The sequence below is a fragment of the Clostridium sp. CTA-1 genome, from assembly GCF_054768215.1.
On sequence record NZ_BAAAAP010000005.1, the window covers coordinates 115,343 to 216,445 of the forward strand.

A 101,103-nucleotide genomic window follows, 5' to 3' on the forward strand; every position below is an offset into this window, starting at 1 on the left:
TTTAAAAATATTTCCTCTAACAGTATCTGCATTATACATAAGTTCATGTATTCCTATTATAGATACTATAGATGATTCTTTAATTATTGTAATAAACTCATTTCCTAAGGCTGGTAAAATGTTTTTAAAGGCTTGAGGTATTATAACATTTTTCATTGCCATAGATTCTGACATTCCTAAACTTCTTGCAGCTTCCATTTGTCCCTTATCTACTGCTTGGATTCCAGCTCTTATTATTTCTGCCACATAGGCTCCACTATTAATAGATAATGCTAATATCCCAGCGAAAAAGTCTGGAAAATTACTTCCCAAAATAGGAACCTCTGGAAAGTTTATACCTATAGTTGGCAATCCATAATATATTATATATAATTGCACTAAAACCGGAGTTCCCCTTATAAATTCAATATAAGATACAGCTATATATTTTAATACTTTATTTTTAGATAATTTCATTAAGGATAATAATAACCCTAGAATAGTTCCTATTACTACAGTGAAAAATGCTAATATAATAGTGTATTTTGCACCATTTATAAAAAATGAATAATATTTACTTAAAAACGAAAAATCCAAATTACTCCCCCCTTATAATAAAATCATAAAAGATAATGATAATTCATTATCCTTTATGTTTTGAGTGTATTATTCTACTTGTTTATTGGCATCTGTAACAAATTTGTCAATGCTCTTTTCTTTAATAAGTTTATCTAAAGTTTTATCTATAGCATCTACTAATTCCTTGTTACCTTTTTTAACGGCTACAGATGCACCCTTATCTTTATTTTCAAATTTAACATTTGAAACTGCTAAATCTTTACCATTGCTAGCATAAGAAACCGCTACTGGGTTTTCAAGTACTAAACCATCAACTTTTTTGTTCTGTAATTCTAATACTAAATCAGTAACTTTACCTAAAGATTTAATTTCTGAATTTGTCATTTCTCTCTTTGCTACTTCCTCTTGTGTTGTACCCTTTTGTACTCCAATTTTCTTACCTTTAAAATCCTCTATGGATTTAAATTTATCTTTATCCTCTGCTCTAACCACTACGCTTTGTATAGCTTGGTAATATACCTTTGAAAAATCCACACTCTTTTTTCTATCCTCTGTTGGATTCATTCCCGCGATAACCATATCAACATTTCCTGATTGTAGGGCTGCTAATAATCCATCAAACTTCATATCTTTAATCTCTAATTTTACGCCTAAATCCTTTGCTATTTCTTTTGCTATTGTAATATCAAATCCTACTATTTCATCTTTTCCATTTATAGTTTTATGAAACTCATAGGGTGGATAATCTGCACAGGTACCAATAACTAATTTTCCACTTTCTTTTATTTTATCTACCTTTGATTTTCCTTCATTACTTGCAGTGTTCTTTCCACAGGCAACTAATGATATTACCATAGTTAACGAAATTATAATTGCCCCTAATTTACCTAATATTTTTTTACTCATTTCTATTCACTCCTTATTTATTACTTTCTGTATAATTATGCATATAGATTTTTTATTATGATTTATATTTGTATAAATTCTTTCAACTATTTTTGCCTATTAGAATATAAAGGTAATAAACTACTACCATCTGGCATCACATATATTTCTTCATTTTCCTCTAAAATTTCATCTATCATACACTCATCTCTAAGTACCCTAATACCTGCCTTACTAACTAGTTCTTCTTTTATATCAGATATAAGAATAAGCTCATATTCCTTTGCAATATTACATATTAAGTAAGCTGCAAATTTTGAAACAGTAAACTCTCTTCTTAACTCCTTTTCTCTTTCTTCATTGTTATTAAAGTTATTTATGATTTCTTCTACTTCTTTATTTCCTATGCCCTCTATGCACTGTGTAAAAAGAATTATTTTTCCGCCTTTTTTAACTGCTTCCTTTGCATTACTTAATGCTTTAGATGATTGATACAGGTTAATGTCCTTTGGAAATCCGCCAGCAGAAACAATTACTGTATCCTTTAGTTCTTTAATTTTTAAACCATTGTTTTCTTGCAAAAGTTCACAGCCTCTTTCAAAGGCTTTTGCATAATCTCCTGCAACAGCTTCAGTAATATTACCCTTAGAATCCATTATTACATTTAACAAAAATGAAGGCTTTATCATATCACAGGCCTCCATCATATCTAAATGCATAGGATTATTTTCTAAATTTCCACAGCTACAATTAGGATTTATGCCATTTTTATCAGGGTTTAAAACTAATGCATGATTTGCCATTATGGTTTCATAGGAACTTACACCAGGTAAAATAGATTTTCTTCCACCTCCGAATCCTGCCATATCATGAAAGGTTATACCTCCTGTAATAATTACTTTGGTACATTCCTTTACTAGTTTATTAACAACTACCGGAGTTTTAAAAGAAGTTTCACCTATATACACCATTTCATCTTTAGTTTTGGAATAATGATCTATAATTTTAAATCTTTTATATAAGTTCTCCCCTAAAATCTTTATATGTTCCTCTTTGCTTTGTTTTCTATGAGAACCTAAAGCACATAAGAAAATTATATTTTCATCCTTTATGCCACTTTTTTTTATTTCCTCAATAAGTATAGGTAAAAAGGCCCTAGGTTTTTGCCATAATCTTGTTACATCAGATATCACAATGCAAAGCTTATCTTCTGGAGTAACAATTTCATTTATTTTTCTAGATGCTATAGGATTCAAAAGAGCCCTTTTTATAACTTCCTCACCCTTTTTTTGTGATAAGAAATTTTTATCTAGAATGTCCACATTATGACTAGGTTTAAATAGTATATTTTTATATTCATCCCCATACTTTAGATTACATTCCTCCAAATAAACACCCCCACTTCCCTAAAATTATATGTATATATCTATCCTGTTCTGGTTTGTATATGTTAATTTTTAAAATTATACAATGGATATTTATGCATGTCAAGTGCAAATTTATTCAAGTCAGGAAAAATGGTATATAAAAATAGCTTTAATTTTATCTCCAGGAAATAAAAAAACACCTAACAAACTTATTTCTATGTTTATTAAGTGTACTTTTTATATTAAAATTAAATTTATTTTGAGATAAGCACTTTTATTTGTTTACCTTTGGCTTTTTCAACCCTTGTACAAAATGAATTATGATTAATATAAGGGTAAAAATAATAATTTTCTATTAATTGATGTGAAAAATGTTTAATTATATTTCTATAATTCCTACTCCATGATTTTCCGCAAAAATGCCTCTGTAAGACTCTCTTTTAGTTTATACTCTAGATACTCTAAGCTGTTTTCAAGTGCAAATAGTGTATAGGCCATTTTATCTATATTAGCATTTTCACCCATATGACCTATTCTTATAACCTTACCTTGAAGATACCCAAAGGAACCTGCTACGATTACATTATATTTATCCTGCATATATGTTCTTAAACCTTTATCCTCTACTTCTTTAGGTAGTTCTAGAACAGTGACAGTATTGGAATAACCCTGCTTTAAATAAAGCTTAAGCCCACTTTCTACTATAGCCTCTCTACACGCCTTTGCTATATTATTATGTCTTAATACAATATCTTTGTCCTCTAAAATATTATCCACTGCTGCTCTTAGTCCAACTATATCGCTTATCGGTGGAGTATATGGAAACCATTTATTTTTATAATAATCCTTCCATACAAGAAGATTGCAATAATAAGATGCTATAGGTGTTTTTCTTTCTTCCATAACTTTAAAAGCATCTTTACTCATACTAAGGAATGAAAGTCCTGGCGGGGCTGACATACACTTTTGAGATCCTCCAAGGACCATATCTATTTTCCATGCATCCACCTTTAGTTCCTGTCCACCCATAGCAGATACAGAATCTACTACAGTTATTATGCCTTTTTCTTTAAGCATTGGACATATCTTTGATATATCATTAATAACTCCTGAGGGAGTATCACAGTGTACAACAGTAGCATATTTAAAGTTACTATCCTTATCTAGAAATTCTTTCAACTTTTCTATATCTATATCCCTTCTTCTATCTCCTTTAAAAAATACTACTTCTCCTCCATAGATTTCTACAAAATCTGCAAAACCTTCGCCAAAAATTCCATTGTCAATTACAAGAATTCTGTCATCTTTTTCTGTTAATGAAGCACAAGCTGCTTCCAATCCTAATATACCTTCTCCACTTAATATTCTTACTTCATTTTTAGTTTTTAAAAATTCACCTATTTTTTCACAGGTCTCTTTATAATAATCATAAAATTGTAAATCTAAATCTGGATTTGTCGTTTCCATAGCCCTTGCCATTCTAACATTCTCTCTTACCATAGTAGGTCCTGGTGTCATAACATATGGTACCTTCATAAAATCAACGCCTCCTACTTTCAAACATATCTAAGTAGAATTATATTCCATTTATTCTATAAACTAAAGTGAACCCATACACTATTAAAAATTTTATCCGATGACTACCCGCTCTAATACTCCCATCTTCTTCAAAGTGGCAGTAAAGAGCGGATACGTCCCTGGATAACGATTTCTAAGCTTCACAGGGAGTAAAAACTCCCTCTGAAGCCAAGAACTCTGTTTATATATTTCGCTATAATATTCATTTAATTAAATACATGTATAGGACTTAATGATATAATTGACATATATAAGATATACTCTAGTGAGATTATATATATTTCAAAGAAAGGATTTAGTATAATGGAAAAGAGAAAAATAATTACTATAACATTTCCTGCATTGCTTATGACCATAATAACCATAATTTCATTTCAAAATATGCTTAATTTCAATGGTATAGATTTTAAAGGTATATTTATTATTTCATTAATTCTTTTATTTCCTATATTATTTATAATCCAAGGAATACTATGTGCTATAAGCCATACAAACATATTTTTATCCTTTGGAGTGTCCATATTAGATTTTATAATATTAATGTTTGTTTATATGAATGAATCTGCCTTTATTTATAATTTAATTTATTTAACTTGTGGAATAATCGCCTATTTAATAACTAAATCTATAAAAAAAAGCCCTATCATCTAAAAATTATTAATCCATAGTGCTTTTAAAATGATATAAGGGTATCTCAAAATAAAAATAGCTTTAATTTTAATATAGTAAATATAAATAATACATGTAATAAACATATAAATGAGCTTTAGTAGTTCTTAATTTGACGTAATTAAAAATTTAATTCCTCACAGGACGTGAGGAGCCAGTAGTGAAGCCAGAGGAGGTTGCCTCTTTTACTGGGTAAAAAATTTTTAATGGAGTCAAATTTAGAACTACTTAGCAAAATGAATTGTTTTATGAATGTATTATTTATATTTACGGTTTCAAAATTAAAGCTATTTTGAAACAACTTCATCTTTAGTCTATAATAAATTTTCATGAGCCATTCCCTTGTTTTTCTGCTTATTTAATTATTAGCCACTCTTTAAAATTATGTGCCATAGCTTGCAATTCATTTAAAAATCTAGTTACATGATAACCATCACAAACTGCATGATGCATCTGCAGAGAAATAGGTATTAAGGCTTTAGCACTCTGTGCAAAATATTTACCATAAGTGATTATAGGCAAAAGATATGGATATTCTCCATCTGAATAAACATTAAGATTAGCTCCTGTAAAACTAAACCAAGGAACACAAGAAACAGGGAAGGTATTTTTAGGCTGATTTTCTTTTGCAAAAAGCTTTTTTACATTACTGTATTTTTCTATATCCTGAAGACAATTATTATAAAATGTTTTAAAGTCATCAGAATACTCTGTCCAAATGTTGCTAAAGGTCTCATCATCCTTATGAAATATAGTAAAGGAAGGACTCATACTTTCCCAATAACCTAAGTTTCCCTCTTCATCAAAGGAAGTACGTAATTCTTCATGGTTGTTTACTATTTTTGAGGTCATATAAATTAGGATAGGATATAATTTTATATTATTTCTTTTTACTTTCATAAGTAAATCTGTAATTTCAATATTAGCAGTCATGCTATAAGTACATTTAATATTATTCATATAGTAATCAAAATAAGGTTTTCTACTCCAATTTTCTTTATCTATGAAATTAAACTTCACAAAATCAACTCCCACTCATATATCCTGTGCTAAGTATTATAACCCCCTTGTAACAACATTTTATACTTACACTATATATATGCAGTATAATCCATTATGATTAAAATGTTAAATCTGTTAAACTTAAATTCATATTATTTAATTAAATATTTATTTTAAAGTATAATTTTCTTATTTTTATTTATACTATTTATAACAAGAGAGAGAAAATGTATAAGTTAAATCATAAAAGAAAAAGTCTTTTGTATTTATTAAGTTTTGTATTTATTAAGTTTTGTCTCTCTCTCTTGTTATACTAATCTTAAACTTAATGATAATTTCCTATATAGTTCGCATCCTCATACTCTTTTAAGATTTCATATTTTTTTCAACTGTATGTTTAGTTCTTTTGAATACAAAAATACTCCTCTTTCTAATAGAAGATTTTTATTTTTTAATCTACCTATCTTAAGAGGAGCATATGACTGTAATATGGTATTATAGTAAATATTGGTTTGCTTACTTCTTATATTAAAAACAGATATTATATTAAAGATAATAACATCTATCAAAATAATATACCTAATAGACTAGTTACCTATAAGAAAATCTAAAACATTCCATCCAGCTGAAGTTTGTGATTTGTACAATTCTGTATAGCCGCATCTTTTACAGCTAATAGTTGTAAATTTTTTATTTTGTACATCAAATAATTTTGCAAAATTCCCTCCTGTTGCCTGAAATTGATCTGACTCATATCCTCTATTTCCGCATTTAGGACAAACGTATTGTTGTTTTTCCATGTTGAACCTCCTATTTAACTTATATAATCCTAAAATAATTATACCATGTAATAAAATACTTAATTATAATTTTTTAATTAAATTTATAAATAAAAAATTTAAGCTAAATTTAATTAAATCGAAGTTATAGCTTTAACACTATAACTCCGATTTTACTTATTATCCAAACAATAGGTTGGATTAAATTATTTTATAAATCCATATTATTTAGTATTTCTTTTAGACTCTTTAATTCCTCAACTGATAAAGTAATTCCTTTACCCATTTTTTCATGTTCTGGTGCCCAATCCCTTAAATCATATTTAGCTTGTTTTCCATTCCAACTAATAAGATTAAGCTCTTTTGTCCAGCCCTTTGGTGATTCTGAAATAACTCCTAGTTTATCTTTTATTTCAAATTTAATATCTGCCATTTTTGTTCCTCCTCTTGATATAAATATAGAGAACATTCTCCTAAGCATTATTATAATACATAATTGTCTTACTGTTATAGTTATTTTTTTCAATCTTATATTAACAATGAATATAAGATTACCGGGAGATGATTTAATATGCCATGGGAAATGAAACTGCAGTTTCTAATTGTCATAAAATTAAACATACATTTCTATTTTAAATTTACATAATAAATACATAAAAATATAAATTATACTAAACATAATTCTACAAAACATAACATGTAATATATTTGAATAATTTCCCAAATAATATTATAATAGGGATATATTATTAAAAACAAACCATAATGTGTATTACTATTAATTTATAATATTTAAATATTATATTAGGGAAAAGGTTGTGATATTATTAACGGTAAAATCAAATCTAAGCAAAAAATAGCAATTGTAACGGGAGTAATTATAGTTTTATTTATAGGCTGTTTTTTGACTATTTTATCTTCAAAATTAAACAAAGAATCTAGTCCACTTTCATTAAATGTTCATAAAAAGCATGAGCCAAGTAATTATTCAATAGAAAAAGAGAATGGTGAAAAAATTATGTGGTCAGATAATAGTTCTGGAAATGAATATAAAGTTTCTTATAAAAAATTTAATGGTACTCAAATAAAATCTTTATATGTTTCTAAAGGTGCTGAACTTTCATTTAAATTTAATTCTAAAGTAGAAAAGGGAAATTTAAAGGTACAAATAAAAGATGAAAATGAAAAAGTCCTAGCTAATGCAGCAACAAATAAAGAAGATGCTAAAAAAATCAAGGTAAATTATGATGGTAAGTTATTCATACATGTAATTGGGAAAGATACAAAGGGATTTTTTAATATATCCTATAATGAATAATACTTGAGCATAGAAATTATAAATAAGTTAAAATTGAATTCTTTATTAAAAAAATAAAGAAACTAAATTTTAGAATCTGTGAAAAATTTTGTGTAAACATGGAATCTGCCACAAATTGGGTTTGTCAAGAATTTTATGTAAATATCCATATGAATTTTAAAATTAATATGTTAAAAAATAACTAGATATACGTATTGCTAGACCTAAACTGCCCCCTGTTTATATAACAGTGGGCAGTTTTTCCTAAATAACGTTTATTATTGAAAGCACTACTTTAGTTCTTTTTTGATTATCATTACATATATATAATAACTTTCTAATTTTTGATTTTAATTATTTAGCTATTAGTATATTATCTTCATTTAATATAAATCTGTGTTCTTAACCAGTTTTTAAAGAAGCTAATTTGCTTTTCTGTATGAAAATAATGTCCTGCTTTATTCATTGTTTCCAAATCACAGTTAAATCTTTTTGCAAATGCAGATATTACTTCAAACTCACATAAATCATCTTCTGCTCCATAAAGAATTGAAGTTTTAGTATTCCAAGTAATAACAGGATGCTCTTTTACATAGCAATAATAATCCCAGTAAAGTTTTTGCCCAATAGGTGTAGAAATTTCTTTTTCTTCTTTTAATCTATCTTCACTTACACCAAAACAAGTCATCATATTATTTATAATAGCTTCCATATTTACTACAGGGGAAAGAAATAAACTTTGCTTTAAGAATTTATGGCTATATGCTAATAAACTAAAGTATGCCCCCATACTACAAGCAAATAAACTTATATTATTTGATAATGTTTTTGCATAATCCATAATTATATTAAGATCTTTGACACAGTTTTGTACCTTACAGGGATAATTTTTATATTTACGTTCACCATGTTCAGGCAAATCAAAGCTAATCACTTGATACCCCTTAGCTGTTATCTCTTCTACAAATGCAAGAATTATTTCATCTTCCTTATTTGACATATTCCCATGCACAGCTATAAATAACTTATCTGATTTATTACCCCATAAAATTGCAGGTATGTTTTTTATTTTTAAATTTTCTCTTATCATCATAACTTTCCTCCATAAAATATAAGTGAAAATATAATTTAATTTATTTTCTATTAAATTATAAGCCTATATCAAATGATTTATCTAGTTTATAAATAATTCTGTAATAAAGTTGTCCAAAACTATAAGTGAATTTATTTACACAAAATAAATAAGCTAAGGCATTAAATTAATATTTCTAGTACCTTAGCTTATTGTTTTTTTTATTTTTAAACTTCATCTTAATCCACAAATTGAAATACTTCCTCTACTGATTTTCCAAATACTTTAGCTATATCCATAGCTAATTTCAATGATGGATTATATTTTTCATTTTCTAAATGCCCTATAGTCTCTCTTCTTACTCCTACTAACTTTGCTAACTCTTCCTGCTTCATGTTATGCTCTTTACGAAGTTCATGAATTTTTGTTTTTAATCGTGGCATATTATTAGTCACCGACTTTCTCATAAAAAAGGAAAAATCCAAATCTTAGAAGACTCATTGTACCTACTAAAAAAGGTAATATTAATTCTAAATCTACTATCAATCCTCCTGAACCAACACCGAATACTGTAGCAAACAAAATACATGTATATATAATAATAAATGCATTAGAGGATGCTCTTTTTTTATTATATTCTGCCATTTCATCCTCTATTTCTGCTTTAAAAAGCTGTGGAATTATCATGAAAACAGTATCAAGTATTAAAATCGCAGAAACAGCTGTACTAATGGCACTAGCATTAAATTTAAGCAGTTCTGCAATTCCAACTAAAATCCATAGTATGCCACAACATCCGTTTTCAAAAAAATCCTTTGTCTTTAAATTCATTACTTTATTCATACTATCCCTCCATGTTATATAATTATAACTTATGTTATAATTATATAACATGTATTTGGCATTTTCAATATAAATATACATTAATTCACTTACCAGGAAATTAATTAGAAATAGATTACCTCATAATTCATTATTATCAAAGCAAAACATCCCGCCATGTGAGAGCTTTTAAACTAAACTTTAAATTATACTGCATATATAACTAATAAACCTTACAAAATACTTATATCCATAGATCAAAAAAGAAGCCATTATAAACAATGACTTCTTCTTTTTAATATTTTATTTTTCTTAATCTTTTACAAATGAACTATTTAATTTATTATATAATTATTAAAAAATTATACCATTTACAATAGTAATATCTACAATTGTAAAGTATGCAAGTGGATTTTTGAATTTTAATTTAAACTTACAGAATTATCTTCCACAACTTTCTCATCTATAACTAAACTATTCAATTTTCCATCTAATGCCCAAAGAATAATACCACATACAATAGCAATTGCTGCTATTACAAAATATGTCGGTGCAAATTTAAATTTTAGTGTAAATTCATATACATATCCATAGGATTTTCCTGCAACAAAGCTAGCAAGCACCCAAACACTCATCATAGCTGTCAACATTCTACCAGGAGAAAATTTACTTATAAATGAGTTTCCAAGTGGTGAGAATACCATTTCACCAAGAGCTAATACAATACCAAATACAACAAGCCAAGCAAGAGGTAAAAGATTATTTCCTCTTGTAACATCTGCCATTGCAAATATTATATAAGATAAACCTAAAAGCAACATACCTAAAGCAGTTTTCTTAAACATACTCATATCTCCCTGAGGCCTTTTAGCTAATCTTTCCCATACTTTAGCAAGAACTGGTCCTAATACAATACAGCATAATGCATTTAATGAGTCAAACCAAGCTGTTGGTACCTGAAAACTACCTATCATCCAGTTAGCAAGTCCATTGTCTCCGCCCCAGTAGTAATATACAGGCAGATATGCTAATTGCCAAAATACCCAGAAAATTACAGAAAAGAAAGATATTAAGATAATAGCTCCAATTCTTTTCTTTTCTATTTTTGTAAGAGGTTTCTTTTCTTCTTGTTTCTGTTCTTTTACTTCTTTGTGCTCATCAATCTTAAATGGTTTTTTACCCGCTTCTCCTAAATATCTCCATCCGAAGATAAAGAAAGCAGCATCAAAAAACATCATAATTGCACAAATTAAGAAACAGAAAGAATATCCCATACTTCCTGCAAGTACACCTAAAACTGTTGTACCTATGAAAGAACCTACATTAACATAGGAATACTGAATAGAAAATGCACTATCTAATTCTTCTTGGTTATCAAAAAGTCTTCCAGTAATAGCATTGTTTTGACATTTAAATAAACCTGTCCCTATAGAAACCAAAATAATCATTAAGTTAACCATACCAGCACTTGAGGCCTTCCATCCTACTAAGTATCCTGCCCCCATTAAAATCATTCCTACTGGAATAAGATATCTTGCCCCTATTTTACGATCAGATATATATGCCCCAATCAATGGTGCAAAGTATGTCCATGCAACTAAATTTGCAGACATTTTTGCCCCTTCTGCAGCTGAAAGTCCAAGTCCTCCACTAGCTACTTTAGCAACTACAAATACTGCAATTAACCATTTTGCTGAATAGAATGCAAATCTTTCGAATGTGAAAGCCAGTGAGCATACATAAAACCCCAATGGTTTTTTACTTGTGTTTTCCATTTTTTATTCCCCCTCTAATAATTAATATTGCATGTGTATTTTAAAAACCATGTGCCTCTATCTTTTTCAATATTATGTACAATGGTTTTAAATACCAAAGTCATCCCCTTAAATATACTTTTTTTCCATATATATTAAAAATATAATATATTATCCACTCATAACATATAATAACACAAATTTTCCCATAGCAAAAGAAAAATTTTAATAATTGTGAAAAATAAAAAAGTTATAAAAAAAGAAGCCATTGAAAAACAATGACTTCTTTAAATAAATATTCTATAAAATTTCATATTAATATAAATTTTTACATTGATTAAACAGCTTCGTTTAATGGTTCTTCCTCTTCTACAACTAAGCTATTCAATTTTCCATCTAATAACCAAAGTATTACACCTGCTCCAGCAGCAATAGCTGCGATTACAAAGTATGTTGGTGCGAATTTAAATTTTAGTGTAAATTCATATACCCATCCATAAGATTTAGCTGCAAAGAAAACAGCAAGTACCCAAACACTCATCATGCTTGATAATAATTTAGGTGGCGCAAATTTACTGATGAAAGAGTTTCCAAGTGGTGAGAATACCATTTCACCAAGAGATAATACTATACCGAATGCAACAATCCAAGCAAGTGATGCAAGATTACCTCCTCTTGTAACATCTGCCATTGCAAAGATTACATAGGATAAACCTAAAAGTATCATACCTAAAGCAGTTTTCTTAAACATGCTTAAATCACCTTGAGGTCTTTTAGCTAATTTTGACCAAACTCTACCAAGAATTGGTCCTAATGTGATACATGCTAATGCATTTAATGAATCAAACCAAGCTGTTGGAACTTGAAAATTACCTATCATCCAGTTAGCAGCTGCATTATCTCCGCCCCAGTAGAAATATACAGGCATATATGCTAAATACCAGAATACCCAGAAAATTACTGAGAAGAAAGATACTAATATAATTGCTGCAACCCTTTTCTTTTCTATTGATGTAAGTGGCTTCTTTTCTTCCTTAGTTTCTTTTGCTTTTACTTCTTCATGTTCATCAACTTTGAATGGCTTTTTACCTGTTTCTCCTAAAAACCTCCATCCAAAGGTAAACCAAATTGCATCAATAAACATCATTATTCCACAAACTAAGAAACAGAAAGCATATCCCTTAGTTCCTACAAGTACACCGATAATTGTTGTACCAATGAAAGAACCAATATTAACAAAAGAATATTGAACAGAGAAAGCACTATCTAATTGTCTTGGATCATCAAAAAGTCTACCTGTAATAGCGTTTGTTTGACATTTAAATAAGCCTGTCCCAAGAGAAACTAGGACAATCATTAAGTTAACCATGCCAGCACTTGAAGCTTGCCATCCTACTAAATAACCTGCCCCCATTAAAACCATCCCGATTGGAACAAGGTATCTAGCACCTACAAAACGGTCGGATATAAATGCCCCTATTAATGGTGCAGCATAAGTAAATGCAACTAAATTTGCAGACATTTTTGCTGCTTCTGCAGCAGAAAGACCAAGTCCTCCGTCCGCTATTTTAGCAACTACGAATACTGCAAGTAGCCATTTTGCTGAGTAGAATGCAAATCTTTCAAGTGTGAAAGCAACTGAGCATACATAGAACCCAAATGGTTTTTTGTTTGTGTTTTCCATTTTTTATTCCCCCTATAAAAAATTAATATTGCGTGTGTATTTTAAAAACTATTCCCCCCTCCTCTTTTTACAGAGGATATGAAATAATTTCAAATACCATATGGTATCCTTTTCTTTTTTATTTAATAAAAATAAATATTTAGTAAAAATTAAAGTTAAATTATATTTAAATTGTTTTTTAGTATTACTATACCAACATTATTTATAATTAAAATAAATTTATTCTCTTAAAGCCTGTATATTGTACATTAAGCGCAACATCATGTTATAACATTAAAATTTATTTTATTACACATATACTAAAAAAATATTATTTTTCATCATTATATCATATAATATTCTAAAAATCTCTATAAAAAAATAAAAAAATTAAAAATTTTTAAAAAGGAAAGATTTAAACTAATTCATTGCAATAATTCTAGTATCTTCATTGACATTTGTAGACAAGCATATTATTATATTAGTATTTAATAACTAAATATAGGAGGGAATACCTATGGATATAAATAAACTGAACAGAGTATTAAAATCTATGAAAGAAAATGATATTCCACAAATGATTATCTCTGATCCCACAGCTATTTTTTATTTAACAGGAAAGTGGATTATTCCGGGAGAAAGATTATTAGCATTATACTTAAATGTTAATGGAAATCACAAAATTGTTATTAATGAATTATTCCCACAGGAAGAAGATCTTGGCGTAGAAATAGTATGGTACAACGATATTCAAGACGGAGTTGAAATCTTATCTAAATTTGTAGAAAAAGATAAAGTTATAGGTATCGATAAAGTATGGCCATCTAAATTCTTATTAAGGTTACAAGAACTTGGTGGTGGAAGTAAATTTGTAAACGGTTCCTTTATTGTTGACTATGTAAGAATGATTAAAGATGAAGAAGAAATCGCTATCTTGAGAGAATCTTCAAGATTAAATGACCTTGTAATGGATGAATTGATCCCATGGGTAGGAAAAGGTTTATCTGAAAAAGAATTAAATACTAAAGTTCGTGAAATTTACAAAAAACATGGTATTAACGAAGTATCTTTCGATCCTATTACAGCATATGCTAAGGGAGCAGCAGATCCACACCATGTAACAGATGATACAAAAGGAAAATATGGTGACTGCGTTATCCTGGATATTGGAGGATTCTACAAAAACTATGCTTCCGATATGACGAGAACTGTCTTTATTGGTGAAGTTTCTGAAAGACAAAAAGAAATCTATGACATCGTTGTAGAAGCAAACTTAAGAGGTATTGCTGCTGCAAAACCTGGCAACAGAATGTGTGACGTAGATTTAGCTGCAAGAAACTACATTGAAGAAAAAGGATACGGAAAATATTTCACACACAGAACAGGACATTCCTGTGGTTTGGAAGACCATGAATTCGGTGATGTTTCTTCTGTAAATGAAGATATTATCAAACCAGGCCAATGTTTCTCTGTTGAACCAGGAATTTATCTTCCAGAAGAAGGAATAGGTGTTCGTATTGAAGACCTTGTTATCACAACTGAAGATGGCTGCGAGGTATTAAATAAATATACAAAGGACTTAATTGTTGTTCCTGAATCCAAATAAAGATAAAGAAATTGGTTAAAAATTTTTATGAAACTTTTAACAACTGAAACTAATTACAAGATATAGATAAGGAGATTGATTATGAAAATTACTGAAGGTTATATGCCATATCTAGAATATAAAACTTATTATCGTATAGTAGGTGAATGTACAGGAAATAAAAAGCCATTGGTTTTATTACACGGCGGACCAGGTTCTACACATAATTATTTTGAAGTACTTGACAAAGTTGCAGAAGATGGACGTGCAGTTATTATGTATGACCAATTAGGATGCGGATTATCCTCAACACCTTCTCGTCCTGACTTATGGAATGCAAAAACTTGGATTGAAGAATTAATTCAATTACGTAAACACTTAGGCTTAGATGAAATTCACCTATTAGGACAATCCTGGGGAGGAATGCAAGCAATTCAATACGCTTGTGAATACAAACCAGAAGGAATCAAGAGTTATATCTTATCCAGTACTTTACCAGCCGCTTCATTATGGGAAAAAGAACAACGTAGAAGAGTTGCATACCTTCCACAGGAAATGCAAGATGCCATTGCAAAAGCAGAAAAAGCTGGAGATTATTCTTCAAAAGAATATCAAGAGGCAGAAGCAGAATTCATGCTTCGTCACTGTGCAGGTGCAGTAGGACCAGATTCACCAGAATGCTTAAGACGTCCAAAAGTTGCTGGAACAGAAGCTTATGTAACTGCATGGGGTCAAAATGAATTTAGCCCATCTGGTACATTAAAAAACTTTGATTTTATGAAAGAAATTGAAGATATAAAGGAACCTTGTCTAATAACTAGCGGTTTACTTGATCTTTGTTCACCACTTGTTGCAAAAACAATGTATGATAAGATTCCTAACTCAGAATGGGAATTATTTGAATTTAGCCGTCATATGCCATTCGTAGAAGAAAATGAAAAATATATAGAAGTACTTAATAAATGGTTAAATAAAAACGACTAATATATAAAGACCGTGAGATTTCTATTCCTGTGACATAATCTTACGCAAATTACAAAAGGGCTGTCATACAACTATGACAGCCCCTTTTTATTAAGTTTTTTGTAATAAAACAGCCTATACTTTCATTTAAGACTCTAAATTCATTAATTTTAATTTTGTATTTTGCTATTTTCTGAACAGTCATCTTTTTTCATTGAAATTATTATAGTAGTCAATAATCCTCCCCAGAGTACGGTTGCACCTATACCAAAAAATATCGTTGCACTTAATGTCATTTTTATCACCACACCTTTATTCATTTTTTAAATTAATATTATGTCGCCAAGGTTGTTTACTTATTAAGATTGATCCAGTAATTCCTATTAAAATAACTCCCCATCCATAAACAAACAATGCCTGCAAATTGTATCCACCATAAGGTGTACTTATTTCTGTAATAAAGCTTTGAACTAGAATGAAAGTTAAAACAATTGGGTTTACACATTTGATAATTATATCCCACCATTTTCCTATTCTATAATAAGATACTGAATTTGTATGATCACGAATAGTTTTAGGTTTTACAATCCATCCTACTAAAATAGTCTCTAGTAATCCAACTACAACTACTCCATAATTATTAATAAAGTTGTCCATAATATCTAATAGATATAATCCTGCTCTAGTTGCAAATAAGATACTTATAATAAATCCAACTAACAAAATTCCTGTTACTACTTTTTTACGTTCCCATCCTGTTTTATCTATTATGGCTGAGGAGATTGCCTCAACTAAGGATACTGCTGATGTTAATCCTGCAAATATCAAGCAAGTAAAGAATAATACAGATAGTATGTTTCCCCAGATGCCCATTACTGAAAATACTTTGGGGAATGCTATAAATGCAAGGCCTATACCACCAGATGCAACTTTATCAATAGATACTCCTTGATTGGTTGCCATGAACCCAAGTATTGCAAAAACCCCTATGGCAGATAAAAATTCAAAGCCACAGTTAGCAAAAGCAGTCATGAATGCACTATTATTTATATCTGTTTTTTTAGGAAGATAACTGGAATAAGTCATCATAATTCCTGTAGCTATGCTTAATGAAAAGAATACTTGTCCATATGCTGCAATCCAAACTTTAGGATCTTTAACTTTTTTCCAATCAGGTGTAAACAGTGTGTTTAAACCTAAAGAAGCCCCTTTTAAAGTTAGCCCCTTTATTACTATAATTATCATTATTATTAATAGAGCTGGTAATAATATTTTACTCAATTTTTCAATTCCAGCTTTTATTCCTTTATAACATATAAACCAGTTAATTAACCAAACTAAAGTTATTCCTATTAGTATTGGAATAATTATACCTCTAAAATCAAAAGGTGATGATGATAATTTTAATACTTCATTATAAAAATAACTGTTAGTGTCATTTCCCCATACTTTATTAAAACTTAATGTTAAGTACTTCATAGCCAGACTCAAAATCATTGAATAATAGGATAAAATTATAACTGCACTAATTATAGGCCACCAACCAAGCCATTCCCACTTTTTATTTGCTCTTGCTATTGCTAGTGGTGTTGAACCTCTAAATTTATGTCCCATTCCATATTCAAGAATTAATAAAGGTATTCCTGCTGTAAATATAGCGAAAAAATATGGTATTAAAAATGCTCCACCTCCATTTGAATAAGCTACATAAGGAAATCTCCATATATTACCTAGTCCTACAGCAGAACCAATAGCTGCAAGTAGGAACCCTACTTTTGTCCCCCATTGTTCTCTGGATTTTTTCATGTCTATTCCTCCTAAATTATTTATCTGAATTTTCCAAATATTGATATTTATAAATAAAAAAGCCCCACAGTTTATACTATGAGACTTTTTTACCTAGGATATTATAAAAGTCCCATAGTCTATCTATGGGCCCCCATTTATTTCAATACAAATAATTAGCCACCATAGATGCAAAACGCCTGTTTTGGCGATTGCATCTATAGTAGTATGTAACCTATATATGCAATCGCTATCTTAAGTTAGCTAATAAGAGTAGATTATTCAATTTTGAAACAGATATATTTATTTTAATATTCATAATAATCCCCCTCTTGGTAATTTTATGTTATAGTATCATACCATTCTAGTAATGTCAATAAAATCTTAAAAATAATATAAAAAAGATTACTCAATTAACTTCTTTATCAACTTTCTTTTGTCTGGAGTAAAAAATCATTAAGCATTCGAAGTCCCTTATCTAATTCTTGAGAGTCTGTCACAGAGGTTAGTGAAATGCGAATAAATTGCGCTGATTCATCTTTTCCAGTTAAGAATCGATAGGAATGGTATACACGAATACCATGTTTTAAAGCATCCTGTTCAAATTGCTTTCCTTGATACTTTTGACACAGTGGAAGCCACCGAAAAAAGCTTAGCGGATTTTCATGAGGATTTGTAATTTCAAAATATTGTTCATATAGTTCATTGCGTTCTTCTGCAATTTCTTTTTTCTGCCTAATAATTTTATCAGCAATTCCAGTGTTAATCAGTTCAGTTATGATCTCTGCATTTAGTGAGGAAGTTTTTATATTTATATTGTAAATACCTCTAGTAATTTTTTCAACAAACTGATTTGCGTAACCAATAAATCCCACTCTTATGCCAGAACTTAAGGCTTTTGATATACTTAGTATATAAATAAACTGTTCTGGGACAAAATGTGATATTGGTATATAACCTTGTGGAGCAAGAAAAGAATAAATATCATCTTCCATTAGAATAAGTTTATGCTTCTTTATCACATCTGCAATTTCCTTTCTGCGCTTCATATCCATAATTACAGCAGTTGGATTACTACAGGAAGGATTTATGTATATTCCTTTTATATGATTTATACTGCAAACAAGATCTAATCGTTCTGGTATAATTCCTAATTCATCTGCTTCAATAGGTATTAATTGAATATTCAACATATTAGCTAATTCAATAAAATTAGGATAAGTATAAGTGTCCACTGCAATTTTATCACCAGGATTAAAAATAGAGATTAAGAGCAGTGTAATAGCATTTTGCCCCCCTGATGTTATAGCTATATTTTCAATAGATACGTCCATAGAAAAGCGCTGCATCCATTTTTTTGCAGCCATTCTGTGATAAGGGCATCCTAAAGGATGTCTGTAATCCAATAGCTTTTCCAGATAATTTTTATTGGCAATGCTTTTAATAGTTTCTGCAACTAATATATTAGAGCAATCCAGTGGTTTTATAACACCCATCTCTATATAGTTCTTATTTGCATCGTTGTCCGCTAGGAAAATAGCACTCCCAGCATTAGGAGAAACAAAGGTTCCACTTCCAATAACAGCATAAATTAATCCTTTTGCTTCGCAGATTTTAAAGGCTCTTGTTATAGTACTTAGATTAATATCAAGGTAATCTGCCAGTTCTCTTTGAGGTGGAAGTTTTGTGTTAGGTGCAAGATAGCCGTTAAGTATATCATATTCCAATAAACTAGCAATAGAAAGATATAATGGAGAACCTAATTGTCTTTTATCAGGTTTCCATGACATTGGATAATTTTCAAATGAATTTACAGGCATATGGAACCTCCTTAAAATAATTGTCTTGCATACAATTATATCATTGAGACCATACACTTACAATGATATACTTACTATCATAGTATGATTTCACCTAAAAATAAGGAGGTTATTATTATGAAATATTATGTTGTTGATGCATTTGCTGAAAAGGTGTTTGAAGGAAATCCAGCTGGTGTATGTATCATGAAGGAATGGCTACCTGATGAAACCATGCAAAAAATCGCCATTGAGAATAATCTTTCTGAAACAGCATTCGCTGTAAAGGATGGAGACAGTTATAACTTAAGATGGTTTACGCCTGGAAAAGAGGTTGATCTTTGTGGTCATGCCACTTTGGCAACAACTTATGTAATTGCCAATTATTACGAAAAAAATGTAGACAAAATCAATTTTCAAACAATAATTGGTGAGCTTATTGTTGTAAAAAAAGGTGATCTTTACGAAATGAATTTTCCAAGCAGAATGCCTGAACCATTTTCATTGACAGAGCAAATGATTGAAGCTCTTGGTGTAAAGCCTTTGGAAGCCTATCTAGGAAGAGATTTAATGTTTGTGCTTGAAAATGCAGAAGATGTTCAAAACGCATCACCTGATTTTTCTAAGCTAGAAAAACTTCCGGATGGTATGGGGGTTTTAATTACTGCCAAAGGTAAAAAGTACGATTTTGTTTCAAGATGTTTTTTTCCTAAGATTAAAGTTAACGAAGACCCTGTATGCGGTTCAGCCCATTGTAATTTTATTCCTTATTGGGCAAAACACCTTGGAAAAGATGAAATGGTAGCAAGACAACTTTCTAATCGTGGTGGAACATTATACTGCAAATATTGTGGAGACAGAGTAACTATCAGCGGCTCAGCTGCTTTGTATTCTATAGCTGATATTAAAATAAATTAGAAGAAGAGGTTTGCATATTATGAGAATAGAACAAAAAATTAAAGAATTAGGCATTAAACTTCCTGAACTATCTACTCCCAATGCAATGTATGTACCTGTAAAGCAGTTAGGAAATGCTCTATTTGTATCAGGGCAGGCACCCCTTGTTAATGGAGAACCTGCTTATACAGGAAAAGTTGGTGAATAAAGAACATTAGAGGAAGCAGAAAAGGCAGCTAAACTCTGCACTATCAATATGCTAACAGCAGTTAAGGAGTACCTTGGTGATTTAGATCGTGTTGTAAATGTAGTTAAAGTTCAAGCTTTTGTTAACAGTACAGTTGGATTTACTCAGCAGCATATTGTTGTAAATGCAGCTTCTCAATTATTGTATGATGTGTTCGGCGATGCAGGACGTCATGCTCGTACAGCAGTTGGTACAAACCAGCTTCCACTGGATATTACTGTCGAAATTGAAGCTATTTTTGAAATCGAAACAAATAAATAATAATATATAAACAAATCACATCATGGATATAAGTTCCATGATGTGACCTGTTTTCATTCTATTAGTAATTAGTGAATATAATAGACTTGACTAATATACCTTATATCTGATCCAACCTAGCCATAATTGACATTGTTACAATACCTACAATAGTTGTGCCTGTAGTTTTTCCATATATTCATACCCCATAGAGATCCGGTGAACTTATTACCATCTATCATAATGTACTCTTTCTTTATTAGATCTATCTGCTGGCTCCTTTTTTTCATCTGGATATCCTATAGGTATTACAGATAAAGGAGTTATACCTTCTGGTAAATTTAGAATTTCTTTTATTCCATCTACTCTCTCTTTTATTGGATAAACACCTAACCATACTGCACCTAATCCTTTATCTTGTGCTTCTATTAATATGTTCTCTGTAGCTGCTGAACAATCTTGTATCCAAAAATCATCTACCAATTCTTTTGATTTATCTCCACAAACTACAATTGCAACATCTGCCTCTAATAACATCTTTGAATATTCATGCACCTTAGTTATCTTTTTCATAGTCTCTTTATCTCTTAAGACTATAAATTGCCAAGGTTGTTCATTTACAGCAGAAGGTGCTGCCATTCCTGCTCTTAATAATTCTTCAACAATATCATCACTTATCTTTTTATCCTTGTATTTTCTTATACTTCTTCTCTTTAATATAGCATTCATTTATAATTCCCCCTAATTCTTATTTTAAATACTTTATACTATTGTTATGTGAATTAAAATTACTAACAATTATATGATATTTTGTATTATAATACCAAAAATGTTTTATGTAAAGTATTTGCATATAATTTATATCTAAAATACTAAAAGAACAAAGACATATATTGCTAGAAAAACGGGTCACTTAATGGTAAAAATATAAGTATCATAATAATATAGGTTATTTGTTCACAATCCTCAGGACCCTTTACGAAATCTTAGTAGATCTTGCTTCAAAAACAGTAAGTTCCTAGATTATTTTATAGCATTATTATATTCAAAATAAAAACTAGCCTAATATTAATATACTAAGCTAGTATTACTTTAAAATAAGAATACTCCATTTAGGAATTGTATATATCTGTGTAGTAATAATAAAAAGTATTTCTATTTATCTTACATATGGTAAGGTATTTTTAAATAATCCATCATCATGTGATTTATCATTATTCCCATTTGAAAAATCGAATAGCTATACTAGTACATATTACCATAAGGGTAATCATCACAATGATTGGCGTCATTACACTATCTACAGTCAAGCCAAGTGAAGACGCTTTTAAAAGCTTTATTCCTTGCGCTAAGGGTAGTATATTGGAACACTTTTGAAGTGCCCTTGGCATAATTTCATAAGGTAGCGTTGCTCCTGAAAAAATCAACATAGGGAAATATAATATACTCGCTAAAACACTTGCTATCTTTAAATTTGGAGCAATTCCGCCCACCATAAGCCCTATACTAAACATAGAACCCATTACTAAGAAATAAGAAGCTAAAAACTGGATCCAAGAACCATTTAATCGAAAACCAAAGAAAATTACTGCAGCAGCATAAACAAGTATAAGTGAAACAATAGCGTAAAATGCATAAATTACTACCTGCACTATTAAAATCATAGCTGGGCTTATAGGTGTTACTTTAAACCTTTTTAGAATTTTTTTATGACGATAATCGGATACCACCAGTGGTAATCCCATGACACCACCTGCACATATTGCAATTGTAGTAATAGCTCCAAATGATTGCTCTAAAAAAGTATATTCCGCACCATTAAATGCTGATTTATCTCCATAGATTATACCAATAAGGATTGTTACCACTACTGGCATGCAAATTGCAAAAATAAACATATCCATTCCTCTCAGTGATAATTTCAGCTCTGTTTTCAACATTTTTCTAAATGCTCTCATTAATTATCTCCCCTCTCATCTGTATACCATAAATATGCTTCTTCAAATTTTTCATATGGGCTTTTTGCAATTGCTTCCTGCACTGTTCCATAGAAAATGCTTTCTCCTTTTTTAAGAATACAAATCCTATCACACAATACTTCTACCTCATCCATGAAATGTGAAGTTAAAAAGATAGTAAGTCCTTTCTTTTTTAAATCTAAAAGTCCTTCCCATACTTCTCTCCTTGCTCTAGTGTCAAGTCCTGTAGTCAGTTCATCTAAAAACACAACTTTTGGGTTAGGAATTAAAGCAAGTATAATAAATAGCCGCTGCTTTTGTCCGCCTGATAGCTCACTGACTTGACTTTTACATTTATCTGAAAGGCTAAACTGTTTTAGCAATTCTTCATAATCTGCTGGCTGTTTGTAAAGAGCTTGTGTAACTTCGCAAAGTTCTGCTACTGTTAGTTTGTCTTGATAGTTTGATTCTTGAAATTGGACTCCAACTCTCTGATATAATTCCTTTCTCTGTGTTTGTGGATTCATTCCTAAAATAGAAATTGAGCCGCTATCAAATTTTTTCGTACCTAAAACACATTCAATGGTGGTACTTTTTCCTGCTCCATTAGCGCCAAGTAATCCAAATACTTCTCCACTTTTAACGGATATGCTAACCTTATTTACAGCTTGTATATTTCCGTATGATTTGCATAAGGCATGAATTTTAACTGTTTCCATGTCTAAAAACCTCCTATTCTTTTAATACATAAAAAAGAATAACACCAGAATAAAGTCTGGTGTTATACTGTAGGATTTACATTAAATTTTTCCTGCATGGCTTTTAGCTGACTTAAAACACAATTTGCATTTAACTCCGCATTACTTAGTGAAGTAAGAAGCTCATCACATACTGTTACAATATCTTCATCAGTTTTTGGGGTATCAATAACTTCTCGTATATCGATTTCTGAATTATTAGATAGCTCACTTACCATGCGCAAAATTGCTGCAAGAGAATAATTTGCACAACGTAAAGAACGTATTATCTTCAATAATTGAATATCATTTTTAGTGTATACCCGATATCCATTTTGTTTTCTTTTCACAGAAAATAACCCATTCATCTCCCAATTTCTTAACGTGTCTATGGTAATGTTCAAGTAATCTGCAGTTTGTTTTCTTGTGAAAGCTATATTATCTTCTGTTTCCTGTATACCAGAGAGTAATTTTTTTGTAATTTCTATTGCCTCTTCTGCATTTTTTTGTTCTATTTCGACTTGATCTATATAGTTGTTAGTAGATACAATTGCCTTTTGGAATTCACCTTGGGAAGATAATTTAATAATATTAATCATATTTTTCCTAAGACCACTTTGCAGCACCTCCACTTTAAGCGCTGTCCTAGCCAGCTTAAATTGTGCAATATGAAAATCTGAGAAAACTCGATATCCATTGGATAATCTTTGAGGTTTAGGTATCAATTCTAGTTTTTCATACAATCTCACTGTATTAGGATGTATACCTATTATCTTTGCTACCTGTGCTGTCTTATATCCATTTTCCATAACATTCTTACCTCCGTTTATCCCTATCATAATGCATATTTAAAGTCTGGTGTCTTAGTGTATAGTTTATTATTAATAATTTCTTGATATCAAATTTTATGAATTATTCAACAGGAAGTTTTGAAAGCATTTCTGCCACATTGAAATACATTTGTTCAATTCTGTTTCGATCATATTTCATTCCACAAACTTCAATATGATCTGTATTATCAAATTCACCAAGATAATTCCATGTACCCTTTACTGCAGTTCCGCTATAATCAACTATTTGGTCTGATGAACCGACCTTAGGATTTGTAGCTGATATTACACTCACAACGCCATCATTTCTCCACCAGCTTTTATCTATAGGAACTTCACCACTCTTATTGTTTGTATACCTCCCCATAAATATGGAACTTTTTACAAGAATAGGATTCATATTTTTATTTGGCACTTGAAAATGAGTCAATCTATCTTCATGAGTATTTACACATGCAATTGAAAAATAATTGATATCACTTTGTGCCTTAACATAAGAATTAAATTCCTGAGCTCCTTCTGGCGACAAATCCCAAACACTTAAATCCTTGGTTTTCTTCCAAATTGCACTTTTAATTACTCTATTGTTGTAGGCTAAACGTGATTCACCAGGTTTTCTTTTAAGACCCCACTGATCTAATTGAAAATCGTAATTTAAGTCATCCAAATCAACCTTCTTGCCTTTTATTGCGGCAATAGCTGCAACAAATTGATGTGTAAGAGGCTCAATACCATATTTTATATGTGCTTCCTGACTTCCATCATGTGGAGTAGCAATAGATGTAATACTTGATACCCATGATTTGCCGCCAGTAAAAAGGGAATTGATACTTCCGTCTGTGGTAAATGCTAATTCATCAGGATCTCCATTTTCCAAAAGCTGTGCCAATAAACGGATTGTCTGTCCTCCCATACTGTGTCCAATTAGATGAATTTTTCTAGTATTTCCAGATGAATCTTTTGTTCCAATTTGTTTGTACACGCCTGGATAACTACGTCCGTATCTTGCATGTCCACATTTTTTAGAATGTGATTCACCATAATCAACTGTGCCGCCTACAATATATGTATACAGCTCACATGCCCTATCCCAGTTACTTGAAACAGGTCCGATAGATGGAGAATATACAGTATAACCCTTCTCGGTAAGCTTTTGAGTCAGACTTTCTTTACCTCCCCAGTAATAGAGACCGGCTCCTTCATTGCTTCCCCAACCAAAGCATCCATGTACCATAACTATGGGATAATCATTTCCAACTACTGTAGCATCACTGTTATCAGCAGCTTTTACAGTAGAAGTTGAGGTAAAACCAAAAACTATACAGATGATAATAATAGACGCCATAATCCTTTTAAAATAAGATCTTTTCATACCTATGCTCCTTTACATTATAAATTCTGTAGCCAGCAGCTAGGCTATAACTTATTTTGATTAAGTTAATAGTAACTTTTAATTGGAGTATCCTAATGTTAATTATTCTTAACAGGACATTAGAGAAGGTTAGTTCGTTCATTTTTTACAGAGCATTACATTAATTGCATTGTTACAAGAGCTTGTCCCATCGTCTTAAGTATCACATGCTGCTTACTCAGATGTTGCATCTCTAATGATAGCCCACAATAAGGTATTTTCATTAGATAAAACCTGATTATATGATGCTTTAGTCAGTATTTTTGCTTAGGATATTCCTTTTCTGATTCATTAATCTTTTCTATAGAGAGGTAGTGATATCATCAAGAATAAGGTTACTAATAAACTTTTCCCTCTTTCTCTTTGATAACACTTTAACCGCGTTATGATTGCCTTAAAATTCACCTCCTTTTTGGCATACACATGGCTAACTTTCTTTCTGCTAGTGCTTTATTGGTTCCATATAATGCTTATATTTATCCGATGACTACCCGCTCTAATACTCCCATCGCACTCTGTGAAAGCGATTCGCACCAAATCGAAGATTTGGACTCTCTGCTTTTCTTTAAAGTGGGAGTAAAGAGCGGATACGTCCCTGGATAACGACTTCTAAGGAGTAAAACGCCTAAGAAGTCTGTTAATAAGATTCAGAGAGAGTAAAAACTCACTCTGAAGCCAGAACTCTGTTTATTACCTAAATCCACAAATGGCTGTTAGCTACAAAAAATCACTTATCTCTATAGAAAAGAAATAGCCTATAATTTTAGTAACTTATTCTTTTGCTTGTCCATATCGTAATTATGTTAAAATTATGGTATGGTTCACAGTATTTTATTAGTGGAGTTAATGTCTCCGTTATAGCATAACTGTTATATTACAGTCAATCTTATGTAGTGACTATAGTAAGCCTAAAATTCTAAATAGCCAAAAAAATCTTCCTTTTTTTAACTATTACAGTATTTTCCTATTTATCCCAAAATAAAAAAGCGGAGAGCATCTAGCTTCTCCGCTGGGAACAATAGCTTTAATTCGGTCATACTTTTTTCCTTCTTGTAAACATCAACTTAAATTACATTTGTTAATGATTATATTTATAATATATTGATTTTATTTTTTATCAAGTATTATTGATGGCGAAAAGCCCTAAATAGTAAATAAAAACATTCCCAAAAATGATAATACTAAATAAAAGATTGCTTCGTGCTTGATGACAACTGAAGATGATGTTATTTCATCTTTTTCGTTGCTATTTTTTTTCAAGATGATGTGGAAGAATGCTTTAAAGATGAAATATCCGATAATAGCTCCTAGGGTGTTCATAATTAAATCATCTGTCGTTGTGGTTCGACTTTGAGTGAACAATTGACTTAACTCAATACATAAGGATAACAAAAAACCCGACAAGGCAACCTTTTTAATTGTTCGAAATTGTTTCCAAATCAATGGTAACAAAAATCCTAATGGTATCGTCATTATAATATTCAAAACATAGGGCATGATTACCTCAGAACTAGAGAATGGAACTAAATAAATTCGATCAAATTCAGATGTAGATGCGGTAACAAACCTTTGCACATCCCAAATTGTTCCTATACCTGTTACGCCATAAACAGCTCCCAGATACAATAAAAAAATAAATACCCATAGAAGATGCTTACGGGAAACTCCTCCTTCCCTCTTCTTAGCCCTTAGATAAAATCCTTTTTGAAATACAATACATAAAATACATATGCGAATAATGTTAATTAAATAATCAGTATGAACAACATACATAATACATGTACGAATATAGGCAATTAAATATCTAATTATTAACACAATAGTCCTCCTTGTTGTTGAATCAAAATTTAATTATTGGCATGATTATAATATCAACAAGAATTTAAGAATAAGTGAATACAATCTTAAGATTTTCTGAATTTCACTACCTGAAGAAATGCATCTTATCTCCTACTTTTTTATTTTGTAGTGATTTCGTTACAAACCTTCTCTATCTTATTTACAGCTGCACTAGCTCCTCCAGCTTTTTGTAAGCTTTTAGAAATCACTTCTGCATTTTTTTTATAGGATACATCATTTAATACTTGTAAAACAGTTTCTCGAATACTATTTACAGCATCTGACTTTAATCTTTTTCCAGCATTTAGTTCTGCTACTCGATTTGCCACCATAGCTTGTTCACTGTGTAATGGAAATAAAACTGATGGCACACCAAAATATAAACTTTCGCTTATGCTGTTCATTCCACAATGAGTAATAAACACATCAGTCTGTTGTAAAACTTTTAATTGTTCAACTTTGGGATAAACTTTAAAATTATCTGGTAACTTACCCAAGCTAAAAATATCTGCCTTCTCTCCAACAGACATAATAACTTGACAATTCACATGAGCTAATGCCATAATACAATTTTTATAAAAATGTCTATTTTGATTCAATACGGTTCCTAATGAAATGTAAATCAGCGGATATTTCTTTTTAATTTGTTCAACTTCTGGAACTCGAAAAGAAGGTCCTACAAAAGCATACTTATCTGAAAATGTTTCTACCATAGGCTGAAATTCTTTAGATGTATAAACAATTGTATCAGTATCGTTGTCATTTTGGATAATACTTATAAAATTTTTTACATTATAACCTTTTTCCTGGAGCAGCTTTATCTTTTTATTAATTCTTGGAATACCTATAAACATACGAAACATTTCTTTTAAACCTTGTTTTATTAGCTTTGCAGTATATTTATTCATTGCGAAGGTCGTAGTAGAGCAAATATATGGTACATTTAATTTTATTGCAAATAATTTTCCCCAAATACATATAGAATCTGATACTATACAATGTGGTTGAAATTCTTTAAGATCTCTACATACCTTTTCATCTAGACTCATAGTCATATCTGCTGCCATCTCTATAAGGGATGCAAAATCCTTTCCTACTTTCTTTTCTATATCCGGTGTAAGTTCTGGCAAATAGTTATCACATGGAATAAATTTTGCACCTGCAGTTTCAATCTTCTCCTGAAATTCATAAAATGAATAATACCAAACTTCATGACCACGTTTTACTAATTCATCTACTACTGCTATAGTAGGATTAGTGTGCCCATGAGCTGGGATACTAAAAAATACTATTTTACTCATCATGTTCTCCTTCAGACTCACTAAATTTTTTTATTTCTTTGGCAAAAATAAGTGAATCTTCTTCCGATTCTGATGGATAAATCTCCCGCGCTTTACCTGCAAAAATTGCATCAGCAATCTTTGAAAAAATCTCATACCGTTCAATTGCAATACCTTTTTTAGCATCTGCAAGCAAAATTAAAGTATCTCCTGAAGAAATATTAAACATATCTCTCACTTCCTTTGGAATAACAATCTGCCCCTTTGGACCTACCTTCACAGAACCCATATATTTATCTTCCGAAGCTTTTTTATTCATATTAATCTTCCTTTCAGTATTACTTGTTATACTAGTTATACTTAACATACTCTTATATGAATATTTTGTCAATATAACTAACTTTAATATTACTAAATAAAAATATACTATTGCAAAAAACTCCTAGACTATTGTTTAGGAGTTTATAACATATATTTGAAAGCAAGTAACTAGAACCGTCCCTTTGATTTTTTTGCGATAAGGTGGAGTTTTTTAGCTAGGCATTTTCTGCTTTTTAAACTTTTCATGCATTTTAAGTCTTATATTTATAAATTGTATTCGCAATTTGTTCATGTCCTCCGGGTGGATTCCAAAAAATGACTATAGTGTCAACGAAGGTCGTTTTCTAGTTGCTACACAAATTTATCAATCACATAGTAGTCATTTTGTATTTACAAATCCTCTCTATTTTTTTAAAAAAACGACTAGGCTGTTAACATTCTAAAATTTGAACTTATTCTTTGCTTAAAACCCTTTGAGGGAACAAAATTCTCAAATGTATAAGTATTACTCTATCATATATTATATACATTCCTTTTTGCAGGATTCAAATAATCCAGTAATAAACAAAGCAGACAAAAAACTACACTTACAATTAACAAACTTATCTCAATAATCCCCGATGCATTCTACTGACCTATTCTACCATACGTCTTTTCTATATAAAATGAGTTAATTATTCCTTCCTTACAAAATAAAAAAAATATCCTTAGATATTTAAATACAACATAACTAAAGATATTCTACTGATTCAAGTTTTCTTAATTCTTCATCATTTATTAGCACTCAAATTTAATTTATTTATTACTCAATTACACTACATTATTGTTTAATTTTTCACTAATTTTATTTAATTGATTCCTATATAAGTCAATATAACTATCACATTCTGTAATTAATTTTTCATGATCCCCCATTCCAACAATTTCTCCATTATCCATAACTATTATATTAGGGCAATACAATATTGAACTTATACGATGTGCTACAGTTATTATTGTATATTTCCTTTTTAATTGATTTAATAGACTCATAATCTCTACTTCTGATTTACTATCTAAATCAGAAGTAATTTCATCTAAAATCATAATCTTGGGATTTCTTAATATTGCTCTTGCAATAGCTAATTTTTGTTTTTGTCCTCCTGATAAGATAACCCCATCCTTACCTAAGATAGTATTATATTTATCAGGTAAAGTATCTATAAAAGAGTGCAATCCTACTAGCTTACAGGCTTCTATTTTATAAGACTCTGACAAATTCTCATTGGAGAGAGATAGATTAAAATCTATTGTTCCTTGAAAAATATGAGGTTGCTGAGGAATATAACTTATTTTTTTCCTGAGCCAATCTATATCTATATCCCTTACATTATAATTATCAAATAAAATCTCTCCTTTGTAATCATCTAAAAAGTTTGATACAATATTTAATAATGTTGTTTTACCACACCCATTTCTACCAACTATAACATAGAAATCATTATTTTTTATATCTAAATTAATATTTTTTAATATTCCTAATTTAGAATAATAAGAAAAACTTAAATCAACAATCTCTATATTGCCACTTAACTCAGGACAAAACTTTGTTTTATACTGAGTTTCATCTGGTAAATTAGTTAATTCCTCTATCCTTTTTAAAGATACAAATATATTTTGGGTTTTTACGATAAATTTAGATATCTGAGATATAGAAAGAGTAACTCTTGAATTGAAAGAATTAAATGCTATTAAAGTCCCTACACTCAACGTTTTATTTATAATCATCCATGATGCTACTAATAAAATTAGCCATTCACCTGATGATGAAATTATAGAACTAATAAAATTTATTATAGTTGAAATGATTGTCTTTTTCCCTTCATTTTCTCTTATATCACTCAATATTTCTTTATATTTGTTTTTATATAATCCTTCCATTCCTAATGATTTTATCTCTTCAATAGCAGATAATGTTTCTTGAGTAATTGAGAAATAATTATCACCTAACAATTTTCCCTTTAAAATATATTTTCTCAATTTATTACTTAAAATTTTTGATAGAAGTACAGTTATAGGAAAAATTATTAAAGAAATTGTGGTTAAAGTTGGTGAAAGCCTAATTATTAAGTATAAACTTACAATTAATGTAACAATTGAAATAAATAAATTAATAAGGTCTTCTGTGATAAATTCAGCTAAACATACTGTATCTCTTTCTATCTTTGATAATATTTCTCCATTGCAAATCTTATCAAATTCTTTTTTCTTCAAGTATAATATTTTATCATAAATTTCACTTTTAAAATGTATAACTATATCTTGATTAATATAAGTATGTAATACTGTTTCAATTATACTTAGTATAGATGTAAATAGAAATATCAAAATAATTAAAATTATTGTATTTAATACTTTTTTAAAGTCACCAGCTATTGTATAATCTATCGAATGACCAAATAAATACATAGGAATTAGATTAACTAAATTACTTGTAGCTGTTGCAATATATAATAATATTATTCTAAACTTATGTTTTTTTAAATAAAACAATGTTTTTTCTTTTAATAATTTTTTTTCATCCATATTATAGTGCATACTTTCTCCTTCTTATTATTTAATATGAAGTATTACTTTTAAAAAGTAATACTTCAATATTAAATAATATTTATAAATTATAAGTCTATTTAAAAATACTTACCTTACAAAGAATACTTGTACAATTATTAGGGAAAATTAATCATAAACTCCAATTATATTATACACTTTTATACTATTAATTATTAACGTGCAGATCCTAGGCAATCTGATTTACATGGTCCTAAGCAATCGCTTGTACATCTTCCCAAACAGCTATCTTTACATGGTCCTAAACAGTCTGAACACCATCCATATTGAGGTCCCTCATTTATATTTATAGCTTTTTGATTTAATTTCATATTTCTTTCCTCCAATATCTTATAATTTTATACTAATGATTATTAAAGTGCAGATCCCCTGCAATTTGCTTTACATGGTCCTGTACAACCATCTGCACATCTTCCCGTACAGTCTGATTTACATGGTCCTAAACAATCGGAACACCACCATTTAATTTGGTGTACCCCATTTACAGTTTTTTGATTTAACCTCATATCTTGTTCCCCCTCTCATTTTATTAAGTTATTTTTATTAATATATATTAATATATAACTTGCATTGTAAAAATATCTTTATCCTCTACTCATTATCTATTACTATTGTCTTATTCTCAAAATCTACAGCATACTTATGTCTATCCTCTAAATTTAATTTATATTTTTCGCAACTTCTATCCCACCAAATACCGAATTTTTTTCTAGTTTCAGTTAAATCATTTATTAACTTATTATAAAACCAATTTTGTTCATCTATTTCTAATCTAGCATCAGATAATGTTGCTGCTAGTGCATTTAATGATGCTAATCTTTCAAATAGCATTTGAACCTCATCTCTTTCGCTTTCTAAAATTTTTGTTTCTATACTCATAAAACTACCCCCTACGTATTAGCTTTTTTAATTAATATTACATATGCTTTTTATATATCTAATATTACATATGGTTTTTATACATCTCTACATCATATGGTTGATAAGGCCTATCTTTTAAAAAAGTACTTATCGGATCATCAAAATTATTATTTATTGTAGACTCAATAAAATTCTTATCTAATTCTTTCATTCTTTCATAAAGATTATACGTTATTTCTTTTTCTATTAATGATATTTTACACTGTATGTACGATGGCGTATTATACTCATTAGTAAATTTTTTATTTAAAAATACACATCTATCACAATGATTTACATCGCATTCTTTACAAATTGGCGCTTTATCTAATTCAAAAAGCTTATTTTCATTTTTATAAATTCCAGTTTTTAAATCACCAATATAACTTTCTTTATCCTCAAAATAAAATTTGGCACATGGATAGATTTTTCCCTCTGGAGATAAGGCATAGGATTTTTCTCCTGCATCACAGCAATCCTTTTTGGAGTTAAATAAATCATCAGTTATCTTATTCATTTCTTTAACTTGTCCAGTTTCTTTGTATAAATCAAATATATAATCCGATATCTTAGCAAGCTCTTCTTTATACTTTTCAATTGGAAAATTTCTATCATTATATTTGATATTTAAATTAATTCTATTGCAATATTCAAATAATGTTTTTGAATATTGATACAAATATTGAATATCATCTACATTAATATTTAAAATACATGAATCTTGCTTAGTGATATTGCCAATTGTTTTCGGAGTAACAACTTGAAATTTTTGATGATTATTATTAACATTCTTATTATATGATGAATAAATCTCTATTCTCTCATAATAAGAATACTTATTTATATCATAGAAATTATTTTCATTCTTTGAATTTAGTATAACTGGTGTAAAATAATTTTCTTCTGTAAACTTTAACCCATCTTTTAGTACATCTTCTCTCATAAAATTTTCATTATCTGAAGATTCATAATTACAATGTTCTACACAATTATCATCCATAATGAAATATAAAAATTTACTTTTAGTTCCAGCTAACGGTCTCTTAATATTATACTCATCTCTAAGTCTTCCCCAATAATATTCATTCGCTCTATATCTAGCTTTATGCATCTTACAGATATATTTAACTCTTTTATAGTTTGTTTCACAATTTGTTTCATCATAACAGTGACCCTGACACCATGAACATCCATCAGCAATTTCACAATCTGCACATTCAACATCAGATTGAGTTAATAATGATAAGCCTACAAATGGTCTTATCTTATCAAAATCCAATCCCTCTTCAACATTACCAATCACATAGCCATTTTTATTTTCTAATGAATAAGCTGAATATCTCAAACATGGGTAAAAATTTCCTTTCCCATCTACCGCAAGCATCATTCCGGCTCCGCATCTATTACGATTTTTATTCTCTTCGCTTACAGGTCTCCCTATAAAATCCTCAAATAAAGTTGTATTGTATTCATTCCATAACTTATTTTCTATTATATAATCTGCTAATTGTTTAAGTTGCTCTTCAAATATTAAATCATCATTCTCTTTCCATACATCTTCAAATACAACATTAGCTGGAACGTCTTTTATACCTAACTTCCATAAATGGATTATACTTTCTTTTAAGTATTTCAGGTCATCACTACCAAAAGTCACTTTTGTTGCTGCATATGGAAAATCAGCTAACCATAATGGAATATTTTTTACTACATCATCATAAGAGCCCTTACCATTTGGATAAATTCTTTGAAGATCATGTTTGTTCTTAGTGCCATCAATTGTTACTGTAGCCCCACATTTAGTTTTATTTTTTGCTATAAATTTTCTAACTCTTGGATCATCATATGATATTCCATTTGTTGTGAAATTAATTCTATTCATAGCAAACCATTCGTGATCTTTTTTATATGTTTGAAGTCTTATATAATCAGTTATTTGATCCATTAATTCTATTTCCAACAAAGGTTCTCCACCTATAAAGTCCCAAACCACTCCTGGCGCTGAAAATATTTCTCTATTATCTAAAATATAATCTACAATTTTTTTAGCAGTTGCAAAATCCATCCTATTTTCACCATTTTTATGGACCTGATAGCAATATTTGCAACGCAAATTACAGCCTTCAGTAACAATAAATGTTATATTATGAGCTCTTCCGCTCATCCAATTCGGGGTTCCTCCTCCAAGCTTATAATCTTTGCTAACCATATCTAAATTCCTCCAAATTTTTATTTTGTGCTTAGTTGTATTCAAACTACAATACATTTATATCACGATATGTAAAATATGTCAATATTTTACTTTTTCGTTTTTAAAATACTTGTATTTATGTCTCCCGACAGGCTGTGCGAAAACCCCTTAAATAATGATATGATATAAAAGCATTACAAAAGATAAAGGTGGAAATAAATGAACTATACAGAAATCAAATGCAAATGGAATGTTTAGAAGAATTTGTTGAACAAGAAAATGAAGTTAGAATTATAGATAAAATAGTTGATACTTTCAAAAATAAATAGAGAAATACTTTGGCTTCTTAAAGGAATTCAGCCTAAATACAGAGTTATAGCTGATTTTAGAAAAGATAATGCAGAAGCATTGCATAATGTATTTGAGTCTTTTGTTGATCTTTGTATTAAACTTGGATTATATGGTAAAGAATTAATTGCTGTAGATGGGACAAAAATAGAAGCTTCAGCATCTAAAAGAAAACATTATAGTAAAAACAAATTATCTAAAATGAAGGAAAGAATAAAAAATAAGATAAACGAATATATGGATGATTTAGACAAAAATGATTTTATTGAAGAGAGTGAAGATATAAAACTGAATAAAGAAAAATTAGAAAAATCTATAGAATTTCTTAAAAAGAAAAAGGTTTCTTATGAGGAACTTGAAAAAAAATTAGAAGTTGATAGTATTGAAATTCTAACTGATAAGGGATATTTTCATATAATTTACAAAAGTATCAACAAAACAATATAGTTCCTTACGTTTCTAAACCTGTATATTCAAATAGCATAAATACTCTTTGCTAATAAATAGCATTAAATGAGCAAATAATATAAAATTGATACAAAACTAGCAAAAATCAGAAGATAGACTTCTGATTTTTTTACTAAACCTTCTAAAAAATTTACTTTTAACACAACCTGCCGGGGACTCTTCCAGAAAACAAGTGTAGTGGCAACGGAGGTCGTTTTCTGGCTGCTAAACAATATCATCACTTATCTTTTTATCCTTGTATTTTCTTATACTTCTTCTCTTTAATATAGTAGTATTTGTTTATAATTCCAAAATTATTCTGTGTAGAGTATTCACCCATAATTTATATGTAAAATACTAAAAGACAAGGACATATATTACTAAAAAAACAGTTCACTTCACTAAGAAATACTAATTTATTTTCTTAAAATATATACTAAAGAATATTAATTAACTACTTTTTAAACAAATATTTTTCTTAATGAATATTAATAAAATAAAAAGTACTCCTTAATTTTAGAAGTACTTTTTATTATTATGTTCACGATCCCCAGGGATTCTTCCGAAATCTTAGTTGAGCCTGCTTTAATTTTAGTAACTTATGCTTTTGCTTATCCATATCGTAATTATATTCAAATTATGGTATGGTTCACAGTATTTTATTAGTTGAGTTAATGTCTTCGTTATAGCATAATTGTTATATTACAGTCAATCTTATTGAGTGACTATAGTAAGCCTAAAATTCCAAATAGGTAAAAAAATCTTCCTTTTTTACCTATCACATCATTTTCCTATTGTCAAACAAAAGCCCTTGAGTGTAAATAAATACCTCAAGAGCTTTAAAATATTATCATTACCATATTTATTTTTTAAAATTTACGTTAATTTCTTCTCCTAAATATACCTTAGTGAAAGATGGTTCTGTCTTACTTATTATCTTCCCACCTCTTATAGAGTAACAAACAGGAACTTGACGTCTTATAGCATCATAGCCATTTTCGGCTGGTAAAATTATAAGATTACCAGGCTTACCTACTTCTATACCATACTTATTTTCTATATTTAAAGTTTTTGCTGAATTAGTTGTTATGAATTTAATAGAATCATCTATCTCATTATACCCCATAATTTGACACACATGTAATCCAAAATGCAACACTTGAAGCATATTACCAGTTCCAAGTGGATACCATGAATCAAAAATATCATCATGTCCAAAACAAACATTAATATTAGCATCCTTTAATTCTTTTACTCTAGTAACTCCTCTACGCTTTGGATATGTATCAAACCTTCCTTGTAAATGTGTATTTACAAGAGGATTTGCAACAAAATTTATATCAGACATTTTTAAAAGTCTAAACAATTTATATGTATAAGCATTGTTATAAGAATGCATAGCTGTAGTATGACTAGCTGTAACTTTATTTTTCATTGCCGTTTCTAATGCCCTAGTAGCTACAGTTTCTAAAAATCTTGATTGTTCATCGTCAATTTCATCACAATGAATATCTATTAATGCATGATATTTTTCTGCAAGTTCAAATATTTTATTAATTGATTCTACTCCATATTCTCTAGTAAATTCAAAATGTGGTATAGCTCCAACTACATCAGCTCCTAATTTTAAAGCCTCTTCTAAAAGTTCTAAGCCTCTTGGATAAGATAAAATTCCTTCTTGAGGGAAAGCTACTATTTGTATATCCACATAGTCTTTCATTTCTTCTTTAACTTCTAACATAGCTTTTAGTGCTAATAATGATTCATCCGTTGTATCAATGTGAGTTCTAACATGTTGTACACCATTAGCTATTTGCCAGCTTAATGCCTTTTTAGCTCTTTGTTTCACATCTTCTTTTGTTAAAAATGCTTTTCTTTCAGACCATCTTTGTATTCCTTCAAACAAAGTTCCACTTTCATTCCACTTTGGTTCTCCTGCTGTAAGAGTTGTATCTAAATGAACATGGGGTTCTATAAAAGGTGGAAGAGCCAGATTACCTTTTCCATCTATAATTTCCTCATCTTTATATGCTTCTAAATTATTTTTTATTTCTTTAAATATACCATTTTCAATTCTTATATCAACTAATTCATTTTTATCTGTAAGTTTAACATTTTTTATTAACATATATTCACCCTCTTATTAATATCACTAAAAAATCATCTTAATATTAAGCAACGTACTCATCACACTGTACATTTTTTTGTGTTTTTTCTTTGATAGCTTTTTCTAATATAATATGTATTACTCCTGTTATAATTAATGAATTTATTGACGGAATTCCTACAGTTAAATATTTTCCAGCTAATATTCCTAATATACAAGCTCCTATAGCTTTATAATTTATCACTTTAAAATTAGCTTCTTTAAGACTTTCATATTTTCTTTTTCTTACAAAGAAATAGTCAGCTATTATTATTCCTCCAACTGCTGGAATCATTGCTCCTAATAAACTTAAAAAACTTACAAAATTATTATATAACCATAGAGCACCTATAGTACCTAGTATTCCATTAAAAATTACCACCTTACTTTTAGGAATTCTTGTTATATTTGAAATTCCAAGTCCTGATGTATATATAGCATTGTCATTGGTTGTCCATATGTTTAATCCTAATGCTAATATTGCTGGTATTATAAGTCCTTGTGATATCATAACATCTGATATATCTGAATATCCTGTGGCCATTGCCCCTATAGCTCCAAATAAAAACATTAATGAATTACCTATGAAAAAAGCTACTACTGTTGTCGTTACTGCAATCTTTTTATTTTTTGCAAATCTTACAAAGTCTGGTGTTGTACTTCCTCCACTTATAAAAGATCCTACACATAAAGTTACTCCTGTAACCAATCCCATTTTTCCTTTCGGTGCTATATTTAATAATTGTGAAGCGTCTCCTATTGCGTTTATAGCTTTAAACATTGATGTACATCCTAACAATGTTATGGCTGGCACTGCTATTATACTTAATATAGTTAAAGATTTCATTCCAAAATATGCTGTTGAAGTCATTAATAATCCTGATATTGCTACTAATAAATATATATTTATTCCTGTTATTTTGCTTACTGGTATTGCAAACATAGCAACCCCAACTCCAAACCATCCTATTTGAGTAAAACTTGTTAAAAAAGATGGTAAATATGCTCCCTTTTCTCCAAAAGAATATCTTGCTAATAAATGCATTGAAAGTCCTGTATCTGCTCCTATATATGCCAGTGCTCCTGTATAAATTGCTAATATTAAATTTCCTAAAAATACAGCTAAAGCAAAATCTTTTATTGATAGTGCTACTCCTAATTTTCCACCTGTGAGCATACTAGCTGAGAAAAATGTAAAACCTAGCATAACTGCAAACATTGAAATAAATCCTTTCTTGTCCTTTTCCTTTACTGATTCAAATGAATAATCTTTGTCTACATGTTGTTTTTTACTCATAAATCTTCCTCCTTTTTTAAGGAGAACTAGTACAATTCTTCATTCAAGGTTGATTTTGATTAATAAAAAAGACCTTTTATATTTCTATAAAAGGTCTTAAAAATCACCATATCAATCATAAACTTATAAATTGGTAATTTAAGCCTATAAATCTATACGACCTTATTAGTCTCTCTGGACTAATCTTAAAGGTACTAATTCTCTTTTCATAAAATAATATCATGATTTACATGTCAAGTCAATAAATAGTATTCTTGAATAGTAACAGTTCTATTATTTCATCTATCTACTATAAAACTAGCATCTCAGACGTTATGATTTAATCTTGATTTTTTATATAATCCTTAATTTAATCCTCTTACTGGTTTTGACATATCTGAATCTCCGTCTATAACAACTGGATTTGGCTCTTTAGATTTTTTATTTTGATTAGTTTCCTTAGACCCAGAACGTTTTTCAGTTTCTTTCTTAGCCATAATATATCCACCTCTTCTCATTTAGATTTCTATATTATTTTTTACAATAGGTTTTTTTTAATACATCTATATAAAATTTCATAATAACTTGTGCATCAATGTAAAAATAGCGGAAAATTCAATATTTCCGCTATTTTTTCTCTTCAATATTAATAACCTTTATTTAGCTAAAAAATCAATTTTCCTGCCTTATAGCCTTCAGGCAATTCTTCTTCAGTTAAAAATTTAAAATTGTCATCACGTAGTATTGGTAAAAATGCTTCATATGGAATAGTAGGGAATTCACAGCCATAATTACTTGCTCCAAACCACTTACCTTCTTTACTACTCAAATTTAAATCTCTAGCAAACTTTGTATGATTTGAACAGTCATGAATTACTAAATCCCAGTTTTCTTCATCGGCTATCTTCATGAATTTTAAAGTTAATTCCCTGCTCCAAATTGGAGATATGTAGCCATGTCTTGAGATATACATATTTTCCCCATAATAATTATCTATGTTGTTTTCATTTAAATGCAGTTCTGCACAATTTATAAAATCAAGGTTTGTCCCTAAGATTGCTTGCTTTTTCTTAAAAAAGGCTTCAAAAAACTCTGGAGTCATTGGAGTTTCAATGCCTACATTTTTAATATATTTTTTTGCTATCTTAATATTTTCAATAACTTTATCTGAACAATTAGATGCGCCCAAGTTGAAACGTATCTCGTCAAGACCAGCTTCACCTAATGCTTTCAATGTCTCTTCTGTAGCTAAAGTACCATTTGTATATAAATGTTGATAAACTTGAGCATCCCTAAATTTCTTTATAACTGAATAATATTTTTCAATTTCCATAAATGGCTCTAAATAAACGTAGGAAACGCCAGTAGGTTTTTTGTGGATAGAAAGAAGTAAGTCAATATCCTTTTCATAAAATTTTGTACCTCCGATTTCCCACATGCCTTCCCCAATAGGAAACATATCATCTAGTTCTCCATAATTATAACAGAACTTACACTCTGCATTACATTTATTTGTTTTTCTAATTGCACTCAAACCGGTTCCCAACAAGCAAGAACGACATCCTTTTGGGAATTTGCTTTCATTTCCCACAAAAAGAGTTCTATTTTCTAAGGTTTTTAAATTTTTAATTTCTGACATCAACATATCATTTCTATGATTAATTGCTGCCTCAATTTGTGCAAAGGTAGCATAAATGATTTCTTGTTGTTTTGGCATAACTTCTTCTTCTTCTGGCAACATGGCAAAAAATTCAAACCATATCAACGCATCTTTCTTTGAAATTTTCATAATGTATCCTCCTCTAATTACAATCTAAATCTTGTTGCTGTATTGTTTCACATACTCTTCTTCTAAAGACAAACTCACTCCACATGTTACCTTTTGGGATATATTGCCCAGAACATTTTGCTATATTTATATGTTTCCACACAGGAAAGCCCTCGAATATGTGTACATACACCCAAGGGCCTCAAATCATTGATATTACTAACAACCTAAAACTTGATAGTGTTAATAAATTTGAATCTATTATATGTATAATAAAATAGTTTACCACCAACTCTAAAAAAACAATAGCAAATACATGATTTTTATACTTTTAAATTATGTGCATCCTTGATATTATTTACTTAGTTTCACTACAGTTTCCACATGTGTCCGAACAAACTTTTTCGGCATTTTTGTCCACGTCTAATTCTACCACATCTTCACCTTTTAGTGAATGACTCATACCAGAAATTTAATTGTTCTTCTAAATCAGTACTTACTATATATATCTTATCTCCATCTTTATCAGCCATAGATATGGAATTAACTTTATATTCATTTATTCTAGTTTCTAAAGTATTTCCTGGATTTTTTATATTGCCTGAATAAAAAACATATGTAACTGCATCTTTTCTTGTTTGATGACTTAATAATGCTTCATAGGCTCTAAACTAAATCTTCTTAAGTCTATTTTTCCTTTATTAATAATAATAACATTATTATATTCAAAATAAAAACTAGCCTAATATTAATATACTAAGCTAGTATTACTTTAAAATAAGATCACTCCATTTAGGAATTGTCTCTCTTTTCTATTTTATCGTTACCCTTAATTAGAACCCAATCATAAATTCTAATACTAGACCAATCAGTAACCTTTTGCCCACACTTGTTAAATGTAATTTTTTCACCTTTAAGATCATTGAATCTCAATAATTCTATTGTTGAATAAAAAATTTTTTTAATTTATCTTTTCCTTCTTCATTTGATAAAAAATAATCATCCATTAATGTACCATTATCGAAATGCAATATTCTAGTACAAGTCTTACAAATAAATTCATAGTCATGAGTAACTAAAAATATAAGCTTTCCTTCATTTCTAAGTTTCTCTATAAGTTTTGAAACTCTAATCATACTATCATAGTCTAATCCACTTGTTGGTTCATCAAATATTAAAATTTCTCTTTTACTTACAATACTTGTTGCAACAGCAAGCCTTTGTTTTTGACCTCCTGATAAGGTATTGGGATGATTATCTTTATATTCATAAAGTCCTAGAGATTTAAGTACTTGAAACACTTCTTCTCTATTAAAATTTTTTATTCCAAAACAACATTCTTCTTCAACTTTTTCTGCAAAAAGCTGATAATTAACATCCTGCATAACTAAATAACACTTTTTTAGACGTTGTTTATCTGTAAGTTCTTTGTCATTTATAATAATTTTTCCATCATAGTCTTTGTGTAATCCACATAAAGCTTTTGAAAATGTTGTTTTTCCTGCTCCATTATGACCTATAATTCCTATACATTCACCTCTAGATGCAGTTATATCAAAACCTTTTTTAATAATCTGTTTTTTTCCATATCTTAAAATCATATTTCTTATTGTTAAATAGTTATTTTTTTCTAATTGTTCTTTCCTAATTGGTTCAACTTTGCTTAGGTCTAATGCCCTTAATCCTTTATTTTCTCTTTCCTTAGCAGAAAGTTTTAAAAAAGCCTCTTGAGAATATATAGACTTTATTTCTCCCTTTTCTATATAACAAATAATATCTGCTAAATCCTTTAAATAATATAATCGATGCTCTGTTATAATAATTGTTTTTCCTTTACTTTTTAGAAAGGTTAATAAGTCTTTTAAATCATTAATTCCATCGCTATCTAGATTAGAAGATGGTTCATCTAAAACATAAATATCCGGATTCATAGCATAAATAGAGGCAAAGGCTATCTTTTGCTTTTCTCCTCCTGATAACTGAAAAATACTTCTATTTTTTAATTTTTCTATTTTAAAATCACAAAATGCCTTATCTACAATTGGTCTTAATTTTTCTTCTGAAACTGAAAGATTTTCAATACCAAAAGCAATTTCACTATCTGTATCTGTATTAAAAAACTGAGTATTAGGATTTTGAAATACAGACCCTACTTTTTCTGATATTTTATAAATTGGAAGATTTGAAATTAATTTACCATCAATTTCTACAACTCCACTTAAATCTCCTTGATAAAAATCTGGTATAAGGCCATTTAAAAGACGTGTATTACTTGTCTTTCCGCAACCACTTCTTCCACATAAAACTATACATTGACCTTCTTTTATTTTAAGATTAATATTTTTTATGGAAGGCTCTTCCTTTCCTTTATACTTAAATGAAACCTCTTTAAAATTTATCAAAAAATCCATCTCCCTACATTAATACTTCTAAAACAATAACTATGGCCATTAAACTAATAGATAAGCAATCACAAAATTTCATTTTCATTTTTACCATACATGTTCTTGGATTTGGATTTTCAATTCCTCTTGTTATAGCTGCTGCAGATAGTTCATCTGAAACTTTAGAAGCTGACATAAGCATTGGAACATATATACATTCAATAGTATCTGATGGACTTTTTAAGAATCCACAAAATGTAGGACTCACATCTCTCATTCTCATTGAATCTTTTATATTCTTCCAATCTTCAAATACTACTGGAAAATACCTAATCATAACTGTTAGTGGAATAATCACTTTTTTGGATACCCTCATCTTGTTTAGAGCTCCCATAAATTCACTAACTTTTGTTGTAGAAATCATAATACTTGCTAATAATGCACATGGTAATATCATCTTTAGAAATTGTGAAAATGTCACTATCATAAGAGCCAATGTTCCCATTAAATATTTTCCAGCCAAATATTCTATTAATATAAGACAAAAATATCCAAGTGATATCTTTACTGGAGATTTATATGCACCACATAAAAAACCAAAAATTAAATAAAAAATTATAAGACTTATTTTCATTTGAATACTAAATGCAAGAAATATTGCCACATTTCCTAATATCATTAAAATAATCTTTGTTCGAGGATCAATTTTTAAAACACCTTTTTCCCCTTTATTTTCTAATGTAATATAATTAATCATGCCACTATTCCTGCTTTTCTAAACTGCTTTCTTAATAATTTTTTCCCTATTAAACCACTTATAACAGCGCAAATAATTGTACCTATGATAATAGCTGGCAACATCCAACTCTGACCAGTTGAAACCATTGTATCAAAATACGCTGGATTTGCTGTACTGTTCTTTTGCATATAAGCCAAATAATTCTTTTGATCTAAAAAAAACATGGCATATGATGTTGTATTAGCTAACATAAATAATGAATAACCTATTATTGTAAGTTTAAAATTTTTATATTTCCCACTTGCTGTAATAATATCTGCAATGATTCCTAAAACCATAAACCCAACAACCATGCTCCAGTGCATACCAGTTATAAACATAAAGATTCCCACTAAAATTCCTAAAATCGTGATACTGCCTTTCTTTGGAACTTTGGCAGATAAAAGTAAATACACTGGACCTGGAAGCAATGCTGCACCTAATGGCATAAGAAAGGTTAAAACAGGATTGGTTGCAAAAAATACTCCTCCTAAAAGCATAAACACGGTAAAAATTGTAGAGAAAATTCCTGTGGTTACCATATCCTTCACAGTTAATTTCTTTGCCTTACTTAATTGTTTTGACATAAGTATTCCCCCTAAAATATTGAGTTAGTTAATTTAGTTCTATACCTATACTCTAATTGACATTTTATAAAATAGGTTTTAGACTTAAATTAAATCAATTTAATTATGTATAATTTATATTTTTAGTATATACTACAATGATGTTATTGAGAATGCACATCATTGTCATTCGTCTATTCACGATATATTAGAGTCTAATCGCGGCAAGGGAGGCTTAAAATGAATCAGCAATTAAATATTCATGAATCGTTGCTTTTAGATAACGGTTTTCATAAATGTAATAACTGTAAAAAATATAATTCTATTGGAACTTGTTATGAATTAGACCCTGCTATTGGATCAGGTTATTATTGGATTTATATTCATGAAAATCTTTTTTCTATAGTAATCCATGATTTTTATTTTCACGAGGATTTTTATCTTGAAAGTTTACTTCCTGAGTATTTTAGTATTTCTTATTACGAATCCGTTTCTGGTGAAGAATTAAATCCTTATTCTCGCTTAAGTGCAGGATGTGTTAAAAGTTACTGGTGTAATAAAACAACCTATAAAGCATTATTCCATAAAAACATTCCTATAAAATCTATAGGAATAGAATTTATGCCAAAATATTGCGACGAATTTTTATCAAATAAACTTTCAGATGAGTATATAAATCCTCGCTCAGCTCTAATAAACATTAATGAAACAATGAATTTCCCAGAGATGGTCTTGTTACTACATCAAGTATTAAATTATAAAGGCAATGGTATTTCTGCTAAATTGTTTTATGAGGGCAAAGTTTCAGAAGCAATGGCACTTATATATGAAAGATATAAACAGCATAAACAAACTTATTCAAATCTTTCTCAAATAGATATAGACCATTTACAAAGTGTAGCTTCATATATTAATGATCATTATGCTAATGAATTACCCCTATCTAAATTGTGTAAAATAGCTTGCATGGGCAGTACTAAATTCAAAAAATCCTTCAAGGAATTATATAAATGTACTGCTACCGAATATATACAGCATCGTCGTATGAGCCAAGCTGAGCATCTTTTAGCAGATACAGATTTGACAATAAGCCAAGTTTCTAACATTGTAGGTTATAAAAGTGCTAGTAGATTTTCAGAACTTTTTAAAAAAAGCACTGGTTTATGTCCCATTGAATATAGACATTTATCAAAGCATTCTTAATCAATAATCTAAAAATCCTAAAAATTTTATTGTAAACAAAAAGTTATCAAAATACTTTCATATCAGTACTTCGATAACTTTTTATAATTTATTTTTACTATCTTTCTAATATTATTAAACATATATCTATCATTACATCTATTCTCTATTTCTACAAGTCCCATTGTTGCCAGTTGCTTAATTCTCCAAATAACAACCCACTCACGTAAACATGGTTTATTCATTCCAATAAATTTACCAACCACTCGTACTATACGTCTATTTTCTATTGGAACTTTTTCTAAAATCAAATCATCATAATAACATTCTTCAACGGTCTTTATACCTTCAGATGTTTCAAATTGTATCTACTTGCTGTTGTCCCTCATATTAAAAAGTCAAACGCATATCATACCAAACTGCTCCACCATGTGTGGATTCTGAAATTCCTTCATTTTTAAAACCGAATTTTGAATAATAATGTAATAGTTTTTCTTTGCATGTAAGCACTAATCCTTTACGCCCTTGTGCCTTTGCATCTGCAATAACCTTATTAATTATTTTTTCTGCGCAACCTTGTCCACGATATTCGGGTATAGTATTTACACCAAAAATCATTTGCCACTGACCATTTTCGTTATGTAAATTGGCATCCTCAAACATCTCATCAGATAATTTTGATTCATTTGTCACCATTCCATTTACAAATCCAACTAGTTTTCCATCCTCCTCTAAAAGCCAAAAATGATTAGGATACATACTTAATCTCTTTCTAAAATCACTTTCTGAAGCAGCTTCTTCTGGTGGAAAACATATTGCCTCAACAGCAGTAATAGCTTGTAAATCTTCAATGGTTGCAGTTCTTATATTCATATTCATCAACTCCTTTTATTTATTACTAATTAGTATTTGTCCATATGTTATACAATAAATATTACAACTAGTTTTCAACAACTGAACCTATTCTTATTTTAAATTTATAAAACTATCAATTAATTTTTTTATTAATTAAAAATATTATTTTTGATTTCAAAAATTCTCATCATTTGTTTTGTTATATTTTATCATTATACATAATTTACTACTTTAAAATCAACTTTTATTTTATCATGCACCAAACCCTTTTCCTTCTAAAAAACATACTCCCTTCATAGTAACAATTTTATTATTTCAACTATCTACTATAAAGAAAGTATATCAGCCCTCATGGTTTAATGTTAATTTTTTATATAATCCTTAATTTATAAAACAAAATCATTATAAATCAAGGGATTTCTTAAAACCTACTATATGTTATTTTGTGGTGTTTGCCTTTTTAGTATTTGCTTAATGTTTTTGATTGGTTTCCTTAGATCCAGAACGTTTTTCAGTTCCTTTCTTAACCATAATATATCTACCTCTTCTAACTTAGATTTCTATATTATTTTTTACAATACATTTTTTTTAATACATCTATATAAAATTACATTACAGTATATATAAAGGCAATTAATTGCAAAATCAAATAAAGATATCTTATTAGCAATGTCATTGAAATTATATATAATTATTCTTTGTTCACTACAAGGTGAATAAAAATCATTCTGGTTAAATATACTATACTCAATTTTATAATGTTGATTAATGTTAAAGTTATTTATCTTATTAATCCAAATATCCGAATTTAAGCCTTGTAGATCTTTATATTTTTTTCTAAAAGCACTATTACAATTCCATGAAATAATTTTCAAATAAACTATCTCCCTTCAGATAAATTTATAAATTATATTATTCTATTTTACCATAGTAATTATCTTTAATTTTAAGTAAGAAAAAACTAGCCTACTATTAATGCAATAAGCTAGTTTTATATTACTTTAGTTATTTTATTCTAAAAATATTGCTCTAACGCCTCTATTAAATTTAATTCAAACATATCTAGTATAGTCAAATTATCCTTTTCTCTCCATTATATCTCTACTTGCTTAAATGCTTTTTTCATTTCCTCTATTTCTATAACTCTCTTACTTTAATACTTTTCTTATTAGTTCAATTTCATCAATATCTAAATCTGTTAATTCTTTTATTGTTTCGTTATCCATCCCCTTCTTTATTGCTTTTTTAACTATTTCTATAGTTTTTTCTTTTTTTCCTTCGTCTTTTCCTTCATCTATTAAACTTTTACCTAGCTCAGTCATCCTTAATTCCTCCTTTACTTTTTTCAAATCTTTTCCGCTTAAAAATTTATTTGCAAAAGCATATAGTATTGATTCTACATCATACTTATAGTCATTGTTTATATCTTTTACTATGTGTATAGCATTAATTATTTTATCTGATATCCCTATCTTTCCTCTCATAATAGGAGTAAATGTTAGGGCTATTATATCTTGTTTTGTAATGTCCTTGCCTAATTTCATTTTATCTACAATATCATTATATATCTTATCTCCATCTTTATCAGCCATAGATATGGAATTAACTTTATATTCATTTATTCCAGTTTCTAAAGTATTTCCTGGATTTTTTATATTGCCTGAATAAACAACATATGTAACTGCATCTTTTCCTGTTTGATGACTTAATAATGCTTCATAGGCTCTAAATCTTCTTAAATCTATTTTTCCTTTATTTGTTGTTTGAAATTCAAAATGTATAAAAGTATCATCTTCCATTAGGAAAGTATAGTCCATAAACATATTTTTAGTTTCTAAAACTACTAACTCTGTCGGTCCAAGTTCCTTAACTTTTTTGTTTATACCAAAGAACTTTAGTCCTTCCTCTGCAAAAAGATCCATTGCTCTTTTCATGATTAAATCTTCATAATTCGTAGGCTTCATTAGTTCACCTTCCTAGCTTCTTATTATATCTCTATTTTAATTCATTAATAGAAATAGTTCAAATAAAAGTAATCTTATTATAATTATTGTTATCTTCTTTGTTTATCATTATTAACTATCTCAAGTATCATTGCTACCAAAAAAAATTATTTTATGCTAAAATTATCTAGAGGTGTTTATTATGAAAAAATTAGTAAAAGTTATTGGTGCTATTGTAGAAAATGAAAATAATGAAATACTTTGTGCTCTTCGTTCTCCAAGAATGTCCCTTCCAAACATGTGGGAATTCCCTGGTGGTAAAATAGAAAAGGATGAAACTTTTAAACAAGCTATCGAAAGAGAGATTAGTGAGGAATTATCCTGCAGGGTTCAATTTATAGATGTTTTTAATGATACTACTCACGAATACAATGAGATTATAGTAAATTTAGTTACAGCTAGATGTAAACTAACATCTGATATACCAACAGCAAGTGAACATTCAAAATTAATATGGCTACATAGAGAAAATTTACTTTCCCTAAATTGGGCTCCGGCAGACATTCCTGCTGTAAAAAAACTTGCACAAGAAAAGGTATAGCAAATCATTGCTATACCTTTTTAACAAATTCATTATATAAATATGTTGGAACCTTATTGTATAATTTTATCTCAACAGTTATAGGCTTTTCTCCTTTATAACTTATTACATCTCCCTTTCCTATATAAATAAATTTTTGAACTACTCCATCAATTTTTCCATACTTTCTAATGAAAATGTGTAAGTTAACTCCTCTTTCTTTATTAAATATTATATTTTTGCCTCTTTCAGAGTTTTGAGATGTACTATTAGGCGTTTGCCATTGAAAATTTGAATCATCTATAAATTTATCTTTATAATTAATACTTTCCTTAATATCATCATCCTTATGTAAATCTATAAAAAGAAAATACTCTTTTCCATTAGTTATGAGTCCCATTCCTCTAAATGAACTATGAATTTTTGTATAATTTGAAAGCAAAGCTGTATCTATTATTTGATACTGTTCATATAACTTAAAAAATGGTACACCATAATACTTGCTAGAAAACTCTTTTTCATACCTGATAAGTCCATAATTTATAATATCCTCTATATATTTTCTATATCTTATATCATATATTACAGTATCAAACTCCGAAGTAGTTTTTAACATTCCATCTTTTAAATTAAAACATTTAATAGAATTTTTTAATTGGGAAGAGTCATAATATTGTTGATTTAAACAGCTAAAAGCATGCTCAATACTGTTATCATCTACATACTCAATATATTTTAAAATCTCTTTTTTTGCTTCTTCTAAATTTATATCTTTATGCCTCAAAAGATATTTTAATATACTAAATTCATATACTCTTTTTATTGGTAGCTTTCCTGTAAACTCTTTTAATATTTTAAAGAAAACCTCTTCATCTAATAAATTTTTTAAACTTTCATCCTTTTCCATTTTTACTACAAAATCAAGGTAAGTTCTTGCTTTAGTTAAAAATTTTAATGGATCTGGTGCCCCGTCGTATCTAATATAATCCATAAGAAAATATGGAACTTTTCCATCATTCATTTTTTTAAACTCCATATAATCTTCTTTTAAGTATTTCATAGAATTAAAATTTTCTTTATTTAATTGCTCTAGTATTCTCTCTATAGAAATTCTGTCCATTTGAATATTAGTGCATCCTGCTAAATTAGAAAACTGTGTTGCTACGGCAACCTTTAAACTATCTTTATCGTAATACCTAGAACCATTTAAAGCAATTGCTATTAAAAATGTTTTATTATGATTTCCTATAAAATCTAATACAGTTAAAAAAGTTTTATTTGGATATTTTCTAAGTCCTCTACCAAGTTGTTGTATAAATACTATAGGAGAATTAGTTAGTCTAAGCATTAAAATTAAATTAATGGATGGTATATCTATCCCTTCATTAAAAATATCTACAGTAAATATTACTTCTAAATCATCTTTATCATCTTCTAATTTTTTTATATACAATTCTCTCTCATTAGCAGAATTATTACCTGTTAAAAATACACTATGTATACCTCTTTTATTAAACTCATCTGCCATATATTTTGCATGATCAATATTTACACAAAATCCTACACATTTACGCTTTTCTCCATCATGACCATAAAAATTCATCTTGTCTATTATAAAATCTACTCTTTTATTAACATTTAGTCTTTTAGCTATTTCATCTAAATCTTGTACTTTGACATCACTTAAATCAATATCTTCAATATCTGTTATACCAAAATAATGAAAAGGAATAACTAACTCAAGTTCTAATGCCTCTCTAAGCCTAACTTCTAAAGCAACATTATTATTAAAAATATCAAATATGTTTTTCCCATCACATCTCTCTGGTGTTGCAGTCATACCAAGTAAAAATTTTGGTTCAAAATAATTTATAACTTTTTCATATAATGGACTAGAAATATGGTGAGCTTCATCTATAACAATATATTCAAATTCATCTTTTTTAAAGTTTTGGAACTGTTTTCCCATTGTTTGTATAGTTGAAAACAAATAATCAGAATCTATAGCTTTACTATTTCCAGTTAAAAGTCCTGTTGTTTTATTTTTATTTTTTACTAATTTTTTGAATGTCTTTTCAGACCTTCTTAAAATTTCTTCTCTATGAACTAAAAAAAGCATTTTTTTAGGATTATATTCTATGACATCAAAAGCTGACATATATGTCTTACCTGTTCCCGTAGCTGCAATGACTAATGCTTTATCTTCTTCAGATTTTCTTAGTCTTTTTAAATTTTCCAAAGCTCTTTTTTGCATATCATTAGGCGTTATTACCTCATAATCAAAAAAATTTAAAGTTTTATTTTCTTCAACTTTTTTTAGTTCTCTTAAGAATCTATCATATTCTCTTATAAAATTATCATCAACAACAGAAGTTTCTCCCCATAACTTTAAATATTCTTTTAAAACCTCTTTTGTAAAACTATTCTCCTTTTTAGAAATAGATTTAACATTCCACTCGATATTACTTTTTAAAGCTCTTTGCGTTATATTTGAAGATCCTATAATTATTTTATATTCTGCTTCATTCTCAAAAATATACGCCTTTGTATGAAACCCTATCTCTTTTTTAGAAACAAAAACTTTTAAATCTATATTATTAAATTCTTGTATTTTTTTAAGAGCTTTTGGTTCAGTAAAATTAAGATAAGTTGATGTTATTATTTTCCCTTCAATTTCTCTTTGTTCAAGTTCTTTAAAACTATCTAGTAAAAGTTGAATACCACTAAAATTAACAAAAGCCACACTAAAATAAAATTTTTCACATTCACTTAAACATCTTTTAATTTCACATAATAGATTTCCTTGTTCTGAATTGACTATCAGATTATTAATTATTAAATATTTATCATCAGCTGATTCTATTTCTTTATGTTCAAGATCAATATACTGATCCGTTTGTTTATCTATTATATCTGTTTCTTCTAATATTGGTTTCATATTTGGTCCTCTTACTATCTATGTAGTTTTTTATAATAAACTATGCAAATTTCTTTATTAAATTATTTTATATATATTATTATATCGTTTTTTACAATATTTTATCATAATTATCCATCATATTCTAATTAAGTTTCCTAAATATGCTATTTCTACAGTTTCTTTTCTAGCCAAATTAATTGTCTCTTTTTCTATAATACTATAATTTTACTTTTAGCCCAAATAAAAAGACCAGTGATTACATTAATACAATATCTTTATTTAAAGTTTTTTACTAATAAAATATTTTATATATACATCATACCATCAGCATTTTTTATAAATATTCCTTTTATAACTGGGTCTTTAATCTGTGATTCTAATCTAACCATTCACAACCCATGAAACTCAAAGTTTAGCTTATTACCATCTATCATAATGTACTATTTCTTTATTAAATCTATCTTCTAGCTCCTTGTCTTCATTTGGATATTCTATAGGTATTACAAATAAAGGAACTCCTGTAAATCATAATCCTTCAAGATTATGTATCATTTGAACTGCTCAATAACAAAACAAATTGCATTTACAATTTGTTTACATACCCCGAGGATCCTTGCGAAGCCTTGGGGTGAGCTTGCTTAAATAAATTTTAATCACATTCACAATATTTAACAGCATGTATATTATCTAATCTAATTTGCCAAGATTTCTCGCCAACTCGCCCTATAATTGCAATGTAATACGTAGCATCTTCCTTTATATCATCTTTAATTTGTCCTCTATATAGGCTTGTTCTAAACTTCCATTCACCATCTACTTTATTATTAGGATTATATATTTCCAATACATTATATTTGTTAGACTCTCCGCCATACTCATGCGTTTTCTTTTCCCTTTCAGCTACCTTCAATTTAACCTTTCCATAGAAAACAAAATACTCTCCGCAATCAGATTCATCGATCCAAGCATTCAGACGCTTTCTTCTAAGTGACTTAATTATGTCTTCTCTTTCCTTTTTTTCCTTTATCACCATTGGATTATTAGTTATATCTTTTGAAGATTCACCACTACTATTTCCCCCAGCATCTTTGACTGGTCTGCATAGCATATTTATTATCGAATTTAATTTATCTTGAATTCTATCATAACTAAGAGAAATAATATGTGATTTAACAAGTTTTCTTGACGCATATACATAATTGTAGGAACAATTTTTTTCATGATTTGCTGTTGGACATTTTCTTAAATGTGCACGATTTCTAGATGTTTTATGCACAAAATATAATTCCGCCTTACGACATTCTGGACAAAACATTTCTCCATCATATTTACCTATGCTACCTTTGTGTAAATCAACATATTCAGTTACTAACTCTATACCGAAAATATCCTTCTTAGTTCTATAATAAAACTCTTCAAAACTCTTTCGTTTATCTGCCATAATGATACCTCTCTTTCTTCTTAATAAAGATTATATCAAATATGGAATAATTTATCTATTTATCTTTCTGACTTGAATCTACTTGCTTATTATTTCCATTAGAAAAACTATGTTTATTCTTCAACACAATATCATATGCCTTTATATACCAATCAACATCCGCACCTTGAAAAGTAGCATTAGCTACGGTATCTGCCACAGGATTAATGATTTCAAATTCTGCGTTGTAGTCAAACTCCTTTAAAGGTACAGTTGCAGAAATGCTAACTTGAATCATTCTTCCTTTCCTTCTTGATTTTAAATCATAAGTACGTTCCTTGATTTTCTCTGATACTATACCATCTTCATTTTGTAAATGTACCTCACGCCTTAAAGCAGAAAATTTTAGATTTTCAAATGTAGCTTCTTTGTCAATAACAATTCCATTTGCTAATCTGATATAAATTTACCATCCTTTCCTTATGCTTCTATCATGTCGTCTGCATGAAGAATATAATTTGTAAATCCACGATTCCAAATCTTATAACCTTCTGCAATAATTCGTGGATTTATAAGCTTTACTCTCTTTTCAACATCAAAATGCTTTTCACCAGCTTCAACTGGAAGAATAACAGCAATATCATCTGTCCTCTGAATATCTGAATATAAATTATAGCTGCGTGATAAAACTGTATTACGCTCATTTACTCTTCTCTGCTCAACCTTGCCTTCACCAGCATATTCTAAATTTCCGAATGTTTTTTCCATATTAGGAATGATATATTTTAATTCCATATGTTCTACCTCTTTTCTTTTTTAGTACTTAAATAGATAATTTGTTTATAATATTTTTTAATAATGGTACATATTTCTTATTTTTATTTTCTTTGCGTAAAATTTAAGTTACTTCATTCTTTTGTAAGTGTGGGAACGAGCATAATATTGTTTCATATAGACCCTCCTTTTCTTTTAGTAAGTATGAGAAACGTCCCGTCAAGATACCACCACGTAAATAACTTGAGACGAAAAAAAGATATTGCATTTAAGCAATACCTTTTTTCTAAGTATTTATTCAATTTTTCATTTGATTTTTCAAATTCTAATTATAATATATTTATTTTACAAGATGCTTTTAACACTATATTTTAAGCCTATTACTGTCTCTATTCAGAAATTTCACATCATAAATAACTTCTACTTAAAGGTGCTATATTTTAAAAATACTTAAATTTAATTTCTCTTCACCTTTCAGTTAATTCTTTAGTTTACGTTCAATCATTTTGAGTATAAATGTGTCCTCTTTTCCTCTTGGAATAACAGGATTATCATTTGGCATGACCCCACATTCATACAATATATCATTTTCTGTTACTTCCCACGCATTACAAATCTTAATACTATCAACGTGCTTCAATATCTTTTTGGAGAAATCTATCTCTGGATTCTGTCCCGGGACTTTAAAAATCGCTGGGCAAATATAGTAATCTTTACTTATACTTAATGCTTTTTCAAAATTTAAAACATTCATATTACTTTGTGCTTCCATTGTATGTAGACGTGCTGGTAATAGAAACATTGATTTTTTATCAGCTGTTTTAATTCTTGGCATTTTTTGACTACCAATAATAACACGATACCAGAAAGGATGATCTTTATTTATACCTTTAATTATTCTCAATCCAACTATATCCTTCTTATCATCATTTCCAATTTCTTTTATCCACTCTGAAAAAATATTTTTACCTATCTCTTTCTTAAATACAGGTGCCAAAATGGGAAGTTCTCCTGGCATCGTTAAAAACATAACGCCCATCCAACCACTATTATCCCATAATGGAATATTAATAATATCCGATGTAATAATATTTTCATTACTTATATTTCTAAAGCCGGCTTCTTCTGGTGGTCTTTCATGCTTTATTTCAAATTCATCATTTATCTTTTCTAATTCATCAGCATCAGTTAAATCCGTTATTTCTGATTTTTTACTTCTTTCCAAACTCAATTGTTCATACTTTTGGGTTAATTCAGTGAATAAAAATTCCTTATCTCCAAATGTTTCTATAGAAATAAAAGTACTGTTTGCAAAAATGTTAGTGCGAATAATCGCCTCCTCCTTTTCTGCCATTTCTTTAATTTTATTAAATTCAGCTTTTCTAGGAAACATAATAGAAATGACAAGTCCTAATATTTCCACAAATTTATCATGCATTTTACTTTGTGCCTGCAAATATTCACCATGATTATATCTAGTAATACTGATGTTAATTTCTGTAGGTAAGTCACTATTACGTCTTATATCTATATTAAATTTACTCCCTTGTGATAAATATACATTTATTCTTATCTTTCCTACCATTGAACCCAATTTAACATTTATACCAGTTCCTAAAAAGCATTCGATGGTTGCTAACACAGATGATGCAAATTCAATAGCAAAAGCATTATTAGTAGTTTTAACTTCAAAAAGACATCCTAATATTCTTGATTTCATACTTATTTCATTTTCAAAACCATACCAAGGCTCCGCCTTTAAATTGTCTAATACTGGTTGTTTTTTCCATTTGGCTATAAAATCATCAAATACTGATTTATCTCCATTAAAAGCTGTCAACATTTCATTATCATAATGTCCCAATTCATACTCTATAGCAATATTGGAAAAATTTAAATTTCTATCTTCAAAATATCCAGCCAATTTACCAATATTTTTTAATTTTTCAAATGATGTACGAAATATTTGTATTGCAAGAATATAGTCATAATTTTCTTCTTCATTTCTTAATTTCTCAGGATATATATTTTTCGAAATTTGCTCCAAATAGTGAAACTCCGAAGAGTACATAATTCTTCCAAGTCTCAATTCCACATATTTCAAATGATTCGCTGATATCATTAGTACAGGACTCATTTCACCTTGTTTTATATATTTATTGAAACATAAGCAAAAATCATATAAATAAAAGTTCCTCGCAGCCCAAAATAATCCTATTTTTTCAAACAACTCACCCATTTCTAATACTATGGTAATAAGATGTTCCTTATTGGATTCATTATAAAATCTTCGTAGAGTTCTACTAAAATATGCAATAGCCTCATATGGTTTTGTCTCTTTTAATGCATGTCCTCTCTTTGCAAGCATTCTTCCAACTTCACCATCTTTATTTTCTTCACCCATTCGTTCAACAATTAATTCAAACAATTCGTTGTATCTCTCGGCATTCTCAAATAATTGATTTTCCTGCACTATTCTACTTATCGGATACAAATTAATTTCCAAACTTCCTATACTCTTTTTAATAATATTAATATACTCATCTACAATATCATTTATATCATCACCTAAGAATACCCTCATTAATTGATATGCATTTCTTGCTTGTAAAATAGTATTAGGCTTTGTAATATCCGCTGTCAGCTGTTCATATTTATCAAGTATTTTTTTCGTATGTGAATTAATATTAACTTCAAATCCTTCCATCTTTAAAGCATTTAAATTAATCCACAAAGTAATTAGTTTTTCAAATGCATAGATACTATCTTCTTGTAATACAAGTTTCTCTAATTCAATATATAATTCATAAAATTCTGTTTCATCTGTGTACCACCAATATATTGTCCATGCACACTCATACATACATTCTATCTTTTCATTTTTATTTCCATATTCATTTGCCAATCTCTTATATCTATCTATTAAGCCTAAAATATCATGTTTGTTATACTCTAACTCTCTTCCTAATTCAATACTCTTTTTGGCTAATGGTATAATTTCTGAAATCTTCAATTCTGTTGGCTTAGCAAGTTTTTCTCCGATGCTCCTTAATTCAATTTGCCTAGAATAATCATGCTCGCCTACCATTTTTTCATCCAATAGATTTTCCGATAAATGGAAGCAGTCTATTGCTATTAATTTATTACTGTCCTTAGCAAATATTTTATCCAACAACCAATTCTTATCAAATATACGTATATCCATCTTATAGATATTACGCAACTCATCTTCTTTTTGTGCTCGCTTCTTATCTGAAATATATTGATTAGACAAGAAGAATATTTTAGTGTACCCTCTTTCTTCTTCATCATTAACTTTTACTATTTTTTCAACATCTGACTTAACTTTTCCATTCCATTCTCGCTTAGCACTTACTGCAAATGCCCATCTTTCTGTACCAGCTTTATTACCATCGCCATAAAACCATGTTTCTGTTAATATCTCTGCCACAGGATAAGTCTCGCTATCTACTTTACTATCTCCTCCACCTGTTGGTCCTGTTTGTGTTAATAAGTTAGGGCATAATTCTGCTTCAATTATTTTTTGACAAAACTGTTCAAATTCCTTTTCCTGACTTCTACTTGAAACAGTACCCAAGTAGTAATCCATAAATGCCTTACTTAACTGAGCTTTTTTTATTATTTTTGAATCAGAAAATTGTTCTGGGTGCATTTTCTTAAATGCTTCTTTTTGTCTGCTCATACATATCCATTTTACTCCTCTCTTTCAACACAATATTTTGCTTTTTTTCATATTTTCTCAACTTACCACTCTTTAAATTTAATATTTTTACTTATTTCCGAATAATATTCCTAAATTACTTTTTATTATATATATCCTAATTATATCAAAAGAATATACACTAATCTATCGCTTCCTAGACGTAAAAAGAAAAATTGCCCGAATTAATATTAGTTTCCAACTCATACTTGTTGCTTTTTTGATACTTATTGTAAATGCTTAATTACTACTCCAATAATATATAGCTTTGATACGAACCAAAAACAACCTACCCCTAGACAGATAATTAATAAAATCATTCCTAGCTAAATAAAATCTAATTTTTAAAAGTATATTTAAATTTCCTATAACTCTGAATTACACTTTCTTTTAGAATTTTTTAATTATTCACATTTCCTTTTTAATACACTTATAATCTTAAAACTAGATAAGATCAAACTTTGAGTTTCTAAAGATTTTATAATTCCCCCATACAATAAAATAGACATATCACTTTTTAGTAATATGCCTAATAATTGTTTAGAAAAATCATGGTTTCATTTCAAGCAATAAGCTACAAGAAAAATTTTTATTAAGTTATTTTATACTTTCTATATATCAAGTGTAATACGAATCCTAATACAAAAACTTTATTTGTATTTAGTAGTCTATTAAAATTTAAAAATACTTCTAGATTTTCTAGTTGCTCTGCAGTTATTTTTACTATAAATATACTTATAAAACATTCTTTATCTTAATATTTATTTTTTGTATCCCCACACTCCATATCAATAACCACAGAAACGTTAATATATTTTTTTAACTGTTTATTGCGGATTTTATCCCCATCATTTGTAAAAACAAAATGGCTGAAGAAGTGCCTAAAATTAAGGATTTCTACATAGTTTTTCGTCGTAGCAACACATAAGTCTCCACATGCATTGAGTATACAAAAAAGATGCCAGCTGAGCCTGAAATCCCCTTGGCGGCAGGATATATTCCTGAAAAACATAACTTGTTATTGTAAGTAATAAAACTTTCAAAAGTGTGTTATCCCCTTGAAGGCTTTATTCGATACAATTTCGTCACCATAGCCATTTTATAAACGCTGCCGGTAGAGCAGAGAAGCATCAATGTTCTTCCTCCATATATCTCGAATCGAACAAAAAAACGAGAAGTCCTTCCACATGACCTCGTTCACGAAAATCCTGCACTTCGACATATAGAAAATAGCAGTTATCCTTAATCCATTTCTTTGCCTTTTTATAATCATCGATTTCAGGGAAATTCTGATTATCTTCAACTATGTACTTCTTCAACCTTGCGGTAGATTTATCAAATATTGCATAAACGTCTTTAAGTATTGTAAAAATTTATTTATCTTATCTCAGCATAAAATAATTAATTTTTTATTTACTATTTCATTGAATATTAACTTTATATATCGATTTCTTTAAATGGAATTGAATATTTCTCTGAAAGAAATTTAATATGAGGAAAAAGAGACTTTTTAAAAGTATCTATTAGTTTTAAATAGTCGTCGCATTTTAGTCTTTTATCATTTAAAACAACTTTATTTGAAGCTAAAGACGTAATTCCTTCTATAAGTATATTACATTGATCTATCATACTTTGTAATTCATTTTTTGTTTCCGATGGCAATGTATATTTGTATAATAAACCAAATATCTTATCTTTTAAATCAATAGCTGATAATGAACACCATTCCATGTCTTTTTCAATAGGAATTCTATTGTTTCTAGAAAACGGTAAGGTGACAAGCCTTTTACCTTCAAGTAAAATAAAAAGTAGATTAATTGCTTCATACTCTTGCTTTTTTTCTTCCGTATATTCCCATGATATTCCCCCAAAAGGTATACTAACTCCAGTAAGCCTTATACCAATATTTTTTTTCCTTTTTGATGTTTTTTTATTCTCCATATTTTTATCCTCTTAAAATCTTATTTACTATTTCAGTTTCACCTTGAAGCTATATATTAGCTCCATCATAATATATTTCAGTATAAAATCTGATATATAAACCTTCTTCAATATTTTTCCTACTTAAAAACTAGCACATTTTGTAAGCTAGTTCAATATTATTGATTTATTGTAAATGAAGAGTGATCAACCTACTATACCAAACATTGAGTTGTTCCTCGAATTCCTTATCTAATCTAATGACATACATATTTTAAATTTATAATTTCATAGTTATACTCCTTGCTTTCTAATACCTTACTTTTAGAGATCCCTAACTTAAATTCAAACTCCTTAATTGTAGATGTTAAATTGGGATATTTTTTATCTTTAAAACTCTTAAAATCATACTCCAGGTATGAAATTATCCAATTTATTTAACAATCAATTGCTCGTTTTGCGTTACTTAAGGCATCTACTAAACTTTTTTTATTATTTGCTTTAATACTCTCCGTTGCGAACATTAAAAGTCATCTGGAGTTATTTAAAAAATATTTTCATCTGTGCTGCTTTTCGCATCAATTATTATATAAAAACTGCTGCAATTAATGGTCATTATATTCTTTAGCTCAACTACTTTATCAATATCACCTGATCACTTTCTTATTACATCATGCTTTTCCAAAAGAGTAACCTTCTCCACATGTGCTGAAAGTTTCTTCTTATAATTCATAGCATAACTTTTTGTTGAAAATAGGTGCTGGGGAAAGATTTTCTCCATCCCTGCATAAATAATATTCAAACTAAATAGTCATAGTTGGTCTTATTACAATGCTTTCATTATCAATGTCCAAAAACTTGCCTTCCAAATAGCGGTCAAAATTGCTCATACATAAGAAAGTTACAACCCTATCTTTATCCTGCAATTCTATATCCAAAGGTTTTGATAACACAAATAGAAAATGGGTTTTTACATCTCCTTCTATGCCCACGAAGGATTTTAGTGCTTCTGGCTCATCTAAAACTAAATCGTAACGCCTTCTGCATCTATCATAATACCCATCCTCTGTAAATAGCTTCTCGTAATCTGTTACCATACCATTACTTGTCAATGAATCAGAAAAGAATTTAGCTTCAATTAGAAATAACTCTTTGATTTCTTTTGAATAAAATACCAAATCAAAATCTCCGTAGTTGATTTCTCTTGTTCCATAAATTCTATCGTACTTTACATCAATCTCATCAAAGGTGACACTATAGTGATTATGAAGTTTCTCTCTTAACTTATCTACCAAAATGCCTAAGAGTTCTTTATTTCTTCTCTCAATCGCAACCGTCAAATCATCCTTTGCATTAGTTTAGCATATTCCGCCATTTCCTATCAAAGAAACCCATAGTTGAATTGACTGCTGCAATGCACAGTAAGATATCATCACTCTATCGTTGTCCAAACATATAAACGGACTCAACTCATGCCGTATTTTATTTGTCCCCATCAGCCATATTATAGGGTCATTATTTTTTAGCTGACTCTTAACTCGTTCATGAGTTAGTGTAAAATTGTTTATAATGAATTCCGCTTCAACCGCTGGATTTGTAGCCCCTTTAATTAGCTGAGTAAATTGACTCTTGGATATAATAGTCAATTCTGCCCTTCCTCCGTACAATATTTCTTTCTGGAAATAACTCATAACTGCTGAAAATAGTAAAAACTCATCACCATATGTTTTTTTAAATCCAATGCCAAAATCTGTATTATTTGATTCAGCAGTTAAAGGAACTGGTGATAAGATATTTTGATTACCCGCAATAAGAGTACTAAAATAAATTACTGGATGTTCCTTTATAACCTCAGCCGGAATATCATCATGTGGCGTAATCTTTAAGCCGTAAAACAGTTCTTTTTCCTCAAATTTCTTACTCAATGTCAGCAATGACATGGCTTGGGATGCCAACCCATAAATGTACAAATCCACAAGTAATTCATAATTAAGGTCAAAACTTTCATCATGAATCGTTTCTTCCTCTGAGTGCTGTAATAGAACACTATTCTCAATCCATATATTTGTTGCGTCAATGATATTTCTTGCTATATTCCGATTTTTCTCAAATAAATCTCCAACATCTGATTCATTGAAGTTTTGCTCCTGCATTACCACCCTGGCTTCTTTTTGACGCATATAAAAATGATGATACTCGTCCAACACTTTATATAAATCCTTAATTACAATTTGCGTTTTTTCGCTATTGATCCAATTACAAAATTTAGGTTGCAAAGTATCTAAAATTTTTTTCAATAACTTTGTAACACCTTTTCTATTGTCAAGTGTGTATTCTTCATCACCAAAAAAATCTACAAACTTTCTCTTAACCACTGCATTTGGGATATTCAATTCTTTAATCTAATTTGAATTAATTTATATTAGATATCCAAATTTTCCATCCAAACAAGAAATTTTCCTCTCCGTCTCGTTAAATTTATATCGTTAACATTATGAATAAGTGTAATATGTTTTCTCTCCGCTTTATCAATTAATTCAGCGATAATTTTCAAATTCTTTTTTTGTTTATCCGTTGCATCCATCAACAAATCCAAGAACTCATTTTCTTTAATATTATCAATAAATTCAAAAAACTTCCCTAAAAGCCCTATTAAAGCATCTGAAATCTGAATTAGCCTATCTTTCTTTGAATCTACAAAAGCATAATTAAGTAATTCCTTATCACCATCTAACATTTTTATTTCTTTCATTTTTAATTCCGCCTCATCCTCTTCATCGAAGTAATGAAACGAATTTTTAAACATATAGCAGCGCCCTATTCGTAAAAGAAAATACTCTTGAACAAGTACATCTTTCTCATTGTCTTGTAAAAATAGCATTTTTTCTTTTTTCGAATTTACCTTTAGCATTTGCCTAAAGCATTCCAGAAAAAAATCATCAGAGTCACCCTTCTCTTCGATTAAATTTATAAGTTCTCTACAAAAATCCTTAATTTTATCCTCTTTAATGTCTGGATATTCATATGTTTTAAGTACAGCATAAAAATCATCCTGATTTTCAAAGGCAAATTTATATAATACAGATTTTAGAGAAAATTCCCATTCCCCTGAAAAGCAAAATTGTGGTTGTACATCCCATAAGTTGTCTACAATATCCACTATTGAATAGTATAAATTGTTTAAAGTAATATAATGAATATATAATCCACTATTACACAACCAATCTAAAAATTCAGATAATGTATTCCTATTAAGCCCTTTCCAAAAATTTTTATGGCCATTAACCAACTTATCATATTTTAATTCCTTTACTGTCGGTTGTAATCTTAATCTTCTATACAATTCATCAATATTAGCAGGACAAGCATCACCATCAAAAGCAACTCCCCCAAGAATAAAATCACGATTTACAGCGTTTAAATCATTTATTCCTTTTTCTGTTAAAGAAAATTTTCTAACATTAGCCGTTTCATCATAATAAAATGTCATTTTTTCATTAGGCGGTCTAAATTGATGGTGCATAGCTTCCAACTCACGAAGTTCATTTATATCAATATCCATTGACTATCCACTCCATTCTTTTTTACGGAAAAGTATCGTCTCCCAAAATGTATACCGCCATCTTCAAAGTTTCTTACCTCTGTGGTAAATCAATTTTCCCAAGCTATCCCGCGGAAACAAAAATACACATACAGTTTTCCCCAAAATCGGATGAAATCTTTGATTTACTGGGCTTTTCTCGACAGCAGATAAACCGTCTCCACATGCCCCATGCACAGGAACATATCTACTATTTATACACCTTCATACTTATTAACTATATATACCTCCCTAGAACAATCTATCCATCACCTCAAACCCTTGATTTTCAGCTATCTGGTAAAGTGGTGAAATACATTGTTTTAGTTTCTTAGTAAAATGTTCTTTAGGCCTGTACTTTAAATATTTTTGAAAGTTCTCTATTTTTAAAGCATCTATATAGCTTTCTAAATCTTTTTGTTTTCTTTTTTCTAAAATATATGTAACCGCCATATACTGCATATCACAAAAATCATCAATATATCTATTATAGTTAAGTAGCTTATCACTTTTAGAACTATTTATATTTTTAAATGTAGGCACAAGATTCCACATCTCATCATGAAGTACAAAACTCCAAGGTATAAAGTGATCTATACTAAGACCGCCATAAATTTCATAGTTTTCTTTTGTAAAATCCTTACCTGTATAAATGTCTTTAGCTCTCTTTGAAACAATAATCTCTTTCCAAATCTTTGTAGCTGAAGACAAATCTCTATTTTTAGGCGCTTCAAGCTTGAAGGCTATAGCTGGAACATTAGGATTTCTTTTTTGAAGAAAACATACAAGCTTATAATATATCCAAGATTTCATTACTCTATAGTTTTCATTAAGATACTGAGCCCAATCTTCATTTATTAAAATTCTATTTTTACCTTCTTTAATAATCTTATAAAAACATGTATCACTTTCTAGAGATAGCTTTTCTATTATTTTATTTTTACTACTCTTGTTTTTACCTTTAAGATCCTCTGTAAAAAATGGAGATAGTAATCTATAGGGAACCATACAAGTTAAATCCCTCATCATTTTTTTAAGTTCCTTATCCTCACTTTCACATAAGAATTTTAAAAGTTTATTTTCATCACAATTTGAAGCAAATCCATATTTTAAAGCCACATAATTTATAGGCTTTTGTAAGTTATCAAAAACACCAAAACTTAATTTATATTGCATAATAGGATACCAAGCTGCCACTATCATTCTAGCTACTATTCTATTAAATTCTATTTCAGTATTTCCTAAGGTTACTTCCTCTATTATTCCAAAAAGCCAATACATTTTGTAGCTAGCAACAACTTTATCATCATCAAGTAACCTAGAAAAGGTTCTTGAATCTACCTTATTACTTTTAGGTACCATAGCTGAATCTATTTGTTTAACTGATACATCACTAATTGAATTTTCTAAAAGATTATTCATATATTTCTAAGAATCACTTCTTTAGTAATTCTTTTTCCCCCTTATTCTATATTTATTTCAAACAATGCATATATTCTTCTGCCTCATCATATTTAACTAAAAATGCTTGTCCTTTGGAACAAAAGATTGAAGTTGAAGTATACTCAATATCTGCATTTTTATCATAGCCTATCTTTTCTATAATCTCTTTCTCATTATGGCAAATATCGTATCCATCAAATACAAAACTAAATTTACCCTTGCCTTTTGTAAAAGAAATAAACTCCACACTATAATTCATAAATGTTGCAACAGATCCTCTTCCTTTTATAATAGCTTTATTATGGATTGTTTCTGGAGGATTAAAAGAACCCTTTAACTTTTGTATATCTGATAAAATTCTTCCCATACAATCTAATGGCACTTCCATTTTAAAAGAATAATAAGGCTCTAATAATACATTTTTAGCTTTTTCTAATCCTTGTCTTAAAGCTCTAAAGGTAGATTCTCTAAAATCTCCTCCGCTGGTATGTTTATTATGTGCTCTTCCAGTTAAAAGCGTTATCTTTATATCTGTTATAGGAGAGCCTGTCAAAATTCCATGATGATCTTTTTCAAAAACGTGGGTCTTTATTAAATTTTGATTACCTGTAGTTAAATCATCTGTATGACACAAACTTTCAAATGTAATACCTGTATTTCGCTCAGCTGGCTCTAGTTTAAGATGAACTTCTGAATAGTGCCCTAAAGGTTCAAAATGTCCATATCCTATTACTGTATCTAAAATAGTTTCCTTATACAATATTTCACATGGTCCAAAATCTATTGATATATGAAATCTTTCTTCCATCAAATTATTTAAAATTTCTAATTGGATAACACCCATAATGTAAACTTGAATTTCTTGAAATTTTTCATTCCAAATTATATTTAAAGAAGGATCTTCTGCTTCTAGAATTTTAAAATACTTTAAAACATCCTTTACATTTAATGTTTCATCAAATATAACTTTTGATTTTAAAGTGGGAACCATATTATATGTAGCTTTATCTTTTAAAGTTCCAATTCCATCGCCTACATTAGCAGAATTTAAACCTGTTACTGCAAAAATCTGCCCTGCTTCAGCTTTATCTACATTTATATATTTATCTCCATTATATATTCTTATTTCATTAGCCTTCTCACAAAAATCATTTTCAATATTAGGTAAGGCTATCTCCTCTTTTACCTTTAAGCTGCCACTTAATGCCTTTATATAAGTTAATCTATTGTTTTGTTCATCATGTCGTATTTTATATACTCTTCCACTAAATTTTTCTTCTTCATTGTATTCTGTATAGGTTAAAACATGTAGGTTTTCTAAAAAATCTTCTATTCCTATATCCTGTAATGCTGAACCTATAAAACAAGGGAAAAGCTCAGTTTTCTTAATAAGTTTTTTCATAGACTCTAACCATAATTCTTTTTCATAATTATCTTCTAAATATTTCTCTAAAAGATATTCATCCTGCTCTGCAATAAATTCTATAAGCTCAGCTGAAAGCTCATCACTATTTAATGGTTTATCAATAAAACAAACCTTTTTAGTAAAATTAAGTTTTATATCTTTAATTACATTTTCAGCATTAGCTCCCACTCTATCTATTTTATTTATAAAAAAAAGAACAGGAATATTGTGTTTTCTTAAAAGATTCCATACTGTTTCTGTATGGCCTTGTATTCCTTCAACTCCACTTATTATAATTACAGCATAATCCATAACCTTTATGGCTCTTTCCATTTCTGATGAAAAATCCATATGTCCTGGAGTATCTATAAGATAATATGTAGAATCTTTATAATTAAAGGTTCCCTGCTCTGAAAATACTGTTATTCCTCTTTCTTTTTCAATTTTATGATTATCTAAAAAAGAGTTTTTATGATCCACTCTTCCTCTATTTCTAATACTTTTTGTATGATATAATATTTGTTCTGCAAAAGTAGTTTTACCTGCATCTACATGTGCTAATATTCCTATTGTCTTATGCATAACTTGTCTCCCATTATAATTTAATTTTTATACTGTAAAAACTATCACTATGTGAAAGCTTTTTATCTATTCTTATATTATTTATTTAACTCTCTAATAAGCATTATATTACCATATATCACCCATTTCTGTATAGTCTCAACAGCCTCCATTATAATGGATATATTATGTCTATGAGAGATACTTTTTTGTATGTTTTTTTAATTTTTCTAAGCAGTAATTACTATTATCTTTGTCTACTAAAATTATATTCTAATAACCAGAAGCATAACTTTATAATAATTTGACAACTGTATAAATCATTTAATATTTTTATAATAGATATATTATTCATTAATATATTAAAAAATTCTGTTATATTGTAGTAATTTTTTAGGTTTACTTTTATTTTTAATTTACATAATTATATTTAAGTAATCTTACCCTATTTAAACCATGTTTTCTGCTTTATGCTTCCACCTTTAGATATAGAAAAAGAGAACTCCATATAAGAAGTTCCCTTTTTTATTAATTTATTATTCTTCTTGCTCTCCAGAATTTATATATAGGTGCTACTTTTACAACATCGCCTGATTGTGGTGCGTGTATCATCTGTCCATTTCCAACATATATACCTACATGATTTGAATGTGGAAACACTAAATCTCCTGGCTGTAAATCTGCCCTAGATACTTCTCTACCAGAATTAATTTGTGCACCTGTCCATCCACCAATTTCTATCCCAAGGGCATGTCTATATACGTAAGATGTGAATCCAGAACAATCAAAAGCATCTGGCCCTTTTCCTGCTGTAACATAAGGTTTACCTAAATGTTTATAGGCCTCTCTTAAAACTAACTGTTGTTTAGATAATTGCTCATTTGAATTACTTGGCTCTTTTCCTGAAAAATATACAGGTAAATTTTCACTAGCTATTAAATTTTTATTAGAGTCATAATGTGTTGGTTTTGCATTTATCCATCCATAATATCCATTTGGTGTTTTAACTTTCCACCATCCAGCTACTGAACCTTCTACTACAGTAATCTTTTCACCTTTGGAATAATTATATATTATTCCAACTTCATTAACTGCTAACTTAGAATTAGCCTTTAACAATAGTGGGAATGTATTAGTGTTATTATCCCAATATGATGTTGGCCCTGCACTTATCCATCCAAGTCTATCATTTTCTGCAATCATCCACCAACCTGTCCTTGAATCAATAGCTTTTATTTGTTCACCAGGTTGTACCACTTTAATCTGTTGTAATGGGGCAATATCTGCTGTAAAATAAGCACCCACATTAGAACTAGCAACCAACTTACCACTACTGTTACGACTCGTGTTAGTACTATTCACCCATCCATAATATCCATCTGGTGTCTTAACCTTCCACCATCCAGTTACTGAACCATTAATTACTTGTATAATCTGTCCTTTCTTATAGTTATATACGACCTGTGCTTCATGTATATTCATCTTTTGATTAATTCTCAATAATATTGGGAAATTCCCCGTATTCTTGTCCCAATATGATGTTGGGCCTGCATTACACCAGCCTAGTTTCCCATTCTCTACAATTAACCACCAACCATATCTGCTATCTATTGCCTTTACTTGTTCACCTACCTGAACCTCTTTTAACACAGAACCAAGTTGAGGATCAGTATTAGTCATTGCTTGTACTTTAACTTCACTACATATAAAAAATATAGTGAAAATAAAAAAACTCATTAGTACACTTTTTAAATACTTATATTTTTTCATATTAATCCCCTCCATATAATAAATTATTGTTATATTATATAATCTTCGCTATATTATAATAATTTCCTCCATTTAAACAATATTTTACCAAATAGATTTTAATATAACTGTCGTAAAAAGTATTTATAATATATTGCAAGACAATAATTATTATCTAAGTGTTTAAACAATTATTTCTGTCTTAATGCCCCTCTATGCCTTTTATAACTATCATGCTTCATTAATTTCATAACATCAGAAAAGAAGAAGTTCTCTTTCTTACCTCTCCTAGACTTTTTCTTATTCTGTTTTTTTATCTTTATTTAATTTTATATATATTCCTGGTTGTTGTGTTTCTATTATTTTCCCTACCCTCAATCTCCCACCTCCCATATTTTATTTAATCTGAATATAATCTCCTAGGCAATTCTAGGTATGTAAAAAGCACCTAAGGTTTATATTCCTTAAGTGCTATTTGATATTTAACTATTTATTTGTTCCTTCATACTCTCTTACTTCAAAAGATGCTATCTTATCATGTACTATATATTCTTTAACTGTTTTATAAGGATTAATCTTTTTATTAAATGAATATAATGATGAACCTTTGCCATTAGATCTTTCCTCAAACCAGTTTATAAACTTCTCTACTTCCTGCATACTTACGTCATATTCTTTTGTAGCTCCATTTACTAAAGATATACTTAATATAGCATTATTTTTATTTTCTTCTACCTTTTTAGTAACGTTAACTTTACAAGTAGCTGTTAAATCAGTACCTTCTACTTTAGCTGTTATTGTTGCTTGTCCTTCTTTCATAGCTGTTACTTTACCATCTTTATCTACTGTAACTATTTTTTCATCACTTGATGACCATACTACTTTCTTATTCGTAGCATCTTCAGGTAATACTTTAGCATTTATCTTATCTGAACTACCTTCTAGTAAATCCATTGATGTTTTATCTAATGATATAGACTCTACCTTAGTAGTTTCTTCATAAGGTTTCAACTGTCCATTTTTGTCTATATCTATAGCATCAAAGTACATCATATTGTTTGTATTACTATCTAACAAATTAGTTATTTCTACAGTGTGCTCCTTATAAACTAAGTCTTTTTTTTCAAAACATACAGTCGGTCTAATTTGATTATAGCTTCTCGCTTCAAAAATATATGGAATTCCATCAATCTTTATTTCTATGTTATTAGTACAATAATATCTTGAAAACATAATTATTCTGATTTTATCTGTTACAACATTAAATTTTACTTTTGATAAATATCCATTTACTTCACTACTTGTATCATTTAGTATCATAGAATATCCGCCAGAATAAGCATTACTATCAGCGTGCCTTATCCAACTTGTATATTTCCCCTTTATATAAGAGAAGTTATTGTTATCTTCTTCTATTCTTTTCCAACCTTCTTCAGGTTGTAATAATTGTTGTCCTACTTTTGTCGCATTATTTTGAGCATAAACAGCATAATCATTTTTAGTAAAACTAAATACAAAAACAAATAATAATAACATACTCATAATTAAACCTATTTTCTTTTTCATTGTCTTGTCCCCCTTATTCTTGATACATATATTATATAATTACATCTTTCACCATATCAAGAATAAAATTCCCACAAATTCTCTTATATCTTACAAAATTATTGATTTTTTTTATGATAACTAAACTTATATTAAAGAATGATATGTTTTATATTAATCTGCTTACTTTAATATAAAAAGACACCTGGAATTAACCAAGTGCCTTTTTAGTACATACACAATATATTATTTTTATTTTAGCAGCTACCTTGTACGATAAGTCCCTGCTATTTCTATGCTACTATTATAACACACTTAAATTCTAAATTTGTTGCGATTTCGTTGGACGTTTTTATTTTATATATTTGAAATAAGACATGCAACCACCATAAAATTAAAATTTTTAATAATACGGTACTCAAGTAAATTATTCGTTTTTCAATTGTTACGCTAAATATAAATACTACACTCCAATTATATCAAGTAGAAATTTAGTGATATCCAATGTTAATTATATATCTTCATCAAAGATTTCAAATTCTTTAGGAACACGCTTTCTTATATGTTTCCATTATCTTTCCATTCCTTCTATTTGTTTTATAATCCCTTGTTCTGCTCTACTTATTCCAGTATTAGAAGTTTGTACTCTTTCTTCATATCCTATTGCCATTCCTAACTCTGCATCTATACTTATATTTATATTTCTTATATCTTGCCTTAAACTTTCTTTTGCTTTTTCTAATTCCATGCATCTATTTTCAAGCTTATCTATTTCTTCTATATCTCTAAAATATCTATATAATCTACCTTCTGTCTTTGAATATAGTTTTTTATCCAACATTAGTGTCCGCCTATTCATATAACCTACTTTTATTCCAGCTACTAAATTAATTATCCTATCCATATCTATTCTTCCTTTTATTCTTTTTCTGCCTCTCTTTAAAACGCATGGATAAGTAATCTTGTAGTCTTCCTCAAATAGCTTATACTCACCATCTAGGAGTTTGTCCAGTTTATCCCTCCATGCTTTCATAATTAGCCCTCTTTTATACTAGTGTAATAAAACAATAGTACAACTAAGATATAGAAATACATAGTTTAATTCCTACCCCTATTTAATTTTTTAAATTATAACTTAATATTTAAACTCCCAATACTTGATATTGGTTAATCCTTTAGCTTGTACATAATTCTTTATATGTTCTTTTATTTCTTCTAAAATTAAAAATTTGTTGTATATTTTAAATTAAGCTACTTAAGCTAGAAACATAACTTTATAATAATCTAATAACTATGCAAATCATTTAATATTTTTATGATAGATATTGTATATTAATATATTAAAGAATTGTATTATATTATAGTAATTTTTTAAGTTTACTTTTATTTTTACTTTACATAATTATATTTAAGTAACCTAACTCCATTTTCCTTATTTTTTCTGCTTTATGCCTTTAGCTTTGCCCCTATACCCACTCCCATCTTTCCCTTTATCCTCAGCCGCTCTTTACTCCCTCTTTGAAAAAAATCGAAGTATCGTGAAGAGTAGTCATTTGGTAAAAATCAACTTAATAATTAGAAAAACAAAAACTCCCACAATGTGAGAGCTTTTAAACTTAAAACATATCTATATATTATTTAATTATTCCATGTTCACTTATTAATATAAAATCAATAAATAATGAATGTGATTTTAATATTATATATATTCTTAATTTCTTCTATATCAATCCTACTATCATTTTAGCAATAAACTTCTATTATTTTTTTCCTATGCTCTTCTATATCCACATAGGTTTCTTCTACTATGCCTATTAAGCTTGCAGCTTTTCTAAAGTCAAATATTAAAAGATATCCTTCCTCTAATCCGTACTGATCTAAATATTCTCCTAACTGTATCAACCCTTTTTTATGATATTCTTCTCCCCTCCATATTTTAAGTTCTAGAATATACATTTTTTTATTATAGGTTATAACTATATCAAATCTTTTTTCTTCTCCACCCTTTACCTCTTTAAATGCAAATCCACTGCCATTTATAATAGGACTTAAAAATGCTAAGAAAACTAACCTGCCATCCTCTTCTAAAAAAGCTTCTCTTTTTTGTGAATACTCATGTTTCATAAAATCTTGGAATTTTAATAGTACTTTTTTAATATTTAAATCCCCATTGGAATCTATAAAATTTTCTTTACTATTATAGTTAACAAAATTAGATGAAGTTTGAATCTTTGATATTCTATAATCATATATAAGTTGTTCATATATCCTATTATTTATTTTTAAATTTCCTTTTTCATTTCTAAATATTCCATATAAATAACCTAAATTTATATCTGGATTATGGATATTAAAATTTAACTGTATCCCTTTTATAAGAAGATTATCTACTAATTCAGATAATTCTTTGTTGTTTTCTATATTCTTAATTAAACTATCAAAATTAGTATTGCTTTCATTTAAAAGTTCCTTTACTGCTAACTCTAAGTATTCTTTCTCCCATTTCAATTCATTTTGATTCATTATTTTTTCATCTATAATTTTACAAAGTTTACTTACTAAAAAAGGATACCCTGAGGTATAAAAATATAGCTTTTCTGCAAAATATTCTTTATCCAAATCTACTTTTTTATTTTTTACATAATCATCTAACATAGTTTTTATTTCACTTATTGAAAAGCTCATCTCTACATCAAAATCCGAAGCTATGTTCCATGGACTATTATATTTATGTTCTTCATCAGATCTAATTTTTAATTTTAAAGTCTTAACATCATGTACTCCTGCTAAAATTACACTATGGAAAGTATAGTCTCTTCCTTCATTTCTTAATAGATATTTACTTCTTAGCATTCCTAAAAAATCTAGGAAAAGTTGATTATTACTGCTTTTGTCAACCTCATCTATTATTAAAACTACTTTTTTTTCTGCGAATTCAATTAAATCTGTTATAAAACTATTAAACTCATTCATAGTAGTAATTTTATTCTCATGATTTTTAATAAATTTATACATTTCTTTGTTAGTTGAAAATCTAAAATAGTTAACTATTTGCATCATTATACTACTTAAAAATTTTTTTACTTCACTATAGCCCTCTGTGTCTATCGCTTCAAAACTTATTTTTATAGGTAAATATTCTTCCATTCTATTCAATCTTTTCTCTAACAAATACAAAGTAGTTGTTTTTCCATACTGTCTTGGTCTATTTATAATAAAATACTCTTCATTATTTACTAGCTTTAATATACTATCTAATTTATTTGATATATCTACCATATAGTGTTTTTCTGGTATACAGGTTCCAGTTACATTAAATCTCTTTTCCATATAACTTTCACGCTCCTTACACTATTATATTACCATATAATAAGCTATTTAAACAGAAAAAGAGCATTACACTTCATTAACGAAATACTAATATTCCTTTAATTATTTGTCCTTAATATTGCAGGCTAACAAATAATAACTATACATATAAAAAATATTGAGTTAGAGAAAAATACACCTCTAACCCAATACACTTGAATAATTTATATATTTAATTTTATTAATATACTAATTCTAACTTATTAACTCTCAAGGTGTCTCCCATGAATTTTGTACTTTTGTATCTGGAGCAAATCCTTGTGACCACCATTTTGCTTTATAAATCTTTCCTTTATAGCTAACCTTATCTCCTGCATTATAGCTTTTATTAGAGTTCCACTGATTTTCAGATAATTTAGGAATTTCATCTTCAGATGATTTTATTAGTCCATTATCAGTAATTTTATAAGTTATGCTATCGCCTTTTTCTAGCTCTAATTTATTATCTAAATTAGTAATTAATAATCTATCTTCTGATTCTTGGTGTTTTATTGTAATATAGTATCCAGTCTTAATAGGAATATTTTTAACTAAAGCCTCATTTGTTTTATTTCCTATAAAGTCCTTTGTATAAACAATATTTCCTTCATTATCTTTAATTAAAAGTGATGCATAACTATCATCAAAGTAAACATGTGGTTCACCTTTCTTTATGTCAATCTTAGCTTGATTAGATGATAAGTCTAAGGTTAATTGTCCAAATAGCCAATCTCCTAGACCTTTAAAAGTAAAATCAAAATGTTTACCTATATAAGGGCTTTTATTAGGGTCTGGTATTTCACTTTCACTAATTGGATTTAACTGATTTTTACTAATTTTATATGTGTTAGTTGCTCCTTTATCAAGGGCTAAATTTTTATCTGTATTTGTTATAAAAAGTCTATTTGAATATTCTCTGTGTTTAACTGTTAAGTAGTATCCTTCTTTTAAAGGAATGTCTTTAACCATAGCATCATTTACTTTATTACCTATGAAATCTTTATAGAAAACAGTTTGTCCAGAATTGTCTTGAATTAAAATTAATGCATAGCTGTCATTAAAATAATAATGAGTTTTTATATTTTGGACAGTAAGTTTACTAGTTAATTTATCAAGATTTAAATCTAGTTTAGCAAACTGCTGATCACTATATCCTTTAAAATCAAATGTAAAAGCTGAACCTTCATCTGGATTTTCTTTGTTTATTGTTGAATCTGACAAAAGGTCCTTGTATTTTGTTAACATTTCACTTTTTAAAGGTTCTGTTAATGCATCTATTGCAAGTTTTATCTCTATCTTAGCTTCTGCACAATCGCTTTGAGCCATAAGCTTTTCCGCAGAAATTTTAGTTGCAAAATTATCAATTCTTCCTGCTAATTCTTGATTTAGATTTTGATTTAAGCTTTCGTTTTTGAGTCCTTGGCTAGTAACAACTAATGTATTAGTCTTATTATTAGTAAGAGCAGTTTTATTATCTCTAATTTTTAAGCGAGATGGCTCACAGTGATATACTCTAATTTTATAACCTTCCTTTAAAGTTTGGCTACTATTTTCTAATATTGCATTTGTACCAGTAATTGATTTTGTATAGGTAACATTATTATTTTTATCTAATATTTCAATTTTAACATACTCTTCATTAGGAAAATAATAATGTGGTGATTTATCAAAAACGTTTATATTCAATTTTTCGTTTTCTAAATCTACATTGGCTGTAGCAAACAAACTATCGGATATTCCTAAGAAATCTATTTCTTGATTTACTAAAGTACTTTTTGTACGTAATTTATAATTTAAAGTTACATTATTATTAGCTTCTTTAACTTTTAAATAATGGTTATGAAGTGTATATGATTTATTAGAACTATTTGTACTATAAATAGTATAAATACCTGCTGGTAATTGACCTAGAGAAAGAGTTTGATTTGTAATAGCAATTTTTTTAACTTCTTTTTCTCCATTCATTACATAAAGAGTTTGATTTTTAATTTGATTGAAATCATCAATTTTAAAATTTAAAGTTACATCCCCTTTTAAACCAGTGGTAGCTAAATCCTCTGTAGCTACTAAAGATAATGGAGTTTCTAATTTCAATGATTGTTGTATTTGAGAAACTTGACTAGTAGAAACAACCTCATTTAATGGTGCAACAGGTTTATAATTTTTATATCTGTTTTCTTCCTTTTGCCAAGAGGTCATGACTCCTCCAAAGGATTCTATAACTGGTGTAAAATCTAGTTTACTTATTTCTCCATAAGCTTTACTGATTAAATCAAATTGTTTATAGTCGGATGTATTAAAACCAGAAGTATTTGCTAATTTACGATATTCTTGATTAAAATGAGTAAAACTATCATCACCAGCTTTATCCTTCATAAGTACATATCCGTATAGCTGCTCTCTTAACTCCCAAGTATTAAAAGCTGCTTTATCTTGATGCCAAAGTTTATTTACATTATAATCAACGACATCTTTTTTGCCATAATCATATAACCATCCATTTTTAAAAATATCTATATCTGGATCTTTTTTCTGAAGACTATGAGCATATATATTATTCCAAACTTCCCCTCTAGTGAAATCGTCTTGATATCCATGACCAATTTCATGTAAGGCTCCCCAACCTTTTGTTAACCAAAAGCTAGCTACTGAATCTGAAGTTTCTGCAGTATGATTGCCACCATAATAACCACCACCAGGACCACTCTTGTCAGCTTTTATAAAATATTTATTAGGAACATTTTTATCAGTTTGAACATTTGTATTAAAACTGATTCCAGCTAACTTATTGTAATACTCAAATACTTCACGATAATAAAGAATTAATTTATCAATAGAAGAAAAATCTTTCATATTTTTCATGTAAGCTTTATCTTTTTGTGGAACTAATAATTGAAAATAGTCATCTGTTACTAAAGCAAAAGGAGCTGATGCTTTGTCCCACTCATTAAAAAAGGATTGTTCATTTTGTCCTCTTTTATAAATAGGCAAAGTTTGCATGCTGCTAGTTACCCTATATTCAATTTTAGGTTTTTCACTACCACCATAAACCGTATCTACAAATGGAACGGAGCTGTATGGAGTTGATATAGTAGTTGATGTTTGATTAAATGTTTTAGATGTCTCATGTTGATTATTATCATTTAATAATCTTACAGTTAAATTCCCTTTAAAATTAGGATTTACTTGTCTAATTGTTAACTGTACATTTGCAGGTAAAATTATACCTAAATCTTGTTTATCATGACCAAGTCCTTTAGAAAAACCAGTTTTTTTAAACCAAGTAGGATTTTCTAAGGTATAAAGTTCTTTTTGCTTTACTTCATCAGCATAAACATTTGTTGCAGTTCCACATATAGCACAAATGAATAATACTTGAAGCATTAAAAATTTCATAAAACCTTTCATTGGCTTGTCCCCCTTTTATTGTAAATTAAGTCTGTTAAATTATATAAATTTTAAAATATAACAATAAACATAGAATATATTTTTTAATACTTATTAACAGACATAAATTGTATATTAAAATTCATTTATATATTAATAACAAAAAATGAATTTTAAACCATATGTATATTATATTTTTCGAATTAAAATTATAAAGTTTAATATAAAATTTAATATAAATATAAAATTTATAAATAAAATATACTATTTTATAACAATAAACTAAAATATGTAAGTAAAGGTGTGGAAAACACTTGTAATAGGTGTTAATTAGAGCTTACCATAGATATGTTTATTTTTAACTAAAATGGTATGAATGGTTATTGTGATAGAATAAATGGAGTTATTTAAATAAAAACGCCGCTAAATTAGATTTAGCGACGTTTTCTTATTTTAAATCTTATTTTGCAACTTCTTTAGATGATGGAAGAATTACTTCAACTTCAGAGTGTGGACGTGGTATAACGTGAACTGATACTAATTCTCCAACACGTTGTGCAGCTGCAGCACCAGCATCTGTAGCAGCTTTAACAGCTCCAACATCACCTCTAACCATAACAGTTACAAGTCCGCCTCCAACATATTCTTTACCTATTAAATATACGTTTGCTGCTTTAACCATAGCATCTGCTGCTTCTATTGATCCTACTAATCCTTTTGTTTCTATCATTCCTAATGCATCATATTTCATTTTAAAATCCTCCTAAAATATCTTTTTTTATTTATTTTAATTTTTAATTATAAGCAATTATTTATTTAATTTTTTATTTTACTATTGTTACTTTTGACTTTGAATTAATACCCATTGCGTTAGCTTCTTCAATGTCAAGATGACATTCAAGGCTTGAAGCGTCATTAGCTCTAACAGCTACATTATTGTATATTCCGCCTCTTAAATCTTCAAATTTTATTGACACTATTTCTCCATCATGTACTCCTAAATTTTTAGCATCTTCAGGTGTCATGTGAATGTGTCTTTGGGCAACTATTAATCCTTCTTCTAGTTGAACAGAACCCTTTGGTCCAACTATTGTAATAGGAGATGTTCTATTTAAATCTCCAGATAATTTTACATGGGATACGGATCCAAGCTTAATGCAGTCTCCTGCTAATACTTCAACCTGAGTTTTGCTTCTTACAGGGCCTAGGATTCTAATTTTTTCAATTGCACCCTTTGGTCCACAAATTGTTACAACTTCTTTGCAAGCATATTGTCCAGGTTGAGATAAATCTTTGATCTTAGTAAGCTCATAATTTTCGCCAAAAAGACTATCTAAATCCTTTTGTGAAAGATGTATATGTCTATTAGAAATCCCTACTGGAACCTCAGATGAATTTCTGTTAACTGCATTATTTAATTCTTTACCTTTAACAGCTTCTAGTAAAAGTTTTAATACTTCTTCACAATTATCCATTAGTTTGCCCCCTTCATAGCGGCAACTATTTGATTAACTAAATCTAAAAGTTCTTCATTTTTTGTATTTTCACTACTGCATTCAGTGCAAGTATTACTACTTTCAGCGCAATTATTAGCCTTATTTAAAACTTCTGCAGCTGCTGCAATTTGTGCTGGGCTCATATTCATAAATTGATTTTGAACTCCATGACAGTTTTCAGCAGTTTTTATGCAGTTAAAAGTTGGGTCATTAGATGCTAAGTTTGTGCAATCTTTTATACCATAAGCAACTCTTTTAATGTTCATAAGGTGCTTTGGAGTAACATTTTCAGATACTGAGCTTCCGCCCCAAGTACCGCATCCTAAAGTAAATGAAGGATTAAGTCCTGTACTTGCACCTGTTCCACCTTGAGTTCCACCAGTGTTAACAAGGATACGAGAAGCTGGTTTTCTAGCAAACTTCATAACCATATCTCTGTCTTCAGTATGGATGCTCATTGTGTGACCAATTCCATTTTGAAGTAATTCAATACTTAATTCACATGCTTCATGCCAATCTTTTACTGTGTAGAATCCAAGAACTGTTGTAAGTTTTTCAAAAGATAATGGGTAACCTTCTCCTACTCCATTTTGTCTTCCTATAAGTACTTTAGTTCCTGCTGGAATTGTGAATCCTGCAGCACTTGCAATAACTTGTGGACTTCTTCCAACAAATTTAGCATTCATAGCATTGCCTTTTTTGAATAATAGTTTACAAACTTTTTCAGTTTCTTCTTCTGTCATGAAGTATCCACCTTGTTTTTTAAATTCTGCAACAACTAGGTCATGATTACATTCTTCACAGATTATTGATTGTTCTGATGCACAGATTGTACCATTATCAAAAGTTTTACTTGCAATAATGTTTTTAACAGCTTTTTCTACATCAGCAGTTCTTTCAATGTATGCTGGAGAGTTTCCTGCACCAACACCAATAGCTGGTGTTCCTGAGCTGTAAGCTGCTTTAACCATTCCTGGACCACCTGTAGCTATTATTATAGCTACTTCTTTGCTTTTCATTAATTCATTTGTAGCTCCAATTGTTGGAATAGTTACAGCACTTATAATGTTTTCTGGTGCTCCAGCTTCTATTGCTGCATCCCTCATTAATTCAACTGCTTTAATTGTACATTTTGCAGCAGCTGGATGTGGTGCGAACACTATAGCATTACGAGATTTGATTGAAATCATAGCCTTGAAAATTGCGGTAGAAGTTGGGTTTGTTGAAGGTACTATACCCATAACTAAGCCAACTGGTTCAGCAAGTTCTATAAGCTTATTTTCCTTATCTTCATTAATTACACCTATAGTTTTCATATCTTTAATTGAATTATAAAGTATAGTAGCTGCTAAGTGGTTTTTGAAAGTTTTATCTTCAACTTTACCAAAGCCTGTCTCTTCAACTGCCATTTGTGCTAAACAAACAGCGTTTTCTTCTGCAACTCTTACCATATTACGTAAAATTTTGTCAATTTGCTCTTCAGTATAATCAGCAATTTTATCAGCTGCTACTTTTCCAAGTCTAGCAAGATCTCTCGCTTGTTGTATTGAACGCAAATCCTTATCAAAGTTTTCCATTATTCCTTACTTCCTTTCGTAACCTTTAAAATAGCTAATTTTTCTCGTAATATAATTTAAATTTGTTAATTAATAGATTTTTGCCTGCTTTTGAAATTGTTCTACCTGCAATTCCAAAATCCTTATATTCACGAGCTAGATTTCTAAGCTTAACAACTTTTAGCTTAGCTAATATTAAAATGGTTTTTTCTATACCATTTTGTCTTATTAAATTGTCTACATCTTCTTTGTTTAGATTTTCTAAATTTAACTTATGTAGTTTATCTAAATCCCCATCTAATCCATGTTGATTTTCTTTAATATTATTTTTAGTATCTACATCTACAGGTTCTGTGTTATCTACAGCTTTTACATATTTTACAGTTTCAGCTTTTTTTGTATTTTCTACATTCTTTGCATCTACTATATCTTTTGTAACTTCTACGGATTCTGTATCTTCCACACTGTCTACAGCTTTTGTATTTTCTACCTTTTCTGTATCCTCTGCTTTTTCTACAGCCTCTGTATCTTCTGCATCTTCCACATTTTCTGTATTATCATTAGATGATGGATCTTCTGGTGGAGTATTAGGTCCTATTATGCTTTCCAGTTCTTCATGGGGACGTGGAATTACATGTTCTGAGACTAAAAATCCTTCATCAAGTTTTTTTACAGCTGCTACTCCAGCTTCTATAGATGCTTTTACTGCACCTACATCCCCTGTAACTGAAATTGTAACAAGGCCGCCACCTACATAAGTTTTTTCGATAATACTTACATCTGCTGATTTCACCATTGTATCAGCTGCCTCAACAGCTGCAAGTAATCCCTTTGTTTCTATTAAACCAAGCGCTTGCATAGGTAAATCCTCCTAATCTTCTATAAAAGATCCGCCCAATTTGCTGGATATGTTGTATAAAATACCCTAGCTTTATCTGGGGATCCCCAAACCACTTTAGAACCTGATGGTACAAACAATACATCTCCAGGATAAGCTGTATATGTCTTTCCATTAATTTCAACGGTTAAAGTTCCCTCAATAACATAATCAATCTCTTCATAAGTTAATTCCCAATCAAATTTTGAGTTTTCGATAATTAAAAATCCTGCACTCATTTTTGATTCTTCTTTACTTACCAATTCTTGAAATTGAACCTTTGCATTTGGATTACCAGTATCAAATACATCCATTTTTACTGAATTTCCTCTAACAACTTTAAGTCCATTAGGATCACACTCAGCTTTAAATGGAAGATCCTTCCCTTTTAAACATTGAAGCATTTCTTGTAGAAGACCCTTGTCCATCATTGCTCTAAGGAATTTAAGCATCATTTCACTATCAATGCCCTCTATACTTGGAACATTTTTACCTATTAAATGCTCTACTTTAGGTGTAGGAGCTTCTGTAGTAATTACTATTCCATTATTTTTTACAAGATCCTTAGCTGATGGTGTAATTATTTCAGTGCCATCTACATAAAGCACTTTTTCACCCTTTAATATTATGGCTTCAATGTCCTTTGCAGCGATTAATTTTTTCATGTTCTCACATCCTTTCAAATTCTCAAATAATATCAAAATCTCTATATAAAACTCCTTCTCATATAATAGAATGAGTAAGCTAGCATATCAAAACCAATACTCTGTGTAAGTGATCACTTCAAAATTGTAGATTTTGCATGCTTATTTAAGATTTTGCATGTGTTTTAAATATTATGCTTATTTTAAGAAAGTTGTGTTCTAACCAAAATTGCAATCCTCATCAATTATTCCAATAACAACTGCATCTACAGGAATATTATCATCACCTAACATTCTGCGAGCAGATGATCCAGTACTAACAATAACTCTGTCACCAATACCTGCACTGATAATATCAACAACAATAAATCTGCGTCCTTCATCTATCCCACCAATTTCCTCAGCAAGCATAAATTTAAGTCCGCTAAGGGATTCTGCTTTTCTAGTGGCCCATACATTATCAATAAGTCTCGCTGCTATCATATTGCTTTTACCTCTTTCATTTTTAATTTAATCTCATTTAATGCGGCTTCAACTGATGATGTGTCACCAAAAATACCAAGTAAAACCATGTGCTGAGGACATGTACCTCTAATATCTTCAACGGTAACTCCAACAGCTTTCTCAGCAATATCTGCAGCATAAATCATATCGATAAGTTTACCTTGAACAAGTCCTATTGCATCAGCACTTTCTAAATCCGTTTTGCAGTTTCCACCCATTCGTCTTCTAAGAATATCTTTAGTGCTACTAGAAGGTGATTTTATAATTCTAAAATCCACTTTTAAACACTCTCCTTATTAGGCACATGAAAATAAATAACAAGTCAAAAATGGCAGTATATTTATTTTCATGTGTCTTATTCTATAATATCTTGTGTACAGCTTAATGCTATTCCAAGTGGTGTAACGAACATAGGATTTCTAGGCTTGTGAGTATATACTCCTGTTTGCTTTTCAATAATTTCTTCAATTCCTGTTAAACAACAAGTACCACCTACTAAAGAAATTTCATTAACATCATAATTTTTAATATGATTATTAATAATTGATGACACCTTTTCAACCACTGGTTTTAGTACTGGTAAAATTTCCTTGTGATTTTTATTATCTCTTTTGTATTCATCTGCTTTATTAAAAGGCATTTCATATGCACCTGAAATAACTAATGAAAAATGAGTACCACCTGTAGGTTCATCAACAACATAAACAACTTTTCCATCTTTTAAAATTGATATTCCAGTTGTTCCACCACCGATATCTACAACTGCACCATTTTTAATTTTAAGTACAGCATTGGCAGCAGTAGGTTCATCTAAAAGACATGTCAATTCAAATCCTGCTGATTGAACTACATTTTTAATTGCTCCAGAATCTAAGGCATCCGTTCCAGGTGGAATTGCAGCAGCAGCATAAATAAGTTCTGTATTTAATTTTTCTTCAATTTCTTCTTTAAGTTCTCTCACAATCCTTACTGCTCCAATATAGTCAACAACCATACCATCACGAACTACATCAGCATATCTATATGCACCCGCCACTGGGTTGTAGTTTTCATCTAAAACAGCTAATACCACACAGGCAGTACCTAGGTCCACACCTGTGTAATAAACAGAAGACCCATTAACAATTGGTTTTTCTATAACTTCTTCAAACTTTCGAACCATATTATCACAATATTCAAAAGTTAATTTTTCCTCTGACATTCTTTTCCTCCTACTGCTAAACAAATTAATTGGGACAGTGAATTAATTATTAAATTAACATTGTCCATAATTTTGCTTTTTAAACTTTCATCATCACTTTTATATGTGTCAATTATTTCAAACTGTAATTCCTGCACCGCACAACGAAGTACGTTCATTTTTAAAATTGCATTGCTTTTTGGAAGTTGCATATGAAATTCTGTTATTTCAAAACAATCATCAAGATCCGCTTCAGAATTTGATGAATTCATCCCGGTACATTCTTTTAAATAAATAGGTTCAAGAGTACCTTTTCCATCTAAAACATTTCTGATGTTTGATATTTTCCTACCTAAATTTATAATATTCTGTGCTAAAATAATATCTTCTTTTAATATTTCACTACTAACAACAAGAAATTTAGCCTCCATGGATTTCAATTTTAAGCAAAGCTTCTTATTCAAATCGAAATTTACATCACTATTTCCCACATCTTTTATTATTTCCTTAGATGTTTCTTCCGGTATTTTTCCTGAGCTTTTTGGGGAAATATTCGCATTTACTTTTGAAGACTTATTTACTTTTGAATCATCACTCAATTTTATTCCTTTATCAGATAAATACTCAGCTGCTCCAGGGGTAAGGCGCTGTCCTTGTTCTAACTTGTAGGTATTAAAAGGTTCTTTTCTATATAAATCTCTTAAATACTCTTCCGTAATAAATTTCATCATTGACCTTTACTCCTCACCTTTTTCAAATAAATACTTTTTTAAAGCATCAATTCCTGTTCCCATTTCAAAGCTAATATGAAAATATGGCTCTGATACCCCTATTTTTTTTAATTGCATTTCACATTTTTCTTTATTTTTAGGCATCAAATCACATTTTGTTATAACCCCAATTACTGGACATCTAAAAGACTTTGCAAATCCATGGGAGTATATTTCAGTGCAATTAGATTGGTCAACCAATATAAGCACACAAGATGCATCCTGAGCTGCTGCAATTATATGTTTGTACATCCATGCATTCTCTATATAGGAACCTGGAACATCAATGGTATTCTTACCATAAATTAAATCTGGTGTTCGCCTTAATGGACCATCATAATCATTTAATGCATTAACTAATGTAGTTTTGCCGCATTTTGAAGGGCCAATTACCATTATGCGCTTTTTTCTCATGTTCTTGTAATGGGAGCGGTGGTAAATCCAAGCATATCCTTTAGCGTATCATTAACTGCACTAAGAGCTGTTTCAACACTTTGAACATCACCACTTATTACAACAGAGCCTGTAAAACGATCAAGAAATCCAATTTCAACATCAGAGGCCTTTGTAGCAATATCTGCAGCAATAATAGCTGTTTCAAAGGGTGATAAAGTCAAAATACCTATTGCTCCTTTTTCATCAATTCCAAGACGATCATATATATCAGGCATTGGTGATGCAATAACATGAGCTATAGTAATCTGTTTTCCTGGCACTGACTCTTGTATAACACGCTGTATATTTCTATCAGAAAAATCTCCCATAAACCTTACCTTCCATCTTATTATCTATTTGAAAATTATTTAATGGCGGATCACCTTTACAGGTAAATCATATTTTTTAATCCAAGATTCTATCCTATCTAAATCCTCATTTTTAAGACTTGGATCATCTTTTATAGGATATTCCATTCCTAATTGGTTATATTTATTTACCCCCATCTTATGATAAGGAAGTAAATCAATTCCTTTAAAGTTTTTATAATCTTTATAAGGTAATAAAAATTCCATAGTTTTTTCAATCTCATCTTGAGAATCATTTATACCTTTAAGTAAAGGCATACGAATCTTTACATTATATTTATTTTTAAGTAATTCTTGAAGATTTTCTAAAATCCTCTCATTTCTTACTCCAGTTAATTCATGATGTCTATCAGAATTAATATTTTTAATATCAAATAAGAATAAGTCTACAAATTCTGCAACCTTAAGTATTGTTTCAAGTTTTGTATAACCACAAGTTTCAATTGCAGTGTTTATACCTTCTTGCTTACATGCCATTAGTAAACTAGTAGCAGCTTCTGGCTGCATTAAAACTTCGCCACCACCTAATGTAACTCCACCGCCGGACATTTCATAAAAGGTTCTATCTTCTTCTACTATTTTTAAAAGTTCAGAGATAGTTTTTTCTTCTCCAACTATTGATATAGCAGATTTAAGACAAGCTTCTTTACACTTTCCACATCCTATACAATCTATGTCACGATTAACTTCATGCTTTAGAGTTTTATTAGAAATAGTATGAATTCCTACAGGACATGCAGAAACACAAGCTCCACAATTTACACATAGATTACTTTTAAGCATAACTCTATATTTTTTTTCTAGTCCTTCAGGATTTGCACACCATTTACATCTAAGTGGACATCCTTGAAAAAATACTAAAGTTCTTATTCCATCTCCATCATACATATTATATTTTTGTATATTAAAAATCCTTGCTTTTCTCTCGATTATACCTAAATTTCCATTACTCATATTACTCATTCTCCAGTTTCATTTACTTTGATTTTTAATATATATCTTAATTTACATCTGCAATCTACAAAACAGGCTGTAGATTGCAGACTTTATATAAATTATTTTAAAGGGACTAAGTTATATATTTTCTATAAGTTATATATTTTCCATCAAATTTTTATTAGAAATGTGTAAGCATAGTTCTACTTATAATTTCATCTTGAACATCTTTACATAACTCAACGAAGAATGCACTGTATCCAGCAACACGAACAATTAAATCACGATATTGATCTGGATGTTTTTGAGCTTCTATTAAAGTCTTGTTGTCTAAATAGTTAAATTGAACTTCTCCAAGTTGAAGGGCACACGCACTACGTAATAATGTAATGATTCCTTGTTCTCCTTCTGGTGTATCAAGAAGACCAGATATTAACTTAAAGTTATGAACCATACCTATATTCATATCTTCACAAGACATCTTAGAAACAGATTTTATTATAGAAGTAGGGCCTTTAAAATCAGCGCCTTGTGATGGACTTATACCATCTGATAAAGGCATCCATGCTCTACGTCCATTTGCTGTAGCTCCAGTCATTTGTCCAAATGGAGTATTGTTTGATATTGATAAAGTACCATGACTAAGTACTGAATATAATGTCTTATATTTACGATGTTCTTGTTCTGTAAAGTTAATTAAATCAGCAGCAATTAAATCTGCATAATCATCATCGTTACCATACTTAGGTGCTTCTAAACAATCTTTTTTTAATTGTTCATATCCAACGAAATCAGCTTTTAAAGCTTCGTTCATTTCTTGTAGTGTGTATTTCTTATCTTCAAATACTAATTTCTTTATAGCTGCCATGGAATCTGTATAAGTAGCAAGTCCACTCCATACTACTCCTGGTCCGAAGTTGTACATAGCTCCGCCTGCTTCTACCCCTTTACCATTTTCCATACAACCTTCATACATCATAGACATAAGTGGTTTTGGTGCAAGTTCCTTATGAACACGTTGAGAAATTACTGTAGCAACACTTGTCCATTTAGTAATGAATTTAATTTGCTCTTTAACAGCTGCTTCAAATTGTTCGTAAGTTTTAAACTGGCTTAAATCTCCCATATCTGGGCATACTTGTTTACCATACCATAATGGTACACCATGGTTTAAAACAAGTTCTATACATATAGGCCATTGAGTGTATCCTGTAGAAGTCCATTGATAAAGTCTTCCGGATTTTTGTGGTTCAACGCATCCCATTAAGCAGTAATCTCTTGCGTCTTCTATAGAAACACCTTTAGCTAACATAATTTTTATATGAACATCGTCAAAGTGGCATGCTGGGAATCCCATACCTGCACGAATAACGTCAACTATCTTTTTAAGATATTTTTGTGGTGATCCTTTGTGTATACGGCAAGCTAAAGATGGTTGATATATTTTAACATGACGAACTGCATCCATTAAAAGGTATGTTAATTCGTTTGTTGCATCACGGCCTTCTCTAGTAACACCACCTAAACACATATTTACAAATGGTTGATAACCTGCGAAGAATTTAGAACCACCTTCACTTGTTATCCACATCATTTCAGACATTTTTATAAGCATACAACCTGATAATTCAAATGCTTCATAATCAGTCATACGTCCAGCTTCAATATCAGCTTTGTAGAATGGATACATGTATTGGTCAACACGTCCTATAGACATACCTGTTTGGTTTTCCTCAACTACAAGTAATGATTCTATAGTCCAAACTGCTTGAATTGCTTCCCAGTAAGTACTTGGCTTATGTGCTGGAACTCTAGCATTTATTTCAGAAATCTTTTGAAGTTCTGCTTTACGCTTAGGGTTAGTTTCTTTTTGAGCTAATTCAGCAGCATAATCTGACATACGTTTAGCATATATCATAACACCTTCAGCAGTATCAATTAATGATTTGTAAAAATAGATTTTATCTATATCTTCTGGATTTTCATATTTAAGTTCAGCTAATTTTTCTTCTGCTTCTCTTTTTATGTCAAGCATACCTTTTTTCATTAATACAACGTCATATCCTGGGTTAGAGTCTCCTCCACCATTTACTGCGTGGTATGAACAATCTGAAACAAAAGATTCTCCTGAAAGTTCCCATACTCCTGCTTCACGATATTGATCTTCGCAGTATTCATCAACGGATTTACCCGCCCAATATGGGAATAGTTCCTCACGCATAATTTTCTTATCTTCTTCTGAGATGTAGAATGGATCTTGTGGACGAGTTCCTATTGTATCAATTTCATCAACCATCCATCTCCAAGCTATATCAGGAGAAAATGCTCCTGCACGAGGTTTTCCGTTTGGTGCTCCAACAATAAGTTCGTGGTCTTGAATTAAAAGTGGTGCAGTTTCGCAACAATGTTTAAAACATTTACCACGTAAAACTGATTTAGGAATACCAGGGTTTTCTTTAGCTATTTTAGTAATAGCTCTTGCTCTATGAGTTGTTATTGATGGAACATGTTTCATATAATTTTCTTTTAACTTAACTAGACGTTCTGTCATTCCATCTGGTATTTCACCATTATTATCACACGCAACCTTTGATGTAGCTGGTTCTTCTTTTGTTATTTCATTAGAAACACTTTGAAACATCTTCATTAAGCCAGCGCGTTCTTCATCAGACATATTTTTAGTAGCTTCCATAAATTTATTTGAAAATTCACGTATATCCAATTTATTCCCTCACATTCTTTAATGTATTTCATATATTAAATATGATTTTTTATTTTAAGTCCTGTAGAACTTTTTTTAAAATACTCTCTAATAACTTATAGTTATCTATTTCATTTCCATTTAACTTCCCATTTAAAACTGCAGAAATAGAATCCTCTTTATCATTTACTGTTTTAACAATTTCATCCACCATGCGAACTCCATATCCAACTTTACGTATATATAATAGATTCATAGGTGAAACATTATCCGAAGTCATTCCCTGACCTGCTGAACCACTACCTAATGTCATTGAAGGGAACAAATTAGTAGTAGCCCCCATACTGCCAAAGGTTCCTGCAGTGTTTACAAGCACTCTACCAACAGGTTTTTTAAGTGCAAATTGACGAATAACTTCTTCATCCTTTGAATGTATCACAAGTGTATGTCCATATCTTTCAGTAAGTAATAATTCTATACATTTTTCACAAGCATGCATCCAGTCATCCTCTATATAAAAGGCTAAAACCGGGCAAAGTTTTTCTCTTGAATAAGGATTATTCTTAGAAACAAACTTCTCATTGGAAATAAGCACTTTTACACCTTCTGAAACTTGAAAGCCAGCTTTCTTAGCTAAAAACTGTGGAGACTTACCAATCATCTCTAAATCTGGGGTTCCATTTTGATTAAACAAAATCTTTCCTAGTTTTAAAGCTTCTTCTTCTGTCATAAAATACCCACCATTTTTAATAAGTTCTTGCTTTACTTCAGATGCAATTAAGCTATCTACAACAATTGATTGTTCTGCGGCAGACACAACTCCATAATCAAAATTCTTGCTTGTAATAATATCTTTAACCGCTTTTTCTATATCAGCTGTACGTTCTATAAAGGCAGGTCCGTTTCCATTGCCTCCATATATTACTGGCTTACCAGATTTATAGGCTCTATCAAGCATTTCTATAACTCCAGTGTTCATTATTAAAGATGTATCTTTATGCTTCATAAGCTCTAATGAACCACTTTCAGTTACTGTGTGAAGATATGCAAGAGCGCCTTCTGGAAGTCCTACACCTTCTGCAGCTTTAATTAAAATATCCACTGTTTTAGAAATTGAATTTTTAGCTCTTTTATGAGGTGAAAATATAATTGTATTTCCTGACTTTATTGCAATTAATGCTTTATATATAGTAGTAGATACTGGACTTGTCGCTGGTGGGAAGGCTATAACAACCCCCATTGGTACACCAACATCCATGGTTTTATTAATTTTATCTTCATTGATAATACCTACACACCTCATACCTTTGAGTTTGTTTTTTAAATACTCACATACAAAGTGATTTTTAACATATTTATCTTGCCACTTTCCATACTCTGTTTCTTCATTAGATATTTTTGCAAGCTCTTTTAAATGTTTTTCAACTTCTTCAGCCATACGCTCAACTATCTCATCAAGTTTTTCTTGTGGGAAAGTAGCTAATTTTTTTTGTGCCTCTCGGGCATTTTCAACAAGAATTCTAGCTTCCTGCATGGAGAGTAAATCATTATCTATAATATTCATCTTTCTCTCTCCTTTTCTTTAGAAAAAATTCATTTTTCTATTCTGTTATAAGATCTGTAATGGCATAACGTTTTATTATTTTTTCAAGATCTTCGTGTGGTCTTGGAATAACTATTGAGCTATATAGGCTTCCACCTTCCATTCCATTGACTGCTGCAACACCAGCATCTACTGCTGTTTTACAAGCACCAACATCACCACGAACTAATACAGATATATAACCTGATGCAACATTTTCATATCCTATAAGTTCAACATCTGCTGATTTGCACATAGCGTCTGCTGCTTCTAAAGCAAAAACCAGACCAAAAGTTTCGATTAATCCTAAAGCTTCATATCTTGCCATATGTATATCATTTCCTTTCTATTTTATGAATCGATATCGTGTACTGAAACAATATCTCCAACTTCTCTAATAGGACGTGGCATAACATTGTGTGCTGTTAATTTACCGATAGCTCTAGCTGCTTCAGCACCTGCTTCTACAGCAGATTTTACTGCACCAACATCCCCTTTTACCATAATTGTTACAAGGGTTGAACCAATATTTTCATAAGAAATTAATTCAACATTAGCTGCCTTAAGCATTTTGTCTGCAGCTTCAAGTGCAGGAACTAATCCTATTGTTTCCACAAGGCCTAAAGCCTCATCTCCATAATATCTCATTTTTAATTCCTCCTTCCTAATTTTAGCCCAATATACTTTTTATTAACTATAACTTCTATTATTAACTCTTCTATATATTCTGTGTAGGTTTTCATGCATTTTTTATTGCTATATCCTGATTATATCCCTTACCCTTTGGGGGAAAGTCAATATATTTTTTATAGTAAAAATATTGAAAAAACTTATAGCAAATCTTATATTTTAAGTTGAAATTTAATTATTATGCTTACTAAAATTAAATATTTAAAGCTATTATTATAAAATTTCATAAGATTTATTTTTCACAAGGATTCCCCTATGGTTAATGTTAGAAATTAATCCGGAATATACTTGTTGATTGTTTCCGCACCTTCTGCATGTGCATGGTAGTAAACTCTTAACTCATTGTTATTATCTAAATCGAATCTTGTTTCTTCAATAAGACCATTAGCTTCTGCTGTAAGTAGTGCATTAATTACAGCTTTTTTGTTTAGAGCCTTAAAATTTCCATATTGTCCTTTTAACGCCTTTATAACATCATCAGCACAAGCTTCTGAAACTTTAGTAAAATATTTTAAAATTGCATAATTAAGCGGTTTCATCTATATCTACCTCCATTTTCTTTCCTTTGAATAAATCAAGTGGATTCATAGATATTGTAAGAATACCAAACATCATTATTACAGCTCCAATCCAAGCTACAGGAGGTAATGACCATCCGTCCATTCCACCATATACTCCTAATACTAATAAGCAGAATAATGGTCCAAAGAAAGAATATGTACCATTGCATGCAGTACCAAGTCCTGCTCCACACATACTGTTTCCAGCATACCATGTCATGAATGTTACAAATGATAAAAGTCCACTTAAAGCAAACCAAACCATTGCAGGAGAACTTGTAAATGCTTTTACAGCAAGGTCAGTAGAGATTCCAATTCCACCAGCCATCATTCCGAAAATTGGAACTAAGATGAATAAGTTTGCTATACCTGATGTTACTTGACGAATACAAATACCAATCTCAGGGTCAATCATTGCTGTACCATATCCAGCTACACAACCTTCAAATCCCCAACCTAAAGCTGCAATAATAGCTATTGCAATACCAATTAATGTATTTGCTGAAGCACCGCCACTAAGGCCTGTACTACCAATTAGAAAACTTGCACATACGCATATTAAAATACCAAAAGCCATACGCTTATTTAGTTCTTGCTTATACAAAATTTTACCTAGTATAGCTGCAATTGCAGGGCAAAGAGCTGATATTGGAACAACTATTGAACCAGCCATTTGAAGAGCTATAACATAAGCAGTACCAGCTATAGGTCCTCCGATAAGAGCTGCTAATATCATGATGCGTCCTGGTTTTGTGTTGATGCATCTTAAAAAGTCTCCAAATTTACCTTTAACTCCTGCATACAAAAGTGCCCAAACAGCACTGCATGTATCGTTTATTGCGTTACCAAGAGCTGCAAGCAAGTATGCTATAGCAAATGCTGATAAACCTGCTGTATTAGGACCATACCAGTCCCCCCAAACGCCTTTAGTCATACCCATAGTTAAAAACGCTGTATATAATCCATAGGCAAGTCCTGAAAATAAAGCCAGGGATATACCCTTTTTGAAGAAATCACTTGATAATTTCTTCTTTGCAGCAACTGCTTCTAAGCTTACTGCTTTTGAATCTCCATTCATAAAATAATTCTCCTTTCGCTTATAAAAAATTAATAATATTATAAATTCATATTGTTAAATAAAAATTTATAATAAATATACATTAAGATTGTTATAATTTGGTGCATTCTACATTAAAATTACTGAACACCTTTTCACTTTCTATCTTGTAGGTACTTTATTCTTAAGTAGATTATATTCCCTGCCCTATAGGGTAAGGTCAATATGTATTTTTCAAGAATATTTAAATAAGATTAAAAAAATTAGTATTATATCTACCAATGGAAACTCAATAAATACTTCTAAACCCTTTATTAAGTTAAAGTTACATTTGATGTTCTTAAGCGATAAATATAGAAATACCTGGATAATAATCCAGGTATTTTTAATTCTATAAAAACAATAAATTTGTGTTTTGTTTGATATTATTGTGTTTTTTTTAACAAAAGGAGTATTATTAACCCTTTATAGTCTACCCTAGGGTCAACGTTTTCACCGGGGCTAAATTATTTTTGTCTACTGATTTTTATTAAAACTTCTGTTACAAATCTATTTCTATTTTTAGTTGTCCAATAATCTGTTACATATCTTTCATAGGATTCTTCAGAACATATATAACCATGTTTTTCAGTCCAATCCTTTATTTTTTTATATGTTTCATTAATAGTTTCATGAGGTCCTATATGATAACAAGCGGCTACCATCCAACCACCAAATTCCACACTCAATTCTTCCTTACATTTTAAAATTGTCTCCTGCATTATCCTCATCTTATTGCATTTTCCATTCATTTTATCTTGAAAGCATGGAAAACGTATGATTACAGGCCCTGTTATTGCATTATCTATACTATCTATGTAATTTGTAAATTCTATGTTAATTATAGAATCCATATAGTCATATTCAAAATCTTGATCTAAAAAAGTTAAAGTACGATTATCTATATATTTTATAGCTACATCAGAAACATTATTTTCAATTACCATTTGGGCTTCAACTATAAGATCATCCCAATCCTTAACGGATCTTAATTTTAAATTTATTTCTTTTTCAAGATCTTTTAATTCATCTATTTTATTTCTAAAACTTGTATGAAAAAAATCATAGGTCTTCCCCTCTAAAAAACCTTTCATTTCTTCAAGCTTAAATCCACTTTGTTTATAATATTTTATAACTGGAACAGATAATAAAGTATTCTTGCTATAATATCTGTAACCACTTTCATCAGCTACTTTATCAGGTGATAATATGTCCATTTTGTCATAATATCTTAATGCTTTTTTTGTTATTTTGCATATCTTACCAACTTTACCTATTGAATATAATTCATCTTCCATATTAATCCCCCTTATTTTTTATATTATAAATTGTATTTAATTTTTCAATTTTTCTGAAAATTTGAGCAAAATACCACCCATTACTGAGTGGTATAAAATAGTCTATCCTAAAACTTTTTCTAAAATTTTTAATAAATCTTCCTTTGTAGCTTCTCTAGGATTTGCTGTTGTACACACATCCTTAAGAGCTGCATTAACAATCTCTTCTCTTGACGCTTCAGCCAAAGCCATATCAGCGCCTTGTTCTTTTAATGTGGCTGGAATCATTAATGTATTTTGAAGTTCTACAATACTTTTAATTAGATTATTAACACCAATATTTACATTTGGCGCATGCAATTTTAATAACTTAGCAAGCCTTTGATATTTCTTAGCTGCTACGTCATATTCAACATTAAAGGTTTCTTTATTTAAACTAGCGTTATATTCAACTACATAAGGAAGTATTATTGCATTACTTCTTCCATGAGAAATATGTAACTTCCCACCTACTGCATGAGCTAAACTATGAGTAATTCCAAGTCCTGCTGCATTAAAAGCCATACCAGCAAGGCATGATGCATTGTGAAGTTTTTCTCTTGCTATAATATCATTCCCATCAGCATAAGCCTGTGGTAAAAATCTAAAAGCTAAAGTAAAGGCTTTTTCTGCAAGAGCATCTGAAAAATCAGTAGCATTTTTTGAAACATAGGCCTCCATGGCATGTGTGATTACATCCATTCCTGTATCCGCAGTTATAGCTTTGGGTACAGATTTAACCAACTCAGGGTCAAGAATAGCAACCGTAGGAAGAAGTGATTTATCTGTAAGAGCATACTTTAATCCTTCTTGTTTATTTGTAATTACTGCATATTCAGTTACTTCAGAGCCTGTACCACTTGTAGTAGGTATAGCATAAAACTCTTCTATAGTGGAAACTCCTCCAGTAATTTTTTTGGCATATTCTTTCATGGCCTTAGCTCCATCAATTGATGAACCTCCACCAAGAGCTATCATAACCTCTGCATTACAACTTTGAAGTTTTTGAATACCAGATGCAATAACTTCTACAGATGGATCAGGTACAATATCGCTATATATAGCTACTTCACAATCAACAAGTTTTTGTTGTACTTTTGCAGCCATACCTGAAGTTTCCATAAATTTATCACATACAATTAGTACTCTTTTATTTTTAATTTCCTTTAGTCTATCTAAAGATCCTTCTCCAAAATAGACATCTGTATTAATACTAAATTCTTTCATATGCATTTTCTCCTATAAAAAAATATCAAGATATGAATGAATTTGGTATTCTTTAACTTAAATATAAAATTAACCTACAATTATAACAATCAAACTAAGTTTATAATAAACTTTTCTTAATGTATTATACCAATATTATATTAAGAATACAATACTATTACAACGGGATTTGTGTCAAATTATAGTGAAAAATTGTGATTTCCCTCTAAATAAATAAGCTCGCCAAAGTTTCTTTCTGCATTTTCTTCTCTTAGTTATATAGTCACCTGTAAATGCCATACTTGTTTGCTGTATAGGGTTATACTTACCTTTCTTTATTCTTTTATCCGCATCAGCTTTTAAGTTTATATCTTCTTGACAAAATCTAATGGAATATGATATTATTTAGAAAATTTAATAATTAAACACCAATAAGTTGCCACCGGGTAACTCATTTCATAGTACTTAACTTTATTCCTTTAGGTCTTAGTAGGAATAAATGTTAGGTATTTTTTTATGTTTATTTTTAGGAGGAATCATGAAAATGAGTATTAAAAATACATTTATGCGCTATATTTTAACAAATGTTATAGGAATGCTTGGTCTTTCATGCTATATTTTAGCGGATACTTTTTTTGTATCTAACGGATTAGGAGTAACGGGATTAACAGCTCTAAATTTATCAATTTCCATTTACAGTTTTATTAATGCGACAGGACTTTTAATTGGAATTGGTGGTGCTACAAAATATTCTATTTATCAAGCACGAAATAAGCATAACAAAGCAAATATTATTTTTACCAACTCCATTAAAATTGGGATTCTCTTGGGAATATTTTTTTTACTGATTGGTTTATTGGGATCTTCAACACTTAGTAGTTTATTAGGAGCAGATGAAAATATCTTTCGTATGACAAATACCTATCTAAAAACACTACTGTGTTTTGCACCTTTTTTTATTCTTAATAATATTTTTATAGCTTTTATTAGAAATGACGGAAATCCTAAGCTGTCAATGGCTGGAATGTTAATCGGAAGTCTAGCAAACATTATTTTAGACTATATCTTTATTTTTCCTCTTCAGTGGGGAATGTTTGGAGCGGCTTTTGCAACAGGGCTAGCACCTATTATTAGTATGTGTATTTTAACAAGGCACTATATTAAAAAGAAAAATCGCTTCCATTTTCATAAGTCAAAATTATCAATAAAGCAGATAACTTATATTTGTAGTTTAGGGGTATCATCCTTCATTACGGAAATTGCTTCTGGTATTATTCTTATTGTATTTAATTTACTTATATTAAATATTTCCGGAAATATAGGTGTGGCAGCCTATGGTATTGTGGCTAATTTGGCTTTGGTAGCAACTTCTATTTTCACAGGCATTGCTCAAGGAACACAACCTTTATTAAGTGAAAATTTTGGACAAGGGAATAATAAAAAAATTCTACAATTATTTAAATATGCAATCTATGCATCCCTTGTAGTTTCAATTGTTTTATATGCTCTTATTGTTATTTTTAATAATCAATTAGTAGAAATATTCAATAGAGATCATATAAAAATTCTCTCAAAAACTGCATCTAATGGATTGATTATTTATTTTGCTGGTTTCTTCTTTGCAGGAATTAATATCATTACATCAGCTGTATTAAGTTCTATAAATGAACCAAGACATGCTTTCACTATTTCAATTTTACGTAGTGGTTGCATTATTGTTCCTGTAGCTTTATTTCTATCTTATTTCTTTCAAATGATTGGAATATGGCTAAGCTTCCCTTTGTCAGAAATAATAACACTAATTGTAGGTGTATTTCTTGCTAAGAAATCCTTAAAAAGATTATGAGCAAATGCATAAACTCAAAATGAAAATAACCCAAAATTATCAAAACTCCCTATCATTATCATAGTTATAATGATGGAGAGTTTTGTTTTTGTTTTACATAGATTTCATCTACCTTACCACTTTTAAGTATGAGGCTACATACCTATTACGAGATGCGCCTAGACCAAATATAAATAACAAGACTGTAATACCGATTAGTGCTTGAAGTGGAACCTTCCAGCCATTAGTTACATCGTGAAGAAATCCGAACAATATTGGTCCAAAGGCGGCAAGCAGATATCCCAATGACTGTGCCATTCCAGACAATTGAGCAGCTTCATTTGAATTTTCCGTACGTAAACTAAAAAACATCATTGATAAACTGAATGCAAAACCTCCACCGATTCCTAATATAATAATCCATAGAAACACAAATTGTGAACTTCCATAAAGTAATCCGGCGATTCCAATTAATATAAATAAACACCCACTTATAACTAAAGAGCGTTGATTAGATCTGCGTCCTGCAAGAACTGAAACAATAAAAGTGAAAGGAATCAGAGCTAATTGCATAAGAGAAAGCATCCAACCAGCTTTATTGGAACTCATACCTTTCTGCATTAGAATCTCTGGCATCCATGCTACCATAGAATAAAACACTAAAGATTGCAGTCCCATAAACAAACTCACCTGCCATGCTAAGGATGACTTCCACAAATTCACATTGCTACTAACTGTTTTATGACCCTCAGATACTCCTTCATCATTGCCTTTTACTTGAGGTAACCAAAGTATAATTGATATAAAACTTAAAATTCCCCATATTCCTAATGCTCCAGACCATTTTAATCCTAATCTAGTAGCTATTGGAACACTTATACCAGAAGCTATTGCTCCAAATGTATTCATAGATATTGAATAAACACCTGTCATAACACCGATTTTCTCTGGAAAATCTCGTTTAATAAGACTGGGTATTAATACGTTAGCAACGGAAATAGCTAGACCTATTATAGCAGTACCAATAAATAAACCAGCAACCCCTGACAAAGAACGTAGAATAATACCAACAGTAAGAAATATAACTGACAATAGTAGTACTAGTTCAACTCCAAACTTACGTCCCAATCTAGGTGCAACCGGTGAAAAAAGTGCAAAAGCGAATAATGGTAGTGTAGTAATCATACCAGCTAGTGTGTTTGATATATGTAAATTGTCTCTAATAAATTTTACTAAAGGTCCAACGGAAGTTAAAGGTGCTCGTAAATTGGCCGCAATAAATATAATACCTATAATAAGCATCAGCGATGCTGATTTGCGTACCTTAAAATCCATATTATTTGGTTTTTTATCTGATTTATTTAGTGACATCATATGAGTTTCCTCCTAGTATTTCGTATATTTTCCTTTTATTAATTTATCATGGTATACAGAGCTTCTTTTGCCTTGTTCAAATATTCATTAACACTCTCAACAGCTAATTTTGTATCTCCTGTTTTAATTGCCTCAAGTAAACTATAATGAATTTCACTCTCAAAGCTTGTGGTATTCTTTATTTCCATTACTTTATCAACGGAATTTTGTAATGAATCGGTAATATGTTCATAAAGCTCAATAAACATCTTATTATGTGTAGCCTGTACAATAGACTTGTGAAAATCAATATCCATTTTAATGAATTGGAGTGGGTCATTGTTTTCAGCAGCTATCTTGCATTTTTTTAGGCAAGTTTGGATTTGTTCTAGATCTTCTACATCTCTTCTCTCAGCAGCTAGTTGCGCTGCTTCCCTTTCAAGCGCCAAACGAACCTCTAATGTTTCTAAAAGATCGCTTTTTTCAATTTTTTTCTCCAACGCCATTCCTAAATTACTGTTGGATTTTACAATAGTTCCTATACCTTGTCTAGTTTCAAGCATACCAACATGAACTAAAGATTGAATTGCTTCTCTTAAAGTGTTTCTACTCACATCAAATTTATTCATTAATTCCGGTTCTGCAGGAATCTTCTCCCCTACTTTCCATAAGCCACTTTCTATCATATTTTCAATCTGAGCAGTTACCTGCCCTACTAAAGTTGAACGATTTATTTTTTGAATAGCCATATAATAATATTCCCCTTTCCAAACGTAGGATGATTGGTTTATTGTATGATAACATGAATCAGTTGATATTGTCAAGGTATGCTAAAAACTTATATATTGCAGTGCAAATCTCAATATAGTATAATAATTTCATTGATAATATCAACGAATGGAGATGTTAAATTGAATAAGGCAGAAATAGTTAGAAAGGAACTAAGACTAATCATAAGAGAATTAGGACTACTTAATTATAATTGTCTAAATTCTGGACTTACATTAGTACAAGCTCATGTATTGAACTATCTTAAACAAAATGGCATTACTCCTTTTAACGAATTGGCAATACAATTAGGAATTGATAAAGCTTCCTTAAGTAGAATTCTTAATAGTTTAAAAGCTAAAAATTTTATTAAAATAGAAAAATCTCCTACTGACAAAAGAATAAAACACATTAGCCTTCTTTCATCAGGATTGGAAGCTATGATAAATGGAGATATGGAAGCTAATAAGTTTATCAATGAAATCCTAGATTTAGGAAATGACACTGTTAATGATAACATTTCAAAATCCTTAAAAGAATTTCGTATTCTTGCATTAAAAAATAATCTTATAAAGGATGATTCTCGAATAAAAATAGAAAGATTATCATCAAATTATCTGGATGATGCAATAAGGTTAACCACAGAAATATTTGCTTATGAACAAAATATCCCTAAAGAATTAATACCTATAAATAAAGATTTGAAGCAAATTTGGTGGTGTGCAAGAGTAGGTGAAGACATTATTGGAGTGGTAGCCTGTTGGTGCCAAGATAATCAATGGCATTGGGGAAGATTTGCAGTGGATAAAAGGCTCCGTGGCTTAGGAATAGGCAAAAAAATGGCTATATTTTCTCTAAATGAAATGTTTAATCTTGATGTAGAAAAAGTTTTTATAGATGCAAGGGATGTAACTGTAATAATATTAAAACAGCTTGGGTGTGAAGTATTAGGAAAACCAATAGATTTTTACGGTGAGCCAGTTACTCCCGTTGTAGTAAAGAAGCAGGATTTTATGAATAAGATAAAACAGCAAACAAAATAATTAAAATAAGTAATAACTACCTTGAAACACTATATAAAAGGCGAATAATTTAAATATAAATAAAGTTTTAATTAAAATAAGGTAGTCAACACTGACTACCTTATTTTGTGTTATAAATCAATCTTTTAATCTAACATATCCTTTTAATAAAAAATTAATTGTTTTAAAGTTTAATCTTGAAATCTTTCTGGAAACTGTTCTATAATGCCCTCTGCCATCATATCTGCCATTTCTAAAGCCTGCATTTCAAGATCATCATATATGGAAATACCTTTTTCATAATCTGATGTAAGTATAGTAACTGCTTGAGCTTTAACAAGTGCTAAATGTTCATGTAACATTGCTTGCCAATCTTCAAAGTACCAATAAGGATTAATTTTGCTAAGTAGCTCAGCAATTTGGTCTGCATTTTCGTACCATCTTTTTTCAGCATCTGCTGCTGCATCAGTATTCCCCGCCTTAGAGGCCTTAACAATTTCTGAAGCTATAACAAGATGACTTGTAAGCAACTTATTAAATTCAGCAGCAACCTCATCACCATAGAAAGGTCTTAATGCTTCCTCAAAATCTTTAGGATTTCTAAGAAGCCTAGCTACAACAAGATCCTCATTGGGTGAACCTGCTACTATACTCATTATAGCTAATCTTGTCCAAACAGAATGTTGTTCCCAAAGCATACGCATGGTATCTCTTAGGGCCATTTCTGATTCAGTAACTCTAAACATATCAGGACAATCCATATCATCTATAGATCTGTATTCGGCATATATATAATTAGGGTCTACTCCTGAATCTGCTTCGGTAACTGGATAAATGTTTGGATCATATATTTGTTCTAACAATTCATCTGTGCGATATGGTTCACTACCATAAAAATTTGTCATTGGATATAAATACATCCTTCTCACCACTTTAATAATCTTTACATTTTATAATATGGTTATATCAGAAACAAAGTTACATATACTTATACTTAACAGCAATCCCAATTATATAAAACTTTAGTAAAATCAAGTTTCTTTAAATCTTCTTCATTTATAAAAAAGTTGGCTACTCCAGCATCTCCAAACATTAAATCACATTCATCTTCACAATCTAATTGAAGCAATAATGTA

Annotated in this window: 89 protein-coding genes and 4 pseudogenes (1 of these 93 running past the window's edge); 11 read left to right on the forward strand and 82 right to left on the reverse strand. The window is 29.6% G+C overall.

Features of this window, described 5'->3' with window-relative positions; genetic code table 11:
* From ACYUEW_RS05530 to ACYUEW_RS05545, 4 genes are all read right to left on the reverse strand, one after another.
* Positions 1-576, reverse strand: partial view of an amino acid ABC transporter permease gene (locus tag ACYUEW_RS05530; RefSeq protein ID WP_042384908.1) — the 5' portion only. The gene continues 111 nt to the left of window position 1, outside the view; the window shows 576 of its 687 coding nt (coding positions 1-576); its start codon is at positions 574-576; its stop codon lies off the left edge, out of view.
* 69 nt (positions 577-645) lie between these two features.
* On the reverse strand, positions 646-1,464 hold the full coding sequence (locus ACYUEW_RS05535; protein ID WP_003485591.1) for an ABC transporter substrate-binding protein: 819 nt from the start codon (positions 1,462-1,464) through the stop codon (positions 646-648).
* Positions 1,465-1,550: 86 nt separating this feature from the next.
* A complete protein-coding gene (locus ACYUEW_RS05540; RefSeq protein ID WP_460276371.1) occupies positions 1,551-2,831 on the reverse strand; it encodes a lactate racemase domain-containing protein in 1,281 nt (426 codons plus the stop codon).
* 375 nt (positions 2,832-3,206) lie between these two features.
* Positions 3,207-4,346 carry a pyridoxal-phosphate-dependent aminotransferase family protein gene (locus tag ACYUEW_RS05545; RefSeq protein WP_460276372.1) on the reverse strand — a complete coding sequence of 380 codons (1,140 nt, stop codon included), beginning with the start codon at positions 4,344-4,346 and terminating at the stop codon, positions 3,207-3,209.
* A 345-nt stretch (positions 4,347-4,691) separates the two neighbouring features.
* On the opposite strand from ACYUEW_RS05545, the gene ACYUEW_RS05550 reads away from it, so the two are divergent.
* Positions 4,692-5,039: a hypothetical protein gene (locus ACYUEW_RS05550; protein WP_052303002.1), complete on the forward strand. Its 348-nt coding sequence runs from the start codon at positions 4,692-4,694 to the stop codon at positions 5,037-5,039.
* Between the two features lie 372 nt (positions 5,040-5,411).
* Here the strand turns inward: ACYUEW_RS05550 and catA are convergent, their stop codons facing one another.
* From catA to ACYUEW_RS05565, 3 genes are all read right to left on the reverse strand, one after another.
* Positions 5,412-6,077, reverse strand: coding sequence for a type A chloramphenicol O-acetyltransferase (gene catA, locus ACYUEW_RS05555; protein WP_257411517.1), 666 nt, complete (start codon positions 6,075-6,077; stop codon positions 5,412-5,414).
* A 569-nt stretch (positions 6,078-6,646) separates the two neighbouring features.
* Entirely contained in the window at positions 6,647-6,859 is a 213-nt protein-coding gene (locus ACYUEW_RS05560; protein ID WP_003496114.1) for a zinc ribbon domain-containing protein, read from the reverse strand.
* A 190-nt stretch (positions 6,860-7,049) separates the two neighbouring features.
* On the reverse strand, positions 7,050-7,271 hold the full coding sequence (locus tag ACYUEW_RS05565) for a YdbC family protein (protein WP_257411516.1): 222 nt from the start codon (positions 7,269-7,271) through the stop codon (positions 7,050-7,052).
* Between the two features lie 471 nt (positions 7,272-7,742).
* Here ACYUEW_RS05565 and ACYUEW_RS05570 point away from each other — a divergent pair, with 471 nt between their 5' ends.
* Positions 7,743-8,156: a hypothetical protein gene (locus ACYUEW_RS05570; RefSeq protein WP_257411515.1), complete on the forward strand. Its 414-nt coding sequence runs from the start codon at positions 7,743-7,745 to the stop codon at positions 8,154-8,156.
* Between the two features lie 358 nt (positions 8,157-8,514).
* On the opposite strand, the gene ACYUEW_RS05575 is transcribed toward ACYUEW_RS05570, so the two are convergent.
* The 5 genes from ACYUEW_RS05575 to ACYUEW_RS05595 all read right to left on the reverse strand — a co-directional run bounded on the left by ACYUEW_RS05575 (position 8,515) and on the right by ACYUEW_RS05595 (position 13,467).
* Entirely contained in the window at positions 8,515-9,225 is a 711-nt protein-coding gene (locus ACYUEW_RS05575) for an alpha/beta hydrolase (protein WP_003485572.1), read from the reverse strand.
* Positions 9,226-9,446: 221 nt separating this feature from the next.
* Complete coding sequence (locus ACYUEW_RS05580) at positions 9,447-9,650, reverse strand: helix-turn-helix transcriptional regulator (protein ID WP_042385521.1); 204 nt, start codon at positions 9,648-9,650, stop codon at positions 9,447-9,449.
* Positions 9,651-9,654: 4 nt separating this feature from the next.
* On the reverse strand, positions 9,655-10,050 hold the full coding sequence (locus ACYUEW_RS05585) for a hypothetical protein (RefSeq protein ID WP_003485570.1): 396 nt from the start codon (positions 10,048-10,050) through the stop codon (positions 9,655-9,657).
* 401 nt (positions 10,051-10,451) lie between these two features.
* Positions 10,452-11,804: a peptide MFS transporter gene (locus ACYUEW_RS05590; RefSeq protein WP_096043750.1), complete on the reverse strand. Its 1,353-nt coding sequence runs from the start codon at positions 11,802-11,804 to the stop codon at positions 10,452-10,454.
* A gap of 316 nt (positions 11,805-12,120) precedes the next feature.
* The gene (locus ACYUEW_RS05595) at positions 12,121-13,467 is read right to left on the reverse strand and encodes a peptide MFS transporter (protein ID WP_460276374.1); all 1,347 of its coding nucleotides are present in this window, start codon (positions 13,465-13,467) and stop codon (positions 12,121-12,123) included.
* Positions 13,468-13,963: 496 nt separating this feature from the next.
* Here ACYUEW_RS05595 and ACYUEW_RS05600 point away from each other — a divergent pair, with 496 nt between their 5' ends.
* Both ACYUEW_RS05600 and pepI read left to right on the forward strand, forming a co-directional pair.
* Positions 13,964-15,052: a M24 family metallopeptidase gene (locus ACYUEW_RS05600; protein ID WP_030035339.1), complete on the forward strand. Its 1,089-nt coding sequence runs from the start codon at positions 13,964-13,966 to the stop codon at positions 15,050-15,052.
* Positions 15,053-15,133: 81 nt separating this feature from the next.
* Positions 15,134-16,015, forward strand: coding sequence for a proline iminopeptidase (gene pepI / locus ACYUEW_RS05605; protein ID WP_003401983.1), 882 nt, complete (start codon positions 15,134-15,136; stop codon positions 16,013-16,015).
* A gap of 149 nt (positions 16,016-16,164) precedes the next feature.
* On the opposite strand, the gene ACYUEW_RS05610 is transcribed toward pepI, so the two are convergent.
* The 3 genes from ACYUEW_RS05610 to ACYUEW_RS05620 form a co-directional block, all read right to left on the reverse strand.
* Positions 16,165-16,290, reverse strand: coding sequence for a MetS family NSS transporter small subunit (locus tag ACYUEW_RS05610; RefSeq protein WP_043013501.1), 126 nt, complete (start codon positions 16,288-16,290; stop codon positions 16,165-16,167).
* A gap of 16 nt (positions 16,291-16,306) precedes the next feature.
* Positions 16,307-17,800: a sodium-dependent transporter gene (locus ACYUEW_RS05615; protein ID WP_030035341.1), complete on the reverse strand. Its 1,494-nt coding sequence runs from the start codon at positions 17,798-17,800 to the stop codon at positions 16,307-16,309.
* A gap of 404 nt (positions 17,801-18,204) precedes the next feature.
* Entirely contained in the window at positions 18,205-19,599 is a 1,395-nt protein-coding gene (locus tag ACYUEW_RS05620; protein WP_460276375.1) for an aminotransferase-like domain-containing protein, read from the reverse strand.
* A 117-nt stretch (positions 19,600-19,716) separates the two neighbouring features.
* On the opposite strand from ACYUEW_RS05620, the gene ACYUEW_RS05625 reads away from it, so the two are divergent.
* Together ACYUEW_RS05625 and ACYUEW_RS05630 are read left to right on the forward strand one after the other, a co-directional pair.
* The gene (locus tag ACYUEW_RS05625; RefSeq protein ID WP_460276376.1) at positions 19,717-20,496 is read left to right on the forward strand and encodes a PhzF family phenazine biosynthesis protein; all 780 of its coding nucleotides are present in this window, start codon (positions 19,717-19,719) and stop codon (positions 20,494-20,496) included.
* Positions 20,497-20,515: 19 nt separating this feature from the next.
* Positions 20,516-20,983 (forward strand): annotated as a pseudogene (locus tag ACYUEW_RS05630) (RidA family protein).
* A 207-nt stretch (positions 20,984-21,190) separates the two neighbouring features.
* Here the strand turns inward: ACYUEW_RS05630 and ACYUEW_RS05635 are convergent.
* From ACYUEW_RS05635 to ACYUEW_RS05700, 14 genes and pseudogenes are all read right to left on the reverse strand, one after another.
* Positions 21,191-21,691, reverse strand: a complete 501-nt coding sequence (locus ACYUEW_RS05635) for a nitroreductase family protein (RefSeq protein WP_003485549.1) — start codon at positions 21,689-21,691, stop codon at positions 21,191-21,193.
* A gap of 485 nt (positions 21,692-22,176) precedes the next feature.
* Complete coding sequence (locus tag ACYUEW_RS05640) at positions 22,177-22,920, reverse strand: ABC transporter permease (RefSeq protein WP_460276377.1); 744 nt, start codon at positions 22,918-22,920, stop codon at positions 22,177-22,179.
* Positions 22,920-23,639, reverse strand: coding sequence for an ABC transporter ATP-binding protein (locus tag ACYUEW_RS05645; protein WP_460276378.1), 720 nt, complete (start codon positions 23,637-23,639; stop codon positions 22,920-22,922). The genes ACYUEW_RS05640 and ACYUEW_RS05645 overlap by 1 nt, the downstream gene beginning before the upstream one ends.
* 62 nt (positions 23,640-23,701) lie before the next feature.
* Complete coding sequence (locus ACYUEW_RS05650; protein ID WP_460276423.1) at positions 23,702-24,466, reverse strand: MerR family transcriptional regulator; 765 nt, start codon at positions 24,464-24,466, stop codon at positions 23,702-23,704.
* A 103-nt stretch (positions 24,467-24,569) separates the two neighbouring features.
* Entirely contained in the window at positions 24,570-25,859 is a 1,290-nt protein-coding gene (locus ACYUEW_RS05655) for an esterase/lipase family protein (RefSeq protein ID WP_043031980.1), read from the reverse strand.
* A 1,182-nt stretch (positions 25,860-27,041) separates the two neighbouring features.
* Positions 27,042-27,671 carry a VanZ family protein gene (locus tag ACYUEW_RS05660; RefSeq protein WP_460276424.1) on the reverse strand — a complete coding sequence of 210 codons (630 nt, stop codon included), beginning with the start codon at positions 27,669-27,671 and terminating at the stop codon, positions 27,042-27,044.
* Positions 27,672-27,856: 185 nt separating this feature from the next.
* On the reverse strand, positions 27,857-29,038 hold the full coding sequence (locus ACYUEW_RS05665; protein WP_460276379.1) for a macrolide family glycosyltransferase: 1,182 nt from the start codon (positions 29,036-29,038) through the stop codon (positions 27,857-27,859).
* Positions 29,031-29,336, reverse strand: a complete 306-nt coding sequence (locus tag ACYUEW_RS05670) for an AbrB/MazE/SpoVT family DNA-binding domain-containing protein (RefSeq protein WP_042384877.1) — start codon at positions 29,334-29,336, stop codon at positions 29,031-29,033. The genes ACYUEW_RS05665 and ACYUEW_RS05670 overlap by 8 nt, the downstream gene beginning before the upstream one ends.
* Before the next feature lie 812 nt (positions 29,337-30,148).
* Positions 30,149-31,069: an ATP-binding cassette domain-containing protein gene (locus tag ACYUEW_RS05675; RefSeq protein WP_431732582.1), complete on the reverse strand. Its 921-nt coding sequence runs from the start codon at positions 31,067-31,069 to the stop codon at positions 30,149-30,151.
* Positions 31,058-31,915 (reverse strand): annotated as a pseudogene (locus ACYUEW_RS05680) (ABC transporter transmembrane domain-containing protein); the annotation flags it as partial. The gene ACYUEW_RS05675 and the pseudogene ACYUEW_RS05680, both read right to left, overlap by 12 nt.
* Before the next feature lie 185 nt (positions 31,916-32,100).
* A complete protein-coding gene (locus ACYUEW_RS05685; RefSeq protein WP_003485531.1) occupies positions 32,101-32,256 on the reverse strand; it encodes a hypothetical protein in 156 nt (51 codons plus the stop codon).
* Between the two features lie 42 nt (positions 32,257-32,298).
* Positions 32,299-32,451 (reverse strand): hypothetical protein, encoded by a 153-nt coding sequence (locus ACYUEW_RS05690; RefSeq protein WP_460276380.1) that lies wholly within the window; start codon positions 32,449-32,451, stop codon positions 32,299-32,301.
* An 85-nt stretch (positions 32,452-32,536) separates the two neighbouring features.
* A complete protein-coding gene (locus ACYUEW_RS05695) occupies positions 32,537-32,824 on the reverse strand; it encodes a CXXX repeat peptide modification system protein (protein WP_003485526.1) in 288 nt (95 codons plus the stop codon).
* 64 nt (positions 32,825-32,888) lie between these two features.
* On the reverse strand, positions 32,889-35,054 hold the full coding sequence (locus ACYUEW_RS05700; RefSeq protein ID WP_042384874.1) for a radical SAM peptide maturase, CXXX-repeat target family: 2,166 nt from the start codon (positions 35,052-35,054) through the stop codon (positions 32,889-32,891).
* A gap of 288 nt (positions 35,055-35,342) precedes the next feature.
* On the opposite strand from ACYUEW_RS05700, the gene ACYUEW_RS05705 reads away from it, so the two are divergent.
* Positions 35,343-35,831: a transposase gene (locus tag ACYUEW_RS05705; protein ID WP_460276381.1), complete on the forward strand. Its 489-nt coding sequence runs from the start codon at positions 35,343-35,345 to the stop codon at positions 35,829-35,831.
* An 862-nt stretch (positions 35,832-36,693) separates the two neighbouring features.
* On the opposite strand, the gene ACYUEW_RS05710 is transcribed toward ACYUEW_RS05705, so the two are convergent.
* The 9 genes and pseudogenes from ACYUEW_RS05710 to ACYUEW_RS05750 form a co-directional block, all read right to left on the reverse strand.
* A complete protein-coding gene (locus tag ACYUEW_RS05710; RefSeq protein ID WP_460276382.1) occupies positions 36,694-37,959 on the reverse strand; it encodes a cytosine deaminase in 1,266 nt (421 codons plus the stop codon).
* A 43-nt stretch (positions 37,960-38,002) separates the two neighbouring features.
* On the reverse strand, positions 38,003-39,274 hold the full coding sequence (codB, locus tag ACYUEW_RS05715) for a cytosine permease (RefSeq protein WP_460276383.1): 1,272 nt from the start codon (positions 39,272-39,274) through the stop codon (positions 38,003-38,005).
* A gap of 344 nt (positions 39,275-39,618) precedes the next feature.
* Positions 39,619-39,750 carry a hypothetical protein gene (locus ACYUEW_RS05720; protein WP_003402039.1) on the reverse strand — a complete coding sequence of 44 codons (132 nt, stop codon included), beginning with the start codon at positions 39,748-39,750 and terminating at the stop codon, positions 39,619-39,621.
* Positions 39,751-39,917: 167 nt separating this feature from the next.
* A complete protein-coding gene (locus ACYUEW_RS05725; protein WP_460276384.1) occupies positions 39,918-41,042 on the reverse strand; it encodes a radical SAM protein in 1,125 nt (374 codons plus the stop codon).
* Positions 41,043-41,055: 13 nt separating this feature from the next.
* Complete coding sequence (locus ACYUEW_RS05730) at positions 41,056-41,184, reverse strand: hypothetical protein (RefSeq protein WP_460276385.1); 129 nt, start codon at positions 41,182-41,184, stop codon at positions 41,056-41,058.
* Between the two features lie 340 nt (positions 41,185-41,524).
* Positions 41,525-41,733: pseudogene (locus ACYUEW_RS05735) on the reverse strand (hypothetical protein); the annotation flags it as partial.
* 226 nt (positions 41,734-41,959) lie between these two features.
* The gene (locus ACYUEW_RS05740; protein ID WP_460276386.1) at positions 41,960-43,423 is read right to left on the reverse strand and encodes an ABC transporter ATP-binding protein; all 1,464 of its coding nucleotides are present in this window, start codon (positions 43,421-43,423) and stop codon (positions 41,960-41,962) included.
* A 13-nt stretch (positions 43,424-43,436) separates the two neighbouring features.
* Entirely contained in the window at positions 43,437-44,162 is a 726-nt protein-coding gene (locus tag ACYUEW_RS05745; RefSeq protein WP_460276387.1) for an energy-coupling factor transporter transmembrane component T, read from the reverse strand.
* Positions 44,159-44,770 (reverse strand): MptD family putative ECF transporter S component, encoded by a 612-nt coding sequence (locus ACYUEW_RS05750; RefSeq protein ID WP_460276389.1) that lies wholly within the window; start codon positions 44,768-44,770, stop codon positions 44,159-44,161. Before ACYUEW_RS05750 ends, ACYUEW_RS05745 begins: the two co-directional genes overlap by 4 nt.
* A 219-nt stretch (positions 44,771-44,989) precedes the next feature.
* Between ACYUEW_RS05750 and ACYUEW_RS05755 the strand changes: the two genes are divergently transcribed.
* Positions 44,990-45,952, forward strand: coding sequence for a helix-turn-helix domain-containing protein (locus tag ACYUEW_RS05755; protein WP_460276390.1), 963 nt, complete (start codon positions 44,990-44,992; stop codon positions 45,950-45,952).
* Positions 45,953-46,014: 62 nt separating this feature from the next.
* On the opposite strand, the gene ACYUEW_RS05760 is transcribed toward ACYUEW_RS05755, so the two are convergent.
* The 3 genes from ACYUEW_RS05760 to ACYUEW_RS05770 all read right to left on the reverse strand — a co-directional run bounded on the left by ACYUEW_RS05760 (position 46,015) and on the right by ACYUEW_RS05770 (position 48,750).
* A complete protein-coding gene (locus ACYUEW_RS05760) occupies positions 46,015-46,299 on the reverse strand; it encodes a DUF3658 domain-containing protein (protein ID WP_460276425.1) in 285 nt (94 codons plus the stop codon).
* 22 nt (positions 46,300-46,321) lie between these two features.
* The gene (locus ACYUEW_RS05765) at positions 46,322-46,804 is read right to left on the reverse strand and encodes a GNAT family N-acetyltransferase (RefSeq protein ID WP_460276391.1); all 483 of its coding nucleotides are present in this window, start codon (positions 46,802-46,804) and stop codon (positions 46,322-46,324) included.
* 1,130 nt (positions 46,805-47,934) lie between these two features.
* Positions 47,935-48,750 carry a nuclease/transposase family protein gene (locus tag ACYUEW_RS05770; RefSeq protein WP_460276392.1) on the reverse strand — a complete coding sequence of 272 codons (816 nt, stop codon included), beginning with the start codon at positions 48,748-48,750 and terminating at the stop codon, positions 47,935-47,937.
* Positions 48,751-48,931: 181 nt separating this feature from the next.
* On the opposite strand from ACYUEW_RS05770, the gene ACYUEW_RS05775 reads away from it, so the two are divergent.
* Positions 48,932-49,330, forward strand: a complete 399-nt coding sequence (locus ACYUEW_RS05775; RefSeq protein WP_460276393.1) for a (deoxy)nucleoside triphosphate pyrophosphohydrolase — start codon at positions 48,932-48,934, stop codon at positions 49,328-49,330.
* Between the two features lie 10 nt (positions 49,331-49,340).
* Here the strand turns inward: ACYUEW_RS05775 and ACYUEW_RS05780 are convergent, their stop codons facing one another.
* The 37 genes and pseudogenes from ACYUEW_RS05780 to ACYUEW_RS05960 form a co-directional block, all read right to left on the reverse strand.
* On the reverse strand, positions 49,341-52,247 hold the full coding sequence (locus ACYUEW_RS05780) for a DEAD/DEAH box helicase (RefSeq protein ID WP_460276394.1): 2,907 nt from the start codon (positions 52,245-52,247) through the stop codon (positions 49,341-49,343).
* Between the two features lie 631 nt (positions 52,248-52,878).
* Positions 52,879-53,670 (reverse strand): hypothetical protein, encoded by a 792-nt coding sequence (locus ACYUEW_RS05785; RefSeq protein WP_460276395.1) that lies wholly within the window; start codon positions 53,668-53,670, stop codon positions 52,879-52,881.
* A gap of 55 nt (positions 53,671-53,725) precedes the next feature.
* Positions 53,726-54,109 carry a YdcP family protein gene (locus ACYUEW_RS05790; RefSeq protein WP_460276426.1) on the reverse strand — a complete coding sequence of 128 codons (384 nt, stop codon included), beginning with the start codon at positions 54,107-54,109 and terminating at the stop codon, positions 53,726-53,728.
* 20 nt (positions 54,110-54,129) lie between these two features.
* On the reverse strand, positions 54,130-54,444 hold the full coding sequence (locus tag ACYUEW_RS05795) for a YdcP family protein (RefSeq protein WP_460276396.1): 315 nt from the start codon (positions 54,442-54,444) through the stop codon (positions 54,130-54,132).
* Positions 54,445-54,901: 457 nt separating this feature from the next.
* On the reverse strand, positions 54,902-58,126 hold the full coding sequence (locus tag ACYUEW_RS05800; protein ID WP_460276397.1) for a hypothetical protein: 3,225 nt from the start codon (positions 58,124-58,126) through the stop codon (positions 54,902-54,904).
* Positions 58,127-59,581: 1,455 nt separating this feature from the next.
* Positions 59,582-60,085 (reverse strand): DUF6650 family protein, encoded by a 504-nt coding sequence (locus ACYUEW_RS05805; protein WP_460276398.1) that lies wholly within the window; start codon positions 60,083-60,085, stop codon positions 59,582-59,584.
* Positions 60,086-60,867: 782 nt separating this feature from the next.
* Positions 60,868-61,404: a hypothetical protein gene (locus tag ACYUEW_RS05810; RefSeq protein ID WP_460276399.1), complete on the reverse strand. Its 537-nt coding sequence runs from the start codon at positions 61,402-61,404 to the stop codon at positions 60,868-60,870.
* An 18-nt stretch (positions 61,405-61,422) separates the two neighbouring features.
* On the reverse strand, positions 61,423-62,457 hold the full coding sequence (locus ACYUEW_RS05815; RefSeq protein WP_460276400.1) for a hypothetical protein: 1,035 nt from the start codon (positions 62,455-62,457) through the stop codon (positions 61,423-61,425).
* 29 nt (positions 62,458-62,486) lie between these two features.
* Positions 62,487-63,626: a DUF3800 domain-containing protein gene (locus ACYUEW_RS05820; RefSeq protein WP_460276401.1), complete on the reverse strand. Its 1,140-nt coding sequence runs from the start codon at positions 63,624-63,626 to the stop codon at positions 62,487-62,489.
* A 270-nt stretch (positions 63,627-63,896) separates the two neighbouring features.
* Positions 63,897-65,066 carry an HNH endonuclease domain-containing protein gene (locus ACYUEW_RS05825; protein WP_460276402.1) on the reverse strand — a complete coding sequence of 390 codons (1,170 nt, stop codon included), beginning with the start codon at positions 65,064-65,066 and terminating at the stop codon, positions 63,897-63,899.
* 52 nt (positions 65,067-65,118) lie between these two features.
* Positions 65,119-67,074, reverse strand: coding sequence for a GTP-binding protein (locus ACYUEW_RS05830; protein ID WP_460276403.1), 1,956 nt, complete (start codon positions 67,072-67,074; stop codon positions 65,119-65,121).
* Between the two features lie 507 nt (positions 67,075-67,581).
* Positions 67,582-68,823 carry an NlpC/P60 family protein gene (locus tag ACYUEW_RS05835; RefSeq protein ID WP_460276404.1) on the reverse strand — a complete coding sequence of 414 codons (1,242 nt, stop codon included), beginning with the start codon at positions 68,821-68,823 and terminating at the stop codon, positions 67,582-67,584.
* 170 nt (positions 68,824-68,993) lie between these two features.
* Positions 68,994-69,195 (reverse strand): annotated as a pseudogene (locus ACYUEW_RS05840) (hypothetical protein).
* A 93-nt stretch (positions 69,196-69,288) separates the two neighbouring features.
* Positions 69,289-70,368: an Ig-like domain-containing protein gene (locus ACYUEW_RS05845; protein ID WP_460276405.1), complete on the reverse strand. Its 1,080-nt coding sequence runs from the start codon at positions 70,366-70,368 to the stop codon at positions 69,289-69,291.
* Between the two features lie 550 nt (positions 70,369-70,918).
* Positions 70,919-71,380 (reverse strand): hypothetical protein, encoded by a 462-nt coding sequence (locus tag ACYUEW_RS05850; protein WP_460276406.1) that lies wholly within the window; start codon positions 71,378-71,380, stop codon positions 70,919-70,921.
* Positions 71,381-72,090: 710 nt separating this feature from the next.
* Positions 72,091-73,677: an AAA family ATPase gene (locus ACYUEW_RS05855; protein WP_257411472.1), complete on the reverse strand. Its 1,587-nt coding sequence runs from the start codon at positions 73,675-73,677 to the stop codon at positions 72,091-72,093.
* Positions 73,678-73,926: 249 nt separating this feature from the next.
* The gene (locus ACYUEW_RS05860; protein WP_460276407.1) at positions 73,927-77,103 is read right to left on the reverse strand and encodes a putative mucin/carbohydrate-binding domain-containing protein; all 3,177 of its coding nucleotides are present in this window, start codon (positions 77,101-77,103) and stop codon (positions 73,927-73,929) included.
* A gap of 439 nt (positions 77,104-77,542) precedes the next feature.
* Positions 77,543-77,833: an ethanolamine utilization microcompartment protein EutM gene (gene eutM / locus ACYUEW_RS05865; protein ID WP_003358305.1), complete on the reverse strand. Its 291-nt coding sequence runs from the start codon at positions 77,831-77,833 to the stop codon at positions 77,543-77,545.
* 73 nt (positions 77,834-77,906) lie between these two features.
* The gene (locus ACYUEW_RS05870; protein ID WP_460276408.1) at positions 77,907-78,557 is read right to left on the reverse strand and encodes a phosphate propanoyltransferase; all 651 of its coding nucleotides are present in this window, start codon (positions 78,555-78,557) and stop codon (positions 77,907-77,909) included.
* Complete coding sequence (locus ACYUEW_RS05875) at positions 78,557-80,155, reverse strand: acetaldehyde dehydrogenase (acetylating) (protein WP_159035191.1); 1,599 nt, start codon at positions 80,153-80,155, stop codon at positions 78,557-78,559. The genes ACYUEW_RS05870 and ACYUEW_RS05875 overlap by 1 nt, the downstream gene beginning before the upstream one ends.
* A 34-nt stretch (positions 80,156-80,189) precedes the next feature.
* On the reverse strand, positions 80,190-80,993 hold the full coding sequence (locus ACYUEW_RS05880; RefSeq protein ID WP_460276409.1) for a BMC domain-containing protein: 804 nt from the start codon (positions 80,991-80,993) through the stop codon (positions 80,190-80,192).
* Between the two features lie 20 nt (positions 80,994-81,013).
* Complete coding sequence (locus ACYUEW_RS05885; protein WP_460276410.1) at positions 81,014-81,676, reverse strand: cupin domain-containing protein; 663 nt, start codon at positions 81,674-81,676, stop codon at positions 81,014-81,016.
* Between the two features lie 198 nt (positions 81,677-81,874).
* The gene (locus ACYUEW_RS05890) at positions 81,875-82,138 is read right to left on the reverse strand and encodes a EutN/CcmL family microcompartment protein (RefSeq protein WP_003361873.1); all 264 of its coding nucleotides are present in this window, start codon (positions 82,136-82,138) and stop codon (positions 81,875-81,877) included.
* The gene (locus tag ACYUEW_RS05895; protein ID WP_003358168.1) at positions 82,135-82,437 is read right to left on the reverse strand and encodes a BMC domain-containing protein; all 303 of its coding nucleotides are present in this window, start codon (positions 82,435-82,437) and stop codon (positions 82,135-82,137) included. Before ACYUEW_RS05895 ends, ACYUEW_RS05890 begins: the two co-directional genes overlap by 4 nt.
* A 77-nt stretch (positions 82,438-82,514) precedes the next feature.
* Complete coding sequence (gene eutJ, locus ACYUEW_RS05900; RefSeq protein ID WP_460276411.1) at positions 82,515-83,360, reverse strand: ethanolamine utilization protein EutJ; 846 nt, start codon at positions 83,358-83,360, stop codon at positions 82,515-82,517.
* A complete protein-coding gene (locus tag ACYUEW_RS05905; protein WP_460276412.1) occupies positions 83,342-84,070 on the reverse strand; it encodes a cobalamin adenosyltransferase in 729 nt (242 codons plus the stop codon). The genes eutJ and ACYUEW_RS05905 overlap by 19 nt, the downstream gene beginning before the upstream one ends.
* A gap of 6 nt (positions 84,071-84,076) precedes the next feature.
* Positions 84,077-84,523 carry a EutP/PduV family microcompartment system protein gene (locus ACYUEW_RS05910; RefSeq protein ID WP_003358207.1) on the reverse strand — a complete coding sequence of 149 codons (447 nt, stop codon included), beginning with the start codon at positions 84,521-84,523 and terminating at the stop codon, positions 84,077-84,079.
* Positions 84,520-84,873: a BMC domain-containing protein gene (locus tag ACYUEW_RS05915; RefSeq protein ID WP_003358362.1), complete on the reverse strand. Its 354-nt coding sequence runs from the start codon at positions 84,871-84,873 to the stop codon at positions 84,520-84,522. The genes ACYUEW_RS05910 and ACYUEW_RS05915 overlap by 4 nt, the downstream gene beginning before the upstream one ends.
* Positions 84,874-84,912: 39 nt before the next feature.
* Positions 84,913-85,866, reverse strand: a complete 954-nt coding sequence (gene cutD / locus ACYUEW_RS05920; protein WP_041345748.1) for a choline TMA-lyase-activating enzyme — start codon at positions 85,864-85,866, stop codon at positions 84,913-84,915.
* Positions 85,867-86,029: 163 nt separating this feature from the next.
* Positions 86,030-88,570, reverse strand: a complete 2,541-nt coding sequence (cutC, locus tag ACYUEW_RS05925) for a choline trimethylamine-lyase (protein WP_042384851.1) — start codon at positions 88,568-88,570, stop codon at positions 86,030-86,032.
* A gap of 49 nt (positions 88,571-88,619) precedes the next feature.
* A complete protein-coding gene (locus ACYUEW_RS05930; protein ID WP_460276413.1) occupies positions 88,620-90,113 on the reverse strand; it encodes an aldehyde dehydrogenase family protein in 1,494 nt (497 codons plus the stop codon).
* A gap of 37 nt (positions 90,114-90,150) precedes the next feature.
* The gene (locus ACYUEW_RS05935; protein ID WP_012343795.1) at positions 90,151-90,459 is read right to left on the reverse strand and encodes a BMC domain-containing protein; all 309 of its coding nucleotides are present in this window, start codon (positions 90,457-90,459) and stop codon (positions 90,151-90,153) included.
* 23 nt (positions 90,460-90,482) lie between these two features.
* Positions 90,483-90,779 (reverse strand): BMC domain-containing protein, encoded by a 297-nt coding sequence (locus tag ACYUEW_RS05940; RefSeq protein ID WP_003358244.1) that lies wholly within the window; start codon positions 90,777-90,779, stop codon positions 90,483-90,485.
* Between the two features lie 314 nt (positions 90,780-91,093).
* On the reverse strand, positions 91,094-91,360 hold the full coding sequence (locus tag ACYUEW_RS05945; RefSeq protein WP_003361887.1) for a hypothetical protein: 267 nt from the start codon (positions 91,358-91,360) through the stop codon (positions 91,094-91,096).
* Positions 91,347-92,459, reverse strand: coding sequence for a membrane protein (locus ACYUEW_RS05950; RefSeq protein ID WP_003402123.1), 1,113 nt, complete (start codon positions 92,457-92,459; stop codon positions 91,347-91,349). Before ACYUEW_RS05950 ends, ACYUEW_RS05945 begins: the two co-directional genes overlap by 14 nt.
* Positions 92,460-92,944: 485 nt before the next feature.
* Entirely contained in the window at positions 92,945-93,775 is an 831-nt protein-coding gene (locus ACYUEW_RS05955; protein WP_460276414.1) for a MerR family transcriptional regulator, read from the reverse strand.
* A gap of 102 nt (positions 93,776-93,877) precedes the next feature.
* On the reverse strand, positions 93,878-95,020 hold the full coding sequence (locus ACYUEW_RS05960; RefSeq protein ID WP_043032020.1) for a 1-propanol dehydrogenase PduQ: 1,143 nt from the start codon (positions 95,018-95,020) through the stop codon (positions 93,878-93,880).
* Positions 95,021-95,543: 523 nt separating this feature from the next.
* Between ACYUEW_RS05960 and ACYUEW_RS05965 the strand changes: the two genes are divergently transcribed.
* Positions 95,544-96,845, forward strand: coding sequence for an MATE family efflux transporter (locus ACYUEW_RS05965; protein ID WP_460276415.1), 1,302 nt, complete (start codon positions 95,544-95,546; stop codon positions 96,843-96,845).
* A gap of 108 nt (positions 96,846-96,953) precedes the next feature.
* On the opposite strand, the gene ACYUEW_RS05970 is transcribed toward ACYUEW_RS05965, so the two are convergent.
* Positions 96,954-98,198: a CynX/NimT family MFS transporter gene (locus tag ACYUEW_RS05970; protein WP_460276416.1), complete on the reverse strand. Its 1,245-nt coding sequence runs from the start codon at positions 98,196-98,198 to the stop codon at positions 96,954-96,956.
* 38 nt (positions 98,199-98,236) lie between these two features.
* On the reverse strand, positions 98,237-98,926 hold the full coding sequence (locus tag ACYUEW_RS05975) for a FadR/GntR family transcriptional regulator (protein WP_460276417.1): 690 nt from the start codon (positions 98,924-98,926) through the stop codon (positions 98,237-98,239).
* A 162-nt stretch (positions 98,927-99,088) separates the two neighbouring features.
* Between ACYUEW_RS05975 and ACYUEW_RS05980 the strand changes: the two genes are divergently transcribed.
* A complete protein-coding gene (locus tag ACYUEW_RS05980) occupies positions 99,089-99,988 on the forward strand; it encodes a GNAT family N-acetyltransferase (protein ID WP_460276418.1) in 900 nt (299 codons plus the stop codon).
* Between the two features lie 170 nt (positions 99,989-100,158).
* Here ACYUEW_RS05980 and ACYUEW_RS05985 read toward each other — a convergent pair whose 3' ends face one another.
* Together ACYUEW_RS05985 and ACYUEW_RS05990 are read right to left on the reverse strand one after the other, a co-directional pair.
* Positions 100,159-100,887 (reverse strand): LysM peptidoglycan-binding domain-containing protein, encoded by a 729-nt coding sequence (locus tag ACYUEW_RS05985; protein WP_460276419.1) that lies wholly within the window; start codon positions 100,885-100,887, stop codon positions 100,159-100,161.
* Between the two features lie 74 nt (positions 100,888-100,961).
* Positions 100,962-101,103: DUF1963 domain-containing protein (locus ACYUEW_RS05990; RefSeq protein WP_278001758.1), on the reverse strand; the 142-nt coding region annotated here is incomplete at its 5' end.

Bases quoted from the DNA above. Each gene is read 5' to 3' on its own strand.
- ACYUEW_RS05830 (WP_460276403.1), bottom strand. From the start codon at position 67,074: ATGCATAAGACAATAGGAATATTAGCACATGTAGATGCAGGTAAAACT.
- ACYUEW_RS05590 (WP_096043750.1), bottom strand. From the start codon at position 11,804: ATGGAAAACACAAGTAAAAAACCATTGGGGTTTTATGTATGCTCACTG.
- ACYUEW_RS05535 (WP_003485591.1), bottom strand. From the start codon at position 1,464: ATGAGTAAAAAAATATTAGGTAAATTAGGGGCAATTATAATTTCGTTA.
- ACYUEW_RS05745 (WP_460276387.1), bottom strand. From the start codon at position 44,162: ATGATTAATTATATTACATTAGAAAATAAAGGGGAAAAAGGTGTTTTA.
- ACYUEW_RS05660 (WP_460276424.1), bottom strand. From the start codon at position 27,671: ATGTATGTTGTTCATACTGATTATTTAATTAACATTATTCGCATATGT.
- ACYUEW_RS05800 (WP_460276397.1), bottom strand. From the start codon at position 58,126: ATGAGCAGACAAAAAGAAGCATTTAAGAAAATGCACCCAGAACAATTT.
- ACYUEW_RS05770 (WP_460276392.1), bottom strand. From the start codon at position 48,750: ATGAAGCCTACGAATTATGAAGATTTAATCATGAAAAGAGCAATGGAT.
- ACYUEW_RS05855 (WP_257411472.1), bottom strand. From the start codon at position 73,677: ATGGAAAAGAGATTTAATGTAACTGGAACCTGTATACCAGAAAAACAC.
- ACYUEW_RS05905 (WP_460276412.1), bottom strand. From the start codon at position 84,070: ATGATGAAATTTATTACGGAAGAGTATTTAAGAGATTTATATAGAAAA.
- ACYUEW_RS05960 (WP_043032020.1), bottom strand. From the start codon at position 95,020: ATGAAAGAATTTAGTATTAATACAGATGTCTATTTTGGAGAAGGATCT.
- ACYUEW_RS05665 (WP_460276379.1), bottom strand. From the start codon at position 29,038: ATGAGTAAAATAGTATTTTTTAGTATCCCAGCTCATGGGCACACTAAT.
- ACYUEW_RS05915 (WP_003358362.1), bottom strand. From the start codon at position 84,873: ATGGGAGATTTTTCTGATAGAAATATACAGCGTGTTATACAAGAGTCA.
- ACYUEW_RS05755 (WP_460276390.1), top strand. From the start codon at position 44,990: ATGAATCAGCAATTAAATATTCATGAATCGTTGCTTTTAGATAACGGT.
- ACYUEW_RS05560 (WP_003496114.1), bottom strand. From the start codon at position 6,859: ATGGAAAAACAACAATACGTTTGTCCTAAATGCGGAAATAGAGGATAT.
- ACYUEW_RS05775 (WP_460276393.1), top strand. From the start codon at position 48,932: ATGAAAAAATTAGTAAAAGTTATTGGTGCTATTGTAGAAAATGAAAAT.
- ACYUEW_RS05880 (WP_460276409.1), bottom strand. From the start codon at position 80,993: ATGCAAGCGCTTGGTTTAATAGAAACAAAGGGATTACTTGCAGCTGTT.
- ACYUEW_RS05640 (WP_460276377.1), bottom strand. From the start codon at position 22,920: ATGAGAGCATTTAGAAAAATGTTGAAAACAGAGCTGAAATTATCACTG.
- ACYUEW_RS05625 (WP_460276376.1), top strand. From the start codon at position 19,717: ATGAAATATTATGTTGTTGATGCATTTGCTGAAAAGGTGTTTGAAGGA.
- ACYUEW_RS05890 (WP_003361873.1), bottom strand. From the start codon at position 82,138: ATGATAGCAGCGAGACTTATTGATAATGTATGGGCCACTAGAAAAGCA.
- ACYUEW_RS05670 (WP_042384877.1), bottom strand. From the start codon at position 29,336: ATGAATAAAAAAGCTTCGGAAGATAAATATATGGGTTCTGTGAAGGTA.
- ACYUEW_RS05825 (WP_460276402.1), bottom strand. From the start codon at position 65,066: ATGAATAATCTTTTAGAAAATTCAATTAGTGATGTATCAGTTAAACAA.
- ACYUEW_RS05720 (WP_003402039.1), bottom strand. From the start codon at position 39,750: ATGGCTAAGAAAGAAACTGAAAAACGTTCTGGGTCTAAGGAAACTAAT.
- eutM (WP_003358305.1), bottom strand. From the start codon at position 77,833: ATGAAATATGATGCATTAGGAATGATAGAAACAAAAGGATTAGTAGGA.
- ACYUEW_RS05965 (WP_460276415.1), top strand. From the start codon at position 95,544: ATGAGTATTAAAAATACATTTATGCGCTATATTTTAACAAATGTTATA.
- ACYUEW_RS05700 (WP_042384874.1), bottom strand. From the start codon at position 35,054: ATGGTTAGCAAAGATTATAAGCTTGGAGGAGGAACCCCGAATTGGATG.
- ACYUEW_RS05910 (WP_003358207.1), bottom strand. From the start codon at position 84,523: ATGAGAAAAAAGCGCATAATGGTAATTGGCCCTTCAAAATGCGGCAAA.
- ACYUEW_RS05845 (WP_460276405.1), bottom strand. From the start codon at position 70,368: ATGAAAAAGAAAATAGGTTTAATTATGAGTATGTTATTATTATTTGTT.
- ACYUEW_RS05875 (WP_159035191.1), bottom strand. From the start codon at position 80,155: ATGGAAAACTTTGATAAGGATTTGCGTTCAATACAACAAGCGAGAGAT.
- ACYUEW_RS05850 (WP_460276406.1), bottom strand. From the start codon at position 71,380: ATGAAAGCATGGAGGGATAAACTGGACAAACTCCTAGATGGTGAGTAT.
- ACYUEW_RS05940 (WP_003358244.1), bottom strand. From the start codon at position 90,779: ATGAGATATTATGGAGATGAGGCTTTAGGCCTTGTGGAAACAATAGGA.
- ACYUEW_RS05885 (WP_460276410.1), bottom strand. From the start codon at position 81,676: ATGAAAAAATTAATCGCTGCAAAGGACATTGAAGCCATAATATTAAAG.
- ACYUEW_RS05685 (WP_003485531.1), bottom strand. From the start codon at position 32,256: ATGAAATTAAATCAAAAAGCTATAAATATAAATGAGGGACCTCAATAT.
- ACYUEW_RS05805 (WP_460276398.1), bottom strand. From the start codon at position 60,085: ATGGAGAATAAAAAAACATCAAAAAGGAAAAAAAATATTGGTATAAGG.
- ACYUEW_RS05795 (WP_460276396.1), bottom strand. From the start codon at position 54,444: ATGGAATTAAAATATATCATTCCTAATATGGAAAAAACATTCGGAAAT.
- ACYUEW_RS05600 (WP_030035339.1), top strand. From the start codon at position 13,964: ATGGATATAAATAAACTGAACAGAGTATTAAAATCTATGAAAGAAAAT.
- ACYUEW_RS05950 (WP_003402123.1), bottom strand. From the start codon at position 92,459: ATGAATGGAGATTCAAAAGCAGTAAGCTTAGAAGCAGTTGCTGCAAAG.
- ACYUEW_RS05860 (WP_460276407.1), bottom strand. From the start codon at position 77,103: ATGAAAGGTTTTATGAAATTTTTAATGCTTCAAGTATTATTCATTTGT.
- ACYUEW_RS05955 (WP_460276414.1), bottom strand. From the start codon at position 93,775: ATGGAAGATGAATTATATTCAATAGGTAAAGTTGGTAAGATATGCAAA.
- ACYUEW_RS05935 (WP_012343795.1), bottom strand. From the start codon at position 90,459: ATGGCAAGATATGAAGCTTTAGGATTAATCGAAACTTTTGGTCTGGTT.
- ACYUEW_RS05870 (WP_460276408.1), bottom strand. From the start codon at position 78,557: ATGGATAATTGTGAAGAAGTATTAAAACTTTTACTAGAAGCTGTTAAA.
- ACYUEW_RS05695 (WP_003485526.1), bottom strand. From the start codon at position 32,824: ATGAGTATAGAAACAAAAATTTTAGAAAGCGAAAGAGATGAGGTTCAA.
- ACYUEW_RS05585 (WP_003485570.1), bottom strand. From the start codon at position 10,050: ATGAATAAAGTAATGAATTTAAAGACAAAGGATTTTTTTGAAAACGGA.
- ACYUEW_RS05725 (WP_460276384.1), bottom strand. From the start codon at position 41,042: ATGAAAATTTCAAAGAAAGATGCGTTGATATGGTTTGAATTTTTTGCC.
- ACYUEW_RS05610 (WP_043013501.1), bottom strand. From the start codon at position 16,290: ATGACATTAAGTGCAACGATATTTTTTGGTATAGGTGCAACCGTACTC.
- ACYUEW_RS05785 (WP_460276395.1), bottom strand. From the start codon at position 53,670: ATGGCAGATAAACGAAAGAGTTTTGAAGAGTTTTATTATAGAACTAAG.
- ACYUEW_RS05545 (WP_460276372.1), bottom strand. From the start codon at position 4,346: ATGAAGGTACCATATGTTATGACACCAGGACCTACTATGGTAAGAGAG.
- ACYUEW_RS05985 (WP_460276419.1), bottom strand. From the start codon at position 100,887: ATGTATTTATATCCAATGACAAATTTTTATGGTAGTGAACCATATCGC.
- ACYUEW_RS05690 (WP_460276380.1), bottom strand. From the start codon at position 32,451: ATGAGGTTAAATCAAAAAACTGTAAATGGGGTACACCAAATTAAATGG.
- ACYUEW_RS05595 (WP_460276374.1), bottom strand. From the start codon at position 13,467: ATGGAAAACACAAACAAAAAACCATTTGGGTTCTATGTATGCTCAGTT.
- ACYUEW_RS05550 (WP_052303002.1), top strand. From the start codon at position 4,692: ATGGAAAAGAGAAAAATAATTACTATAACATTTCCTGCATTGCTTATG.
- ACYUEW_RS05615 (WP_030035341.1), bottom strand. From the start codon at position 17,800: ATGAAAAAATCCAGAGAACAATGGGGGACAAAAGTAGGGTTCCTACTT.
- ACYUEW_RS05655 (WP_043031980.1), bottom strand. From the start codon at position 25,859: ATGAAAAGATCTTATTTTAAAAGGATTATGGCGTCTATTATTATCATC.
- ACYUEW_RS05780 (WP_460276394.1), bottom strand. From the start codon at position 52,247: ATGAAACCAATATTAGAAGAAACAGATATAATAGATAAACAAACGGAT.
- ACYUEW_RS05580 (WP_042385521.1), bottom strand. From the start codon at position 9,650: ATGCCACGATTAAAAACAAAAATTCATGAACTTCGTAAAGAGCATAAC.
- ACYUEW_RS05750 (WP_460276389.1), bottom strand. From the start codon at position 44,770: ATGTCAAAACAATTAAGTAAGGCAAAGAAATTAACTGTGAAGGATATG.
- ACYUEW_RS05820 (WP_460276401.1), bottom strand. From the start codon at position 63,626: ATGGATATTGATATAAATGAACTTCGTGAGTTGGAAGCTATGCACCAT.
- cutD (WP_041345748.1), bottom strand. From the start codon at position 85,866: ATGAGTAATGGAAATTTAGGTATAATCGAGAGAAAAGCAAGGATTTTT.
- ACYUEW_RS05975 (WP_460276417.1), bottom strand. From the start codon at position 98,926: ATGGCTATTCAAAAAATAAATCGTTCAACTTTAGTAGGGCAGGTAACT.
- pepI (WP_003401983.1), top strand. From the start codon at position 15,134: ATGAAAATTACTGAAGGTTATATGCCATATCTAGAATATAAAACTTAT.
- ACYUEW_RS05645 (WP_460276378.1), bottom strand. From the start codon at position 23,639: ATGGAAACAGTTAAAATTCATGCCTTATGCAAATCATACGGAAATATA.
- ACYUEW_RS05765 (WP_460276391.1), bottom strand. From the start codon at position 46,804: ATGAATATAAGAACTGCAACCATTGAAGATTTACAAGCTATTACTGCT.
- ACYUEW_RS05710 (WP_460276382.1), bottom strand. From the start codon at position 37,959: ATGTTAATAAAAAATGTTAAACTTACAGATAAAAATGAATTAGTTGAT.
- ACYUEW_RS05970 (WP_460276416.1), bottom strand. From the start codon at position 98,198: ATGATGTCACTAAATAAATCAGATAAAAAACCAAATAATATGGATTTT.
- ACYUEW_RS05620 (WP_460276375.1), bottom strand. From the start codon at position 19,599: ATGCCTGTAAATTCATTTGAAAATTATCCAATGTCATGGAAACCTGAT.
- ACYUEW_RS05650 (WP_460276423.1), bottom strand. From the start codon at position 24,466: ATGGAAAATGGATATAAGACAGCACAGGTAGCAAAGATAATAGGTATA.
- ACYUEW_RS05835 (WP_460276404.1), bottom strand. From the start codon at position 68,823: ATGAAAAAATATAAGTATTTAAAAAGTGTACTAATGAGTTTTTTTATT.
- ACYUEW_RS05930 (WP_460276413.1), bottom strand. From the start codon at position 90,113: ATGAATATTATAGATAATGATTTACTCTCCATGCAGGAAGCTAGAATT.
- ACYUEW_RS05945 (WP_003361887.1), bottom strand. From the start codon at position 91,360: ATGAAACCGCTTAATTATGCAATTTTAAAATATTTTACTAAAGTTTCA.
- eutJ (WP_460276411.1), bottom strand. From the start codon at position 83,360: ATGTCAGAGGAAAAATTAACTTTTGAATATTGTGATAATATGGTTCGA.
- ACYUEW_RS05565 (WP_257411516.1), bottom strand. From the start codon at position 7,271: ATGGCAGATATTAAATTTGAAATAAAAGATAAACTAGGAGTTATTTCA.
- ACYUEW_RS05635 (WP_003485549.1), bottom strand. From the start codon at position 21,691: ATGAATGCTATATTAAAGAGAAGAAGTATAAGAAAATACAAGGATAAA.
- codB (WP_460276383.1), bottom strand. From the start codon at position 39,274: ATGAGTAAAAAACAACATGTAGACAAAGATTATTCATTTGAATCAGTA.
- ACYUEW_RS05575 (WP_003485572.1), bottom strand. From the start codon at position 9,225: ATGATAAGAGAAAATTTAAAAATAAAAAACATACCTGCAATTTTATGG.